Consider the following 110480-nt stretch of genomic DNA (forward strand, 5'->3'; position numbering starts at 1 on the left):
GCCGGTCCACGCGCGCCCAGCGACGCGCGGATGCCGACGCGGCGGCGCGCGCCGGCGCTCCGACCCGGGTCGCGCCATCCGTTGCACCCGCGCCCGCGCCCGCACCCGCCCGCTCGGCAGCCGTCCCGGAGGCCGAGCTCGTCGACGTGAACACGGCGAACCAGCGCACGCTGGCGAAGCTCACCGGCATGGACCGCGGACTGGCCAAGGCGGCGATCGCCGAACGCACGAAGCGCGGCGGATTCGCCTCCCTCGAGGCCTTCGCCGCCACGGCCGGGCTGCAGCCGCACGAGCTCGTGCGCCTGGGCAACGAGGCCTTCTGCTCACCCCGCCCCCGAGCCAATCGAAGCTTCGGCCGCCGCGTCGACTACTGACCCGCGCGAGCCCGTCTGCGAATCGCGCATCCCGCTGGTCGAGCCTGTCGAGACCCCGCAAGACGACCTACAGAACGCACCCACCCCGCTGGTCGGGCCCGTCGAGACCCGGTGCGACGAGCTCTGAAGCGCGCTGACACCCACGCACGTCGCGAGGTCTCGACAAGCTCGACCAACGAGCGGGGCCGGCCCAACAAGTCGCTGTGCGTCATTCGGGTTCCCTCAGCCCCGGCGCAATTACTAGGGTCGACAAGCATCCAGTGCCTGCCGGACCGAAAGTACCCCGATGACTCCCTCACGTTTCGACGAGATCACTCGCGACGAGCTCAGCCGTGCCAGCAGCCGCAAGTGGAGCCTGCACCCGGGCACCATCGGTGCCTGGGTGGCCGAGATGGACTTCGGCACGGCGCCCGCGGTGTCTGCCGCTCTGCACCGCGCCGTCGACGCCGGCGAGCTGGGCTATCTCGCCCCCACCACGACGCGGCTGATGGCCGAGGCGACCGCCGACTGGCTCCGACAGGATTCCGGCTGGGTCGTGCCCCCGGAGAACATCCACCCGGTGTCCGACGTCATGTCCGCCTTCGACGTCACCGTGCGCCGGTTCTCCCCGGACGGTAGTGGCGTCATCGTGCCGACCCCGTCGTACATGCCGTTCCTCAGCTTCACGCCCACGCTGGGCCGGAAGATCTTCGAGGTTCCCGGCCACACCGTCGCCGGACGGTGGACTCACGACCTGGCCGGCATCGACGCGGCGTTCCACGCCGGCGCCCGCACCCTGGTGCTCTGCAACCCGCACAATCCCACCGGCGTGGCCCTGACCCTGGCCGAGCTCGAAGCTATCGCCGAGGTCGTCGAGCGGCACAACGGCCGGGTCTTCGCCGACGAGATCCACGCACCGCTCCGTTACGGCGGCACCCCGCACATCCCGTACGCGTCGATCTCCCGCGAGACGGCCCGGCACACCATCACGGCCACCTCGGCCTCCAAGGCCTGGAACCTGCCCGGCCTCAAGACCGCGCAGTTCATCACCTCCAACCCGGCCGACGAAGAGGTGTACCAGGTCTACGGCTTCAGCGTCGTGCACGGTGCGTCGACGCCGGGAGTCATCGCCGCCACCGCCGCATACGCCGACGGCCGTGACTGGCTGGCCGAGGTGATCGACTACCTCGACGGCAACCGCACCGCCCTGCGGGACCTGCTCGCCGAGCATCTGCCCGAGGTGCGGTACTCGATGCCGGACGCCACCTACATCGCCTGGCTCGACTGTTCGGCGCTGGGCATCGAGGGGTCCATCGCCGACTTCTTCCGTACCGAGGCCGGAGTGACGCTCACCGACGGGGCCCTGTGCGGCACCGGGTACGCCAACCACGCCCGCCTGATCTTCGCCATGCCCCGCCCCATCCTCGAACAGGCCGTGCGGCAGATGAAAGCTGCCGTGCACCGACTGAAAGTGACACTGTGACCCTCGACGCCACCTCAGACTGTCTGTCCCAGCCCGAGTACGACTGGGAAGGCTACGCCTTCGACACCCGCCAGGTGCATGCCGGCGAGTACGACGACCTCACCAGCGGCGCCCGCATCTCGCCGATCAACATGACCGCCGGGTTCCGGTTCGACTCCTTCGAGGATGCCAGGGCCCGCTTCGCCGGTGAGGCCGACGGTCTCATCTACTCCCGGCAGCGCAACCCGTCCGGCGGTGTCGCGGAGCGGCGGATCGCCTCCCTCGAGGGCGGCACCGAGGCCATCGTCGTGGCCTCCGGCCAGGCCGCGATCACCGCCGCGCTGCTGTCGATCGCGCAGTCCGGCGATCACATAGTCTCCACCGCGAGCATCTACAGCGGCACCCGCATCCTCTTCGGGCGCAGCTTCGCCCGGTTCGGGGTCACGGTCGACTACGTCTGGGACGAATTCGACGACGACGAGTGGGACCGCGTCATCCGGCCGAACACCAAGGCCATCTTCAGCGAGACCATCCCCAACCCCAAGAACGACATCGTCGACATCGGCCGGGTCGCCGCGGTCGCGAAGCGGCACGGCATCCCGTTCGTGGTCGACAATACGATCGCGTCGCCGTTCCTGATCCGGCCGTTCGAACACGGCGCCGACATCGTCGTGCACTCGTCGACCAAGTTCCTCAGCGGACACGGCGCGGCGATCTCCGGCACCATCGTCGACGGCGGCACCTTCGACTGGGCCGCCTCCGACCGGTCGTACCCACTGATCACGCAGTCCGCGGCGGGCCTGCCGTCCATCGCCGAGAAGTTCGGTCGCACGGCCTACGCGCGGGCGACCCGCGAAGCCGTCGTCAACGACATCGGCCCGGCGCTGAGCCCGTTCAACTCCTTCCTGCTGCACCAGGGCATCGAGACGCTGTCGCTGCGGATGGAACGGCACCTGTCGAATTCGCTGGCCATCGCGGCCTGGCTGGCCGGGCATCCGGGCGTCGAAAGCGTCGACTACGCCGGCCTGCCGGGCAATCCGGCCTACGACCTCGCCCAACGGCTCTACGGCGGCCGGAGCGGTTCGGTGTTCTCCTTCACCGTGCACGGCGGCGAAGCCGGGGCGGGGCGGTTCCTCGATCGGCTGCGGGTGATCAGCCACATGACCAACATCGGCGACACCCGGTCGATGGCGTTGCACCCCGCCACGTCGACGCACGCCTCGTTCAGTCAGGAGTTGCGTGACCGCCTGGGCATCGCCCCCGGCCTGATCCGCCTCTCGGTGGGGATCGAAGCCGTGGCGGACCTCATCGCCGACCTGGACCGCGCGCTCAGTTGACCAGCGGCAGTCGCACCGTGACCGTGGTGCCCTCGCCGAGCACGCTGGCGAGTTGCACGGTGCCCTGGTGCGCGCTCACGAAGGCCCGCACAATCGCCAGGCCCAGGCCCATGCCGGGGATGGCCAGTTCGGTGGAGTTACGGGCCCTGAAGAACCTGTCGAAGACCTGACGCTGGTCTTCGGCGCTGAGCCCGATGCCGTCGTCGGAGACCCGCAGCACCGCATCCGTGCCGTCGTGCTCGACGCTCAGCGCGACCGTGCCCTGCGGCCTGGAGAACTTGATGGCGTTGGTGAGCAGGTTGTCGATCACCTGCTCGATGGCAGCCGGGTCGACCCGGGCGAGCACGACGGCGTCGACCCTGGCGCTGACGCTGACCCCGGCGGCCTGGGCGAGCGGCCGGGTGGTGTCCAGGCACGAGCGCAGGATCTGGCCGAGGTCGGCCTCGACCCGGTGGATCGGCGGCAACCCGTCGGTGGCGCTGAGCAGATGGGCGATCACCGACAGCAGCCGCTCCGCATTTCGTTCGATCACTCCGATTTCCATCGTGATGCCCAGGTCCTCGGCATCGATGAGGCCCAGATAGCCGATGATCGAGGTGAGCGGCGTGCGCAGTTCGTGCGACACCGTGGCCAGGAAGTCGTCACGCACGGCGATGGCTTCCACCAGCGGGGTGACGTCGGTGGCCACCACAACCGTGCCGAGCGGATACCCGGACTCGCGTTCCACCACCCCTGACGACGCGATGATGGCGCTCTGGTCGTCGTCACCGCCGACCCAGTACACCCGTCCCGCGACGAGGTCACCACGCATGGCCCTCGCGGCGATCTGATCGTCGAGGGCGACCAGGGTGGTCCGGTCCACGTCGAAGACGAGGGAGGCGTCCCGGCCGTAAGCGCCCGTGGCGGAGTCGGTGCGCACGGCCAAGGCGCGTGCGGCCGCGTTGCTGAGCACCACCTCGCCCTGCGGGTTGTACAGCTCGATGCCGGCGTCCACGGTCTCCATCACTGCCTCGAACATCGCCTGCCGGTCCGTGGCCTCGAGCAGGGCGGTGCGCAGCTCGCCGGAGACCGTCACCAGTTCGCGTTGCTGCGCGCGCAGGCCATTGGCGGCGATGCGGGCGGTGATCGCAATGAAGGCCGTGATGGTGGGCAGGAGCAGGGCGGTCCCCCACCCCACGACATCGGTGGGCCACCTGCCGGCCTGCACCAGCGGGAACGCGCTGACGAAGAGCGCGCCGACCAGGGCGAGGCCGAGCGCCCACCAGGCGAAACCGTAGGCCAGCCACAGCACGGGCAACACGATGAGCATGCCCACGGCGGCGAACGTGCCCCGCACCCCGTCACGGAGGAATGCGACCACCACCACGTCGAGCAGCGGAACGATGACCAGCCACTGGTGCCGGTGCCGTTGCCAGGGTGCGAACATGCCCACCAGGGTGGCGACGATGAGCAGGCCCAAACCCACCTGGAAGCCGGTCTCGAACAGTGCCTCCGGCGCCCCGGCGAGCACGAAGCCCAGCAGAACAGCAACACCGGCCAGGAACGGTATTTGGGAGTACGGGAACTCCCTGATGGTCCGCGGCCGGACCGCCGGCACGAGTCCCTCGGGTAGCTGCGTCACTCGACGATCCTCACGTTCAGCGAGGCGTCCTAGGCTCAGTTGCCAGCCCTCCCCTGAATTCAAGCAGGTCGGACGGCTGAATTTTCCCCATTCGGGGAACTATTCCGGTGCGCGGTTCAGGCGTGCCCGATCGGGGCCACGGCCACGGTCAGCGAGTCGCCGTCCTCGGCGAGATCCACCAGAACGGTCTCGCCGTCGCGGATGCTGCCGTTCAGCAGCGCCGTGGCCAGCCTGTCGTCGATCTCGTTCTGCATCAGCCGCCGCAACGGCCGGGCCCCATAGATCGGGTCGTAGCCGCGCTCGGCCAGCCAGGCGCGGGCATCCGGGGTCACCGCCAATTCGAGCCGGCGTTCACCCAGACGGCGCTGCAGCCTGTCGACGTACAGTTCCACGATCTGGGCGAGGTCGTCGGTGGAGAGGGCGGAGAACACCACGATGTCGTCGAGCCGGTTGACGAATTCGGGCTTGAACGCCTGCCGCACCATCTGCTGCACGGCCTGCTCCTTCTCCTCCCAGCTGAGGGTGGGGTCGACCAGGTACTGCGAGCCGAGGTTTGAGGTGAGCACCAGGATGGTGTTGCGGAAATCGACGGTGCGGCCCTGGCCATCCGTGAGCCGGCCGTCGTCGAGCACCTGCAGGAGCACGTCGAAGACCTCGGGATGGGCCTTCTCCACCTCGTCGAAGAGGATCACCGAATAGGGACGGCGGCGCACCGCCTCGGTGAGCTGGCCGCCCTGTTCGTAGCCGATGTAGCCGGGAGGGGCGCCGACCAGGCGGGAGACGGAGAACTTCTCGCCGTACTCGCTCATGTCGATGCGCACCATGGCCTTCTCGTCGTCGAAGAGGAACTCCGCCAGCGCTTTGGCCAGCTCGGTCTTTCCCACGCCGGTGGGGCCGAGGAACAGGAACGAGCCCGTGGGCCGGTCGGGGTCCGAGATGCCGGCGCGCGACCGGCGCACCGCATCGGCCACGGCCCGCACGGCCCGCTTCTGGCCGATCAGCCGGTGGCCGAGTTCACCCTCGAGGTTGAGCAGTTTGTCGGTCTCGCCCTGCAGCAGCCGGCCCACCGGGATACCGGTCCAGGCGGCGACCACCGCGGCGATGTCCTCGGCGGTGACCTGGTCACCGACCATCCGGGCGCCCTCCTGCTCGGTCTGCTCGGCCTCGGCGAGCTCACGCTTGATCACCGGGATGTCGCCGTACAGCAGCTTCGAGGCCTTCTCCAGGTCGCCACGCCGTTCGGCCACCTCGGCCTGGTTCTTCGCACTGTCCAGACGCTTCCTCAGGTCGCCGACCCGGTTGAGCGAGGCACGTTCCTTGTCCCAGCGGGCCTGCAACTCGTCGAGTTTCACCTGGCGCTCGGCCAGGTCGCCGCGCAGCTTCTCCAGGCGCGCCTTGGAGGCGTCGTCCTTCTCCTTCTTCAGCGCGAGTTCCTCGAGCTTGAGCCTGTCGACGCTGCGGCGCAGCTCGTCGATCTCCACCGGTGAGGAATCGATCTCCATGCGCAACCGGCTGGCGGCCTCGTCGATCAGGTCGATGGCCTTGTCCGGCAGCTGCCGGGCGGTGATGTACCGGTTCGAGAGGGATGCCGCGGCGACGAGCGCCGCATCGGCGATCGACACCTTGTGGTGTGCCTCGTAACGTTCCTTGAGCCCGCGCAGAATGGCGATGGTGTCCTCGACGGTGGGTTCGTCCACCAGCACCGGCTGGAAGCGGCGCTCGAGCGCGGCATCCTTCTCGATGAACTCGCGGTATTCGTTGAGGGTCGTGGCGCCGATCAGGCGCAGCTCACCGCGGGCGAGCATGGGCTTGAGCATGTTGGACGCCGCCACGGAGCCTTCGCCGCCGCCGGCACCCATCAGGGTGTGCAGCTCGTCGACGAAGGTGATGATCTGCCCGTCGGCGTCGTTGATCTCCTGGAGCACGGCCTTGAGCCGTTCCTCGAACTCACCGCGGTACTTGGCGCCGGCCACCAGCGCGGCCAGGTCGAGCGACACCAGCTGCTTGCCCTTGAGCGAGTCGGCCACGTCTCCGGCGACGATCCGCTGGGCCAGGCCCTCCACAACGGAGGTCTTGCCCACACCGGGTTCGCCGATCAACACGGGGTTGTTCTTGGTGCGCCGGGTGAGCACCTGGCTCACCCGGCGGATCTCGGCGTCTCGCCCGATCACGGGGTCGAGCTTGCCGCTCCGGGCGATCTCGGTAAGGTTCACGCCGTACTGTTCCAGCGCGGTCTTCTGCTTCTCGTCGGTGCCAGGGGCGCCCTGCATGTTGGCCATCGAAAACATCCTTCGCAATACTTGAGTGGACTCGGCTCAAGTTTAGACAAAGATATGCGGGGGCGCTACCGGCGCTGCTCTGAGCCCGCGTCTGCGGCGGCCATGCGCGTCGACCCTTCGTTGATCGAGCTTGTCGAGATCCCGTGAGACGACCTCGGAACGCAGGCGGGTCACCCGGTCTCGACAGGCTCGACCAGCGGAACGCGGCACGCGGTCAGCGGTCGATGCGGGCCATGTTTGCCTCGTCGTGGCGCGCGCCGGCTGCGGGGGTGAGGGTGTTCAGCCGGTCGAGCTGCCCGGCCGTCAGCGCGAGGCCGTCGGCGGCGGTGTTCTCCTCAACCCGGGAAACACGACGGGTGCCGGGGATGGGCGCGATGTCGTCACCCTGCGTGAGCAGCCAGGCCAGCGCGGTCTGTGCGGGCGTCGCGCCGATCTCGGCGCCGATGGAGCGCACCTCGTCGACGATCGCGAGGTTCCGCACGAAGTTCTCTCCGGTGAACCGCGGGTTGGTCTTGCGCCAGTCGTCGTCGGCGAAGTCGGCGACGCTGTGGATCTGGCCGGTGAGCAGCCCGTGGCCGAGCGGGGAGTACGGCACCAGGCCGATGCCGAGTTCGCGCAGCAGTGGCAGGATCTCGGCCTCGACATCGCGGGTCCACAGCGAATACTCCGTCTGCAGGGCGGCCAGCGGCTGCACCGCGTGGGCGCGGCGGATCGTTGACGGTGATGCTTCAGAGAGCCCGAAATGCAGCACCTTTCCCTCGGTGATGAGCTCGGCGACGGCGCCCGCGGTCTCTTCGATGGGCGTGTTCGGGTCGACGCGGTGCTGGTAGTACAGGTCGATGTGGTCGGTGCCGAGGCGCCGGAGCGATCCCTCGACGGCGGCCTTCACGTTCGCGGCAGAGCTGTCCACGGTTCCGGGGCCGCCACCGGAGTGGGAGACGAGGCCGAACTTCGTGGCGATGACGACCTCGTCCCGGCGGCCGATAAGGGACCGACCGACGATCTCTTCGCTCAGGAACGGCCCGTAGATCTCGGCGGTGTCGATGTGGGTCACGCCGAGGTCGATGGCGCGGTGGATGGTGCGGATCGACTCGGCGTCATCCAGACCACCTTCGGAGGTATAGGTACCGGCCATGGTCATGGCGCCGAGGCCGATGCGGGAGACGTTGAGGGCACCGAGCTGTGCGATCTTCATGGTGTCAGTTCACTTTCATATCAGGAGGATTAAGCCGGCCTGGTCGGACGGCTCATGCTTCGAGTCAAACCGCATCGGCCGGTCTTAGCGTGGCCCCGCCTAGAGGTTCCCCGGCAGGGACCCTCTCGGGGAGCCTCAGCGGCGTAGGTTCGATTCCATGGACACCCCCGACGACATCAGCGAGTTCTTGACCTCGCGACGAGCGAAGCTGAGCCCGCAGCAGGCGGGCTTGCCCGACTTCGGTGGCCGTCGGCGCGTCCCCGGCCTCCGTCGGGAGGAGGTGGCCCTGATCGCCGGAATGAGCTCGGAGTACTACAAGCGTCTCGAACGCGGCAACGCGACGGGCGTCTCGGAGGCGGTGCTGGACGGCATCAGCCGCGCCCTGCAGCTGGACGAGGCTGAGCACGCCCACCTCTACGCGCTGGTCCGAGCGGCCAACGCCGGCGCCCACCCGCAGCGGCGCCGACCGGCCCGCCTGTCCCAGCTGAGCCCGGCCATGCAGCAGACCATCGACGCCATGTCGACGGTGCCGGTGTTCGTGCAGAACGGCCGGCTGGACGCCGTCGCGACCAACCGGCTCGGGCGCGCCCTGTTCTCCGAAATGCTCGACGACGCCCGGCCTCCGGTGAATGCGGCCCGGTTCGTCTTCCTCGACCAGCGTGCTCAGACGTTCTACCGGGATTGGGAGGGCATGGCACGCCAGATCGTCGCGGTCCTCCGGGCCGAAGCGGGCCGCTCCCCCCACGACCGTCAGCTCAGCGACCTGGTCGGCGAGCTCTCCACGCGCAGCGACTTGTTCGGCAAGCTCTGGGGTGCGCACGACGTGCGTGAGCACCGCACCGGCATCAAGAGCGTTCACCATCCCGTGGTTGGTGACCTTGACCTCACTTTCCAGGGCATGGACCTCTCCTCTGACCGGGGCTTGCAGATGCTGGTGTTTTCGGCCGAACCCGGCTCTCCCTCGCACGACGGGCTGCAGCTGCTGGCGAACTGGGCCGAGCATGCGGTGTTACAGGCCGATACGGCCAAGCCTGGCCTCGACCTCGGGTGAGGCCTCGGTGGCGCCTGAACGGCGAGCTGCTCTAGCGGCCGGTCGCGGCCGGAATGCCGGCGTGGAGAGCGAGGAAGTCCCGCACGTCGCCGGCCTCGGCGGCGTCGATGCCGTGGGCGAGGCCCGGGTAGACCCGCTCGACCAGGCTGGTGTGCTGCGGCAGGTACATGCTGGTGCGGCTGATCGCGGCCTCGCCGATGACCCGGTCCTCGGCGCCGCGCCCCCAGAAGACGGCCGGGCGGCTCTCGGCGAGGGTCGCATCGCCGGGCTGCGACGCGCCCAGGACGAAGCCACCGAGCACGACAGGGGCGAGCACCCGCTCGGGCCGGGTACGCAGCAGCTGGCTGGCCATCAGGCCGCCCTGCGAGAAGCCGATCGGGATCACCCGGGTGGTGGCGGCCAGGTTCGTGTCGACCCAGTCCCAGATTGTCTCGGTCGCCTCGGCGACCGGCCGGGCGTCGGGGTTTCCGGGTGTGGTGATCGAGAACCAGGCCGCGCCGCCGGTGCCGAGCTCGAGCGGGGCACGCAGTGACGCCCACGGCAGGGCGAGCCCGAACGCCGGGATCAGGCCGGTCAGGTCGTGTTCGTTCGATCCGTAGCCGTGCAGCAGCAGGGCGACCGCGGGTGTGGTGGCCGTGTCGGCCGGCCAGTCGGCCGAGCGCACCTCCCGCAGCGGGGCGCTCATCGGGCGATCAGCTCGTCGGTGGAGAGGTCGGGCAGCGCAACGGTGACCTGGGTGCCCCACGGGTCGGTGACCGTCACGGAGCGGCCGTCGCCGGCGAACGGAATCGAGCGGGCGGTGAGGCGCGCGGTGAGGGACTGCAGGTCCGCGACGGCAGGCACGGTCACCGCCACATCGCCGAGGCCGAGGCTCGCCGCGCGGGGGCCTGAACCGCGGCTGTTCCAGGTGTTCATGGCGATGTGGTGGTGGTAGCCGCCGGCCGAGGCGAACAGCGCGCCCGGGTAGCTGCCCTGGGTCGCCTCGAAACCGAGCGCGTCGACGTAAAACGCCCGCGCCGTCTGGATGTCGCCGACCTGCAGGTGCACGTGGCCGACCGCGCCGGGCAGGGCGGGACCGGCATCCAGGATCACCTGGTCGAGGTGGCTCTGCAGGTAGGCGTTGGGGTCGAGGTACTCGGTGGCCATCCGGATCTGTTCGCCGTCGTGGATCCAGGTGCTGCGGTCCCGGTCGGTGTACAGCTCGACGCCGTTGCCCTCCGGGTCGGTGAAGTAGAACGCCTCGCTCACGAGGTGGTCGCTGGATCCGATGAAGATACTGCGCGGGTCCTGCGCGGCGCGGTAGACCGTCGCCGCGAGGCTGCCGGGGGTCTCGAAGAGGAACGCGGTGTGGAACAGCCCGGCCTGTCGCGGGTCGACGCCGGGCAGGTCGGGGGTGTGGATCAGCCGCACGAGCGGCGTCGTTCCGCGCCCGAGCACCCGGTGCACCTCGCGGGCGCGGCTGCGCTCCTCGAGGGGCTCCATGGCGAAGGCCCGCGAGTAGTAGTCCGACATGGTCTCGAGGTCGCCGACCCGCAGGGTCACCGCGCCCATCGCCGTGTCGGCGTTGAGGATCTGCTCGTTTGCTGTGTCGCTCATGGCTGGCTCCCGGTCTCGCTACGAATTGCTTGTAGCTACAACCATACAGCACATTCCTCGGCGAGTTGCCCCCGTGCGCAACTCGGTGATCAGACCTGGCTGGTCAGCTGGATGAGATTGCCACAGGTGTCATCCAGCATGGCCACGACCACGGGGCCCATCGGCGTGGCAGGCTGGGTTATTCTCACGCCCTTCGCCTCCAGCTCACGAACGGTGGCTACCACGTCATCGACGGCAAACGAGGTCGCCGGGATGCCGTCCTCGACCAGAGCCCGCTTGTACGCCTGCGCCGCCGGGTGCACGTCCGGCTCCAGCAGCAGTTCGACGCCGTCGGGCTCGCCCGGGCCGACCACGGTGAGCCAGCGGTGTTCGCCCACCGGCACATCCGTCTTCGGCAGGAAGCCGAGCTTGTCGGTGTAGAAGGCCAGGGCCTTCGCCTGGTCGTCGACGAAGACGCTGGTGACGTAGATGCGAATCGGCATGGGATTCTCCTCGTTCGATGAAGCGGAGGGTGCGGTGCGCCGATCCTAATGCTCGCGAAAGCGGCCGTGTGGTTGCCTCGGTTGGACGAGGTGACCACACGGCCGCTTTCGCGAGCTGAGCTAGCGGGGATAGCTGCGGATGCTCAGGTGACGGGCACGCCGACGCGGAAGTTCGCGCCGTGGTGCTCGTCGGGCAGGCGGTCGCCGCGGCCGTGCAGCTTCTGCCGCAGGGTGCCCTCGGTGTACTCGGTGGGGTAGACGCCACGCTTCTGCAGCTCGGGCACCACCCAGGTGACCACGTCTTCGAAGGTGCCCGGCGTGATGGCGTAGGCGAGGTTGAACCCGTCCACGTCGGTCTCCGCCGCCCATTCCTCGAGCTGGTCGGCGATTTCCACGCCGGAGCCCACGATGAACGGTCCGAGGCCACCGATGGCGCCGGCACGGGCGATGTCGCCGACGGTCCACTCGGAGCCGTCGTGGTTCGCGGCCTGGAAGTTGGCCACCGTGGACTGGATGGCGTTGCTCTTGACGTTGCCGATCGGCTCGTCGAGCGCGTACGCGGACAGGTCGACGCCCATCCACCCCGACATGAAGACCAGGGCGCCCTCTTCGCTGGCGTAGCTGAGGTAGTCGAGGTACTTGGCCTGGGCCTTCTCGCTGGTCTCGTCGGTGATGATCGTGAGCAGCGTGTAGATCTTGGCGGAGTACCGGTCGCGGCCGGCGGCCTCGAGGGCGTCGCGGATCTTCGTGACCGTGCCCGCGAGGCCGGCCTTCGTCGACGCGGCCACGAAGATCGCCTCGGCGTTTCCGGCGGCGAACGCGATGCCGCGGCTGGAGGCGCCGGCCTGGTAGATCACGGGCGAACGCTGCGGCGACGGCTCGGAGAGGTGGATGCCCGGCACCTGGAAGTGCTTGCCGGAGTGGCCGATGGAATGCACCTTGCTCGGGTCGGTGAAGACGCCGGTCTCGGTGTCGCGCACGACGGCGTCGTCCTCCCAGGAGCCCTCCCACAGCTTGTACAGCACCTCGAGGTACTCGTCGGCGTAGTCGTAGCGGTCGTCGTGCTCGAGCTGGTCTTCGTTGCCCATGTTGCGGGCGGCGGAGGGCAGGTAGCCGGTCACCACGTTCCAGCCGACCCGACCCTTGGTGAGGTGGTCGAGCGTGGACATGCGCCGGGCGAAGGGGTACGGGTGCTCGTACGCGGTGCCGGCGGTGACGCCGAAACCGAGGTGCTCGGTGACATATGCCATTGCGGGAATGACCAGGAGCGGGTCGGCGACGGGGATCTGCGCGCCGTTGCGGATGGCCGCCTCGTTGGTGCCGCCGTAGACGTCGTAGGTGCCGAGAACGTCGGCGAGGAAGATGCCGTCGAAGCGCCCCTTCTCGAGCAGCTTGGCGAGCTCCGTCCAGTACCCGAGGTCGGTGTAGCTCTGCGACCTGTCGTCGGGGTGGCGCCACAGGCCGGAGGACTGATGGGCGACGCAGTTCATGTCGAAGGCATTGAAGCGAATCTGTCTGGGCATTCACCCATGCTCACCTTTTCACCCGCCGGCCACATCCCCGGCCGAAACACGACGTCACACGCTGAAGGGACGCAGAATCTGCGACCTCCCGTCGTTCGGGCCGGATGGATGCAAGATCCTGCATCCCGCGCCGGCCCGACGGCGGTGTTCGGCCGACACCACCAGGGGTGCCTTTTCTCCCGGCCAGGTGCCATACTGGGCCCGAATCACCGCTCTTCTGCCGACCAGCAGACCTGCACGCCACGCACGACCACTCGGCACGACCACTCAACGATGAGGAGCACCGTGAGCACCCCGATTCTGTCCAATTTCATCAATGGCCGATTCGTTTCGCCGACCGGCACCGGGCTGCTCGACATCGTCGATCCGACGACCGGCACCATCGTGGCCAGGGCCCCGGTCTCCACCGCGGGCGACGTCGACCTGGCCATGCGCGCCGCCAAGGCAGCCTTCCCCGGCTGGAGCCGCAAGACCCCGGGCGAACGGCAGCGGGCCCTGTTGCTGCTCGCGGACGCCGTCGAGGCCAACAGTGATGCCATCGTCGAGGCCCAGCACCGCAACACGGGCCAGCCGCGCGCCACCATCGCCGCCGACGAGGTGGCCGCCGGAGCCGACCAGCTGCGGTTCTTCGCCGGCGCCGCCCGGCTGCTCGAGGGCAAGTCGGCCGGCGAGTACCTCGAGGGAATGACCTCCTGGGTACGCCGCGAACCCATCGGGGTGGTGGGCCAGGTCACCCCGTGGAACTTCCCGTTCCTCATGGCCATCTGGAAGATCGGCCCGGCCCTGGCCGTGGGCAACACCCTCGTGCTCAAGCCCAGCGACACCACCCCGGAGTCCACCCTCGAACTCGCCCGGATCAGCCAGGGCATCCTGCCCGACGGTGTGATGAACATCGTGCTCGGCGACGCCGGCACCGGCGCGTTGATCGTGGAGCACCCGGTGCCCGGACTCGTCTCGATCACCGGCAGCGTGCGCGCCGGCATGGCCGTGGCGTCCGGCGCCGCGCACACCCTCAAGCGCGCACACCTCGAACTCGGCGGCAAGGCGCCCGCGGTGGTGTTCGGTGACGTCGACGTGGCCAAGGTCGCGTCCGCCATCGCCGACTTCTCCTTCTATAACGCCGGCCAGGACTGCACCGCCATCACCCGGGTGCTCGTGCATGAGTCCATCCACGACGAATTCGTGGGCGCGTTCACGGCCGAGGCCGAGCTGCGCACCACCGGGTCCGCCGACGACGCCGACAACTACTTCGGGCCGCTCAACAACATCCGCCACTTCACCGAGGTGGTCGAGAAGGTGGCGGCCCTGCCGGCGCACGCGGTGATCAGCACCGGCGGCCACCAGGTGGGCGAGGCGGGCTTCTACTTCGAACCCACCGTGGTCACCCAGGTGCGCCAGACGGATGCGATCGTGCAGGACGAGACGTTCGGCCCGGTGATCACGGTGCAAAGCTTCGGCACCGAGGAGGAGGCCATCACCATGGCCAACGACGTGCGCTATGCACTGGCCTCGAGCGTCTGGACCCGGGACCACGCCCGCGCCCTGAGAGTCTCCCGCGACCTCGACTTCGGCGCCGTCTGGATCAACACGCACATCCTGCTCACCGCCGAGATGCCGCACGGCGGCTTCAAGTACTCCGGCTACGGCAAGGACCTCTCCATGTACGGCGTCGAGGACTACACCCGCATCAAGCACGTCATGAGCTCGCTCGAATAGACAGGAAACCGATGACCTTTCATCCTCTCGACCCCCTGACCGGCCCCGAGTTCACCCAGGCGGCGGCCGTGCTCGCCCGTGAGCACGGGGTAGGTGAGGGCTGGCGGTTCGCCTCGATCGAACTCGTCGAGCCGGCCAAGCCCGCCCTCGCCGAATTCGAGGCCACCGGTGTCGCCCCGGAACGCCGGGCCCGCCTGGTGGTGCTGCACCGTGCCCGGAACCACACCTGGGTGGCCGTGGTGTCCCTGGACAGCGACACCCTCCTCGAGTGGGGGCAGGTTGTGGGAGTGCAGGCCAACTTCACCGTCGACGAGTGGGAAGAGGCCGACGCGGCGCTGCGGGCGCATCCGGAGGTCGTGGCCGCGCTGGCCAAACGCGGCATCGATGACCTCGAGAACGTCTTCATCGACACCTGGACCTACGGCGACGCCGTGATCCCCGACGTCTACCGCGGGCTGCGCCTGGGCTGGGCCGACGTCTGGGTGCGGAGCGTGGCCGGCGCGAACCCCTACGCGGGACCGGTGAGCGGGCTGCACTTCGTGATCGACGTCAACACCATGAACCTGCTCGAGATCGAAGACACCTTCGCCGTTGACCCGCCGAACGTGATGGGCGAGTACGTGCCGCACCTGGTGCCCGAACGCATCCGCAACGCCGGCACCCGGCCGAAGTTGAAGCCGTTGGACATCGTGCAGCCGGAGGGGCCGAGCTTCAGCGTGGACGGCAACCTGGTGCAGTGGCAGAACTGGTCGCTGCGGGTGGGGTTCAACTACCGCGAGGGCATGACGCTGCACCGGGTGACCTACACGGATGCCGGCCGCGAGCGCCCGATCGCCAACCGCCTCTCGTTCTCCGAGATGGTGGTGCCGTACCGCGACCCGAGCGTCGACCACTTCCGCCGCACCGCGTTCGATATCGGCGAGTGGGGCCTGGGTTTCATGACCACCTCGCTGGAGCTCGGCTGCGACTGCCTGGGCGAGATCCGCTACATCGACGCCGTGCTGCACAACAGCGCCGGCGAGCCGTATTCGATCCCCAACGCGTTCTGCATCCACGAGGAAGACAACGCCGTGCTCTGGAAGCACGTCGACCACGACGGCGGCGCCGAAGTGCGCCGGATGCGCCGGCTGGTGGTGTCCTTCCACGTGACCGTGGCCAACTACGAGTACCTCGTCTACTGGCGGTTCTACCAGGACGGCAACATCGAGTGCGAGGTGCGCGCCACCGGCATCATGGTGGTCACCCACCTCGACCCCGGCCAGCCGCACCCCAACGGCACTCTCGTCGACGAGCGCACCTACGCGCCGTTCCACCAGCACTTCATCGTGGCCCGGATGGACCTCGACATCGACGGCCCGGCCAACACCGTGTACCGCAGCGAAACCCGCATCGAACCGATCGACGCGGCGAACCCGCTCGGGCTGGCGCTCACGCAACAGAACACCCCGATCGAGACCGAGGGCTTCGACGACTTCGACTGGAACACCCAGCGGGCCTGGAAGGTGGTGAACGAGCAGACCCTGAACGGGCTCGGCACCCCGGTGTCGTACAAGCTCGTGCCCGGCGGCGCCATCCCGTCGTTCTTCCACCCGGGCGCCCCGGCCCTCACCCGAGCCCAGGTGATCGGCCACACGGTGTGGGTCACCCCCAACGACGACGCCCAGCGCTGGCCCTGCGGCGAGTTCGTGAACCAGAGCGGCGTCGACCACGGCCTGCCCGAGTGGATCACGGCCGGCCGCGCCGTACGCGACACCGACGTGGTGCTCTGGTACACCTTCGGCATCCACCACATCACCCGGCCGGAGGAATGGCCGGTGATGCCCGCCGACACCGTCTCGTTCTGGCTGAAGCCAGTGGGCTTCTTCGACCGCAATCCATCGCTCGACGTGGCACCCAGCGAGGCGCACTGCGCCCCCGGCATGGAGCACGGCGGGATGGCCGACCACCAGCATGAGCACAGCAGCCCGGATGCCCCCGGCACCGAACCAAGGAGAACAGCGTGACGCGAGTACCGAACTATGTGGTGGCCTACGAGGCCACCGCCCAAGGCCGCGAGTCCCTCGAGCTGGGCATCGCGATGGCCAGGAGCACCGCGGCCGAACTGCGCATCTGCCTGGTGCTGCAGCGCGTCACCGCGGCCCCGGCGAAGATCCACGCCGCGAGCAGCGACTTCGAGGTTCTCCTGGCCGACCAGGCCACGAAGTGGCTGGAGCAGGCCGCCGGCTGGGTGCCCGCCGACGTCACCGCCACGACCCATCTACTCTGGGCCGAATCCACCTCGGAGGGCCTGATCCAGGCCGCCACAGACCTCGATTCCGACCGGATCGTGGTGGGCGCCGCCCGTGGCGGACTGTTCAACAGGTTCACCATCGGCAGCGTCGCCAACGCCTTGCTGCACGCCTCCCCCGTGCCCGTGGCCCTCGCCCCGCACGGCTACCACGCCCCCGCCCAGCTCACCCGGATCACCTGCGCGATCGGCACCCGGCCGGGCTGGGAAGCGCTGCTCGACTCGCTGGTGGCGTTCTCCAACGGATTGGGCGTCGACCTGCGCTTCGTGACGCTGGTGGAGGTCGACGCGGCCCGGGAGAAGCAGTCACCGGCCGCCGCCGGCAGCACCGCCCACCTCGATGCCGTGCTCGCCTACTACGAACGGCACTCGACCAGCCACGGCATCATCACGACCGAGGTCGGCACCGGCAAGAGCGTCGAAGACGCGGTCGAGGCCCTCGACTGGCGCGCCGACGAGCTCGCGTTCGTCGGGTCCAGCCGGCTGGCCGCGCCACGCACGATCTTCCTCGGCATCACCGCCCACCGCATGCTGCATGCCCTGCCGGTGCCGCTCGTCGTCGTTCCGACCTCGCCCCGCCCGTAGCAACCAGCCCCCGCAACTCATTCAACCCGTAGCTGTTTCAACCCGTAGCTGATTTCGACCCGTAGCTGATCCGACCAAAGGACAGGTTCATGGCACAGTCATCCGCCTCCGGCGCCACGCCGGCCACCACCTCCACCTCAACCAGCGCCGGCGGGCTTTCCGCCAAGGGCCTGAGCGCCGGCTCCGTGGGCCTCCTCGGCGCCACCGTGATCGGCATCTCCTGCATCGCCCCCGCGTACACTCTCACCGCCTCGCTCGGCCCCACCGTCGCGGCCGTGGGCACCCAGATGCCGGGAATCTTCATGGTCGGCTTCATCCCGATGCTGCTCGTGGCGCTCGGCTACCGCGAACTCAACAACGCCATGCCGGATGCCGGCACCTCGTTCACCTGGGCGACCCGCGCGTTCGGGCCGTGGCTGGGCTGGATGGGCGGCTGGGGACTGATCGTGGCCACGGTGGTGGTGCTGTCCAACCTCGCCGGGGTGGCCGTGGACTTCTTCTACCTGATGCTCGCCCAGCTGTTCGACAACCCCGGCCTGGCCGACCTGGCCGGCAACGTGTGGATCAACATCTTCACCTGTCTGGTCTTCATGGTCGGCGCCTGTTACGTGTCCTATCGGGGCATGGAGACCACCAAGATGGTGCAGTACGTGCTGGTCGCGTTCCAACTGCTCGTGCTGATCTGGTTCAGTGTCGCGGCACTCATCCATTTCTCCGACGGCACCGCGTTCGACGCGCTCGGCTTCAGCGCCAGCTGGTTCAACCCGTTCCTCACCCCGTCGTTCTCGGCGTTCGCCGCCGGGGTGTCGCTGTCGATCTTCATTTACTGGGGCTGGGACGTCACGCTCACCATGAACGAGGAGACCAAGGATCCGGAGCGCACACCGGGCCGGGCGGCCACCCTCACGGTGGGCATCATCTTCGTGCTGTACATCCTGGTCTCGGTCTCGGCGCTGATGTTCTCCGGCGTCGGCACCGGCGAACTGGGCCTGGGCAACGAAGAGATCCAGGGCAATGTCTTCGCGGCGCTGGCGGGTCCGGTGATGGGTCCGTTCGCGATCCTGATGTCGCTGGCCGTGCTGTCCAGTTCGGCGGCGTCGTTGCAGTCCACCTTCGTGGGGCCGGCCCGCACGATGCTCTCGATGGGCCACTACCGGGCCTTTCCCAAGCGGTTCGCCGCGATCAGCCCGCGGTTCAAGTCGCCGGGCTTCGCCACCGTGATCGCCGGCGTGGTGGCCTGGGGTTTCTACGCGGTGATGCGGGTGCTGAGCACCGACGTGCTCACCGACACCATCCTCACCCTGGGCATCATGATCTGCTTCTACTACGGCGTCACGGCGTTCGCCTGCGTCTGGTTCTTCCGCCGCGAGGTGTTCTCCAGCACCCGCTCGTTCCTGCTCAAGCTGCTGGCCCCACTGCTGGGCGGCATCATCCTGGCCGTGATCTTCGCCACCACCCTGATCGACAGCACCAACCCCGAGTACGGCAGCGGCTCCGAGATCGCGGGGGTCGGCCTGGTGTTCATCCTCGCGATGGTGCTCTTCCTCACCGGCATCGTGCTGATGATCATCATGCGCAGGGTCGACCCGGCCTTCTTCCAGGGCAAGACGCTCACCAAGGGCACCTCCCGCGACCAGTAGCAGCAGGTCGCTGAACGCACTCTCAGGCGCCCGACCCTCCCGGACAGCTTCTCGTTGTTTCCCTTTCACCTTGGATTCGTACACTCCCCAGTGATCGGCTTCACAAGGTCTGACTGTGGAAAGTGACGTGTGCGATGTCGTATTTTGTCGAACTGGTCGATCACCGCCTGGCCAGGCTGCTCACCCCCGCCCGGCGGGACTGGTTGCGGAGCCCCCGCACTCTGCTGCTCGGCTTCCTCGGGCTGCACCTGCTCTTCCTGTTCGCGCTGCTGCCCACCATCCTCACCGGCCGGGTACTGGGCGACCTGCCGCTCTATCGGACCTGGGCCGAGCAGGCCCTGGCCAACGGCGTGTGGCAGGGCATCGATGTTGAGTGGGTGTATCCCATCGGCGCGATCGTGCCGATCGTGCTGGCGGATGCGGCCGGCCCGCTGCTGTACCAACTGCTCTGGTTCGTGATGACCATGGCCCTGAACGCCGCGGCCGTCGGCATCCTCACCGACTGGGGTCGCGATCGGGCCGGCTACCGGGCGGCCTGGTTCTGGCTGTTGATCAGCCTGCTGCTCAGCCCCGTCGGGCTGCTGCGCCTCGAGGGGCTCAGCGCCCCGCTCGTGATCATGGGCCTGGTGCTTGTGGCCCGCCGGCCCGTGGTGGCCGCGACACTACTCACCGCTGCGACCTGGATCAAGGTCTGGCCGGCCGCGGTGCTGCTCGCCGTCGTGGCGGCGGGCCGGCGCCGGGTGCGGGTGCTGGTCACCGGCGGAGTGATCACCGCCGGCATCATTACGGCCGTCTGGGCGGCCGGGGGCGTGCGCTTTCTCACCGGCTTCGTCACCATGCAGTCCGACCGGTCCCTGCAGCTCGAGGCACCGGTGACAACACCGTGGGTGTGGCTGGCCGCGATGGGCCAGCACGGCACGACGATCTACCAGAATCACGCCATCGCCACCCGCGAAGTGAGCGGGCCCGGCGCCGCCTTCGCGGCGGCCGCGATGACCCCGCTGATGTTCCTGGTGATCGCGGGCCTCTTCGTGCTGCTCCTGCTGGCGCTGCGGCGCAGCCGCGACACCACCCAGCTGGTGCTGATGGGCGCGTTGGCCCTGGTGACCACGTTCGTGGTGCTCAACAAAGTGGGTTCGCCGCAGTACCTGCTGTGGATCGCCCCGGTCGTGGCCGTCGGGGTGGCCCACGATTGGGTTGCCTGGCGGGTTCCGGCCTACCTCACGATCGTGATCGGCGGCTTGACCACCCTGGTCTTCCCGATTTTCTACCTGCCCCTGGTGCACGGGGATACCGGTGCGATCCTGCTGCTCACCGTGCGCAACGGCCTGCTCGTGGTGCTGCTCGGCTGGTCGGTGCTGGCCCTGTGGCGACTCGCTCTCGCGGGCTCGCCGGCATCCGTTCGGCTGCGGCAACGAGCCGGATCACGCGGCCTGGCCGCCCACTGACGACACCCTATTGCGGGGCGGCCCGGCCAGACCCGGCAGAATAGGGAGGTGACTGCTACAACGACCTTCGCCCTCGTCCGCCACGGCCAGACCGACTGGAACGCCGTCGGGCGCATCCAGGGGGCCACCGACGTGCCCTTGAATGACGTGGGCCGGGGCCAGGCCACGGAGGCCGTCGGGCCGCTCTCGCAGTATGAATGGGACTTCGTTGTGGCTTCGCCGCTGTCCCGTGCGGCCGAGACCGCCGACATCATCGCCGCCGACCTCGACCTCGAGGTGACCCGCCACCTGCCCGGCCTCGTCGAGCGCAACTACGGACCGGCCGAGGGGCTCTCCGCCGGACCCAAGCTCGACGAGCTGCGGGTCGAGGGCGACTCCGGCAACTTCCGGGGCGCCGAGGCGGAGCTCAGCGTGTCCAACCGCGGCCTGGGCGCGCTGCGCGAGCTCGCCGAGGACTACCCGGGCGCCCGGATCATCGTCGTCTGCCACGGCACCCTGATTCGGCTCAGCCTGATGGCCGCGCTCGAGCGGGAGATCCCGCCCATCACCAACGCGGCGATGTCGGTCGTGCAGTTCACCCCCGATGCCGGCTGGACCGCGTCGGTGATCAACAACGAGGCGCTCGAGGCCGACGCCCTGGTGTAGCCGGTGCCCTGCAGCCTGGCCGGCGCGAGCTCCGCGCCTGCCTGATCGGTCAGCGGCGGGTGGACACCGTCACGGTGAACTTGGTGTTGCGGCCCACCTGATGGGTCGGGCCCACGATGCGGGTGAGGGCGGGGCGATAGCCGAGGTGGGTGTTCCACACGGTCCACAGTTCGCCGCCGGGGCGCAACACCCTGGCCGCATCCTCGAACAGCTTCAGGGCGATGCCCGCGTGCACCGACGATCCGATGTGGAACGGCGGGTTCAGCAGGATCAGCTCCGCTGACGCATCGGGTTGCGCGCTCAGGGCATCGTCACGCAGCACCCGCACCCGCTCCGCCACGCCGTTGGCGGCCATGGTGGCCGCCGCGGAGGCGACGGCGGCGGCGGACTGGTCGCTCGCCACCAGCTGCAGGCCGGGACGGCGCTGGGCGAGGGCGGCCGCGAGCACCCCGGTGCCGCAACCCAGGTCGATCGCGGTGACGGCATCCGGCTTCATGCGGTCGAGGAACTCGAGCAGGTAGCGGGTACCGATGTCGATGGTGGTGCCGGCGAACGCGGCCCCGTGTGCGCAGACGGTCAGACCCAGGTCGGCATGCACAACCGAGCGGGGCCACTCCGACTCCCCCGGCTCAGACCGGATCGGCTGCGTGGCGAGGAGAACCCGCGATTTCTGGCGGGCCGGAGTGACGTTGAGCTCGCCGAAGTGCCGGCGCAGCACCTCGTTCATGGCCACGGTCATGTGCTTGATGCGGCCGCCGGCGACCACGGTCACGTCGCCAGCGGCGAAGCGGGCGATGGTCCCGGCCAGTTCGTCGAGCGCGGCCAGGCTGCGTGGCAGCTGCAGCAGCACCAGGCGCGCCCCGGAGAACAGCTCGGCACCCAGCGGCACGTGCCGGTACGCACCGGTGAGGCCGGTCAGTTCGGGCACGGTTCTCGCGAGTTCGGCCGCGTTGTGATCGAGGGCGTGTTCGCCCGAGAGCGCGTCCTGGTAGACGCGCACATCCGGCTGCCCGCCCAGCTGCGTTGTCAGCTGCGCCGCCGCCGCGAGCGTCACGGCACCATAGTGGTCCTCGAGCACCACGACCTCGCCGGCGCCGGCCGTGGCCAGCCCGGCCGCCGCCGCATCGAGGATCAGCCGGTCGCTCGCGTCGACGGCAAAAAGATTGGTCGCCTCGACGTCGGGCCAGCGGCGCAGGCGCTCGAACGGAAAATCAGGCATCCGCTCAGAATAGTCGCCCGCCATCCGCCGTGAACCCGGCCAGAGCGCCGAACGGCTCAGCGAGGGCGGTGCGGCGTGGGACAATAAGAGACCCCTGCTCACCAAACCGTCACGGACACCGCACCTTATGGCCCACAACCTCAGCGATCTGCAGATCGCGCGCCTCGTCGGGCCACAGGCATATTCGCGCGGGGTGCGTTACGCCAAGGAGGGCCGGGTCGAAGACCAGGTCTGGCAGCTGGGCGGCAGCCGGCTGCTCGGAACCGTCGGCGGCACCCAGGCCCGACCGTATGACGTCACGGTGACCTTCCAGCAGGATTCCACCGGCACCGTGGTGCGCGCCTCCGGCACCTGCAGCTGCCCGATGGGCCTCAACTGCAAGCACGTCGTCGCCCTGCTGCTGGCCAGCCGGTCCACGGCCGCCGACCTCGCCCGCGCGCGCTCGGCGGATTCCCAGCGACCCCACACCAGCGCCCCCGCCACCTGGCAGAGCGCACTGGCGCCGCTCACCCGGGCGCCGGAGGCCGAGCCCACCACGGGCACCGCCCTGGCCCTGCAGTTCGAGTTGCTGCCGCCGCCGCGCGCCGCGCGCCTGCCCACCCCCAGCGTGTCGCTCGCCCGCCTGGGCGTGCGTCCGATGGTGCGCGGCAAAAAGGGCAAGTGGATCCGCGGCAACCTCACCTGGGACAACCTCTCCTACTCGCGCGGCATGCTCAACCGCGCGCAGCTGCGGGTGCTCTCCGCCATCTTCGAGCTCTACTCCTCCGGCCAGCGCTACCACGTGACCACCGACCCGTGGCTGCACCTGGACGGCTTCGCCAACCGCGCCCTCTGGGGTCTGCTCGGCGAGGCCCGCGAGGCCGGTATCCCGTTCATCGGCACCACGCCCGGCCAGGACCCGGTGACGGTCTCAAACGAACCCGCCGAGCTGTCGCTCGACATCCGTCGCGACCACGGCGGCCTCACCCTCTCCCCCACGGTCTCCCTCGACGGCCGGCCACTCGACCGCAGCGCCCTGGGTTACATCGGCGACCCGGCCCACGGCCTGTTCACCTGGACGACCAGCAGCACCGACGTTCGCCTCACCATTGCCCCGCTCGCGCGCCAGCTCGGCCGCGACCTGCGGGTGCTCGCCTCGGCGCACACCCCCATCACGATTCCCCCGGACGAGGAGAACGTCTTCCTCGCCGACTTCTACCCGTTCCTGCGCGGCCAGCTCTCCCTGATCAGCACCGACGAATCGTTCGACCTGCCCGACACCGCCCGCCCGGTGCTGGCCCTGTCGATCAGCGCCCAGGCGGATGCCCGCATCGGCCTGCACTGGGACTGGCAGTACACCGGCGGTCCCGGCGGCGCGGGTGCCCCGGCCATCGCGCCCCTGCGCGGCCCGGCCACCGAGGACGCCCCGGCCGGCTACCGGGACACGGCCGACGAGGCGCGCATTCTTCATGCCATTAGCGGCATATTCGAGGGTTTCCCCGCGCATCAGCCTGCGCTGTTCGCCGCGGAGCTAACGGGTTCCGGCGGCGCTGCCGACTCCCCGGGCATCCTGCGCGCCGACGCCACCCTTGACGGCGCCCGCATGATCGAATTCCTCGACACTGTGCTGCCGGTGCTCGAGGCCGCGGACGACCTGCTCGTGCAGTTCGTCGGTGAGGCCCCGGAGTACCGGGAGGCCGCCGAGCCGCCCACGCTCACCTTCGCCACCTCGGCGCGGTCCGAAAGCCGGGACTGGTTCGACCTCTCGGTGCGGGTCACCGTCGACGGCGAGGACGTGCCGTTCGACGAGGTCTTCAGGGCGCTGGCCACCGGCCAGGAACTGATGATCCTGCCCGACGGCACCTACTTCAGCCTGGACCGGCCCGAACTGCAGCAGCTGCGCCACCTCATCGAAGAGGCCCGCGGGCTGCAGGATTCCCCGAACGACTCGCTGCGCATCAACCGGGCCCAGTCCGACCTCTGGGAGGAGCTGCAGGACCTCGGCAGCGCCGAAGCGGAGGCCGCCGCCTGGCGCGACACCCTCGCCGGACTCGCCGACGGCGCCACGATCGCCCACCGGGAACTGCCCGCCGCAGTGCACGCGTCGCTGCGGCCCTACCAGCAGACCGGGTTCGACTGGCTCGGCTTCCTCTACGACACCGGCCTCGGCGGCGTGCTCGCCGACGACATGGGCCTGGGCAAGACCCTGCAGGCCATCGCCCTGATCGTCGACGCCCGCGAACGCCAGACCGAGCGCCGGCCGTTCCTGGTCGTGGCGCCCACCAGTGTGGTGCACAACTGGGCCACCGAGTGCGCCAGGTTCGCCCCCGGCCTCTCGGTCGCCGCCATCACCGAGACCACAGCCAAGCGCGGCGCATCGCTGGCCGAGGCCGTGACCACCGCGGATGTCGTGATCACCTCGTACACCCTGTTCAGGCTCGACTTCGACGAGTACGACGCCGTCAACTGGGCTGGCCTGCTTCTCGACGAGGCCCAGTTCGTGAAGAACCACAAGTCGCGGGCGCACCAGTGCGCCAAGCGCCTGCAGGCCCCGTTCAAACTCGCCATCACCGGCACGCCGCTGGAGAACAACCTGATGGAACTGTGGTCGCTGCTCTCGATCACCGCTCCCGGCCTGTTCCCCAGCGCCGCCCGGTTCTCCGACTACTACCAGCGGCCCATCGAGACACAGGCCGACGGCGACAGGCTCGGCCAGCTGCGCCGGCGCATCCGCCCGTTCATGCTGCGCCGCACCAAGGACCAGGTGGCCAGCGACCTGCCCGCCAAGCAGGAACAGGTGCTCGAACTCGAGCTGCACCCGCGCCACCGCCGCGTGTATCAGATGCACCTGCAGCGGGAGCGCCAGAAGGTCCTCGGCCTGCTCGGCGACCTCAACCAGAACCGGTTCGAGATCTTCCGGTCGATCACGATGCTGCGACAGCTCAGCCTGGATGCGAGCCTGTACGACGACAAGTACGCCGACATCCCCTCGAGCAAGCTGGATGTGCTCATGGAGCTGCTCGAAGACGTTGTCGCCGAGGGCCACCGCACCCTGATCTTCAGCCAGTTCACCGGCTACCTCGCCAAGGTGCGCACCCGCCTCGACGCCGCCGGGGTGACCTACTCCTACCTCGACGGGCGCACCCGCAACCGGGCCGCGGCGATCGACGGGTTCAAGAACGGCGACACCTCGGTGTTCCTGATCAGCCTCAAGGCCGGCGGCTTCGGTCTCAACCTCACCGAGGCCGACTACTGCATCCTGCTCGACCCCTGGTGGAACCCGGCCGCCGAGGCGCAGGCCGTCGACCGGGCACACCGCATCGGCCAGACCAAGAACGTGATGGTCTACCGCCTGGTGGCCACCGACACCATCGAAGAGAAGGTGATGGCGCTCAAGGCCGTCAAGGCCAAACTCTTCGACAGCGTCATGACCGATGGCGCCACCCGCGGAACCGGCCAGGGGCTCACCGCCTCCGACATCCGCGAACTGCTCGAGTAGCCCCGACGTGACCGACCTTCCCGCCGAGCCGGCGGCCGATGCCGCGCTCGACCGCGCCGTCGAGGCCCGGGAACGCATGAAGCAAGCCGCCCAGCGCGCCCACCGCAGCCGTTCGGTTCGCGCCTCCGCCCGGCTCGGGCTGCTCGCCAACGGCCTGGTGCACGCCCTGATCGGTGGAATCGGCCTGCGCATAGCGAACGGCCAACCCGGCGAGGCCGACCAGCTCGGTGCTCTGAGCGCCATCGCCAACGGCCCGGGCGGCATTGCCGTGCTCTGGCTGTCCACGGTGTCGCTGTGGGGCCTGGCGCTCTGGCAGGGCACCAACGCCGCGTTCAGCGTGGCGCCCAATCGACGCATCCTGGTCTTCCGCCGCTCCCTGAACGTGGGCAAGGCCCTCGGCTTCGCATTGCTGGGCACCGTCACGTTCGCCGTCGCGCTCGGCGCCAGGGCCGGCGGCGCCGAGACGGTGCGTCGCGCCGACGACGCCATCGTGGAGAGCCCTGTCGGCCTGTTCCTGCTGCTGGTCGTGGGCAGCACCGTGGCCATCATCGGCGGCGGCCTGGTCTGGCGTGGGCTGCGACGCAACTTCCGCGAGGAGCTGCGCTATCTCTGGGGGCCCACCAAGCTCGTCGTGCTCGGCCTGGGCGTGTTCGGCCACGTCGCCAAGGGGGTCGCGTTCCTGGTCACCGGCGGGCTGCTGCTCGCCGCCGCCGTGTTCGCCGACGTGCGCTGGGTGGGCGGCCTGGACGCCGGCCTGCGCTACCTGCTCACCCTGCAATCCGGCCCGATCCTGCTGAACATCGTCGCGGCGGGCCTGATCGCGTTCGGCCTCTACCTCGTGGCCCGGGCGGCGTTCCTCCGGCACTGAGCCCGGCACCGACCGTCCAGCCTGGGAGTTGGATGCGCGCCCGACGATCTGCTTCAATTTCGAAGTACTCTGTGGGCATGGACATTCGCGAGATCCCGCTCACCGCCGCCGACGGCTCCACCACCTCGTTGGCCGCATACGCCGACAAGGTGGTGCTCGTGGTCAACGTCGCCTCCCGCTGCGGCCTGACGCCGCAGTACGAGACCCTCGAGCAACTGCAGCGCAGCTACGCCGACCAGGGCTTCACCGTGCTCGGCTTCCCCTGCAACCAGTTCGCCCTGGGCGAGACCGGCTCTAGCGAGAAGATCGCCGAATTCTGCTCCACCACCTACGGCGTCACCTTCCCGCTGATGGAGAAGACCAAGGTGAACGGCGGCTCCCAGCATCCGCTCTACGCCGAGCTCACCCAGACGCCGGATGGCGCGGGCAAGGCCGGCAAGGTCAAGTGGAACTTCGAGAAGTTCGTGATCTCGCCCTCCGGTGCGGTGCAGCGATTCCGCCCGACCACCCTGCCCGACTCCCCCGAGGTCATCGCGGCGATCGAGTCCGGCCTGGCGGAGCTGAAGCCCGCCGCCTAAGTCGTAGGCACCCCGTAGGAGGCCGCGCTGTGCATCTCGATGGCCACATACGGTTCGTCACCGACCACCCGGGCGTTGTGCCCCGGCGGAATCAGGTAGGAATCACCGGCGGTGATGGTGGCCGTGGTGCCGTCGTCGAGCATGGTTTCCAGGGTGCCGGACACGCAGTAGCCCACGTGCAGAAGCTGACAGGAGTCGGTGTTCACCACCGGCTTGATATTGTCGGCCCAGGTCCAACCCGGCTGCATCGTCATGCGGCCGATTGAGAACTCATCCAGGTGGTTCAACTCCAGCAGGGTCTTCTCGGGCGAGCGGAGCTCGTCGGGAGTTGTGTGCGACTTGACCTGCAGGGTGTGGGTGGTGGTGGACATGGTGTCTTCCCAACTCTGGCGGGCCGATCGAGAGAGGTCGGACACGCGGCCCACCCTGGCATGCCTGGCCCGTGACCGAGCCAGACTAAACCCGCCGGGCGAGGCCTGATAGCCCTGGGTTCTCCGCGCGCACCACCGGTTGCGGCGGGCGCTAGGAACCGAAGGCCAGGCGGGCGGCCGCATAGGTAGCGGCGACCGTCGCGGTGCCAGCGCCAGTGCCAGTGCCAGTGCCAGGAGCGGCATCGGGGGCGTCGAAGCGGCGCACCGGTTGCGCGGCCAGGTCGCCGACCGCCGGGTTCCACGCCGGCCAGCCGGTGTCTCCGTCACGGATGAACGACACCGCGGCACCGTGCACCTCATCGGCCAGCCGCTGGGACGGCGCGGGGCCGGCCAGCGCCGCCACCCGCGGGGCATCGAGCGCGTCGAAGAAGAACGGCAGGTCGAGGCAGTGCAGCGCCCCACCGTAGATGGGCGAGCGCCAGGAGAACGCCCAGAGCCAGGTGGGCGCCGCAGCCAGTGCCGCAGCGGTGGCGGCTGCGGCGCCGGCTGCCTCGGCCCTCGCCTCGGCGACCCTCAGCATGACGCCGCGGATGGCGCGGTCGGAGGCGAACTGGCCGAGCAGTTCGGCGGTGCCGAGCTGGGCGTGGGCCACGGCGTACGCCCGCGCCGACGACGCGGCGACGCCGAGACGGCCGAGTACCTCCGCGGCGTCTTCGCCGGCCAGCTCGTCGGTGAGGTCGGTCATGGCGAAGTTGAATTCGTGGTCGGTGCTGCCCAGCATGAGCGGCTTGGCGGCGCCGATGCCCGCCCGGACGGCGTCGACGGTGGCCAACGGGATCAGGTCGCCGTCGACGACCGGCCCGAACGGGAGACCGGCGACGAGGGCGTTCGCGATCTCGCCCAGCGGCCCGGCCGGGGTGCCTTCGGCGAAGGCCGTTGCCCGCGGCTGCTCGGCGAGGATCTGGTACTCGGTGAGCGCCCCGAGTGCCGCCCGGGTGGGCGCAACCCCGGCCAGGTCGGCCAGGCGCCGGCCGGTCTGCTCCGCCTGGGCGGGCGAGAGATAGGTGGGCACCCCGGAGATCACGATCGCCCGCGCGAACAGCGGTTGCGCCCGCGGCATCGTCAGCAGGGTGAGCACGGCGCCGCCGCCCGCGGATTGCCCGGCGACAGTGACCCGGGCCGGGTCGCCGCCGAAGAAGCGGATGTTGTCTCGCACCCACTCGAGCGCCAACAGCCAGTCGAGCACGCCACGGTTCAGCGGCGCATCCTCGATCCAGCCGAAGCCGTCGAAGCCGAGCCGGTACGAAACGTTCACGGTGACGACACCGTGCCGGTTGAAGCTCGCGCCGTCGTACCAGGGGCTTGCCGCCGAGCCGGAGGTGTAGCCGCCGCCATGGAGGTAGACCAGCACGGGCAGGCCGGCACCGGCCGGGGCCGGGTCGGGGGTGAACACGCTCACGTTCAACGTCGACTCGCCGGGATAGCTGGGCTCGGGCACCAGGGTGGTGTCGCCGCCGTCGATGCGTTGCGGAGTGGCACCGGGGCTGCCGGCATCCCGAACACCGGCCCAGGCCGGGTGCGGCAGCGGGGCCGCGAAACGCAGCTCCCCGACCGGCGGGGCGGCGTAGGGAATGCCGAGGAACGCTGTCGAACCTGCCCGTCGGACGCCGCGGACGACGCCCGCCGTTGTCGTGATCTCGACGGGGTTCATGGGGGCGCCCTTTCACTGTGACGACGATGTGGGAAGGCGAACAGGTTAGCGCGGAGAACGCCGCCGGTCTGGCCCCGGCGACGGCCGGCGCGCAGAATGGATGCGCCACACCGCGGTGAGCATTCGCCGTGGACCGTTCACGCGCGAGGAGCACACTATGGCGAACCTGATCTGCACCTTCATCACCTCCCTGGACGGCTATGTGGCCGACACCGAGGGAAACTTCGACTGGAGCACCCCGAGCGATGAGGTGCACACCTTCGTCAACGACCTCGAACGCTCGGTGGGGACCTACCTGTACGGCCGCCGGTTGTATGAGGTGATGGCGGCCTGGGAGACCATGCACCTGGATGACGACGCCCAGCCCGCGGTGATGCGCGACTACACCGCGATCTGGCAGGCCGCGGAGAAGGTCGTCTACTCCAGCACCCTGGCCGAACCAATCAGCCGGCGCACCCGCATCGAGCGCAGCTTCGACCCTGAGAAGGTGCGGGCGCTCAAGGAATCGGCCACGGCCAAGCTGTCGATCGGCGGACCGCATCTGGCAGCGCAGGCCCTCGCGGCCGGGCTGGTCGACGAGCTGGCGCTGTTTGTCTCCCCCGTCGTGGTGGGCGGCGGCACGAAGGCCCTGCCCGACGGCCTGCACCTCGGTCTCGAGCTGAAGGACGAGTACGCGTTCCGGAACGGCGTGGTGTACCTGGGCTACCGCGTGCTCCACTAGCGGCACACGATAATCTGAGGCTGCGCCGGCACACCCGGACCCACCAGATTGGACCAGACAATGACGCCTGACCGTGCTCCTGACCGCTCGATCGCCGCGACCACCCGCGCCCTCGTGATCGGGGAGGCCCTCATCGACATCGTGCGCCGCCCCGGCGCCGAGCCGGTGAGCCACGCGGGCGGCAGCCCGATGAACGTGGCGTACGGGCTCGGCCGACTCGGCGTGCCGACCACCCTGGTCACCCAGATCGGGGCCGACCCGTTCGGCGAGATCATCGCGGAGCACCTGCGTGCGGCCGGCGTCGACCTGCTGCCGGGGTCGGTCACGACCGGCGCCACCTCGAGCGCCACCGCCATCCTGGATGCGACCGGCGCCGCCACGTACGACTTCGACCTGCGCTGGGAGCTGCCGCCGGTGGCGCTGCCCGCCCCGTGCACCCTGATCCACACCGGCTCGATCGCCGCGATCCTGCAGCCCGGCGGCCAGGCCGTGCTGAGCGCGTTCACCAGCGCCCCGGCCGGCACCCTGCTCAGCTACGACCCCAATGTGCGGCCCGGCATCATGGGCAGCCGTGACGACGTGGTGCGGGCCGTCGAAGAGCTCTCCAGGGCCGCGCACGTGGTGAAGATGAGCGACGAGGATGCCGCCTGGCTCTACCCGGGACGCAGCCTGGACAAGATCGCCGGGGACTACGTGGCGGCCGGGGTGGCACTGTTCGCCGTCACCCGCGGCGGCGACGGTGTGCTGCTGCGGGCCGGCGGGGCCACGGCCGAGCTGGCCGCGCATCCGGTGACCGTGGTCGACACCATCGGCGCCGGCGACTCGTTCATGTCGGGGCTGCTCTACGCGATCCTCGTGGACGACGACACCGAGGCCATCCTGCAGAACACCCTCGGCGCCGCCGACCTCAAACGCGTGGGCCAGACCGCCCTGGCGAGCGCGGCGATCACGGTGTCGCGCGCGGGCGCCAACCCGCCCACGGTGGCGGAGCTGTTCGCACGCTGACCGGCGATGCAGACTGCGTGGGGCAAGTCAATCCCCTTGAACGCTGCGGTCACCCTGGCTTTACTGTGCGTACGTTGTCCCCATTAAGTGGGTCTCTGGCAGCGGGTAACAGGAAGTTTGGTGCGACATGGCGGTCACAACAACCGATACGGCTGTGCAAGTCTCGGTAGAACTCACTCCCACGGATGGAGTGGTGATCGAGGGTAATTCGCTGGGCGTGACCATCCGCATCACCGCGCTGCGGCCGGCGTTGATCGAGCAAGCCGAGCTGACCCTGATCCGCAAGGTCAACTACACCTACGGCCGCGGCAACATCTATGGCGGGGTGTTCCCCGCCCGCGAACGCACCACCGAGCTGCTCAACACGGTCACGGTGCCGGCACCGGGTGCGATCCCGGCCGGCCAGACCCGGGTATTGACGGCCAGCCTGAGCATTCCCACCGACGGCCCGGCCTCGGTGCGCGGAGACCTGATCGACGTGGGCTGGTCGGTGCGCTGTGTCCTCAAGGCCGCCGGCGGCCAGATCATCAAGCGCGAACGCCTGATCGACGTGCAGTCCTGGGGCCAGACCAGCGCCACCGACATCGGCCATCCCCCGATCGGCGAACACCTCGGACAGGTCGCGCTGGAGTTCATCGCGCTGTCCTCCCGGGTGCTGGAACCCGGCACCCCGCTCACGGGCATCCTGCGGGTGCGTCCCCGCGACGAGATCGCGACCCGGGGCGTGCGCGTGCAGCTTGTGCGCTGCGAGGAGGTGTGGGGTGGTCCCGGCCAGGTCGCCGACCCTGACGCGAGCGAATCCGAGGGCTACCGGCACGCGGAGGCCGTCACGGCCGCCGTCGTGGTGGGACCCGCCGGGATGCTCACCCCGGGCACCGTGGTCGACCTGCCCTTCACCGTTGAGACGCCCGCCGGTCTGCCCGCACCGTCGCTGTCCATCGGCAACCTGCACGTGCGCTGGGAGATTCGGGCCGTCGTCGACCTGCCGCTGCGCCTGGACCCGCAGCTCTCGCTCGACCTGCTCGCCGTCACGGCCAGCCGGCAGCCGAGTGATTCCCGTCGTCCAGGGGCCCTCGACACGGACTGAGCACCGGTTTCGAAAGATTGAGAAGCCGGAGTGCTGGATCGCATCCGGTTCTCCTGTTGGACAGTGGGCGCGCAGCAGAGCAGCCTGAGGTTATGGAATACACACACCTCGGTCGTTCCGGCCTGTCGGTTTCGCGGCTGTGCCTCGGCACCATGAACTTCGGGCCCGAAACCGACGAGCCCACCTCGTTCGGCATCATGGATGCGGCCCGGGCGGCGGGCATCAACTTCTTCGACACCGCCAACGTCTACGGGTCCAAGCAGGGCCGCGGCGCCACGGAGAGCATCCTGGGCCGCTGGTTCGCGCAGGGCGGCGCGCGCCGCGACGACACCGTGCTGGCCACCAAGGTCTACGGCACGATGTCCGACCTTCCTAATGACGGCAAGCTGTCGGCGCTGAACATCCGCCGCTCGCTGGACGAGAGCCTGAAGCGCCTGCAGACCGACCACATCGACCTGTTCCAGTTTCACCACGTGGACCGGGACACCCCGTGGGACGAGATCTGGCAGGCCATGGAGACCGCCGTGGCGCAGGGCAAAATCCTTTACGCCGGCAGCAGCAACTTCGCCGGTTGGCACATCGCCACCGCGCAAGCCGAGGCCCGCAAGCGCAACTTCACCGGGCTGGTGAGCGAGCAGTCGCTGTACAACCTGCTCAAGCGCGACATCGAGCGTGAGGTCATCCCCGCCGCCCAGGCCAACGGTTTAGGCATCCTGCCCTGGTCGCCGCTGGAGGGCGGCCTGCTCGGCGGGGTGCTGCGCAAGGAGCGGGACGGCAGCCGCCGGGTCTCCGGCGCCAACGCCGAGAAGCTCGAAAAGAACCGGGCGGCCATCGGCGCCTACGAGGACTTCGCCGCCGAACTCGGCACCGAACCCGGCGACCTTGGCCTGGCCTGGCTGATGCACCAGAGCGCGGTGACCGCGCCGATCATCGGCCCGCGCACCATGGCGCAGCTCGAGGCCGGCCTGCGCGCCGTGGACCTCAAGCTCGACCAGGCGGCGCTGAGGCGGCTGGACGAGATCTTCCCCGGCTACCGGACCGCACCGGAAGACTACGCCTGGTGAGCGCCGGGCTGAGTGTTCTGTTCATCGGCGGCACCGGCGTGATCAGCGCCGCCGCGGCCGAGCTGGCCGTGGCGCGCGGCCACCGGCTCACCGTGCTCAACCGTGGCCGGTCGGGCCTGCGCCCGGTGCCCGCCGCCGCTGAGGTTCTCATCGTGGACGTGCGGGATGCGGCCGCGGTGCGGGCCGTGCTCGGCGAGCGCACCTTCGACGTGGTCGTGGACTTCGTGGCGTTCACCCCGGAGCATGTGCGGGCCGACATCAGTCAGTTCGCGGGTCGGTGCGGCCAGTACCTGTTCATCAGCTCGGCCTCGGCCTACCAGAAGCCGCCGGCCGCCCTGCCGGTGCGGGAGTCCACTCCCCTGCAGAACCCGTTCTGGGAGTACTCCCGCGACAAGGCGGCCTGCGAAGACGTGCTCATGGCGGCGCACCGGGACGAGGGCTTCCCGGTCACCATCATCCGCCCGTCGCACACCTACGACCGCACCCAGATCGCGCTGCTGGGTGGTTGGACCGACATCCACCGGATGCGCACCGGGCAGCCGGTGGTGGTGCACGGCGACGGCACGTCGCTCTGGACCCTCACCCACGCCACCGACTTCGCCAAGGCGCTGGTGGGCCTGTTCGGCCGGTCGCAGGCCGTGGGCGACAGCTTCACGATCACCTCGAACGAGTACCTGCCCTGGGACGCCATCTACGCCGAGTACGCCCGCGCCGCCGGCGCTCCAGCGCCACAGATCGTGCACGTGGCCAGCGACACCATGGCGGCCGAGAACCCCGAGTGGAGCGGCCCGCTGCTGGGCGACAGGTCGCACTCCGTGATCTTCGACAACACCAAGGTCACCGCCCTGGTGCCCGACTTCGTCTGCACCACCCCGGTGGCCCTGGGCTTCCGCGAGGCGATCGCCTGGTTCGACGCGCATCCAGAGCAGCAGGTGGTGGATGCGACGCTGAACGCCACCCTCGACAGGCTCGTCAGCGCGCACTCGACCCGCTGAGCGGCGGCGGCGGGGAATTCCCTCACGCCGGCCGTGTTGACCTGTAGTACCGACCCGAAGCTGGAGCACCCATGACCGCCATCGTCCACCTCGCCCTGCACCTCGACCCCGCCGCGCTCGACGTCGCCCCGGCGATCCTGAACGAGGTTCTCACCGCGACCCGCGCCTGGCCGGGTAACGAGGGAATCGAGGCCATCGTGGACGACGCCGATCCGACCCACGTGATCGTCGTGGAGAAGTGGGCCACGGCCGCGGACCACACCGCATACGCCGCGTGGCGCACCACCCCGGACGGCGTCAGCCGGCTGGGCGAGGTGCTCGCCGGCGTGCCGGTGAAGACCGTTTTCTCCGGGGGCATCCCGCTGGCGTTCTGACCGCTGGCCTTCTCACCGCGTCGTTCGCGCGGTCAGGCGGCCGTGCCCACGCTTTCGATCGGCACCCGGTTCGCAACGGCGGCCTGCGCGGCGGCGACGTCTTCGAGCAGCTGCGCGAGGAACGCCGACGCGGCCGGACTGGGCTCGTCGGCGACGGCCACGGCCACTGCCCACTCGGGAACGCTCGCCGGCAGCGGCACCGCCACGAGGTCGTCGGGCCGCTTGAGCGCGAAGCTGGTGGGCACGATCGCCACACCCAGGTTGTAGCCCACCAGCTCGAGCAGCGGATGCACGTCGTTGACCTCCATGGCCGCCCGGTACTCGAAACCGGCAGCGGCGAAGGCCCGCCGGGCCAGCATATGGGCGCCCCAGCCGGCCTGGAAGCCGATCAGCGGCTCGGCTCGCAGGGTCTCCAGGTCGGCCTCGGCCAGGGCCGCGACCGGGTGGTCCGGGTGGCAGAGCACCACCATTTTCTGGCTGCTCAGCCGGTGCAGCCGCACCCCGGGCGGGGTGTCCCCGGTCACCACGACGAGCGCCACATCGGTGGTGCCGCTCGCGACGCCCTCGATGAGCTCCACCGAGCCCAGCTGACGCAGCCGCACCTCCACACCCTGGTTGGCGGTGCGGAAGCGGGCGAGTTCGGCGGGCAGGTCCACGGAGCCCAGGCACGGCTCGGCGCCCACGGTGAGGCGTCCGCGCATGAGGCCGCGCACCGCGGCGACGGCGTTCTGGGCGGCGGCGGCGCTGGCCAGCGTGCGGAGCGCATCCGCCAGCAACGCCTGACCGGCGGCCGTGAGTTCGACCCGGCGGGTGCTGCGGATGAACAGGGAGGTGCCCAGCTCGATCTCCAGAGCCCGGATCGACGCGGACAGGCCCGACTGGGAGATGTGCAGCAGCTCGGCCGCCCGGGTGAAGTGACGTTCGTCGGCGACCGTCACGAAGTGTTCAAGCTGGCGCAGTTCCATTCAGCAAGCGTACAACTCAGTGCGGGGCCGGCCAGAATCTCTACTTGTCGAGGGGGCGCCAGATCACGATCTGGTTGGAGCGCCGGGCGCGGGTGCCGGCGCGCATCGAGATGACGTCACCGGCCGAGCCGGCCGCGAAGACGCGGTGGCCCGGGCGGCTGAGCATCTCGTCGGCCAGCGCCGTTTCGAGTTCACCGACCCGGCTCTGCAGCACGCGCACGGTGTCTTCCAGCGCGAGAATGCGCCGGATGCCTTCCAGGCTCACACCCTCGGCACCCAGGTCCGCGATCTCCCGCAACCGGGCCACGTCGCGCATTGAGTAGCGGCGCGAGCGGCCCGGTGTGCGATCGGGGCTGACGAGTCCCATCCGGTCGTACTGCCGCAGGGTCTGCGGATGCATGCCCGCCAATTCCGCGGCCATACTGATCACGAAGACCCGGGTGTTCTCGTCCATCGCTGGTGTCAGCCCTTGGCCCTGGCGAGCAGTTCGTCGCGCGGGTTCTCCTTGGGCAGCGCCTCGTTGAACGCGAGGAGTTTCTCCTCGGCGTCCTTCGACAGGTGCGACGGCACGGCCACCTGGACCTCGGCGAGCAGGTCGCCGGTGCCCTTCGGGGTGACCACACCGCGACCCTTGACCCGCAGCACCCGCCCGCTGGGGGTGCCGGGCGCCACGCGCAACTTCACCGGGGGCCCACCCAGGGTGGGCACCTCGATGGTGGCGCCGAGGGCGGCCTCGGCGAAGGTCACCGGTACGTTCACGCGCAGGTTGAGGCCGTCGCGTTCGAATACCGGGTGCTTGCGCACGGAGACGGTGAGCACGATGTCACCGTTCTCGCCGCCGTCCGGGCTGGGTTGCCCCTGCCCGCGCAGCTTGATCTTCTGCCCGTCGGCCACGCCGGCGGGAATCTTGACCTTGATCGACCGACCCTCCTGCGTCTGCAGGGTGATCTGGTCGCCGTGGGTGGCGGTGATGAAGTCGACCGTGGTCGACGCGACCACGTCGCGCCCCCTGGTCGGCCCGCCCGCGCCACGGAAACCCCCGGTGGGTGTGCCGAACCGGCCACCACCGCCCTGGGCGCCGCGGCCGAACATGCCGCCGAGGATGTCGTCGAAGCCGGCCTGCTCGTAGGAGTAGCCCTGTTGTTGCCGGGCTCCTCCGCCGAACATGCCGCCGAAGACATCGTCGAAGCCGCCCTGCTGGCCGCCCTGCCCGGGGGCGGTGAAGCGAGCTCCACCGCCCATCGCGCGCACGGCGTCGTACTCCTTGCGCTGTTCGGGGTCACCGATGACCGAGTGGGCCTCGCTGATCTCCTTGAACTTCGCCTCCGCCGCGGGGTTGCCCGGGTTGGAGTCTGGGTGGTACTTGCGGGCCAGCTTGCGATATGCCTTCTTCAGGTCGGCCGCGGAGACGTCTTTCGAGACCCCGAGAACCTTGTAGAAGTCCCTGTCGAACCAGTCCTGGCTAGCCATCGCTCGGTACCTGCACGACGACCTTGGCCACCCGCAACAGCGAGGATCCGAGGTAGTAGCCGGTCTCGACGACGTCGCCGACGGTTTCCACGTCGATGTCAGGCGTGGGCATCTGGAAGATGGCCTCGTGCACGGTGGGGTCGAACACGTCGCCGACGGTGCCGTACGGCTTGAGGCCGATGCGCTCGGTGCTGGCACGCAGCTTGGCGGCGATGGTCGCGAAGGCGGTGTCACCCTCGAGGTCGCCGTGCTTCTCGGCCCGGTACAGGTCGTCAAGCACCGGCAGCAGCACCTTGACGACTTCGCCGGTGACGCGCTCGCGCTCGATCTCCCGGTTGGCCTCGGTGCGCTTGCGGTAGTTGGCGTACTCCGCGGTGACCCGCTTGAGGTCGGCGAGGTGTTCGCTGGAGGGCTCGGCTGCTTCGAGGTCGGCCGCGTCCAGGATGTCCTGCACGGTCAACTCGTCTTCCTCGATGCCCTCGGCGTCAGCCGCGTCGACGAACTCGGCCGGGGCCTCGGAGTCCGGCCCGCCCGCCGCGGGGGCGCCCGATTCGGGCGCTCCCGCAGCAGCAGCAGACTCGTCTTCGGGACGGGATTCGTCCGGACGGTTGGTGTCGCTCATTACTTCTTCGCTTCGTCCTCGTCGTCGACAACCTCGGCGTCGACAACGTCTTCGTCGGGGTTGCCCGACTCGGCGGTGGGCTCGGCGGTCTCGGACTCGCCGGCCGCGGCATCCGCCTGGCTGGAGGCGTAGATGGCCTCGCCGAGCTTGCCCTGGCTTTCGGTGAGCTTGTCGAACGCGGTCTTCACAGCGTCGTCGTCGTCGCCGGCGAGAGCGGACTTGAGAGCGTCGACGTCGGCCTGCACCTCGGACTTGACGTCCTCGGGCAGCTTTTCGTCGTTCTCCTTGATCAGCTTCTCGATCGAGTAGGCGAGCTGCTCTGCCCCGTTGCGGGTCTCGGCGGCTTCGCGGCGGCGCTTGTCCTCTGCCGCGTGCTCTTCACCCTCGCGCACCATGCGCTCGATGTCTTCCTTGGCCAGCGCGGTGCCGCCGGTGATGGTCATCGACTGCTCCTTGCCGGTGCCCTTGTCCTTGGCGGATACGTGCACGATGCCGTTGGCGTCGAGGTCGAAGGTGACCTCAACCTGCGGGATGCCGCGCGGTGCCGGTGCGATGCCGGTGAGCTCGAAGGTGCCCAGGTTCTTGTTGTCCCTGGTGAACTCGCGCTCGCCCTGGAAGACCTGGATGGCCACGGACGGCTGGTTGTCGTCGGCCGTGGTGAAGGTCTCGCTGCGCTTGGTCGGGATGGCCGTGTTGCGCTCGATGAGCTTGGTCATGATGCCGCCCTTGGTCTCGATACCGAGAGACAGCGGGGTGACGTCGATGAGCAGAACGTCCTTGCGCTCGCCCTTCAGCACGCCGGCCTGCAGTGCGGCGCCGACGGCGACGACCTCATCGGGGTTGACACCCTTGTTCGGGTCCTTGCCACCGGTCTCGGCCTTGACGAGCTCGTACACGGCGGGCATACGGGTGGAGCCACCGACGAGAACGACGTGCGCGATGTCCTCGACCTTGACGCCGGCCTCGCGGATGACGTCCTGGAAGGGCTTCTTGGTGCGGTCGAGCAGGTCTTCGGTCATCTTCTCGAACTGGGCGCGGGTGAGCGTCTCGTCGAGGTTGGCCGGACCGTTCTCCGTCAGCGAGAGGTACGGCAGCTGGATGCTGGTGGACATGCTGCTGGAGAGTTCCTTCTTGGCCTGCTCCGCGGCTTCCTTGAGGCGCTGCTTGGCGATCTTGTCCTTGGAGACGTCGACGCCGGTGGAGTCCTTGAAGCGCTTGATCAGGTGGTCAACGATGCGCTGGTCCCAGTCGTCGCCGCCGAGGCGGTTGTCACCGGCGGTCGAACGCACCTGAATGGTGCTGAAGTCGTCGTCCTTGCCCACTTCGAGGAGGGAGACGTCGAAGGTTCCGCCACCGAGGTCGAAGACCAGGATGAGCTCGTCTTCCTTGCCGCGGTCCAGGCCGTAGGCCAGGGCGGCCGCGGTGGGCTCGTTGATGATGCGCAGCACGTTGAGGCCGGCGATCTCGCCGGCTTCCTTCGTGGCCTGACGCTCGGCGTCGTTGAAGTACGCGGGAACGGTGATGACGGCGTCCGTCACCTTGTCGCCCAGGTACTGCTCGGCGTCGCGCTTGAGCTTGGCGAGGATACGGGCGGAGATCTCCTGCGGGGTGTACTTCTTGTCGTCGATGCCGACGCTCCAGTCGGTGCCGACGTGGCGCTTGACCGAAGAGATGGTGCGGTCAACGTTGGTGACTGCCTGGCGCTTGGCGGTCTCGCCGACGAGCACCTCGCCATCCTTGGTGAAAGCGACCACGGAAGGCGTGGTGCGGAAGCCTTCAGCGTTTGCGATGACGGTGGGTTCTCCACCTTCGAGTACGGCCACCACCGAGTTGGTGGTTCCGAGGTCAATGCCGACTGCACGAGCCATGTGAGAGTATCTCCTTCAAAAGTGTGGGTTCAAGTCCTATTTCACAGACTTGAGTGGTGCTGGCTCAAGTGTGCCACCGCCCAAAAACCTAAGTCAAGCTGAGGTCGTCAAAGTTGAGTCGGAGAGGCTCAACTCCCAGCATTCTCACAAGATAGTGGGACAATAACGTGTGCTGCCCCCGACCCCACCCGATCCCGCCGCGGACTCCGTGCGCCGACGGGCCGTGCTGGCCAAGCTCCCCCGGATATCCAGGCTCGACGGCTCCGCCATCCGTGTGTTGCTCGTCGACGACGAGGACACCCTCACCAATCTGGTGAGCCTGGCCCTGAGCTACGAGGGCTGGATCGTGGACGTCGCCCACACCGGGCAGGCCGCCCTGCGGGCCTACCGGGAGAACCGGCCGGACGTCGTGATCCTGGACATCATGCTGCCGGACACCGACGGTCTGAGCGTGCTGCGCCACCTGCGCTCCGGCGGCTCCACCACGCCGACCCTGTTCCTCACGGCCAGGGACTCGGTGGACGACCGCATCATCGGCCTGACCGCCGGCGGTGACGACTACATGACCAAGCCGTTCAGCCTCGAGGAGCTGGTGGCCCGGCTGCGCGGGCTGCTGCGCCGCACTGTGCAGGCGGTGCCCGTGGAGCAGCCTGCCCTGATGGTGGGCACCCTGACCCTGGACGAGGTCAGCTACCAGGTGCGTCGCGACGACGCCGACATCATGCTCACCACGACCGAGTTCGACCTGTTGCGCTTCTTCATGCGCAACCCGATGCGGGTGCTCAGCCGGGCGCAGATCCTCGACGAGGTCTGGAACTACGACTTCGCCGGGCGGGGGAGCATTGTGGACCTCTACGTGTCGTACCTGCGCAAGAAGATCGATGCCGAGCGCGCTCCGATGCTGCACACCGTGCGCGGCGTCGGCTACATGCTGCGGCCCGCGGAATGAGCGCGGGCGGTTCGGCGACGGCTCCCGCCGAGCGTGGCCCGGCGCCCTGGACCCTGCGCCGCCGGCTGGTGGTGGGAATCGCCGGCGTCGTGGCCGCGGTACTGCTCGGCACCGGCCTGCTGAGCATCACGGTGTTGAGCACCTCCACGAACTCCGTGGCCGACGCGCAACTCACGGCCTCGCTCTCTGCGCTGAGCCAGTCGGTCGACAAATTTCGCGCCCCGAAGCCCACGGGCGCCACCGGTCACGGCGGCGGCACCCGCAAAACCTTCGTCGACTTCGTCGGGCACGGGCGCGGCACCGTGATCGCGGTCGTGGCTGACGGCGCGGTCGCCGACTCCGCCCTGTTCTCGGACACCGGCGCCGTCGTGCTCTCCACGGACGCGATCGAAGCCATCGAGAGTGCCGTCGCCGACCGGGAGTCAGCCGGTGAGAACCGCAGCCTGGATCTGGGCGCCCTCGGCAGTTACCGCGTCGCCACCGTCGTCAACGACGGTGAAATCCTGGTGGCCGGGGTGCCCCTGGACGCCGCGGAGACGGCGCTGCTGCGTCAGGGCCTGGGCATCGCCATCTTCACGGTGCTGGCGCTGGCCGGAACCGTGGTGGGCACGATCCTGGTCGTGAGGCTCGCCCTGCGCCCCCTGGCCCGGGTGGTCGACACCGCCGTCGAGGTGACCGCGCTGCCGCTGGATGTGGGCGACCACGGCATCTCCACTCGCCTCGCGGCCGCCGACACCGATCCCCGCACCGAGACGGGCAAGGTGGGCGAAGCCCTCAACCAACTGCTCGACCACGTCGACACCGCCCTCAGCGTGCGGGCCGCCACCGACCGGCAGATGCGCCGGTTCGTCACGGATGCCTCGCACGAGCTGCGGACGCCGCTCGCGGCCATCCAGGGCTACGCCGAACTGACCCGCCAGGACAGCGCCGAGCTGCCCGAGATCACCGAGTACTCGCTCGCCCGCATCGAATCCGAGGCCCGGCGGATGAGCTCGCTGGTGAGCGACCTGCTGCTGCTCGCCCGCCTCGACGAGGGCCAGGACCTGCACGTGGAAGACGTGGACCTCGCCGACCTGCTGCTGACCGCGGTGAACGACGCGAGGGCCTCTGCGCCGTCGCACAGCTGGCTCTCCGAGGTGCCCGAAACGGCCGTGGTGGTGCGCGGCGACCGGGAACGCCTGCACCAGCTGGTGGCGAACCTGCTCTCCAACGCCAGGGTGCACACTCCGCGCGCCAGCACCGTGACCGCCCGGCTGCGGGTGGGCTCGCCCGGCATGCCGGTACAGCTGAGTGTGCAGGACGACGGGCTGGGCATCACCGCGGACCTGCTGCCGGTGATCTTCGAACGCTTCGCGCGCGGCGACGCCTCCAGGACGCAGGGCTCCGGCGGCACCCCCAGCACCGGTCTCGGCCTGGCGATCGCCCTGTCGATCGCCGAGGCGCACGGGGGCACCATCCGGGTGCAGTCCTCCCCCACCGGCACCGCCTTCACGGTCACCCTGCCCACCCCCGGCACCCGCCAGCCCACCCGCGAACTGTGACTTAAGCACCCAAAAACGCGGGATTGTGGGGCTTAAGTCTCAGTTCGCGTAAGGTTTGGCGGGTGATTCGCCTCGTCGTCGTGCTCCCGCTGAGCCCGCTGCAGGTGGGCACCGGCTTCGCCGTGGCCGAGTGGCCCCTGCACGTCACGGTGCTGGCACCGTTTCTCACGGATGCCGCCCCCGGCGACGTCGGCGACGCCATCCGTCTCGCCGTCGCCGACCAGGCGCCCCTCACCGTCGTCGCCGGCGATGACGCGCTGTTCGGGCGGCGGCACAACATCCCCGTCTCGTTGCTGCTCCCGCACGAGGACCTCACCCGGCTGCACCACACCGTGGTGGCCGCCATCCGTCCGTTCGCAGCTGCCCCGGACGAGCCGGCCTTCACCGGCGACGGCTTCCGCGCCCACGTGACCCACAAACCGCCCGCCCGCATCCACCCCGGCCAGTCGCTCATCCTCAGCCAGATCGCCCTGGTGGACATGCTCCCCCGCACCCACGAGGCCGGCCGCACGGTCCTGGCCACCGCCACTTTCGCGAACTGAGAGAAAAGCCCCAAAAACCACGAGTTTTCGGTGCTTAAGTCACGGTTCGCGGGCCGGTAATTTGGGGGAATGGAGATACGGGAGGCCCGGGAGGGCGACTGGGGCGGGATTTGGCCCTTTCTGCGGGAGGTAGTGGCGGCCGGCGAGACCTACTGCTGGCCACGGGACAGCACCGAAGCCGACGCGCGGCAGTGGTGGATGGCCAAGCCCGGCGGCCGGGTTTTCGTGGCCGACGACGACGGCCGGGTGCTCGGCACCGCCGAGCTGCACCCCAACCAGCCGGCGGCCGGGAGCCACGTGTGCAACGCCGGCTTCATGGTGGCCCCGCAGGCGGCCGGCCGCGGCATCGGCCGGGCCCTAGCCGAGCACGTCCTCGAGCAGGCCGCCAACGCGGGGTTTCGCGCGATGCAGTTCAACGCCGTCGTGGAGACCAACCACAACGCCGTGCGGCTCTGGCAGTCGCTGGGCTTCAACACTCTCACCACGGTGCCCGAAGCCTTCTTGCATCCGGTGCACGGCTACGTGGGACTGCAGGTGATGCACCGGTCGCTTCTGCCCCAACAACTGCCCCACCAGCTGCCCCAAAAACTGGGCCAACATCCGTCGCCCATTGTTTACCCCACGGCCTTAGGGTGAACGCATGACCGAGACTCTCGACGGCAACGGCGCCGCCCACGCCCCCGCGGCCCACACTCCCGCCCGCGCCGCCGTCGTCGCCTGGAGCCTGTGGGACTGGGGCTCGGCCGCGTTCAACGCCGTGGTCACCACGTTCGTCTTCTCGGTCTACCTCACCGGTTCGTCGTTCGGCGAGGAAGGCGACGTCGCCGCGCAACTGGGCTGGGCGCTCGCGATCGCCGGGTTCCTGATCGCCGTGCTCGCCCCGGTCACCGGTGCCCGCTCGGACTCGTCCGGCCGGCGCAAGTTCTGGCTGGGCGTGAACACCTTCATCGTGGTGGGCCTCACGGCCGGCATGTTCTTCGTGCTGCCCACCCCCGAGTACCTGCTGCTCGGCCTGGTGCTGCTGGCCGCCGGCAACGTGTTCTTCGAACTCGCCGGGGTGAGCTACAACGCCATGCTCGCCCAGGTGTCGACGCCGCGCACCATCGGCAAGGTCAGCGGTTTCGGCTGGGGAATGGGCTACATCGGCGGCATCGTGCTGCTGCTGATCGTGTATTTCGGCTTCATCAACCCCGACGTGGGCCTGTTCGGCGTCACCAGCGAAAACGGGCTGGCGGTGCGGGTGACCATGCTCATTGCGGCCGCCTGGTTCGGCCTGTTCGCGCTGCCGCTGCTGCTGCGGGTGCCCGAATACCGGGCGCCGGATGCCGCGAAACGCGCCAAGGTCGGCTTCTTCCAGTCCTACGTGGAACTGGGCCGCGACGTGGCCAAGCTCTGGAAGAGCAACCGCCAGGTGGTCTACTTCCTGTTCGCCAGCGCCATCTTCCGCGACGGCCTCGCCGGCGTCTTCACCTTCGGCGGGGTGCTCGCGGCCTCGGCGTTCGGCTTCTCCCCCGGCGAGGTGATCATCTTCGCGATCGCCGCGAACGTGGTGGCCGGCATCGCCACCATCAGCGTGGGGGTGCTCGACGACAGGCTCGGCGCCAAGCCCGTCATCGTCACCGCCCTACTGGGCCTCATCGTCAGCGGCAGCCTGGTGTTCCTGCTGCACGACGGCGGCCAGATCGTGTTCTGGACCGCCGGCCTGGCCCTGTGCCTGTTCGTCGGTCCCGCCCAGTCGGCCAGCCGCACGTTCCTGGCCCGGATCATCCCGGCCGGCCGGGAGGGCGAGGTGTTCGGCCTGTACGCCACCACCGGTCGCGCCGCCAGCTTCCTGGCCCCCACGGCGTTCGCGCTGATGGTGACGTTCTTCGGCGAAACCTACTGGGGCATCCTGGGCATCGTGCTGGTGCTCGTCATCGGCCTGCTGTTGCTGCTGCCGGTCAAGGCCCGGCAGAACCAGATGGGCTGAGCCCTCACGGATGCGTTCCGGCCGCCGCCCAGAGCGCGTGGAAGTGGTTGATCGGGCCGTGTCCGCCGCCGACCTCGAGCTCGTCGGCGAAAGCCACGCTGTCGCTGAGCCACGCCTTCGTCTCGGTCAACGCGCGCGGCCAGTCCCCGTGCCGAGCCGCTAGCGTGGCCAGGGCCGACGACATCGAACAGCCGGTGCCGTGGGTGTTGGTCGTGTTGATGCGCGGCGCCGAGACCTGCACGATGCGGGCCTGCCCAGGTTCGGTGCCGGCCGCGTCGACGAGGGCGTCCGGGCAGGCCGGGCCGGCCAGGTGGCCGCCCTTCACCAGCACCCGGGTGCCGGTGGCGCGGGAGAGCCGCTCGCCCTGATCGAGGGCCTCTGCCCAGTCGGCGGCCTCGGGCTCGTTCACGAGCACGGCCAGCTCGGGCAGGTTCGGGGTGACCAGGTGCACCAGCGGCACCAGGGCGCGGAGCGCGGCCTCGGCGGAGGCGTCAAGCAGCCGGTCGCCGCTGGTGGCGATCATCACCGGGTCGAGCACGATCACCGATGGACGCACCCGGGCCAGCCAGGCGGCCACGGCCTCGATGAGATCGGCCTGGCCGAGCATGCCGATCTTCACAGCGTCGATGGTGACATCGTCGCTGACCGCGTCGAGCTGTTCAACGAGGAAGGACACCGGCGGGAGGTGGACCGAACGTACCCCTCGGGTGTTCTGGGCGACGAGCGCGGTGACCACGGCCATGCCGTAACCGCCGTTCGCGGCGATGCTCTTGAGGTCGGCGTGGATGCCGGCGCCGCCGGTGGGGTCGGTTCCGGCGATGCTGAGCACCCGGGGGATGTCCCGCGGCCCGGTCATCTGGTCCACTCCCGGTGCAGGGCGCGGGCGGCGGCGCGGGCATCCGGGGCGGCGCAGACGGCCGACACCACGGCCACTCCGGCGGCACCGGCCTGGCGCAGCGGCCAGACGTCCGGGAGGCCGATGCCGCCGATGGCGACGCAGGGCAGCGCGCTGGTACGGGCGAGCGCGGCGAAACCGGGCACCCCGAGCACCGGCGGGTGGTCGGGTTTAGTGCTGGTGGCACGGATGACGCCGACGCCCAGGTAGTCCACGGTGCCGGCGGCCTGCGCGAAGACCCGGTCGAACTCGGCCGGGGAGTTGGCGGTGATGCCCACGATCGCGTCGGGGCCGACCCTGTCGCGCACCCGGGCCACGGCTTCGTCACCCTGGCCCACGTGCAGGCCGTGCACGGCGGCGCCCTCGGCGAGCGCCCGCAGGTAGACGTCGACCCGGTCGTTGACGATCACGGTGGCGCGGGTCCCGACCGCGTCGGCCACCTGCAGCAGCAGGCGCAGCACGGCGTCGTCCGAGGCGGTCTTGTCACGCACCTGCACCGTGGTGATGCCGCCGGCCACGGCGTCGATCACGGTCGCGAGCACGCCCCGGGCACCGCACAGGGCGGTGTCGGTGACGAGGTAGAGGGAGAGATCGCTCATGCCAGCCGCGCCCGGTCGAGCACGGTGGCGCCGTCGAGGGAGTGCAGCCGGTCGAGGAAGTGCACCGCGAAGCTGCCCGGCCCGGCCGCGTCGGCGGCGGCGAGCTCGGCGGCGACGGTGTACAGCAGCGTGGCGGCGGCGGTCGCGGCGAGCGTGGCGCCGGGTTCGTGCCGGTTGACGAGGGAGAGCACGGCGGCGGTGACCGCGCCGAGCGCGCATCCGCCGCCGGTGACCCGGGTGAGCAGCACATGCCCGTTGGCCACCCGGATGGTCTGCGAGCCGTCGGTGATGAGGTCGACCGCACCGGAGACGGCCACGCTCGCCCCGGTGCTGCGGGCGAGCAGGGCCGCGGCGTCGGCGGCGCCCTCCGGCGAGTCGGCGGCGTCCACGCCGCGGCCGCCGGTGCCCAACTGGGCCAGGGCGATGATCTCCGACGGGTTGCCGCGGATGGCCGTGGGCCGAAAGTGCAGCAGCTCGCGGGCCAGCCCGGTGCGCACCGGCAGCACGCCGATCGCGACGGGGTCGAGCACCCACGGAGTGCCGGCGGCGTGCGCGGCCGCGGCGGCCTCGAGCATCGCGCTGCGCTGCTCGGCGTGCGGGGTGCCCACGTTCACTAGCACCCCGGAGGCCACGCCGGCGAACGGCCCGGCCTCGGTGGGGACGTCCACCATGGCGGGCGCGGCGCCGAGGGCCAGCAGCACATTGGCGGTGAAGTTGGTCACCACCGCGTTGGTGAGGCACTGCACGAGAGGTTGGCTCTCGCGCAGGCGGTCGAGCAGGTGGGCAGCATTCTCTGGTGTCAGACGGATGGTCATCCGGGACATCCCTTCGCTAGTACGAACTAGATCAGGTTCAACGGGTGTTTTCTCAGCCCCAGCCGTGCGGCAGGGCACCCCGTGTCACTACCGAAACCCTAGCGCCCCCGACCGGCCTGCCTCCCCCGGCCGGCACCGGGCACGGGCGACCGCCCGCGAGCCCGGATTGCATACACCCGGACTAGAGGTCGAGGTCGTCGACGGCGAACCACGGCACCGGCGCCACCGAGTCCAAAAGCGCGCGCGGATCCACTTCGAAAGTCTCCAACACCACGCTGACGCCGGGTGACACGAGCGCCTCAACGCCGACCTCGCCGACGACGGGCAACCTGACCATGCCCCCGCCCTGCCGGACGGCGGCCGTGAGCGCTGCCAGGAGCGCGGTCACGTCGCACGAGCTGCGCAATCGAAACAGGCGCTCGCCGACTGTGAGGGTATGAGCCTGCATGACATCTCCCTCGGTGTAGACCTCAGGCTAGGACCAAAGCGGCGACGTGTATACACGCTTGACATGCACGCTCCGCCCGGGTGCAGAAGCGCCCGGTACGGTGGTGCGATGAGGGTCCCCAGTGATTTCCACACGGCGACGCGGGAGTTTTTCGCCCGCGACTCGCTCGTGGTGGGTCCCGAACTGCTCGGCACGGTGCTGGCGCACACGGATGCCGACGGCACCGTCGCCATCCGTCTCACCGAGGTCGAGGTCTACGGTGGCGAGCGCGACCCCGGCGCGCACGCATTTCGCGGCCGGACCGCGCGCACGGCCAGCATGTTCGGCGAGGCCGGCCATGTCTACTGCTATTTCACGTATGGCATGCACCACGCGATCAACCTCGTGACGGGCCAGATCGGCCAGCCGTACGGCTGCCTGGTGCGTGCAGGCGAGGTGGTGCTGGGAGCCGGCCTGGCTCGCGCCCGGCGGGAGGCCAAGCCGCGCAGGAGCCCGCTGCGCGACTGGGAACTCGCCCGCGGACCCGCCTGCGTGGCTCAGAGCCTGGCCGCCACCCGGGCGAACGACGGCGACGACCTGTTCGGTGGCCGGTGGCAGCTCTTGCTGCCCGACACGCACGCCGTGCTGCCGCACGAGACCGGGCCCCGGGTGGGCCTCGGCGGTCCCGGCGGCGACGGGGACCTGTTTCCGTGGCGGTACTGGTTGCCTGGTGAACCCAGCGTTTCGGCCTACCGGGCCGCCGCCGGCAGAAGGGCAGCGTCATTGTCTGAAACTCACCGGCCGTAGTCCAGGTCCGCCGGGCAGACTGGACCCATGACTAGCTCACTCATCACCAAGGCCGAACTCCTCAACGCCCTGCACGTGCCCGGCACGCCGCTGATCGTCACGAACGTGTGGGATGCGATCACCGCGAAGATCGTCTCCGAGACCCCGGGCGTGAAAGCCCTCGCCAGTGCGTCGCACTCGGTTTCCAACGTGCGCGGCCTGCCGGACGGCGAAGGCCTCACCGTTGATGAGGCCATCATCGCCGCGCGAATCATCACCGGCGCGACCGAGCTGCCGGTCTCGGTCGACTTCGAGAAGGGCTACGCCGCGGATGCCGCGGGCGTGGCCCGGAATGTGCGCCGCCTGATCGAGGAGGCCGGCGCGGCCGGAATCAACCTCGAAGACTCCGTGGGCGCCTCGAAGGCGCCGCAGTTCGACATCCCGACCGCGGCTGCCCGGGTGGCGGCGGCGCGGGAGGGCGCGGAGGCGGCCGGGGTGCCGCTGGTGATCAACGCCCGCGTCGACACCCTCGCGGGCGGCGGCGAGTGGGCCGAGACCGTTCAGCGCGCCAACGCCTATCTCGACGCCGGCGCCGACGTGATCTTCTTCCTCGGTCTCGGCGACGAAGACAAGGTGAAGCGCGCTCTCGACGAGGTGCACGGCCGGATCTCCGTGATCGGGCACCCCGGCGCCGTTCCCCTGACCCGCCTGGCCGAACTCGGCGTCTCCCGGGTCAGCTTCGGACCCGGCACCCTCGGCCTGGCCCTCGCCGCGTTGCAGCGCGCGGCCGCCCAGCTCACTGCGCTCGGCGACTACCCCGACGACCTGGGCTTCCCCTTCAAGCTCTAGTCCGGCCCTTTGCGAGGCGGGCTCGATTCGGTGCGCTCGATACGGTGGGCTCATGCCCACCTTCGCGTCGCACGATGAGACCACCCTGCACTACGACGTCGTGACCTCCGAGGCGGCGGGCGCGCCTGAGCGCCCGCCGCTGGTCGTGCTGGCCGGCGGGCCGGCCCGGCATCCGGAGTACCTGGGCGACCTGGCCGGGCTCACGCGGCTGCGCACCCTCGTGGTGCTGCACCAGCGTGGGGTGGGCGCGTCGTCGCCGTCGCCCACCGCTGCCGCCGCATCTTGGCCCGCCCTGGCCGACGACGTTGAGGCCCTCCGCCGGCACCTGGGTCTGGCCGAGATCGACCTGCTCGGCCACTCGGCCGGCACCCGCGTGGCGCTGGCCTATGCCGCCCGCCACCCGCAACAGCTGGCGAGCCTGTGTCTGCTCACCCCGCCCGCGCAATGGCTGGTGAACACCCCCGACGACAGCTCGGACATCATCACCGGGCACCGCGCCGAGCCCTGGTACGCCGACTACGTCGCGCACCGGATCGCGGCGACGGCGGCGAAGACCGCCTCCGACCTCAACCATCTGTTCCCCTACCTCGCCCCGATCGCCTGGGCGCGGTGGACGGCCCAGGCCCGGGAGCACGAGGCGACCGGCGCGTGGCATCCCGCGGCGCAGGACCTGTTCTTCGCCGGGGCCGACCCCGCCGGCATCGTGGCCGCTCTGGCGCAGGTGCACTGCCCGGTGCTGGTGGTGGCGGGCGCCGAGGACGGCCTGACCGGGCTCGCCCCGGTGCTGGCCGTCGCCGACCTGTTCGCGAACGGCCGCGCCGTGACCATCGCCGGCGCGGGACACTACCCGTGGGTGGAGCAGCCGCAGGCGTTCACCGCGGCGCTGGCCGGTTTCTACCGGCCCTCGGCGAACGCGGCTTAGACCCTCTGGCGCCGGCCGCCGCGGGGCGCGGCCGTCAGAGCGGGGCGGGGTCGAACAAGACGTGCGAGCGGCCCGTCACCGCGTCCTCGGCGACCCGGGCGCGCACCCCGTAGACGTCGCCGATGAGTTCCGGCGTGAGCACGTCCCGCGGGCTGCCCCCGGCGACCGCGCGACCGCCCTGCAGGACAAGCACGCTGTCGCAGAACATGGCCGCGAGATTCAGGTCGTGCAGGGCCACGATCGCGGTGACCGGCAGGGCGGCGACGAGGGCCAACAGCTCCAACTGATGCCGGATGTCGAGGTGGTTGGTGGGCTCGTCGAGCAACAGCTCGGTCGGCTCCTGCGCGAGCGCCCTGGCGATGTGGGCGCGCTGACGCTCACCGCCCGACAGCGTGTGCCACAGCCGTTCCGCCTTGTCGGTGAGACCCACGTGCGCCAGTGCGCGGTCGATCGCCCGCGCGTCTTCTGCAGTGTCCCCGCCGAACAGTGACCGGTAGGGCGTGCGGCCCAGCCGCACGACGTCTCGCACGAGAATGTCCACGTCGGTCTCGGCGTGCTGGGTGACCGTCGCGACGGTTCGGGCGACGTGCCGGCGACGCACGGACGTGAGGTCGGCCCCGTCGAGCGTGATCGTGCCGGCATCGGGTGCCGATACGCCCTGCAGCAGGCGAAGCAGGGAGGACTTGCCGGAGCCGTTCGGGCCGAGCAGGCCCACCGTCGAGCCGGGCTCAGGGCAGAGGGTCACGTCGTCGATCACGAGGGTGCCGCCCCGCCGCCAGCTCACGCGGTGCGCTTGAAGCGTCACGCCCTGCCCCTGCCCCTGCTTCGCAGCAGCAACAGCACGAACACCGGAACGCCCACGAGGGCGGTGCCCACGCCCACCGGCAGCGGGGTCGGGGCGAAGACGACGCGGGAGGCGGCATCCACCCACACCATGAAGACCGCGCCGAGCACGATCGTGGCGGGAATGACCCGGGAGTGGCGCTGGCCGAAGAGCAGGCGGGCGGCGTGCGGCAGAACCAGGCCGACGAAGCCGATCGCGCCGGCGATGCTCACCAGGGTGGCGGTCAACAGGGCCGTGACGACCAACAGGATCAGCCGGGTACGCCCGACGTGGATGCCGAGCGACGCGGCGACGTCTTCACCGAACGCGAAGGCGTCGAGCGAGCGCGCCCAGACCAGGCAGACCAGGGCGCCGGCCGCGACCACGCCGACGCTGAGGGCCACGTCGTCCCAGCGCATGCCTTCGAGCGAGCCGAGGAGCCAGAACATCACCCCGCGGGTCTCGTCGGAGTCAGCGAAGGCGAACACGACCAGGGAGGTAAGCGCGGAGAACAGCTGGGTGCTCGCGACGCCGGCGAGGATGACCCCCGCGGTGCCGGCGGACGAGAACCGGGCCAGGAGCAGCACGAATCCGAACGCAGCCAGGGCGCCGATGAACGCGCCGCCGGAGAGCCCGATGGCGCCGCCGCCGATACCGAGGACCCCGACGAGCACCGCCCCCGTCGACGCCCCGGAGGAGACACCGAGCACGAACGGGTCGGCGAGCGGATTACGCAGGAGCGACTGCAGGATCACCCCGCTCAGGCCGAGCCCGGCTCCGCACGCCGCGGCCACGAGGGCACGCGGCAGCCGTTCCTGCCAGACGATCGCGTCCTCCGCCACGCGCACCGGGATGTCGGCGAGCGCGAGATGGTTCAGCAGGATGTCGCGCACGTTGACGAGCGACACATCCGCCGGTCCGAGCGTGACGGCCACGCCCACCGACAGGGCGATCACGACGATGCCGAGCAGGCCAAGCCCCGCGGCGAGCACGGCGCGCGGCAGCCGGCGTCCGCGGGTCACGACCGACGCGGCGGCAACGGTGCTCAGAGCTCGTCCCCGTGCTCGTCCCACCACGCGCGGATCTTTTCGAGGCCGTCGACGAAGCGGATGGACGGGTTCATCTCGGCGCCGTGCAGGGCGATGTAGCGCTGCTCCCGCACAACCTCGAGGTCTTTCGTCAGGGGGTCGCTCTCGAGGAATTGGATCTTCTCGTCGAGACGGTCGCCCGGGAAGCGGTCGCGCTGCAGGTCGCCCAGGACCAGGACGTCTGGGTCGGCGTCGACGACTGTCTCCCAGCCCACGGCGGGCCAATCATCGGCGGTGTCGGCGAAGACGTTCGTCATGTTCGTCGTGCGGGCCAGCAGCGCCGCGGAGCCGAGTCCGCCGGCGATGTACGGCGTCTTCGTGTCGGCGAACCAGAACATGACGGTGCGGCCGTCGAAGTCCAGGCCGTCCGAGGCCGCGGCCGCCCGCTCTTCGAGTTCGCTGACGAGTGCCTCGCCCCGGTCCGACACGTCGAAGATCTCGGCGAGCTCGCGGATCTCCTGGTACAACGCGTCGATCTCGAGCTCCGTCGTGCGGGTTCCGCCACCGTTGACGCTCTCACCGTTGTCGCAGTCGGTGGGCGAGAGATACGAGCCGATGGCCGTCTCGGCGAACCGTTCGCGGCTGGCGACCCCGGCGCTGGCATAGTGGCGACCGAACGAGGCCGTGACGAAGTCGGGGTCGGTGCCCAGCAGCACCTCGTAGGTGGGCGCGTTGTCGGCCAGCCGCGGCACCGCCGAGTTCGCGTCGGCCAGCGACTCGAGCACCGGGTCGGTCCACGACGCGGTACCGACCATGCGCTCTTCCAGGCCGAGCGACAGCAGGATCTCCGTCGAGTTCTGGTCCAGCGAGACCACGCGCTGTGGGGCGGCCTCGAACGTCTGCTCGGAACCGCAGTTCGAGACGACGAGGGGATACTCCGTCTTCCCGTCGCTGGCGACGGCGAGAGCCGCCGGTGAGTCGATCGCCTCGGAGGCGCCGCAGCCCGACAGCGTGGCGAGTGCGACGGCCGTGAGCAGGCCCACGAGGGCGTGCGTCCGTTTCGTAGTGATGGGAACTCCTGAAGGTGCGAAGCGGAAAAGGACGGTTCCTCACGAATGAAGGCCGCAGTAAGTATAGCCTTACCTAAATTCAGGCCAGCGCGGTGGGGTGTTCCCTGACCCGCCCCGCGGTGACAGGATGCTCCTGTCCGAGTCCGCCGTTCCGGCCACCGTTCCGGCTACCGAAGGCTGCACATGGTGACGTTTGGCATCGAGGAAGAGTACTTCCTCGTCAACCCCCGCACCCTGCGGCCGGTCAGCCTGGCCGACACCATCCTGGGCGACCTGCCGCCCCGGGCTCGCGCGCCCGGACTCGTCACCCACGAGTTCCTCGCCTCACAGCTGGAACGGGCCTCGGCGGTGTTCACCGAGTTGGCCGTGGCCGAGGCCGACCTGGCCGGCTTCCGGGGCGAGCTGGCGGCGGTGGCCCGCGAGCGCGGCGCCCTGGCGGTCGGCACCGGCACGCCCTTCGACGCCCCGGCGGCACCGACCCTCACGGACGCAGCCCGGTATCACCGGATCGGCTCCGGAGTGCGCGGGGTCGTGCGGGACCATCAGATCTGCGCCACCCACGTGCACGTGGGCGTGCCCGACCGGGAGGCCGGGGTGCAGGCCCTGAATCACCTGCGGGTGTGGCTGCCCACGTTGTTGGCGCTGACCGGTAATTCACCGTTCTGGCGCGGCCGGGACATCGGCTTCGACTCCTGGCGGGCGGTGATCATGCGCCGGTGGGCGACCACCGGTTGCCCGCCGGCGTTCGCCGACGCTGACGACTACGACCGGCGCATCCGCCGTCTGGTCGGCGTGGGAGCCACGGTCGATACCGCCACCGTGGCCTGGTACGCGCGGCTGTCCGAGAGCTATCCCACGCTCGAGGTGCGGGTGGCCGACGCCCAGCTCGACCTGGCGCCCACGATTCTGCTGGCCGCGGTGACCCGCGCCCTGGTCGTGACCGGCGTGGCGGCGGGCGAGCGCGGTGCGCCGCCGCCGGCGGTGGAACCCGAACTGCTCGATGCCGCGCTGTGGCACGCCTCCCGCGACGGCATCCGCGGCCGGCTCCTCGATCCCACCACCCGGGAGCTGGCACCGGCGCGGGCGGTCACCGACAGCCTGCTGCGCTGGGTCGGGGACGCGTTGGAGAGCACCGGGGACCAATCTCGGGTGGCCGAGCTGATGGAGCAGGTGCGGCGCACGGGAACGGGCGCCCAGCGGCAACGGCGGGCGTTCCGCACGGGCGGGCTCGCCGGCTGGCGCACGCTCGTCGAGTCGTCGTTCAGCTGAACGGCGGGAGGGTCCGGACTCAGTCGCCGGGGCGAATCACTTCGCCCACGAATCCGGCCGATCGGATACGCAGCATCGCGATCCGGTCGTCGCGAGCGGCGGCCACGTCATAGCCGATGTAGGCCATCGACGGCAGCTTCCGCACGTTGACCGAGCACTGGAACGCCTCACCGATCAGGATGCCGACGGTGTCACCGTTGCGGCCGGCCGCCCCCGCCCGTTGGGCGCTGTACAGCACCACCTCGTTGGGCAGCTTCACATCACGGCACCACGAGCATTGGGCGCGGCGGCGTGGGGAGGCATCCGCCTGCCGGAGGACGATTCCGACAGGTTGGCCGTCGACGGGCACCACGACATAGGAGCGGCGCTTCATCTTGGGGTCGATCCAGCCCAGATAGTCCAGCCGCGCCCAGTCGAGCTCGTCGAAGCCGGGCGGCAGGGTGATGTCGGACACGACCTTGCGGGAGGCGTTCACGAAGGTGGTCCTGATGGTGGTGCTGCGCAGGGGGAACAAACTTTAGTCTCAATCGGTCGGGCGGTCGGGGTGCGGGTCGGCCGTTGGCCAGGCGCGCAGGGAGCTGTCGATGGCGTCGAGCACCCGGGTCCAGCTCGCGGCGGCGGGGGGATCCGAGTGGTCGAAGCCGCCGCCGGACTCAAGCGCGACGAAGCCGTTGATGGCGCTGCCGAGCAGCCGCACACCGTGCACCTCGTCGTCGGGGCTCAGGCCATAGCCGCTCACGATGGCCCGAGCCGACCGGGCGATGACGCCGCCGGCGCTGCCGGCGGCGGCCTCCGGCGAGACGCGGCGCTGCGCGGCCTGCCAGCGGCCGGGATGGGCGATGGCGTAGGCGCGGTGGGCATCCGCGAACGCGAACAGGGCGCTGCGGCCGGCTTTGCCGGGCAGGGTTTCGGCCAGCGCGTCGGCGAGTTCCTGCAACGCGAACGCCGCGACGAGGTCGAGCAGGCCGTCGAGCCCCGCGACGTGCGAGTAGATGCTCGCCGGGCGCACGTCGAAGCGGCGGGCGAGGGCGGAGAGCGTCACGGCCGGCAGGCCATTCTCGTCGGCCAGTTCGGCGGCGGCCTGCACCAGTCGGGCCTCGGTCAATCCGGCACGCTTCATCAGATTTCCTATGTCTCGTAGTTTACAAACTACAGCCTATAGGCACAAAGCGTGTCCGGGTCAGTCCTCGGGCAGCAGCCTGAACTCGGCACGGCCCCAGGCCACCCCGTTCACCTGCACCTCGAGGGCGTGCACCCCCGGGTGGTAGCGCCGGGTGGTGATGGCCCGAAATGAATGCGACCGGGCCAGCCGCACGGTCTCGCCGGCGGCCAGGGTCACGGTGGTGAGCTTGAAGGTCTTGCCGGTGAGGCTGCCATTGGCCTTCTGGTGGTGCATCACGTAGTCCACGGCGAGCCGGGCCGGTACGTCGCCGGCGTTGCGGATGTTCACGGTGAAGCCGATCGTGCCACCGAAGGCCACGGCCTCCGCGTCGAGCACCGGGCCGACCACGTGAACCTCGGCGGGGTGGAAGCCCAGCTGCGCGAGAGCCTGCTGGTGGTCCTTCTTCACCAGGGTGCGGAGCGCGTGCCGCACCAGCGCGGCGGTGTTCGCATCGGGCGCGGCCAGCCAGGCGGTGGCGGTGGCGACAACCAGCTCGGGCTGCTGCCGGCTGAGGTCGTTGAGGTGGTTGGCCACCGAGCGGCGCACGACCTCGTCGTCGTCGCGGTAGAGGGCGTGCAGCACCGGCAGGGTCACCGTGGGGTCGGCCAGGATGCCCGGCACCCGGATGGCCCAGGGCAGGAACGGCCGGGTGCCCTCGGAGGCCAGCCGGCGCACCGCCGGGTCGGTCGAGCCGGTCCAGCCGAGCACGATCGGCATCGCCCGCGCGAGGTCGTGGTTGAGCAGCGGCCGGATGGCGAACTCCGAGGTGAGCCGCGGGGTGAGCTCGGCGAGCATCCGCATGCCGTCGTCGAACGCGGCGGCGGTGCCGGCGTCGATGGACTTGGCGGCGATTGCGCTGGTGACCGGCCAGATCAGCCAGCCGCTGAAGGGCAGGGTGCCCTGCGCGGCGGCGCGGATGGTGCCGGCGAACGTGTCGTAGTCGCCGGGCAGGTCGGTCAGCAGCGCGTCGCGCAACAAGTCGCTGCGCTCCCGCAGCGACAGCGGGCCGAAAGCGTCGGCGGCGGTGTGCAGCGCGGTGAGCTCGGCGTGCGGCACGGCGGCCTGGATCGCCGCGGCGAGCGCGCGAGCGGTGGGCACTCCGATGAGTTCGTCGGCAAAGGGCATGGGGCTCCTGGCGGTGGGCGGCACGGTGGGGATTCCAGCGTGGCACACGGCTGACCGGTACTGGCAGAACCTGTTGCCGATCCACGACCGTGGGTAGCGTCGAGGGCAGGGACTGCGCCACCGCCCGCCACCCGCCCACCCTCCCCTCAACCCGAATGGAGCCCCCAGATGAGCGACTGGACCGCTGACGAGCTGACCCGCATCGGCCAGGCCGAGGAACTGAAGGTCGCCTCCACCCGCGCCGACGGCACCCTGCGCCCCTACGTCACCATCTGGGTGGTGCGCGCCGGCGATGACATCTACATCCGCTCCGCCTACGGCTCGAAAAACCCGTGGTTCGTGCGGGCCACGAAGAGCGGCACCGGCCGCATCCGCGCCGGCGGGGTGGAGAAGGACGTCGCGTTCACCGACGCCCCAGCGGATGCGCACGGCGCGATCGACGCGGCGTACCACGCCAAGTACGACCGCTACGGGGCCGCGATCGTGGGGTCGGTGACCGGGTCCGACGTCGAGGCGACGACGTTCAAGCTGGTGCCCCGCGCCGACGGCGAGTAGCCAAGCCTGCAGGCTTGCATCCAGTAGCGTCGCAGAGGTGACCCCGTCCCCCGACCTGCCGACCTATGACGTGCCCGCGGGCTGGCTGCCCAGCTCGGCGTCCCGCCAGCCGCTCCGCCTCGTGAACGCCGTCGCGTTCTCCGCGGCGTCGACCCCGCCGCCGGACCAGTGGACGCACTTTGCCAAGCTCCGGCCGGTTCCGTGGAAGATGGTGGCCGGTTTCGCCGCCATCGCCCTGTTCTGCGTCTGGGGAATCTTCGGCACCCTCACGCAGTATGCCGACCAGCTTGTCTACGCCCTGTTCTTTGTGGTGCTGATGGGTGTCGGGGCGCTGTTCTTCGGCTGGGCCGCCATCAAGTCCATCACCTCGTACCGCACCCGCACCGGCTGGCCCCACCTGCACGGCCTGGGCCTCGGAACCTCCGGCATCGCGTATCGCCTCACCGGCGGCGACTCCGACATTCCGTGGGAAGCGGTGACATCGATCAGGGCCATGCTCACTAACGAGCTCAATCTGGCCAAGGCCGGCATCCCCGTTCTGCGGGTGCAGTACGCCGGGTCGAAGGTCGACCTGAACACCCAGATCCTGGGAGCCAACCCTGTGGTGCTCTACTGGGCGCTCCTCTACTACTGGACCAACCCCGCGAGCCGCGGCGAGCTCGGCACGACCGTGGCGCAGAAGCGCATGGATGGCTGGCTCGCGCAGGTCACCGGCGCTGGTCCCGCGCGCCCGGTCAGTTAAGGCGGAGTTTTTCGCGGCTCGCCGTGTTTTCGGGCTGCGCAGGCGGCGTTTCCCGAAAAACTCCGCCTTTACATTCTGGGGCGGGACGAGGCGCGCTTCTGCCGGGCGCGACAACCAGGGCAATCGCGCCCGCACCGAGCACGAGCCCCGCGAGGGTGGCCGGCGTGAACGGGTCGCCGAAGAGGATGCTGCCGGCCACGGCCGTGGTCGGCGCCACCAGGTAGAGCAGCGCGTTCAGGGCCGTGATGCCGAGCCGGCGCAGCAGGTACCAATACAGCGCGTAGGCGATGAGGGTGGGGAACACGGCGATCAGCAGCGTGGAGACCCAGAAGCCGGCGGTGGCCGGCGGGGTGAGCGACCCGGTGAGCGCGGCCAGTAGGGTGACGCCCACCAGCGTGATTCCGGCGTGGGTGGCCAGGGTGGCGAAGACGCTGAGCCTGGCAGCGGTGCGCCTCTCCAGGAAGGTGGCGGTGACCAGGCTGGCCAGCGACACCAGCGGCAGCAGGTACGCCGGGGTCGGAGACATCGACGCCGAGGCATCCGCCGCGACGATCAACACCACCCCGACCGCGCCGAGCACCAGGCCCAGCCACTGCACCGCCCGCACCCTGAGGCCCAGGAGCGGACCGACCAGGGTCGCCACGACCAGCGGCTGGATTGCGTCGATGAGGGCGGTGGTGCCGGCCGAGACCCCCGCGCCGACGGCCAGGTAGATGGGCAGGATGTAGCCGAACTGGGCGAAGAGTCCGATGGTGAGGTGCGGGCGGATGTCCCGCCAGGCCGGGAAGACCACCGAGCCCGCTCGGAGCCGACGATCTCGGAGCCGGAGGGCCAGCATCCCGATCAGCAGGATCGCCGCGACGACGAGGTACCGCCAGACCAACACGGTCAGGGCCGGGGCCGTGTCGGTGCCGACCTTCGCGATGATGAAGCCGGAGCTCCAGGTCAGCACGAAGGCGGCCGAGGCTCCGACCAGAAGCAGGCGCTGGGGTATACCGATCTGTTTACTCATTCGACCGAGTATACAGATCTGTGTAGCGTGCGCGGTAGAGTTGGGTCATGACCACTGAGAACTCGCCCGAGGTGATCCCGCATTACACGCCGGGGGCCGAGCGGCTGCTGGCCGCCGCGTCTGACCTCTTCTACCGCGAGGGCATCCACGCCGTCGGCGTCGACACCATCGCGGCGGCGGCCGGGGTGACCAAGAAGACTCTCTACGACAGGTTCGGGTCGAAGGAGGCGCTGGCCGTGGCCTACCTCCGCGGTCGGGACGCGCGGTGGCGGGAGTACCTGGAGCAGGAGCTCGCGTCGGAATCGCCCGGCAGCGTGGACCGCATCCTCGCGGTGTTCGACATCTCGGCGCGCTGGGCCGTCGTCAACAGCAACAAGGGCTGCAGCGCCATCAACGCGCGCGCCGAGATGGACGACCCGTCGCATCCGGTGGCCGTCGAGGCCATTCGCCAGAAGAAGTGGATGCGCGACGTGTTCGAGCGGCTCTGCCGGGAAGCGGGCGTCGCTGATGCGGACCGGGTGGCCGACATCCTGATGCTGCTCTACGAGGGCGGCCTGGTGACCGTGGGAATGGGCACCTTCGCCGACCCGTTCGGGGCCGGGCGCACGGCCGCTGCCTCGATTCTCAAGGCCGACTCCCCCTAGGGACGGCGCGTGGCCGCCTTATCGTGCGCGGCTTCCTGCCGGGCACTGGCTTCGCGCTCGGCCCGGTCGGCGGTTGCGGCGTCGTCCACGCTGAGCATCACGCCGCTGTCCCGCAGGGTGAACAGGTGCAGCATAATCCGCCAGCGGCCGACCTCCCACAGGCGGGGCGGGATCTCCTCGTCGTCCCAGGCATCTGTCGGGGTTCCCAGATTCTGGCTGAGCAGGGCAAGGATGCGGTCATAGCCGAGCCTGGTTCCCGGATCGTTCGGGCGCGGCGCGTTGTACAACTGCAGGTTGATGCCCAGGAAATCGCCGGAGTGGGTACTCCAGCTGGCGTAGACCTCGCCACCGAACGGGCCAGCGAGGCGCCGGATGTCGACCGGGCTCGGCCACGTCTCGACGTCGGCCGGGTCATCGGCGACGACCCTGGAGTCGGCGCCAGCGTCGGAGTCGGCCGGCCGCACACCCAAGGCAGCGAAGAGGTCGCGCACGGCCTCGTCCGTCGCCGGCCAGGCGCCGCGGGTGACCGCGAGGACCAACTGCACGGCCTGGGCAGGGTCGGGCGCCAGCGAATCCGCGGGCGGAGCATCCGTCATGCGCACAGACTATGCCCACCCAGCGGCGGTGTTAGTTACTCGCGCGTTGCTGATCGGCCCAGTAAGCGCTCAGCTCCTCGATGGACGTGGTGGAAGCAGGTTTTTTGTTGGTCCACGCGGTTTCCAGGCTGGGTGATCCGGCAGCTGCCTCCACCGTGAATACACGCGGTTGATCGAAGACCTCGATCTCGGTGCTCGCCGTCCTCCAGAGCCCGCTGGCGATGACGGCGTCCACCATCTGCTTGCCGACCTCGGAATCATAGAGTGTGGAGCGGAACTCGAGGCTGTCCGGCTGAGCGCTGAAGTGCATCACATCGCTAGCGACGCCCATGGCGAGCACGGACTCAGCCAATCCAAGCTGAGCTTCCAACGTCCCGTCACCGTTGCTGTAGATCGTCACCCGAGCGTTGCCGATCCGGATCTGGTCGATGGAGTCTGGTCGTGGCGCCGCATCGATGGTCGTTGCCGCCGAGCGCAACAGGCTCGAATCGGAGATTTCCAGATCAATAACGTCATCCGTGACCGAGTATTCGCTCACTCCGGGTGTGGAAACGAACAGGTCAAACAGCCCAGCCAGCTGGGGGGTGTCGGCGGTGACGGAGAACGGGGAGCCGTTTTCCGCGTCAACGCTGAATGCGACCGAAGAGTTGTCCGGATCGGAAGCGTACGGCTGGAGCGTGGCGATCATCGCGTCCCGGCCCGATGCGTCGGCGATCGTCACCTCGAGCTTCGTGCAGGGTTCCAGGTGCAGGGAGATGACCGCTGGACCCAGCAGGAGGCTGTCGAAGGCGGCCATCACCGAGTCAGCGGTCTCGCACCGGTCTGCACCGTCTTCGATACCGAAATAGGTCTCGTCGTCCTCATTGGCGGTCAGGGACAACGGCGGGTTTTCCGGCGCACCATATTTGCCATACAACGCCGAGAGATCGGCTTTCGGTCCGGAGATGAGGGCGAACGATTGATAAACGGCGGCAAACGAGACCCTGTCGTCCGCGAACGCGGCGAGTGCCAGACCGACCAACAGTGACGTCTCCTCCTGCGTCGGCGCGATTTCGAAGCTCACCTTTCCGTATTCGAGGCTCATGCCCACTTCGCCGCCCTTTCCGGCCAGGTACTCCGTCGCGGCCTCAGCGAGGCGTCGAATCTGGTCGTCGGTTGCCGAATCGCTGATGGTCCCCTCGACCTCCGGATCGCACATCGCCTCGCAGCCGGCCAGGCGGACATCCGAGGTCTCGATGATCTGGCTCTTGCTCAGCCATCGCTCCGCGGCATTGCCTTGGATCGAACAGGAGGTCAAGCTGGCGGCCGCCAATGCCGCCAAGCCCAACGTGGCCAGGATTCTGCTGTGCTTGCGAATACGGATGGTTCCCCCTGATTGGTGCAATGTCGGATCGGTTTCTGCGGCCTGACTCGGAGTTTTCATCCGCCCCCTCAGGAGTGCCCACTGTAGCGCGGGCCACCGCGGTAACGGCCCCGCGTTCTGTGCCTCCGTGTACCGTGGACGACCTGAGCACCCCGACGAGAGGACTGCACCGATGAACGCCGAACCGACCAAGGCACCGACCGGCATCCTGCGCGGCATGAGCAACGTGAGCTATTGGGCCGCAGACCACGCCGCCGCGACGGCCTGGTACACCGACCTGTTGGGCATGGAGCCGTACTTTCAGATGCCCGGCTATGCGGAGTGGCGGGTCGGCGACTACGGCCACGAACTTGGCCTGATCGACGCCCGGTACGCCCCGCAGCCGTCGGCGGATGTGCCCGGTGGCGCGGTGCTCAACTGGCACGTTGACGACGTCCGCGTTGCCCTGGACCGGCTGCTCGAGCTCGGCGCGACGCTGCGTGAGGACATCCGGGAGCGCGGGGAGGGCTTCACCACGGCAGCCGTGGTGGACCCGTTCGGCAACGTGCTCGGTGTGATGACGAACCCGCACTACCGGCAGGTGCTCGCCGACGCCACCCCCGACGGGGAGGCGGCCCGGGCGGGGCATCCGGCCGGTTGACGACCTGGTCAGGCTCCGCCGCGTAGGGCGCGAATCACGTCCAGCGCACGATCCCCTTCCGGGGCCGGGACGAGCAGGTCGTCGTGGTGGAAGCCGGCGAGCACATTGCACCTGATGCCCGCGTCGGCCAACCCGAGGGAGAAGGCGGCGGTCAACCCGCCCGCCTCCAGCGACGAGTGCACGGTCAACGCCAGCGTGGCGAGCATCGCCGGGAGATCGGTCGATCCGGTGGTTATGGCGTGGCCCGCTCCGTGGCGTCGGGGTGACGGGGTGAGGCAATGACGGCCCGGCTCGCGGAGAGCAGGGCAGCGCTGACCGTGTCGGCGTTCCCGAGGTAGCCGCTGACCATTGCGCCGTCGCGCAACATCATCAGCTCGTCGGCGACCGTCGGGTCGTCGATGCCGATCGAGGCGGTGAGCTTCTCTAGCATCGACCGGAACCAGGCGCGATGGCCCTCGACAACCTTCCGCACCGGATGGTCGGCATCCGCGTACTCGGCTGCCGCATTGATGAACGGGCACCCGCGGAAACCCGGCGTGCAGGCCTCCCGACCGATTCCCTCTGACACCAACCGGATCGTCTCGTCGACGTTGCCGTGCGCCGCCTCACTCGCGCCGAGGATCGCGTCGCGCTCCCACGCGGCCCGGCGCTCGAGGTAGGCCACGATCAGGTCGTCCTTGGTGGGGAAATGCCGGTAAAAGGTGACCTTGGTGATGCCGGCCCGCTCGATGATCTTGTCGGCGCTGACCGCACGCAGGCCGTGCGCGTAAAAAAGCTCAGCGGCCGCATCCACGATTCGCCCGCGGGTGAGCTCGCCGCGGGTGGGGGTTGGCGTTGCCGACGCCGCCGTCGCATCTGCCGCTGTCATCGAAGTTCCTTCATGTCGTCGAAAGGGAGGAATCGGCGAGCCGACGCGTTGATCGGCACCCGTCGTTTTCCCGGGGTTCCACTATAGAACACCGAAATAGGGGAACTAGTTCGTCTACGGGCTTGCGCTTTCGTCACCGAGGCCCCATTCTGTACTCAGACGGAGAGGTACTAGTTCGTCTACCTAGCATCCCTCCCCAACGAAAGAAGCCCTCATGAGCATTTTCACCCCCCTCTCCTCGTCCAAGCGAAACCGCGTCGGCGGTATCACCGTGGCGGCTGCCGTCGCCATCACCGCCTTGGCGGGCTGCGCCCCGACCGCCGCTCCGGCCGCCGCGCCTGCCGCGTCAGCCGCCGTCGACAGCACCCCCAAGCCCACCGTGGTCATGGTGCACGGCGCCTGGAGCGATGCCAGCCCCTTCGACGCCGTGGGTGACCAGCTGCGTGAAGCCGGCTACACCGTGGTCAACTTCGCCAACCCGCTGCGTGCCCTCGGCACCGACACCGCCTACCTCAACGCGTTCCTCGAGGCCCGCACCGAGGGCCCGGTCGTGCTCGTGGGCCACTCCTACGGCGGAGCGGTCATCGGCGGCGCCGCGGTCTCAGACCCCGACGTGAAGGCCCTCGTCTACCTGAACGCCTTCGTGCCCGAAGTCGGCGAGACCATCCTCGACCTCGCTGCCCACGGCGGACCGGTGGATGCTGCCGCACTGTTCGACATGGCCGAGTTCCCCGGCGACCACAACGTTGACCTGTACCTGAAGGCCGAGCCGTTCGCCGGCGGCTTCGCCAACGGGCTCACCGACGAACAGTCAGCCGAGTACTTCGCCAAGCAGCGCCCGATCACCTACGCCGCGCTGAGCGAGCCCGCCGGCGAGCAGGCCTGGGCGACCCTACCCTCCTGGTACGTCGCCGGCACCGAAGACCACAGCATCGACATCGACACCCAGCGCTTCATGGCCGAGCGCGCCGGTTCCACCGTCACCGAGCTCAAGGCCAGCCACCTCACCATGGTCGCCGATTCCGACGCTGTGACCGACGTCATCAAGGACGCCGCCACCGCGACCAAGTAATCCCCCACCCTCACTCTCACCCCATCTCAGTTCAGAAAGCAGTTCTCATGACCAGCATCAAGCCCACCATTGTCATCGTCCACGGCGCCTGGAGCGACTCCAGCCCGTTCAACGCCGTCGAGTCCCTGCTCAACGCCGACGGCTACACCGTCACCCACTTCGCCAACCCGCTGCGCGCCCTCGGCGCCGACGCCGACTACCTCGCCGCGTTCCTGCAGACCCGCACCGAGGGCCCGGTCGTGCTCGTCGGGCACTCCTACGGCGGAGCCGTCATCGGTGGCGCCGCGCTGAGCACCCCCACCGTGCAGGCACTGGTCTACCTCAACGCCTTCGTGCCCGAGGAGGGCGAGACCATTCTCGACCTGGCCGGTCACGCCGGCCCGGTGGATGCCGGTGCCCTGTTCGATATGGCGCCGCTCCCCGGTGACCACAACGTTGACCTCTACCTCAAGCCGGGCGCATTCGCCGGCGGCTTCGTCAACGGCCTGCCCGAGGACCTGGCGGCGACGTTCTTCGCCAAGCAGCGCCCGATCACCTACGCCGCCCTGAGCGAGCCGGCCCGCGCCGACCAGGCCTGGAAGACCCTGCCGTCCTGGTACGTCGCCGGCACCGAGGACCACAGCATCGCCATCGAGACCCAGCTCTGGATGGCCGAGCGTGCCGGCTCCACCGTCACCACCGTTCCCGCCGGGCACCTGTCCATGGCCGCCGAGCCCGCCTCGGTGGCGCGCGTCATCATCGAAGCGGCCGGCGCCGCCGCGTAACCCGCCGGTACACCCCAACGCCCGGCCGGTCACCAGACCGGCCGGGCGTTGTTGTGGGTTCGCCGCCGCCACCTGCACCCGACCCGGTCACAGGTAGTGGTCCGCGGTGAGATCCTGAATGGAGGCCGCGGCGATCTCCCGCCAATTCACCACACCGTGCGCATCGGACGCCGGAATCTGGCCGGCCCGACACACCACCCGGCGAGCCAGAAGCTCCGAGTTGTCGCACCCGGTCACGACAACAAACGTGACGATGACGTAGGCGCCGCAGTCCTGCTCGATCCAGCGATGCGTGGTCTCCGCGGCCTCGTCGCAGAGGGTGAGTACCGCATCCTCCGCGATCCTCGGCGACGCGTCGACGACGACGATGAGGTGCCGAAGCGTTGGCCTCTGCATGCAGACGGAGATGGAGGCCTGCGCCTGGCGCCGCAGCAACGCTCGCAGACCCCGCCGTGACGTGGCGGCGGCACCGTTCAACCCGATCACCACGGTCTGGGCGTAGCGCCCGCCGGTCGAGTCCGGCAGCATGACTGCCGTCTCGGAGTGCAGCGCCCGCAGACATTCGAGGGCGTCTCCGAGCACGACAACGGTTGACGTGGTCACGGTGTGGTCCGCAGCCACGCCGCAGTCATTACGGCGCCTGTTCTGCGAGACCCTGGCACGTCACACACAACTCGGCGTGCGGCACGACGGCCAGCCGGTCCTTCGCGATGGGCTCGAAGCATCCGGTGCAGATTCCGAAGGTTCCCTCGGCGATGCGCCCCAAAGCCCGGGTGATCTGGGCGACAACTCGCTTGCTGGACTGGGTCGTCGACCAGGCCACCACGTCGAGATGAGGTGCCGCTCGCGGGTCGAGTTCCCCGATGAGGGCTTCCCGCTCCCGAAGCTGGGTCTGCAGAATCCGACGAAAAGCGTCGACGTCGATCCGGCGGCCTCGGGCGGCACGGGACAGGGAAGGCTGGGTGATCATGAGTGCTCCTACGCGTTAAATGAAAAACGCGCCGCAACTGCGACGCGCTACTGCCGGCCGAACTGACCGAATACCTGTGGGTCAGTGCGGTGGAGCGCGCGTGAGGGAGCAGAAGAGCACAACACATCCCGCGAAATCGAGGTGACGCGTCAGCGTGACACCCTCGCTGGAGTTGGCGCCCACACCAGCCGGGGTGCGGGGAGCGCATCCGGTGGTCGTTCGAGGCATGGGCATAGCCTCACCATAGCCCGGACCATAGGAAAGGCAAGTTGGCCTCCGCCCAGGGCGCCGGCGGCGGCGGACGATCCCGCTAGTCGAGGGTGGCGAGCTGCTCCCCCGCGGCCACGGCGTCGCCGGGGGCGCGGTGGTGGCGCAGTAGGCCCGCGCCGGTCGCCACGATCGTGGTCTCCATCTTCATGGCCTCCATCACCACGACGGGGTCGCCTTCGGCGACGGCGGTGCCGTCCTCGACCAACCAGGTGATGAGAGTGCCGGCCATCGGCGCGACCAGGCCGCCGGGCGTGGGCGCCTCCGCGTCAGCCGCGGTGGGCGCCCCGGTGCTGGCGTGCGCAACGGATGCCACGGGCGCGGTACCGGCGGGCATCCGCAGGGTGTGCCGCACGCCGTCGATCTCGATCCAGCTGCTGGTGATCCCGGGCTGCTCGGGCTCGGGTTGCAGCGCCTCGGCGGGGATCCGCTCGGAGAAAGCGGTCTCGATCCATTGGGTGTGCACCCGCAGTGCCTCGCCGGTGAAGTCGGCGTCGCCGAGCACCGCGCGGTGGAACGGGATCACCGACGCGATGCCCTCGACCACGAACTCGTCCAGGGCGCGGCGGGCGCGACGGATCGCGATCTCGCGGGTGGGGCCCGTGACGATGAGCTTGGCCAGCATCGAGTCGAACCGGCCGGAGACCACCGTGCCGGTTTCGACGCCCGAATCGACCCGGATGCCCGGCCCGGTGGGCGGCTCGAACCGGGTGATCACGCCGGGGGTGGGCAGGAACCCGCGCGCGGCATCCTCGGCGTTGATGCGGAATTCGAGCGAGTGGCCGGTGGGCGCCGGGGTGCTCTCGACCGACAGCGGCAGGCCCTCGGCGATGCGCAGCTGTTCGGCGACGATGTCGACGCCGGTGGTCTCCTCGGTGACCGGATGTTCCACCTGCAGCCGGGTGTTCACCTCGAGGAACGAGATGGTGCCGTCCACGCTGAGCAGGTACTCCACGGTCGCGACGCCCCGGTAGTGCGCGGCAGCGCAGATGTCGGCCGCCGAACGGTGCAGGCGGTCACGCTGCTCGTCGGTGAGGAACGGCGCCGGGGCCTCCTCGACGAGCTTCTGGTTGCGGCGCTGCAGCGAGCAGTCCCGGGTGCCGAGCACCACGACGTTGCCGTGGCTGTCGCTGAGCACCTGCACCTCCACGTGCCGGGGCGCGTCGAGGAACTGTTCGACGAAGCACTCGCCGCGACCGAACGCAGCCACGGCCTCGCGCACCGCCGCGTCGAACTGGTCGGCGACCTCGTCCAGGCTGCGGGCCACCCGCATGCCGCGGCCGCCGCCACCGAAGGCCGCCTTGATCACGATGGGCAGACCGTGCTCCTCGGCGAAGGCGACCGCCTCGGCCGCGGAGGCCACCGGGTCGGGGGTGCCGGCCACCAGGGGCGCGCCGACGCCGGCGGCGAGCTGGCGGGCGGCGATCTTGTCGCCGAGCAGGTCGATGCTCTCCGGGCTCGGGCCGATCCAGGTGAGGCCTGCCTCGATCACCTGCCGGGCGAAGGCAGCGCTCTCGGAGAGGAACCCGTAGCCGGGGTGCACGGCGTCGGCGCCGCTTCGCACCGCGATGGTGATGAGCTTCTCGGCGTCCAGGTAGGTCGCGGCGGGGCTGTCGCCGTCGAGGCCCCAGGCCTCGCCGGCCAGCCGCACGTGGATGGCGTCGGCGTCGCTGTCGGCGTAGACGGCGACGGTGTCCAGGCCCCGGTCGGCGCAGGCGCGGATGATGCGCACGGCGATCTCGCCCCGGTTGGCGATCAGGACTTTCTTCATGGTGTTACCTCTGGGTTGTCGGCGAGCGAGTACGCGGCGAACGGGCCGATGGGACGAAAACGGATGCGCGCACCCGGCGGAAGCTGGCCGGCGAGCGGCAGGTGGTGGGTGGCGACCGAGCCGATCACCGGGTAGCCGCCGGTGAGCGGGTGGTCGGCGAGGAACAGTACCGGCTGGCCGTTCGGCGGGATCTGGATCGCGCCGGAGACGGTGCCCTCGCTGGGCAGCTCCGCGTCGACGACCCGGGTGAGGGGCTCGCCTTCCAGCCGCAGTCCCACCCGGTTGGAGCGGGCGCTGACCAGCCAGCTCTGCCCGGTGAGGGCGTCAACGGCGTCGGCGGAGAACCAGTCGGTGCGCGGGCCGAGCACCACGTCGAGCACGACCTCGGCCGCGGCATCGACGGTGTCGATCGTGGGCGGGTCGGGCAGGGCCACCGCGGGAATGCCGCGGGCGGGGGTACCGACCGGCAGCACGGTTCCGGCGGTCACCGGCGCCGGGCCGAGTCCGGCCAGCACGTCGGTGGACAGGCTGCCGAGCACCGGTTCCAGGTCGAATCCGCCGCGCACGGCCAGGTAGCTGCGAAGCCCGGAGGTCGGGTGGCCCAGTACGAGTTCCTCGCCCGCGGCGAGGGCGAACGGGCGGCCCATCTCGACGTTGCGGGTGCGGGCGCTGCCAACGCCGGGGCTCACCGGGGTAGTGATGGTCAGCGACACCGGGGCCCCACTGACGGCGAGAACCTGCTCGCCGCGGGCTCGAAGCCGCAGGCCGCCGAAGGTCAGTTCGAGGCCGGCGTGCCCGCTGGGGTTGCCGACCAGGCGGTTGGCCGCGCGCAGCGACACCGGGTCGAGGGCGCCGGAGGTGGAGACGCCCATGCTGGCGTATCCGGGCCGGCCGAGGTCCTGCAGCAGGGTCAGCAGGCCAGGGTCGAGGATCTCGAGGCCGTGCGTGACCTCCGCAGCGGAGGCGGCTGCGGGCGCGGCGGTCTCGGCGGACATTGATACGGCGGCCCGGGAACCGCCGGACACCGCCACGAACCGCACCCGGTCGCCGGGCAGCAGCAGGGCGGGGCGGTCGCGCGACAGGTCCCACATTCGGGCCTCGGTGGTGCCGATGAGCTGCCAGCCGCCGGGGCTCTCCCGCGGGTAGACCCCGCTGAATGTGCCGGCGAGGGCCACCGAGCCCGCGGGGATGCGGGTGCGCGGGGAGCTGCGGCGCGGCACGTCCAGGGCCGGGTGGCCGCCGGAGAGGTAGGCGAAGCCCGGGGCGAAGCCGGTGAAGCCCACCGCGTAGTCCTGGCCGGTGTGCAGCCGCACCACCTCGTCGGCGCTGAGGCCGAGCAGCCCGGCCACCTCGTTGAGGTCTTCGCCGTCGTAGGTGACCGGGATCTCGATGAGGGCGCCCTCCCCGGCGACGCGGCCGCCGAGGTCGCGGGAGCGCACGGCCCGCACGATCTGCGCCGGCGTGACGGCGCTGGGCCGGTAGAACACCAGCAGGGTGCGGGCGCCCGGGATCAGTTCGCCGGTGCCGGCGATGGGGTCGCTGCTGAGCGAGTCGAACAGCGCCAGCGTGGTGGGCAGGTCGTCGAGCTCGATCAGCAGGGCGTCGTCGCGCACCGGGAGGAAACGCATGGTGGGTGTCACCCTAGGAGGCTCGACCGGCGCCGGGCCGCGGGGCGAAGGCGACGATGTTGATGGATGCCGCGGTGAGGGCCCGCCGCACGTGCGCGGCCATCTCGGTGGCGCCCGGGCTGTCGCCGTGCACGCAGATCGACTCCGCCGAGACCCGAATGGTGCTCCCGTCGATGGCGGTCAGGGTGCCCTCGGTGGCCAACTGCACCATGCGGGCGGCCACCTGCTCGGCCTCGTGCAGCACCGAGCCGGCTTCCCGTCGCGACACCAGGGTGCCCTCAGGCGTGTAGGCGCGGTCGGCGAAGGCCTCGGTCACGCTGCGGAGGCCCGCCGCATCCGCTGCCCGCAGCACCTCGGAGCCCGGCAGGCCCAGCACGGCCAGGGACGGGTCGATCTCGCTGATCGCGGTCACCACATCCTGGGCCTGACGTGCGTCGTGCACGATCGTGTTGTACAGCGCGCCGTGCGGCTTGACGTAGGTGACGGTGGTGCCGGCGGCCCGGGCGATGCCCTGCAGGGCGCCGATCTGGTAGATCACGTCGGAGACGAGCTCGGCGCTGGAGACGTCCATGTTGCGCCGCCCGAAGCCGGCCAGGTCGCGGTAGCCCACGTGTGCGCCAATCGCCACCCCGGCATCCCGGGCGCCGATCACGGTCTCGCGGATCCCCTGCGGGTCACCGGCGTGGAAGCCGCAGGCGATGTTCGCGCTGGTGACGATACCGAGCATTGCCGCGTCGTCGCCGAGACTCCACCGGCCGAAGCCTTCGCCGAGGTCGCTGTTCAGGTCGATCGTGCTCATGGAGGTGTCCTTCGGGTTAAACGGTCAGCAGTGAGAAGATCGGGCCGACCGCCATCACGGCCATGTACCAGGTGAGCGCGGCGGCGGCGGTGCCGATGAACAGCAGCCAGCGCGGGTACCGGTAGCCGTTCATCAGGTCGCCACGGAACCAGCCGATGTACATGAAGATGGTGAGGCCGATCGGCAGAATCAGGCCGTTGAAGCCGCCGACGAACACCATCAGGGTGGCCGGAGCGGTGCCGATGAGCAGGTAGACGACGAGCGACACGACGATGAAGACAATCGTGGCGAAGTCGGCACGGCGCCCGACAATCGTCTTCGAGAACACCGGCAGGAACGACACCGAGGTGTACGCCGCACCGATGATGCTGGTGATCGCGGCGATCCAGAAGATCGCGCCGAAGACGCGGAGTCCGAATTCGCCGGCGGCCGCCTGGAACGCCTGGGCGGCGGGGTTGGCCGCGCTGCCCGAGGTGTCGATGGCTACGCCGCCCGCGACGACACCGAGGATGGCCAGGAACAGGACGTAGCGCATGACGCCGGTGACCAGGATGCCGGTGAACGCCGCGCGGTTGACCTCCTTGACGTGCTCCCGGCCGGAGGTGCCGCTGGCGAGCAGGCGATGGGCGCCGGCGTAAGTGATGTACCCGCCGACGGTGCCGCCGACGATCGTGGTGATGGTGGCGAAGTTGATTTCATCGGGCAGCACGGTCTGGCGCAGCGCATCCCCGATGGGCGGCTGGGAGATGAACGCGACGACCACGGTGAGCACGATCATGAGCAGCCCGGCGATCACCACGACCCGGTCGACCACGGCCCCCGCTCGTTTGGCGAGGAAGATCGCGATCGCGAACACGGCGCTGAGCAGCCCGCCGATCTTCGCATCCAGGCCGGTCAGGACGTTGAGTCCGAGGCCCGCGCCGGCGATGTTGCCGATGTTGAACACCAGCCCACCGAGGATGACGAGGAAGGCGAGCAGGAACCCGCTGCCCGGGATGGCCAGGTTCGCTAGCTCCGGGGCGCGCTTGCCGCTGACCGTGATCATGCGCCAGACGTTCAGCTGCACGGCGAAGTCGATCAGGATCGAGGCCAGGATGCCGAAGGCGAACGCCGCCCCCATCTGCGCGGTGAAGGTGGCGGTCTGGGTGATGAAGCCGGGGCCGATCGCCGAGGTGGCCATCAGGAACAATGCCCCGATCAGCGCGGTGCGGCGGCTCTTGGCAATCGTGCGAATGTCGGGTTGCTCGGTGGCGTCTGCCGATGTTGTGGTGCTGGCGGGGTCGGTCACTGAGGGCACATCCATTCGTCGGGGGGAAGAATCCAGGGGGCATCCTTCAGCTCGATGGGACCGGAACCCCACGCAACGAGCCTAGGCGGGTGAACGATAATTGTCCGATTGTTGAACAATCAATCGAGTAAACAGTATGTTTCGACCATGTTTCGGTGAACAAGAGCCATGGCACCGCTGCCGTGGCGGGGGCCGCGGTGGGTAGAGTGTCGTCGTGGCTCAACTCTACGAAGCGGAAGACGGCAACTCGCGCGCCGATCAGGCCGCCGAGGGGCTGCGCCGCCTGTTGATCGCCGGGGACCTCGTGCCGGGCCAGCGCCTCTCCGAGACCGCCGTCAGCGATCGCCTCGGGGTCTCCCGCAACACCCTGCGCGAGGCCTTCCGGATGCTCACCCACGAGCGGCTGCTCGTGCACAAACCGCACGCCGGGGTGTTCGTGGCCGTGCCGTCGCTGGCGTCGATCATCGACATCTACCGGGTGCGCCGCATGATCGAGTGCCAGGCGTTGCGCGCCTCCCCCGCACGGCACCCCGCCAGTCGACGGATGCGCGCCGCCGTGGAGTCCGCTCAGGCCAGCCGAGAGGCCGACGACTGGCTCGCGGTGGGTACCGCCAACATGGAGTTCCACTCCGCGATCGTGGCCTTGGCCGACAGCGACCACCTCGACAGGCTCTACGCGAACATCTCCGCCGAGCTGCGCCTCGCCTTCGGCCTGCTCGATGACCCGGACTACCTGCACCGGCCCTACGTCGATCGCAATGCCGCCGTGCTCGAGCGCTACCTCGCCGGCGACTCGGCGGGAGCCGCATCCGTTCTGGAGGACTACCTGCTGCAGTCCGAGCGCACGATCGTGGCCGCATACGCGCGGCAGCTGCCCGCCTGAGTCGCGTCCCCGGCCTGCGCCGCCACTAAAGGCGGAGAAATCCACAACACGCCGTGTTTCCGGGCCGCCCCACACGGTGTTTCTTGAATTTATCCGCCTTTACGCGCCTCCGCGGTCCCGCTCGTCAGTTCGCGGGAAGCTCGGCGTAGAGGTCCACGGAATTGCCGTCGGGATCTAGCAGGGTCGCGTACCGCTGACCCCAGTGCGCGTCCCAGGGTTCGACATGCGCAACGTAGCCGGCCGCGATCAGCTCGGCGAAGGCAGCATCCACCTCGGCCGGAGTGCCCTTGTCGAACGCGAGCGCGATGCGGTGGCCACCGGTGGGTGTGATGTAATCGGGGTCGAATCCGCGAATTGTCGCGATCGTGTCCCAGGCCAGGCTTGTGCCGTCGTCGAGCTTCGCGTCGACGTGCGGGGCATCGTCGAGCCCCTCCTCGATCGGCACGCCCAGCGCTCGATAGAAGGCCAGCGACGCAGCCATGTCGACAGTCACGATCCCGATGAACCCAAGTTTTAGTGTCATGCCATCACCGTAGAAGACTTTGGCCGGCCTGGGAATCTCTCACGGGGATGAGCCACTGGTGGCCGATACTGTGAACGGATGGCCTACCCCAGGCGTGTCGATTGGAAATTCTCATGAGCACAGTTCCGGGCACGATGCACTTCTCCTTCATTGCTCCCATCGGGGTGATGGTGAAAGGTGAGCTGTGGTCTTGCGTCGAAGTTCCAGGCTCGGTCGAGCTGTTCGGCACCGGGAAGGCCGTCCGGGTGGTGGCGCAGGTGGATGACCAGCCGGTGACCGCAGGGCTGATGCCCACCGGATCGGGTGGACACATGCTCTCGATCAGCGCCAAGCTGCGGAAGAAGCTGGGCAAAGAAGTCGGGGACAACGTCGTCGTCCAGCTGTCAGAGCGATTGACCTGAGGAGGCCGTCACGGGATGCCGCCGCAGCCGACGCCGGCGCCCAGCTCCACCTCTGCGGAGGCGATGGCCTTGATCGCGAGCAGGCAGCAAAAACCGCACCTCCGAAAGTGAAACTCCCAAACTAGGAGTCCCACTCTCGGGGGTGCGGTTCACGGTGCTGTCAGGCCGGTGGTTGGCCCGGTGGAGCGGCTAGCCCAGCTGCTGGCGACGGCGGCGGAACAGGATGAGGGCCGTGCCGAGGAGCGCCACGCCAAGACCGGTGCCCGCGACGCCGACCACGTCGACTCCAGTGGCGGCGAGCTTGCTGGCGGCCACGGGAGTGGCCGTCGGGGTCGCCGCCGGAGTGGCCGCCGGGGGCGTGACAACGACCGGGGCGGCCGCGAAGGTGATGGTCACGATCGCGGTGGTGGTGTTCCCGGCGGTGTCGCTGACCTCGTAGGTGACCGGCGTGGGGTTGCCCGTGAAGCCGGCCTGTGGGGTGAACGTGATGGCGCCGGTGGCCGGGTCGACCGTCCAGGTGCCCTCACCAGGCACGACGAGCTTGGTGACCGGGTCACCCTTACCGTCGATGATGTGCACGGTGGCCGGGTCGAGGTCGCCGGCGTCGTTGCCGATCACGTTCACAGTGACCGGGGCGCCCTGCGGGTTGCCGACCGACTTGTCGTTCGCTGACTCCGGAATGAACGTGATCGTGACAACGGCGGTGATGGTGTTTCCGGCGGTGTCCCTGACCTCGTAGGTGATCGGCGTGGGGTTGCCTGCGAAGCCGGCCTCCGGGGTAAAGGTGACGGCGCCGGTGGCGGAGGTGACCGTCCAGGTGCCCTCGCCCTTGACGACGAGCTTGCTGACCGAGGCACCCTTGCCGTCGATGATGCGGACGGTGGTCGGATCGAGGTCGCCGCGGTCGTTGCCGATCACGTTGACGGTGACCGGGTCACCCTGCGGGTTGTCGAGCGACTTGTCGTTCGCTGCCTTCGGGACGAATGTGATCGTGACGTCGGCGGTGGTGGTTTTTCCGGCGCTGTCGCTGACCTCGTAGGTGATCGGCGTGGGGTTACCCGTGAAGCCGGCCTCGGGGGTGAACGTGACGGCACCGGTGACGGGGGTGACCGTCCAGGTGCCCTCGCCCTTGACGACGAGCTTGCTGACCGGGTCACCCTTGCCGTCGATGATGCGCACAGTGGTCGGATCGAGGGTGCCGCGGTCGTTGCCGATCACGTTGACGGTGACCGGGGCACCCTGCGGGTTGTTGAGCGACGTGTCATTGATCGCGCCGGGGAGGTAGGTGACAACGACGTCGGCGGCCGTGACCGTGCCGAGGGTGTCGGAGATTTCGTACCTGATTGAGGTCGGGTTGCCGGAGAATCCCGCCTCCGGGGCGAAGGTGATCGCGCCGGTGGCAGGGTCGACCGTCCAGGTGCCCTCACCAGTCACAACGAGCTTGCTGGCCGAGCCACCGTTACCGTCGATGATCTTGACGGTGGTCGGGTCGAGGTCGCCGCGGTCGTTGCCGACCACGTGGACGATGACCGACGTGCCCTGCGCGTTGTTCAGCGACTCATCGTCTGCGGCCTCCGGGAGGAAGGTGATCGTGACGTGGGCAGTGGCAGGGTTGCCGCGCGTATCGGAGATCTCGTAGATGATCGGCGTGGGGTTGGCGGAGAAGCCGTTCGCCGGGGCGAAGGTGATCGCGCCGGTGGCGGGGTCGACCGTCCAGGTGCCCTCACCAGGCACAACGAGCTTGGTGACGGGGGCGCCCTTGCCGTCGATGATGTGAACTGTCGTCGGGTCGAGGTCACCGGAGTCGTTGCCGATCACGGTGACCGTGACGGGCTTGCCCAGCGCATTGCCTGCCGACACGTCGTCGTTCGCCACGGGGTCGGGCTTGGGGGTCGAGGTGAACGTGCAGGCGACGTCCTTCACGCCGGCGGGGATGGTGAACTGCCCGGAGTTTCCGGTGCCCCCGGTGACCTGAGTACCGGTTGCCGGGTCGACGCAGGTCCAGACCGTGTTGTAGTCGTTGGGGTTCGTGGTGCCGGCGGGGGTCTGCTCGATCGTGTATGTCTCACCGGGCAGGATGAGGAGCGGGCCGACGGTCTCCGACGTTTCGGTGCCGGTGGTGGTTCCGGTGTTGCCCGTGGTGATGCCGCCGCCGCCGATGGTGACGGTGAACTGGTCACCGTCATTCACGCGGCCTCCGGGGAGATCCGTGGTCACAGCTGCGGTGAAGGGAACGGCGTTCGTGCCGAGGTCGGTGATCGCGACACCGAGCGCGCGGCGCTCGAGGACGGCACCGGTGACCGGGTTGACCCGGAGGAAGCCGTTCGCCCCGCTACCGGCGATGTAGACGAAGCCGTCGTCCGCGAAGGCCATCGAGTTCAGGGCCAGACCGGCGTCGATCTCGGGGCCGACCTTGGTGGCGGCGACGGTGGCGCTGCCGCCGAGCTGGTTCGCGTCGACGCGGTACAGCTGAGCGAACCGTGTGCCACTCGATACGAAGTAGAGGTTGCCCCGGCTGTCGAAGGCGAGGTCACCGTTCGAGCCGGGCGCATCCGGCGCCGTGACGGACATAACGCTGCTCGAGAGCGTGTTCGTGGCGGGGGCGTAAGTGCCGAACGTGAACGTGTTCCCGGTGACCTGTCCACCGAAGTAGAGAAGACCCGTGACCGGGTCGACGCCGCCCATCGTGTTCGGCACCGTCAAACCGGCCCGGGGGGTGGTCTCCCAGGTCTCGGAGGAGGCCGTGTACTCGAAGACGGTGGTCGGGTTCGTGAGCATCAGAGTATTGCCGTCACCGGAGATACCGATCTGGTTCAAACCCGTAACACCGCCGGGAACAGTCAGAATCGCCGTGGCAAGTCCGGTCGCGCGGTCCAGCGCGACGACATCTGACGAGCCCGTCTGGGTTGCCAGCATCTCCGTCTCGGAGAACGGCTCAGCGGCGAAAGCGGCCTGTGGAACGGCAAGGATCGTGCCGCCCGTCACCAGAGCGGCCGCGACGGCTGCGCTTCCTAGTTTCGGTAGCAAGCGGTGGGTGGGTCGTTGTAGCGATCGCAAACGACGATCCTCTCAAGTAGTGCTGCCCCGTGGGCGCGACTGGGGCTTCGGTCCGGGCGGAGCCGAGGCCTCCCAAACCCTATTGGCTGCATGAGGCCTAAATCGCGTGCCGCGAACCCCCGGAACAGGGGCGATTCGCGTGTCGCGAACGCCCCAAAACAGGGGACGGCCGGCGTCGCGCATCCGAGCCTTCGCGAGCTCCTGCCACCGCGAGCGCCCTCTAAATCATCGCCTGCTTCTCCAGCTGCTCGTAGCTTCGCGTGGCGTCGACCCGGGCCGCCCAGAGCACCGTCTGGCCGGCGGCGAGGGACTTCGGCACGTCGATGATGCGCTGGTTGCTGCTGCCGCGGAACTGCAACCGGAAGTCTTTGAGCGCCTCGTCGAACGGCCCGTCGACGAGCACATCGATCAGGCCGAGCAGCTCGAGCTTGTCGGGGCTGTCCAGCAGCAGTTCCTCGAAGATGTAGCCGGTCCACGACCAGATGTCCTTGCTGTCACCGAGCTCCGCGCGCACCCGGCGCACCAGCGACAGGCACACCCCGGTGTTCAAGAATGGTTCACCGCCGAGCAGGGTGAGCCCCTGCACATACGGCTGGCGCAGGTCGGCGAGGATCCGGTCCTCCAGCTCGCTCGTGTAGGGGTTTCCGTAGCGGAAGTTCCAGGTGGCCCGGTTGAAGCAGCCTTCGCAGGCGAACAGGCATCCGCTCACGTAGAGACTGCAGCGCACCCCCTCACCGTCGACGAACATGAACGGTTTGTAGTCGCCGACGAAGCCCTGGCTGAGCTTGTCGGCCAGCCACTCGCCGGGCTGCGGATGGCGCATCCCGGCCTCCTAGAGCGAGCCGCTGACGCCCGTGGCGCCGGCCATGTGCTTGACCCTGGAGACGATCTCCTGGTGGCGGCCGTGCACCATCGGTCGGGCCTGCGGGTTGCCGAGGTAACCGCAGGTGCGCTTGACCACGTCGCAGCTGGCCGGGTCGTCGTTGCCGCAGTCGGGGCAGGCAAAGCCCCGCTCGGTGGGGGTGAAGTCGCCGGAGAAGTCGCATTTGTAGCAGCGGTCGATGGGAGTGTTGGTGCCCAGGTAGCCGACCCTGTCGTAGGCGTAGTCCCAGACCGCTTCGAGCGCCTTGGGGTTCTGCTGCAGCACCGGGTACTCGCAGTAGTGGATGAAACCGCCGGAAGAGAACACCGGGTAGTCCTTCTCGAAGTCGAGCTTTTCGAACGGGGTCGGGTTCTTGCGCACGTCGTAGTGGAAGCTGTTCGTGTAGTAATCCTTGTCGGTGATGTTCTCCACCGAGCCGAACTTGACCTTGTCGAGGCGGGAGAACCGGTCGGTCAGGCTCTCGCTCGGGGTCGAGTAGACGCTGAACTGGTAGCCGTATTCGCTGCTCCACGCCTTGGTGTGCGCGTCGAGGGTCTTGAGGATGTCGAGGGTGAATTCCTTCGCCTCGGCGTTGGCCTCCCAAGCGCCGCCGAAGAACGCCGCGGCCACCTCGTACAGGCCGATGTAGCCCAGCGACACCGTGGAGCGGCCGTCCTTGAAAAGAGTGTCGACCGAGTCGGTGCGGGCCAGCTGCTGACCGAACGCGCCGTAGACGTAGAGGATCGGAGCGTTGGCGGGGGTCGCCTGCTTGCATCGTTCGATGCGGTAGACGAGGGCGTCGCGGGTGATAGCGAGGCGCTCCTCGAGGATGCTCCAGAACTTCGCCTGGTCACCGGCGGCTTCCAGCGCGATGCGCGGCAGGTTCACCGTCACCACGCCCAGGTTCATCCGGCCCTCGGAGACATCGTTGCCGTCGGCGTCGGTCCAGCCCTGCAGGAACGAGCGGCAGCCCATCGGCACCTTGAAGCTGCCGGTGATCTCGATGAGCTTGTCGTAGCTGAGCACGTCCGGGTACATCCGCTTGGTCGAGCACTCCAGCGCGAGCTGCTTGATGTCGTAGTTCGGGTCGCCCTCGGCCAGGTTGAGGTCGCGCTTGAGCGTGAAGATCAGCTTGGGGAAGATCGCGGTGCGCTTCTCGCTGCCGAGCCCGTCGATGCGGATCTGCAGGATGGCCCGCTGGATCTCCCGCTCGAACCAGTCCGTGCCCAGGCCGAAACCGAGCGACACGAACGGGGTCTGCCCGTTCGAGGTGAACAGGGTGTTGATCTCGTACTCGAGGCTCTGCATCGCGTCGTAGATGTCCTTGCGGGTCTTCTCCTCCGCGTAGGAGCGGTGCTGGGTCTCGTCGCCGATCCACCGTTCGGCGTCGGCGAGGTGCTTGGCGAAGTTGGCGCGGGCGTAGGGGGCCAGAAGTTCGTCGGTGCGGTTGGCGGAGCATCCGCCGTACTGGCTGGACGCCACGTTGGCGATGATCTGCGAGATCTGCGCGGTGGCGGTCTGGATGGAGCGGGGCGGCTCCACGTCGGCATTGCCGATGCGGAATCCCCGGCTGAGCATGCCGGCGAAGTCGATCAGGCAGCAGTTGGTCATCGGCGCGTAGGGGCTGTAGTCCAGGTCGTGAAAGTGAATGTCGCCCTTCTGGTGCGCGTTGGACACGTGCGGGGGCAGCATCTTGTGGCCGATGGCTTTGCCCACCGCGCCGGCGGTGAGGTCGCGCTGGGTGTTGAAGACGTCGCTGTCTTTGTTGGCGTTCTCGTTCACCACGGATGAGTCTTTGCTGAGCAGGTTGATGATCGAGTGGTTGATGTCGGTGGACTTGCTGCGGGCGAAGTCGCGCTGGGTGCGGTAGCCGATGTACTTCTCGGCGAGGTCGTATTCGTGGCTTTCGAGCAGCGCGTGCTCCACGATGTTCTGCACTTCGTAGATCTTGATGTCGGTGTTGAACCGGCCGGCGATCTCCCGGTTGACGGCGGCCACGATGTCTACGATCGCCCGGTGCACCAGCGGCGTCATTTCGCGGTGGATCTCCACCGCCGCCTTGACCAGCGCCTCGTAGACCTTGGTGTCGTCGAAGTCCACCCGGCGGCCGTCGCGTTTGACGACCTGGATGGCGAGCGGAGCCGGCGCCGGCGTGGTCTGGTCGACGACGTCGTCGCGGGTGGCGGTGGTCTGGGCCGGGGCGCTGATGCTTGGATTCACGCCTTCAGCATAGGGACGCCAGTTCGCCGAAATCACTACATTTGGGTGCCCTTGGTCCCTAGCGGCGCTACATGTAGTGGTCAGGTGGCGTCGAGGGCCGGAAAGACGCCACCCGATTCGCCGACTGTTGCGGGTGCACGTTCGTGCATCTCAAACGTCTCGGCGTGTTGCAAAAGTCAGTGCACCCGCACGCCCTCGTTGTGCTCCACCAGGTGCCAGGTGGCGCCCTCGTCGTCGCTCACCCAGCCTTCCCAGGTGTAGCCGTCTTCGGTGATCGAGGTGAAGTTCCAGCGCACCGGGCGGCCGTCGGTGCCGGTGCCGTCCTGGCGCAGGCCGTTGCGGTACGGGGTGGCGATCAGGTGGCAGTATTCGCCGATCGTGGGGGCGAAGGAGCTCACCCGCCAGGCGCCGGCCAACTGGTCGTAGACCCGCACGGCCGTGGCGACGGTCTCAACGCCCGACGGATGCGTGGTGCTGGCCTCGACCTCCACGTCTTGCACCGCGCGGCCGTCGAGGATGAACTGCACGATCCAGGTGAACTCGCGTTCGGTCCACTCCCCCGTGGCCTCGTCGAGCCGGCTGCCGTGCGCCGCCCAGGTGCCCACGAGCTGGCCGAACCGGCGCATGCGCCCGGGGTATTCCGGGGTGGGACCGTCGGCGATCAGCGCCTCGGCAAAACGGGACTCTGAGGTGGTCATGCCCCGATTTTACCGGGAGCACGTAACGCGCGCGTGAACGTCGTGTTCCAGGTTCCGCGAACCGTGAGCTAAGCACCTAAAAACGCGCCCGGAAGGTGCTTTTCTCTCAGTTCGCGAGCCGGGTCAGCCGCCGAGGCTGCCCGCATCCGTGGTGCCCACGTCGGTGCGGTGGAAGCCGAGGTGCGAGCGGGAGGCGGTGGGGCCGCGCTGGCCCTGGTACCGGGAGCTGTAAGAGGCCGAGCCGTAGGGCTTCTCGGACGGCGAGCTGAGCTGGAAGAAGCACAGCTGGCCGATCTTCATGCCCGGCCAGAGCTTGATCGGCAGGGTTGCCACGTTGCTGAGTTCCAGGGTGACGTGCCCGGTGAAGCCCGGGTCGATGAACCCGGCGGTGGAGTGGGTGAGCAGGCCCAGCCGGCCCAGCGAGCTCTTGCCCTCGAGGCGGGCGGCCACGTCGTCGGGCAGGGTGACGGCCTCGAAGGTGGCGCCGAGCACGAATTCGCCCGGGTGCAGGATGAACGGCTCGTCGCCCTTGGCCTCGATCAGCCGGGTGAGTTCGGGCTGGTCTTCGGCCGGGTCGATGAACGGATACTTGTGGTTATCGAACAGCCGGAAGAAACGATCGAGCCGCACGTCGATGCTCGACGGCTGGATCATCTCCGGGTCGTAGGGTGCGAGCGCGATTCGTTCCGCGTCGATCTGGGCCTTGATGTCACGATCCGAGAGAAGCACGGTGTCAGCCTATCGGCGGAGGGTTGATAGGATGGCACGGTTCCAGTGCAGCTTCGGCGGCTTGGACGCGCGGATGTAGTTCAATGGTAGAACTTCAGCTTCCCAAGCTGATAGCGCGGGTTCGATTCCCGTCATCCGCTCCACTTGTCGGTCCTGCACGCCACCGCTAACTTTCGCTTTATCGATTTCACCGGGCTCTCAGTCGATGAAACTCCACACTTTTGACGGCCGACCTTCGCCGGCCGCCGGCCCGGTTCGCGGCTCGGCCAGCCACCGGATTCGCTTCAAATCCCGTGCCAGGTTCGTCCGGTTCGTCTTCGGAGCCTTCGGGTCCGCAGCAGCCGCCAGGGCGTCCTGAACGTCCGCAGCGTCGCTGGTCTTGAACTCGTGTCCGAGAAGGGATTCCGTCGTCCCACGGTCCACCCAGAGCTTGTCGTGCACGATCCTGGCGCCGCGGTGGATGATGACGTCATGGTCAAACGGGAGACCAACCGACTCAGCCAGCGGGACCATCGTCACGCCCTCACCCACCTCGAATTTGTCGCCGAGGATGACGTACTTGGTGACGGACAGGGTCGGGCCGCGCGGGTCCCGGCCCGGGGTATCGAAGACGCCAACGTCACCGATGGCGCGGACGTACTCGCGCATGACGCCGGCCTTGTCGCGGAGGGCACGGTGCACGGCGTCATCCAGCAGTTCGCCGCTGACCAGAAGCACGCCAGGAAGGGCCAGTCGCCCCGCTGACGGCTCGAACTGGCGTCGGACGAGCGCCACTTCCACGTGCTTGGTCGAGCGACTGTACCGCAGCGCTACGACGTCGATGCTGATCAACGGCTGAGACATGCGCTATGCCGCCTTCTGTTGGTTGGTGTTGCGCTCGGAGCGAGCGGTCCGCTCTGCCTTGAGGGTGGCGCGGACGTCAGCGAACGACTGGTGCTTGTAGAAGTACCCATCCTCCCAGACGACCTCAAGAAGGCCGGTCTCAGCCTCTTCAGCTGTCCGCTCGTCGACCTGGTAGATCTCACCGTTCTCGTCGCGGTGGAGGGCGATGCGACCCTTGGCACTCTTCTTGCCGCCGCCACCGGTCTTCGGATCCTTCTGGATATCGGTGGAGACTCCGTCGACCATGCCCCAGGTCGCCTTGACAGCTGATCCCAAATTATCTCTGGTGGCCATCTGGTAGGTAAAGCTGCCGATGCCAAACACTACGTTGGTCGACGCCCACCCCTTGGCCTCGAGGCGCTGCATGATGCGCAGGGCGCGGTCGAGGTTGATGCTGTCGCCGTAAATGACGCCGATGTGGGGGTCGAGGACCTTGTAGCCCTGGTCGTTGACGGTGTAGCCGAAGATGTCTCCGAGGAGCTCCACGACGCCCTGGGCTTCGTTCGACATGCGACCGTGCGACTTCTCGTGCTCGTAGTAGCGGGCGTTGTCGAGGTGGGCGTCGTTCCGGTCGTCGGACACGTCCTCATCGGTCATGTAGGCGTTGTATTCACCGGTGACGATGTCGACTGGGTCGCCGGAGTCGGGGCGAATGACGAGCTTGCCGTCACGGGCGAGGATGCGGTTCTTGAGCCGTGGGAGCACCTCGGTGATCGCCGTGAAGAGGTCGTACCCGTCGGCGACGGCAGAGACGATGCCGGTCGGGAAGGTGTCGAGGATCTGTTCGAAGGTCTCGAGTTCACCCTTCTGGCCGCGGATGCACATGACGGAGTGTTCGGTCGCGGGGACCGACGCTGCAACCCAGCCGTTGTCTCCGGGGTAGTACCGGCTGATGTGGTCAATGGAAGGCATCGAGTCGGTGCCAAGGAAGCTGGTGAGGTGGCCTGCTCCGCTGGCTGCGGCACTACCGATGGAGCTCTGACCGCGCATCGAGAAGTCGTGAGCCTGGAAGTCAACTCCGGCGAGACCAGCGGGGTCGGTGCGGAGAGCCCACTTCTCGAGTAGCTCGCGGTATTCCAGGGCGATGGTAGCAACGGTTCCGGGGTGCCAAATGGAGGCGCTCAGCGGGGTTTCGATGTAGTTGGGCAGCCAGTAGAAGGCATCGTGGGTGTTCTCGATGGTGAGGGTGGCGACGCCGATGGGAGCCAGCGTACCTTCGGGCAGCGCCTTGATCTTCAGCGGGAGGTAGCCGAGCTTGTGGAGGGCTCGGATGTGTTCGCTACCGATGGGGTTCGGGCCCAGGTAGTTGGTGAGTGCCTCTTCGTAAAGGGCAACGACAAGATCCTCATCTGCTTCGAAGAATGCTTTCCACGTCTCCACGAGGTAGCTCTGGATGAAGGACTGCACCCCGAAGACGACGGCGTGGGTGGATCCGGGCATGTACTTGTTGCTGCGGTTGGTCCAGTTGATCAGGATGCGAGTCGTGCCCGTGTTGTTTCCCCGGCCACTGCCGGCCTGCGGGTACAGGGCCCGGTGCGAAAGCTTGTAGCCGTCGGTGTCGAGCAGCGCAGCGATCGGGCTGGCGGTGGTGATGCGTTGTGCGAGGCGAGGCATTAGTTGGTTCCAATCATGTAGGGAACGACGGGGATGACGCGGGCCGCGACATCGGGGTTGTAGGCACCGGGGTGTGAGTCGGTGGTGATGATCTCGCCGTACGAGTCGTTGAGTCCGGCGGCGGCTCCGGAGAAGATGCCGTGGGAAACGAAGAGGCCGAGCTGTTCGCGCGGGAGACCGGTAGCTGCGGCCAGGCCGCGGAAGGTGCCACCTCCGTCTGCAATGTCGTCGACCACGAGGTATTTGCCGTCGGCCGGCAGGTCGGGGCACTGGAAGTTGCTGAGGGCACCGGTGGCTTCAACACGGTCCTTGGTGGCGGTGTAGAGCGGCAGGTGGAGCGCGTGGGCGGCGTGGCCGGCGCGGACGGCGGCACCCATGTCCGGGGCGATGATGCCGGTGTACGTCGTGTCGTAGCCGCCGACGGCCCGGCGAACGAGGCGGGTGCTGTCGATGATCTGGAGGTTGTTGATGAGCGCGGGCATGACCGGCGAGTGCGGGTCGAAGCAGATGACGTGGTCGGCGCCGATGTCGTTGATGAGGCCGGCGTAGGCCTTGGCGCCGAAGGGGAGGCCGCGGTCGGCGCGGGCTCCGGGGAGGTAGGGGATGTAGGCGGTGGCCACTCCCCCGGCTGCGTGGACCATCTCGGCCCACATCTTCGCGGCTACATAGTCGTTGGCGTCGGCTCCGCGGATGATGCAGTGCTCGTCCTGCTCGGCGCCGGTCCCGCTGTCCTTGAAGTGGCGTTCGCCACCCGGAAAGGTGAACGGTACGAAGCACGAGTCGACGGGAAAACCGTTGGCCTGTGCGCGGAATGTGATGCTCATGTGTCGTCCCTCTAGTTTTCGTCTGGTTGACGATTACTAAACTGTAACACGCGCGGGGCAGTAATATTCCGATTGACGAAAACTATTTTCAGGGACACCCTTTCCGCGGATGGTTACGGATGGGGTGGCATTTGCCTGGCTCTGCGACGTCTTCGTCTACCCCGCAGCACCATTAGATTCAGATGACACCAACGAAGGAGTACGCGATGAATCGCGCGATCGTCGAACGTGAGCTCACCGCGCCGGTTTCGCTGTGCCTGCCCGACGGGCGCCTCAACCCCGCCGCCGTCGGCTGGAGCAGAAAGCCTCTGCACGACACCGCTGGCATCGACGGCCGCAGCAGCTGGGGCCGCAACAAGCGCTGGGAGTACTGGGGCGTCACCACACCCACCCACATCGTGACGCTGACCGTCTCCTCGCTCGACTACGCAGCCGTGCACAACATCCTGATTCACGACCGGTTATCGGGAACGACGCTCGAACGCGGCGCCGTCGCACCGCTGGGATCAAGCGCCACGCTCCCGGCATCGCTCGGCGCATCATCCGCCCGGGCACGCACCCGGTCGCTCACGATCGACATCGACGAGGTGCCCGGCGGCACCCGCCTGCGTGGGCGCGCCGCGGGGGTGGCGTTCGACATCACTGCCGTGCGTCCGGCCGGCCACGAGGCGCTGGCTGTCGTGGTTCCGTGGTCCCCGACGCGCTTCCAGTACACCGTCAAAGACGTGGCCCGGCCGGCCGAGGGGTGGGTCGAGGTCGAGGGCGACCGGATTCACCTTCCCTCCGGCGACAGCTGGGCGGTGCTCGATCATGGCCGCGGTCGCTGGCCGTACCGGATGACCTGGAATTGGGGAGCGGCGTCGGGAGTCGTCGACGGACGCACGGTCGGCCTCCAGCTGGGCGGCCGATGGACGGACGGGACCGGTTCGACCGAGAACGCGGTGCTCGTCGACGGGGTACTCCACAAGATCAGCGAAGAACTCGACTGGGTCTACGACGAAGCCGATTGGCTCGCCCCGTGGCGCATTCACGGCGCGAGCCTCGACCTGCGCTTCGACCCGTTCTGGGACCACGCCAGCAAGACCGAACTCCTGGTCTTCGGCAGCCGCGGTCACCAGTGTTTCGGCCACTACTCGGGCTGGGTCGACACCGAGCTGGGCCGCATCCGGGTCGACAATCTGCTGGGCTGGGCGGAAGACGTGCGCAACCGCTGGTGACAGCGGCCATATGAACCGGGCGACTTCGACCCTCTACGGTGTCTTCGCCGAGGCGGCGATCACGGAGGGCAGGAAGCCAGGATAGGCCTGCTCCATATCGTCGAGCCGGAGGAGGTTCATTCTGGACGTGCCGACGTAGTACTGGTGCAGCACGCCCGCCTGACGCAGGGCGGTGAAGTGGTGCGTGGCCGTTGACGCCTTGACGGGCAGCTCGATGGCGCCACAGCTGAGGGCATCGTCGGCGCTTGCCAGTTGCCGCAGGATGCTGAGTCGCACCGGATCCGCGACGGCGGCGAGGACTCGAGCGAAGTCGAAATCGGCGATGCCGGGTTCGTCGGTCATCTCGTTGACTCGTGCCATGTTCATCCTCCTGTCAGCCTCACAATTCTACGAGGCGCGCCCTCCCCCACCGCCGTCGTCGGTTTCAGCCGACTTTGATGACAATCTTGCCGAAGGCGCCGCGCGCGAGCTGGTCGTAGGCCGCGTGCGCGTCGGCGAAGTCGTAGACGGTGTCGATGACGGGCGTGATGTGGTGCTCGTCGAGGAACCGAACGAGGTCGTGGAACGACCTGCGGTGCCCGACGGCGATGCCCTGAATGTGCGTCTGGTGCCAGATGACATCCATCAGGTCCAGCGTCGCGCTCTGCCCGTCCAGGAATCCGACGACCGCGACCATTCCGCTGCCTCGAGCGGCCCTGATCGAGTCCCGGAGCCCCTCACCGCCGACGACGTCGATGACGAGGTCGACGCCGCGACCGTCGGTCAGCTCGAGTGCCGCGGCCGCCCAGTCCGGCGTCGTGCGGTAGTTGATGGTGTCGGTGGCACCCAGCTCGCGGGCTCGGGCGAGCTTGTCGTCGCTGCTCGAGGTGGCGATCACGCGGGCGCCCAGCGCCGAGGCGATCTGGATGGCGAAAATCGACACGCCGCCGGTGCCTTGAACGAGGATGGTGTCGCCGGCACCGATGTCGCCGTACTCACGCATCGCGAACCACGGGGTCAGGGCGGCGATCGGAAGCGTCGCCGCCTCCTCGTCGCTGAGATACGGCGGCGTGGGCACGACGGCGTCTTCACTGAGCACCTGGTACTCGGCGAGTCCTCCACCGAGCGGGCCGCCAACCTGGAAATCGGCGTACTCAGGCAGCCACGGGCCGTCTTGCCAGGTTGAGTAGAAGTGCGAGGTGACCCGGTCGCCGACCGCGTACTTCGTCACCCCGGAGCCGGTCGCCGCAACGACGCCGGCGAAATCTGCGACCGGGATGAGCCCCTTGGGCATTTTCTCGGGAGCGTAGATGCCGTCCACCAGGGCCTTGTCGCGGTAGTTCAACGACACGGCCGAGACCTTGATCAGCAGTTCGCCGGCGGCGGGTTCCGGTGTCGGGATTTCGTGCAGGTTCAGGTTCTCGAGACCGAAGTCGTCCAACATCCAGGCGCGCATGTGTTCCTTTCGTTTGGCAGGGCACTGCGCCCCACCTCCTCCATCATGCGGCTTATTTCGATCTACGTCAAATATGAGACAGATCGAAATAACGAGTCGCGCGGTTCGTCACCCGGCCGCCCGGCGAGCGACGATCGCCCCGTGGGGGCGGGTGCCGGGCCCGGTTCTGGTGTGGGTTTCGACGACGTCGAACCCGGCAGCACGCAGTTCCACGCTCAGCGCGGCGATGGGCCAGCGGTAGGCGGTGACCACGGCGTGATCGAAGGGCTCCAGTCGCGCACCGTCGAAAAAGCCCAGCAGCAGGCCGCCGCCCGGGCGCAGGCAGCGGGCGAACTCGGTCAGCGCGGCTCGAACATCCGGCGGCGGCAGGTGAATGACCGAGTACCAGCTCAGGATGCCGCCGAGCGCCGCATCCGCCACGCCCAGTGCGTCGAGGGTGCCCTCCCGGAAGGTCACCGTGGGAAACCTCTGGCTCGCGAGGTCGATGAACTCAGGCACCATGTCGACACCGCTCACCTCGACGCCGCATTCCTGGAGGAACCGGCTCCAGTGCCCCGGGCCGCAGCCGGCATCGATGACGGGGCCCGCCACCGTTCCCGCCCAGGCCTCGACCAGCGCCCGGTCCGACGGATGCACCGCCTCCATCGATCCCAGCGCCACGGTGTATTCGGCCGCACGGCGGCGGTACTCCTCGCGCACGCGCTCGTGCGGCCGGGCCGCGTCAGGGGTCATCCGGTCAGGTTACGCGACGCAATCCTGCGTCCGCCCGCACCATCGTGAGGCACAATGGTGCCCATCAGTTCCGCGAGCGGAGGACAGCATGACCGGCGACACCCAGGACGAACCGATTCAGGCCCAGCACAGCACGACCGAAAACGACAAGGTGGCGGGCATCCTGCTGCAACAGGAAGCGGACCTGGCCGGCCACGACGAGGCCCAGGTCCTGGTCGCGTTGCGCCAACGCTTCGCCGACGGCGGCCATGAGGTGCCCGAGGAGGCCCTCAGGGAACACGCCCGTCGCATCGCTGCCCTCGAGCCGAACGACTTCTCGAAGGAGTAGGCGCAGCGGGGCACCTCGCCGAAGATCCCGCGCGCTACGGCAGTAGCGCGTCCAACGACGGGTGCAGATGCTTCGTGCCGAGGGCAATGGTGGCCTGCGCGGCGGCGGCAGTGAGCGCCGTGGCCCTGGATGCGCCAGACAGGGTGGCATCGAGGAAGCCCGCGAAGAACGCATCGCCGGCACCGTTGGTGTCCCGAACCTCCACGGGCACAGCGGCCACCCGGTGCTGCCCCTCGGCGTCGAAGGCCATGGCACCGTCGGCGCCGAGGGTGCACACGACTGCCGTGGCGCCGGCCTCCACCCGGGCGCGCATGAAGGCCGACGGGTCGCTCATCCCGTCGGCGTTCATGAAGATGTAGTCGGCCGCCCGGATGAACGGCTCGTGGAACTCGGACTGGCCGTCGTAGTCGTGGACATCGGTCCAGATGGGAACGCCGGCCGCGATGGCCGTGGGGAGCAGGGCCCGGGACGTTTCGGAGAGGTCCATCACCAGGGCCGCGGCGCCCCGGCTCATCGCCGCGAACTGGGCGACGTCGGGTTCGGAAAACGCCGGCACCGAGAGGTACACGGACACCCGCTCCCCCGCCCGGGTCATCAGGTTCAGGTGCCGTTCGCCGGCGCCCGGCACCACCGGCGCGGTCACCCGGATTCCCGCCGACTCGAGAGCGGAGCGCACCCGGCCCGACGCATCGTCGTCGCCGAGCAGGGTCTGGCACGCGACCGTGCGGCCGAGCCCGGCCAGGTGCAGCGCCTTGCCCGCAGAGGTGCCGCCGACGGTCTGGAAATCCTCCAGGGCGAAGGTGACATGCGGGCGCGGCTCCGGCAGCTGATCAAGGTAGACCAGGGTGTTCCACGACACCGGTCCGCACACAACGATGTGGTCCACGCCCATATTGCCCTCCGTCGAGACTGTGCTGATCCGCTCAGGCTACGGGACGCCTCACCGGTAGGGGCGGAAGAACTCGCGCAGTTCCCGGGCGTACAGCTCGGGTTCCTCGAGAGGCGCGAAATGCCCGCCGCGTGCGGGCTCGGTGGCACGCACGACGTTCGCGGTGCGCTCGAGCCAGGCCCGGGGCGGTCGCACGAGGTCGGCGGGGAAGATCGAGAAGCCCGACGGAACCTCTACCCGACGGGCGAGTTGGGCGGGCGGAATCGCGGCGTTCGCCGCGTACATCCGCATCGACGACCCGATGGTGCCGGTGAACCAGTAGATGGAGAGGTTGGTGAGGATCTCGTCCCTGCTGAACGCGCTCTCGAGGTCACCGTCGCAGTCGCTCCAGGCCCGCAGCTTCTCGACGATCCAGGCGGCCAGTCCCGCCGGCGAATCGGTGAGCCCGACAGCCGCGGTCTGCGGCTTGCTGCGGTGCATGGCTGCGTAGGCGCTTTCGGCCGCTCCCCAGGCCGCGCCGGATTCCAGCCAGACGCGCTCCTCCGGGGTGAGGTCGGCGGGGTCGCCCGAGTAGTGGGCCAGGCCCGCGTCCGTGCGGTGCACCGCCACGACCCGGTCGGAATGGTCCAGCGCGAGGTAGCGGCTGACGTGGCTGCCGATGTCGCCACCGGCGGCGCCGAACCGGGCGTAGCCGAGCCCGCCCATCAGCTCGGCCCACAGCCCGGCGACGGCGATGGAGTCGAGCGGAGCCGCCGGGATGTCTGAGTAACCGAAGCCGGGTAGGTCGGGCGCCACCACGTCGAACGCGTCGGCGGGGTCGGCGCCGTGCGCACCCGGGTCGGTGAGCAGCGGGATCACCTTGGAGTAGCGCCAGAACGAATCCGGCCAGCCGTGGCTGAGCACCAGCGGCAGGGTGGGGCCGACCGGCGCGACGGCGCGGGCGTGCACGAAGTGGATGCCCAGGCCGCCGACCGGCGCCTTGAAGCGGGGCAGCCGGTTGAGCGCGGCCTCCTGCGCGGGCCAGTCGAAGCCATCCGCCCAGTAGGCGACGAGTTCGCGGAGGTAGGCGACGTCGGTGCCGAGCGACCAGCCGGCGTCCGCGGGGGCGTCCGGCCAGCGGGTGGCCCGAAGCCGGGACCGGAGGTCATCGATTACGGCACGAGCGGTGACGGGAGCGAACGGCTCTGGCTGGAGGGCGGAATCTGGCATGGTCATAGTCTGACGCGCTCATGGAACTCGGTGTTGCTGGCCCAGAGCTGATCCGGGACGCGCAGAAGGCCCGGGGTGACCCGGGCCGTGTCCGCGATAGCGTCCCGGGCTCAAGGCTGCGTGGCGGGGAGTCCGACGAGGTCGCTGCTGACCTGCCACAGTCGCGCCGCCGCCTGGGTATCGTACGAGATCTTGTTGGAGTCCTTGGCCTTGCAGTTGGCGAAGTACCGGCCCGAAACCCCCGTCACGTCCGGTGACGCGGCGAGGTAGATCGGCGTTGCGGCACCCTTCGCTGGGCTTCTCATGAAACGTCGGGCCAACCCGCTCATCATGGCGAAGAACCTCGCTTGGTCCTCGGCGCCGAAACCGGTATTCGTAACGCCAGGGTGCAATACGTTTGCGGTCACCCCGCTGCCCGAGAGGCGACGGGCGAGCTCGTAGGTAAACATCACGTTCGCCAACTTCGATTGGTTGTAGGCCCGCTGCCCCGAGAAGCTGCGCGCGCCCTGCAGGTCGTCGAAATCGATCCGGCCCATGGCCTGGGCGCCGGATGAGACGGTGACGACTCGAGCGGGCGCGCTCACCTTGAGTCGCTCCAGCAGCAGATTCGTGAGCAGGAACGGTGCCAGATGGTTCAGCGCGAAGGTGTGCTCCAAACCGTCGGCCGTGACATGCCGGTGTGCCCAGAACCCGCCCACGTTATTAACCAGTACGTCAAGGAACGGGTAGGCGACGAGCACTTCTGCCGCGAGCCGACGAACCTCGGCCTGGGAGGACATGTCGGCGGTGAACACATCCACGGCTTCATTGCCCGACATCGCACGGATGTCGACTGCGGCGGCCTCTGCGCGGGTGGCGTCGCGGCCGACGATGCCGACTCGGGCACCCAGCTGAGCGAGCCCGATTGCGGTGGCCTTGCCTATCCCGCCGGTGCCGCCGGTGACAAGGACCGTCTTGCCGGTCATCGGGGATTGCGTGCTGTCAGTCATTGCCTTCTCCCGACTCGTCTCAGAGGTGTGCGATAGGGCTGCCGTCGAGCTGCGCGAGCAGGTCGGCCGCGTCGTCGTAGACGGCGATGGCACCGGCGCTGAGGAGTTCTTCGGCCCCGAACCCGCCGCTGAGCAGCCCGATGCAGTCGACCCCGGTGCGCCGGGCCGCCTCGACGTCCCAGACCGAGTCGCCCACCATGACCGCGTGTGCTGCACCGACCGACACCTTCCCCAGCGCCGACTTGATGATGTCGGGGTCGGGCTTGGCGGTATCGACGTCTGCCGACGAGGTCACCGCCGCGAGGTGCTCGTCGGCGTCGAGCAGGGAGAGGAGCAACGTGAGTTCCTCCTCGGGCGCCGAGGTGGCCAGCACCACGGCGTGCCCCCGACCGGCCAGCGCGGCGAGGAGGTCCTGGGCGCCGGGGATCGGTCGGAGGCGTTCGGCCCGGGCCAGGTAGAACTCGGTGTGCTTCTCCTTGGCAGCCCCACCTACCGCGTCGGCGACGTCACCGCCGAGCAGGTGTCGCAGCAGCATGCCGGAGTCCATGCCGATGGCGCGGTGGATGCGCCACACCTGAACCGGATGCCCGACGGCGACGAAGGCGCGATCCCAGGCATCGATGTGGAGGTAGTTCGATTCGACGAGGGTTCCGTCGATGTCGAGGAGTACCGCGGTCCGAGGCTTCGTCGAGGAGTTCATGCTCCTAGCCAACCCCGGTACCACTCACATTGGCAATGGCCGCCGAGAACTCCCCCCGCTGGTGAGCTGCGGTCAGTTCTGCTCCGCCAGGGCGGACACGAGCGCGGCGGTGACCGCGACGCTTGATTGCGGGTTTTGACCGCTGATCAGATTGCCATCGCGAACGACATGGCTCGACCACGGTGATCCGCTATCGATGACGACTCCCCGATTGCGAAGCACGGTTTCGACGAACCACGGGCTCTTGACTCCCGTGCCTCCCGCCAGTTCTTCTTCATCCGTGAAAACAGTGAGTCGTCGTCCGGCAAAAACGAAACTGCCATCCGCCGCGGTTGCGCTCAGCAACCCCGCCGGACCGTGACAGAACGGGGCGATGAGCGCGCCGTGTTGGTCCGCAGCGGTAAGGATCGCACCAAGCGATTCGTCGGTTGCGAGATCGGTCATCGGGCCGTGACCTCCCGGCAGGACCACAGCGGAGTATTCGGAAACATCGACCGTGTCGAGTGCAATCGGAGACTCCAGAAGATCATCGATGGACGCGAGGTACGTCGTCCAGGTGGAGTCGTCGCCGAGGGACCCGGGGTCCACCGTCGGACGGATGCCGCCCGGGGTGGCGATTGCGACAACGTGCCCGGCCGCAGTCAAGTCGCGATGAGCGACGACGAGTTCTTCGGCCCAGAACCCGGTCGGGTGTACGGTGCCGTCGGCGAGAATGAGCGATTCGGCCGCAGTAACGACCATCAGAATATTTGACATGCGTTGAGTCTGCGTGCCGGCCGCGGGCATTCGCGATCAGGTAATTTCACCCGCCCATTCGATTGTTTGGCGGAGCTGGCTGATGACATCTGCGTTGCGCACCGATTCTCCGGCGCGAACGGCGAGGTACACGGTGTTGAGGGGCGGCATGACGGGCTCGAATAACACCACCAGGGTGCCGGCACGGAGCTCCTCAGCTATCAGGTACAGCGGCAGAACCGACATGCCGATGCCGGACACCACGGCTTCCCGAATTCCCCGCAGGTCGGGGATCACGGCGGCGACACTCAGCTCAGAGGGCCCCTGCTGGAAGACTGTGCGCCAGTACCGCCGCACGATTGGAAGGTCGTGATCGAAAACGACAACGGGGATGTTGACGAGGGACTCGAGTGCATGGTCGACTCCTGCCCAGCGGGGCGCACCGACCAATGCGAAGATTTCGTCAAACAGGGGCGTGCTCTCGACTCCCTGGACTCTCGGTCGGATCGAACTGATGACCACGTCGAGACGGCCTGCGCGGAGGCCTTCTAGGAGCTCGGCGGCGAGGCCGAATGTGACGTTGATTTGGGAGGCCGCACGACGGGAGACCGTTTCTAGCCTTGGCAGAACCACTGTCGTGAGCAACTCGGCCGGCCCTCCGATGTACACCGTTCTCGCCGTGCTTTCATTCTCAGTGCCCAGCGAAGAAATGTCGTCGAGGGCATCGATATGCCCTGCCACCTCGCGTGCCAGCTGGGCTGCCTTCTGCGTGGGGATGACGCCGGATCTGGTGCGTGTGAATAGCGAGTACCCCAACTGCGTCTCAAGGGCGTGGATGTGCGCAGTGGCGGTCGGCTGGGACATGCCCAGTAGCGACGCCGCCTCAGTCAGCGAACCGGCCCGGTAGACGGTGACGAACGTGCGAAAGTGATCGAGCGACGGACTTGTCATGGTCCTAACGAGGCTACGGTCAATCAGCGATTGCCATGTTCTCGTTCGCGCTCACGACCATCGCGTTGGTCTGGATATCGATCGTCGTCACCGACCACTGGGAGACCCTTCCGACAAACCTCGGACTGTTCGCCTTCGGAGTCGGTCAGGGTGCCTTGGTCACGCTCGTGTTCAAGGTGCTGGTCACTGCGGCGCCAAAAGAGCTCACCGGCGACGTCGGCTCGGTACGCGGCACTACCAAAACCTCGCACCGGCCGTGGGAGCCACCGTGGCGGGCGCACTCGTCGACAATGTGGACCTCCCACCGGGGACGTGCTTTCCGAAACAGACGCGAATCGCCCGCCGTCTAGCCCTGCCGGGCCCCACCAGCGCCCGCGGCTGGGTGCCATTCTCTACTCGGGTCGGAGCGGGCGGGACCACGCTACCTCTCGGCTGAGCTGGCCGGATTCGGCGAAGAGGCGCACCTGGTGGGTGCTGGCGAGAGCCCGGGCGAGGTCCTCCCGGTCGGCAGTCTCGAAGCCGAGCTTCTGCCAGAACGGCCCGGACCGTCGGCTGAACAGCCATGCCCGCTGTGCTCCGCTCTCCGCCGCCTTCGCCAGGGCGAACAGGGCCAGCCGGGTGCCCTCCCCCGCGCGCTGGGCGAGTGGATGAACGGCCACGCTCCGAATGAGCGTGTGCTGCTGGTCACCGCTGAGTTCGAATCCCGTGCTCGCCACGATCTCGCCGGCAGCATCCCGTTTGATCCAGATGTGCACCGTGGGAGCGTCAAGCCCGCTCAGGGTCAGATCGACCTCGCGGAGGAAATCGGTCAGGTCGGGCGTATCGCCGGGGGAAGCTGGGGCGAGGGACGACATGCGCCCCAGGCTACCGGGGCGGCTCACCGCAGTACTCCGCTGGTCAGGCTTGTCGGGGTCTCGACAAGCTCGACCAGCGGGGTGGGCTCGGGCGGCGGGGGGTGCCGGGGGTTAGGAACGCACCGACTTGCGCTCGTAGATGACCATCGACCAGACGTAGCCGATGACCGTGATCACGATGCACCAGCCGACCGCGAGCACCGGGTTCCAGCCGAGCGGGGTGCCGAGCAGCAGGCCGCGGAGGGTTTCGACGATCGGTGTGAACGGCTGGTACTCCGCGAACCACTGCAGACCGGCCGGCATCGACTCGGTCGGCACGAAGCCGCTGCCGAGGAACGGCAGCAAGACCAGCAGCAGCGGCAGGTTGCTCGCCGTCTCCACCGACTTCGCCTGCATGCCCATCCCCACGGCGATCCAGGTGATCGCGAACGCGACGAGGGCGATCAGGCCGAAGGTGGCGAGCCATTCGATGGGGGTGGCGGTGGGCCGGAAGCCGATCAGCACACCGACCGCGAGGACCAGTGCGACGGCGATGATGGCCTGAATGGTGTTGCCGAGAACGTGCCCGGCGAGCACCGACGCGCGGGAGATCGCCATGGTGCGAAACCTCGCGGTGATGCCCTCGGTCATGTCCATCGAGACCGTCGTGGCGGTGCCACCGGCGGTGCCGGCGATGGTGATCGCCAGAATGCCTGGCATCACGTAGGCGAGGTACGCCGCCCGGCCGCCGGCCGCGTCCACGCCCGGCAGGCCGGCCCCGAGGGTGCCGCCGAAGACGAAGACGAACATCAGCAGGATCACCACCGGACCCACGATGGTGAACACCGACAGGCCCGGGTAGCGGATCATGTGCAGCAGGTTGCGGCGCAGCATCGTGATCGCGTCGGTCACGACATAGGACTGATGATGGGTGCCCTGCACGGTCGGGCGCGGGGCGGTGATGGTGGTCATGACTCTGTTCCTTTCGTGTCGACCCGGCCGGACGATTCCTTCGTGCCGGTCAGCGCGAAGAACACGTCATCAAGGTCCGGGGTGTGGATGCTGAGGTCGTCGACCTCGAGATGGGCCGCATCGAGGCGGCCCAGCATCGCGCGCAGCGCGTGGACGCCGCCGGCGCTGGGCACGGTTAGTGCGAGCCCGGACTCGTCACGGGCGGACCCGTCAAGCAGGCGGGCGGCGGCGTCGAGCGCCGCGGCATCCGCGAATCGGAGCCGGATATGACCACCCGGCACGAGGCTCTTGAGCTCATCTGGTGTGCCGTCGGCGACGATGCGGCCGCCGTCGAGCACCGCGATGTGGTCAGCGAGCTGGTCCGCCTCCTCGAGGTGCTGGGTGGTGAGCAGCACCGTGGTGCCCTCAGCCACGAGGCCGCGCACGATGTCCCACATGGTGTGCCGGCTGCGCGGGTCCAGGCCCGTGGTGGGCTCGTCGAGGAAGATCACGCTGGGCGTCGCGACGAGAGTCATCGCGAGGTCGAGGCGGCGGCGCATGCCGCCGGAGTAGGTGGCGAGCGGCTTGCGGGCGGCCTCGACGAGGTCGAACTGCTCGAGCAGCTCGGCCACCCGCGCCTTCGAGCGCTTGGCGCCGAGGTGGCGCAGCCGGGCCATCAGCAGGAGGTTCTCCTCGCCGGTGAGCAGGCCGTCGACCGCGGAGAACTGGCCGGTGAGGCCGATCGCGGCGCGCACGCCGTCGGGGTCCCGCGAAACGTCGCATCCCGCGACGGTGAGGGTGCCGGCATCCGGCCGCACGAGTGTGGAGAGGATGTGCACGGTGGTGGTCTTGCCGGCGCCGTTCGGGCCGAGTAGCGCGGTCACGGTGCCCGAGTTCACGGTGAGGTCGACGTCGTCGAGCACGGTCTTGCTGCCGTAGGACTTACGCAGCCCCTGCACGGCGATCGCGGTGGTGGTCATGATGTTCTTCCCTTCGTTTCGGCGCGCGCTCAGCGCGCGCGGTGGATGCTGATGTCGCCGAACGCGGTGCGCGCACGCACCGCCACGGTCTGCTCGGACGGGTCGGGGGCGGTGTCGCCGGCGAGCTCATTGCGCAGGCGCCCGTTCTTGGAGGCCAGGTCGAGCCAGGCGGGAACGCCCTCACGCACGCCGATGTTGATCTGGCCGAAGCCGCTCTCCACCTGCACCGATCCGCTGGAGATCTCCCCCAGCTGGATGCTGCCGTAGGCGGTCTTCGCCGACACGGCGGCGAGCGCCCGGGTGATCTCGAGGTCGCCGTAGGAGAGCTTCGCGTCGAGGTCGCCGCCGGACTCTCCGATGGTGATATTGCCGTGCGATGCCTTGAGGACGGCGTTGCCGGTGACCGTGCCGATGCGGAGCTGACCGTGATCGGCCGTGATCTCGATGTCTCCCTCGGCGGCACCCAGGGTGGCGTTGCCGTTGCCGGCGCGCAGCCACAGGTCGCCGGTGGTGTCCACCTCCGCCGCGCCGTTCGAGCATTTGATGCGGGTGGCACCAAGGCGGCCGGTTGCGCGCACATTGCCCGACGAAATCTCGGCCGTGAGCCGCGATCCCGTCGGCAGCTCGATGAGAATGTCCACCGACTCGCTGGGGCCGATGATGCTGAAGCGGGGCTTCGGAGCGGTGATCGTCAGCCGCTGGCCGTCGAACTCCACCTTGGTCTCCTCGGCGCCGCGACGGTCGACCGCCTTGGCCGGACTGGTGGGCGACACCGTCACGACGGTGTCCGTACGGTCGCCGGCCACAACGTCGATCGCGCCGACCGGCAGGTGGATGGCGAGATCGATGGGAGTGGGGGTGTTGTAGGTGGGCATGCTGATGCGTCCCTCTCTGTGGGCTATGCGATTTCGGGTACAACGGACCGACCCCGCGGGTGTGCGGAGCTGGAGTTTCTGGCGTGCTGAGCTTCTGGAGTACAGCGCGGGCTAGCGCGCCCAGCCCGCAAAATTGTCGCCGGTGCGAAGGGTGCGCTGCACGGATCGGCGTTGCTTGGGTTGCAGGGCGGCCGCCGTCGCGCGCACCAGCCAGGTGTTCACTGACAGGCCGTCGGCCGCCGCCGCTTCGTCCACCCGCGCCTTGAGGGCGTCCGGCAGGCGGAGCGTGGTGCGCGAAGTGCTCGAGTCGTCGAGGTCGACGGAGGGGTCGGCCCGCTCGTCGTTGTCCGGCTCGGCATTCGGCGCGGTCACGACGAACTCGATCTCGCGGCCGCGCAGCCGCAGGTCGACCGAGCCGGGGGCGAGGTCGCGGGTGATTTCGCCCACAGCGGCCGACAGCACGTCGAGCAGCACGAGCCGCGCAGCGGCATCCAGTCCGGCGGCGAGTCGCTCGGCGACGGCGCGAGTGTCCTCCGCGCCGTTCTCAGCGGCATCCACCAGCTGGCGCTGCAGGTCGTTTACGTACGCTCCAAGTTCCATGTCACCATCATGACACCATGATGGTGTCACGTCAAGCATGAATGGTGTCAGGGTGGACGTCAGCCCTGGGCAGCCTTTTCCACAGCGGCGACGGCCGCCGCAACACCGCCGTTCCACGGGGTGCCGTGGCCGGGCAGCACCCAGGTGGCACCGGTGGACAGAATCGCGCGAAGCGACACGATCGCCTGCTCCGGCTCATCCGTGAACGGCGCCGGCTGAAGCCCCGTCGTGCCGGTGAGCACGTGGCGGGTCGTGAGCCCGTCGCCCACGAAGACCGCATCGGCAATCGGCACATGGATGGCGATGCTGCCCGCGGAATGCCCGGGCAGGCCGATGATGCGGGGCGCTCCGGGCAGGTCCAGCGTGTCCCCGTCGTTCGCGTCCACGGTTTCGGTCAGGTAGGTGGTGCGCATCCCGCCCTTGCGCAGCGAGTAGGCCGCGAAACCCAGAGTGGCGCCCAGCTTCATCGTCTGGCGGGCATTCGACGGTTTGGCCCCGCCCTGGGCCCGGGCCGCATCAGCCGGATGCACGTAGACCGGCACGCCGTGATCCCGCCGCAGCCGTTCGGCGAAACCCAGGTGGTCGCTGTCACCGTGCGTGAGAACGACGCCCTTCACCTCCTCGAGGGTGCAATCCATGCTGGTCAGCTCGGCGAGAAGCTCCCGCCACTGCCCGGCCAGACCGGCATCGATAACCGTCACCCCCTCGGGAGTGACGACGAGGTAGGCGGCCACGATGTCGTTGCCGATGCGGTGGAGGTGAGGTCCGAGTCTCATGATGGCTAGACCGTACCTCTCCTGACGCCATTGCGCTCGTGGCGCCGGACGATCGGGGCGTCAGGCCGAACGACGGATGATGCGCGGCACCACAATCCAGAGCAGGGCGACCACGACGAGGATGAAGACCGCGAAAGCAATGCCCCATGCCCGGCCGAGCACCAGGTCGAAGATGAGCAACCCGATGCCGGCGACCGTGATGCCGACCCCGGCGAGAGTGGCCTGCACGAAATAGTCGGTGTACCGGATGATGCGGCCCTTCGCGTGCTTGCGGAACAGCACACGATGCAGGCTCACCGGCGCCAGGCCCACCAGCGTCGTGAGAACCGAGGTGGCCACCAGGACCAGGTACATGTCGCGCTGAAACGCATCGAGGTCTTCGAACCGGGACTGGAAGACCGCGGCCAGCAGGAAGCCGGTGAGAATCTGGGTTCCTGTTTGGATAACCCTGAGCTCCTGGAGCAGCTCATTCCAGTTGCGGTCCAGGCGCTCATTCTGCGTTTCCCCGCGACCATCGGGGTCTGCGTCGGGTACGTCCGGAACTGGCGAGGCGTGAGACATGGGCTGTACCTTCCGTGAGGAGAGCCGGCAGCATCGGCCACTGCGGGTCGGGACTCACGAGAGTACCGCCGGGCATCCGCTGCCGCAGCCGATCAGACTGGTCGACCGGTGCCAGACAGGACTAACGTTGAGTTAGGTATTGGACTCGTTTCGATGACACGTGCCCTTTGACAGTGACTTTTTGACAGTGACGATGGACACGGCTGGCGGTGCTGATGAGTGAAGTCTCGGGGACACCCCGAATGACGGGTGGGCAGCTGGCCTCCCCGTTCCTGGAGCTACTGCCGATCACGGGTGCGGCCATCTCGGTGATGGATCAGGACCGCCGGGCCTCGTTGATTCACGCCACCGACGCCACGGCCGCCCGGCTGGAGGAAATGCAATTCGATCTGGGTGAAGGCCCACAGTTCGATGCATTTCGGACCGCGTCGCTCGTATCGGTTCCCGACCTCGCGCTGACCGACCAGTGGCCGGCATTCCTGCGGAGCGCTGCCGAGCTGACCGTGGGCGCCATCTTCACCTTTCCCCTCATGCTGGGAGCGGCCTGCACCGGAACGGTCACCTGTTACCGCACCAGCCCCGGAGCCCTCGATGACCAGGCCGCCACCCTCGGCGCATCCCTGTGCCGCGCCATCGCCGGGCCCGCCTTTCGCCGCGCGATCGTCCTCGCCGAGCACGAATCGTCCGACGATGAGGCACCGATTGAATCCCGGCGGGAGATCCACCAGGCGACCGGGATGGTTCTCGGCCAGCTGGATATCAGCGCAACAGATGCTTTCTCACGAATCCGGGCCTACGCTTTTTCTAGCGGATACACCGTCCAAGAGATTGCCCACGCCGTCGTCAGCCGGCGCCTCAATTTCGCAGAGCTCCCAGAGTAGGTAGACATGCACGACACAGACCACGCGGCTGACAACACCCGTGAAGAAAGAATCAACGACGCTTTTGTGCGCGTAGCCGGCACACTGGTCGCCGACTACGACGTCGTCGATCTGCTGTCCACCCTCGTGTACACCTGCACCCAGCTTCTCGACGTGCAGGCGGGCGGCATCCTCCTGGCCGACGGCACGGGAAGGCTCGAACTGGTGGCCTCGACCAGCGAAGAGGCTGAAATCGTCGAGGTCATGATCGTCGCCGCCGGCGCCGGCCCCTGCATCGACTGCTACAAGACCGGTGCCGTGGTGAGCGTTCCCGACATCGACACCGACCCCCGCGACTGGCCGCGGTTCCGCCGCACAGCCCTTGACCAGGGCTTCCGCGCGGCCCACGCCACCCCGCTCCGGCTGCACGGCGAGGTCATCGGCGCGATGAACCTGCTCAGCACGGTGGCCGGTGCCCTCAGCGACCGCGACGCCCAGCTCGCCCAGGCCCTGGCGGATGTCGCGACAGTCGGCATCCTGCACGAGCGCAGTTTCCGCCAGCCCGAGATCGTGGCCGCCCAGCTCCACCTCGCGCTGGACACCCGGATTCTCGTCGAGCAGGCCAAGGGTGTTCTCGCCCAGGTGCGTTCCTGCACTATGAGCGAGGCCTTCGACGCCCTCCGCGACTACGCCCGCGCACACGAGGTCACCCTGCGAGCGGCGGCCGAGGGCGTGGTCAACCGCAGCATCTCCGCCGAGGCGCTGGTGGGCCAGGCCCGCTAGCTGCCTCTGCGGCGGGTCGCTAGGTGTGGCAAGATGCGGCCGTGACCACTCAACCCGAGCGCCGGATGCTCCTCGACACCGCCTCCCTGTATTTTCGCGCGTTCTACGGCGTGCCGGACTCGGTGCGCGCGCCCACCGGGGAGCCGGTGAACGCCGTGCGTGGGCTGCTCGACATGATCGCCCGGCTCGCCACCGAGTTCCAGCCCACCGAGATCGTGGCCTGCTGGGACGACGACTGGCGGCCGCAGTGGCGGGTGGACCTGATCCCCACCTACAAGACCCACCGGGTCGCCGCCGAGCCCCCGACGGATGCCGACCCCGCGATCGAGGTCGTGCCCGACCTGCTCACCCCGCAGGTACCGATCATCCGCGAGGCGCTCACCGCGCTCGGCATCCCGATCATCGGCGCCGCCCACCACGAGGCCGACGACGTGATCGGCACCCTCGCCTCCCAGGCGTCTATCCCAGTGGACGTCATCACCGGCGACCGGGATCTCTTCCAGCTCGTCGACGACTCCCGTGATGTGCGGGTCATCTACACCGGCCGCGGCATGGCCCGGCTGGAGCTGCTGACCGATGCGACGCTGACGGCCAAGACCGGTGTCACCCCGGTGCAGTACGCCGACTTCGCCGCGATGCGCGGCGACGCCTCCGACGGCCTGCCCGGCGTGGCCGGGGTGGGCGAGAAGACCGCGGCCACGCTGCTGGCCGAGTACGGCGACCTCGATGGGATCGTGGCGGCGGCGGCAGACCCCGAGGTGAAACTGGGCGCGGCCGTGCGCGCGAAGATCCTCGCCGCCGCGGACTACCTCACGGTGGCACCCGCCGTGGTGAACGTCGTGCGCGACCTTGCGCTGCCGGACTTTGACGCCCGCATCCGCCCGAGTACGCCCGAGCAGGTTGCCGAGCTGGAGCGGTTGTCAAACAGGTGGGGGCTCAGTTCGTCGATGCAGCGCGCTCGAGACGCCCTCGCAGCGTTGGCCTGAGCCGCGTTGATCTGAGCCGGATCTAGCTCGATCCGGCGATGCGCAACACGACGCTGCCCCGCTTGTGGCCGGCGTCGACGAACCGGTGCGCGGCCACGATCTCGGCGAGGTCGTAACTGCGGTCGATGACCGGCCGCAGGCCGCCCTGCTCCGCGAGGCCCACGAGAAACTGCAGGTCTTCCGCCCGGTAGTCGACGCCGCTGGCGCTGACGAGCTTTCCGCTCTTGCGAGTGCGGGATTTCGCGCGCAGGAGACCGTTGAGATCGGTGATGACCGCCAACAGCGCTCCGCCGGGGGTGATCAGCCGCTGCACCCTGTCGAAGGACGCGTTGCCGACGCAGTCCACGATCACGTCGTAGGTGTCGGGCTGGGTCGTGAAGTCCGAGCTGGCGTAGTCGATCACCGTGTCGGCGCCGAGGCCCGTGACCAGGCCGGTGTTCCGGGCCGCGCAGACCGCGGTCACGTGCGCGCCGAGGTTCTTGGCCAGTTGCACCGCCGCGGTGCCGACCGCTCCGGAGGCCCCGTTGACCAGCACCCGCGTGCCTGGATGGATGTCGGTGCGATTCAGGAACGCCCGTGCGGTGATGCCGCCGAAGACGAGGGCGACGGACTCGTCGAAACTCAGATTGGCCGGCTTGGCCGTGATCGGTCCGTCCTGCCCGATCCGGGCGTACTCGGCGTGGCCGCCGAACTTCGCGCCGAGCATGACGATGACCTCGTCGCCGGGGGTGAACCTGGTGACCTTCTCCCCCACGGCTTCGACAACCCCGGCGGCGTCCATGCCGAGCACCCGCCGGCGGGGCCGGAAGAACCCCAGCCCGACCCCGGCCAGCAGGCCGAGCCCCTTCGGCACGTCACGGGAGCGGGCCCGGTAGTCCGCGGCGCTCACCGTGCTGGCGAGCACCCGGATGAGAACCTCCTCCGGACCGGGCTTCGGGGTAGGGATCTCCTCGACCGAGACCACGTCGGCGGAGCCGAACCGCCGGTACACCGCGGCCCTCATGGGGTCACCTCCGCCCGGTCTGCGCCGACACGACGCTGCGCCATCCGCTCGAGCGCGGCGGTATTGAAGCCCTTGAGGATGAGCCACAGCGCGAGCGACACCTCCCAGGCGAATACGGGCAGAGCCACGAGCAGCCCGATCGGGGAGAACTGGCCGTACAGGCCGAAGATCACCAGCACGGTCGAGAGGGTGATGATCGCCCCGCCCACCAGCCCGAGAATCGCGATGACGCGAGGCACCAGGCGGGAGGAGTACATCAGCGACGCCAGCAGGATCGAGCCGATGCCGAGCGCGAAGCCGGGGCCGAACAGCAGGGTGCCGTCCTGCAGGGCCAGCAACCCGGCCGCGACGGCCTCGAGCGCGCCGCCGTCCCCGGTGGAAGGCTGCTGCTGCCGCAGCATCACCACCGTGAGCAGGCTGATAGTGCCGACCAGGATGATCGCCGCTTCGAGGATGCGGGCGGCAACGTACGCCAGGGCCAGCGCCGGGCTGTGGCGACGGAGAACCGGATAGAGGACCACCGCGGTGCCGACCACGGCGATCACGAGAACGACCTCGAACAATACGCCGACGGCCACCTGCGAGTCGCGTCCGGTGCCGAGGACGTAGCCGGGCGTGTTGAGCACCGGGGCATAGAGAAGTCGGCCCACGATCGCGCCGATTTCGGTGAGCAGAAAGAAGACGCCGGCGAGAATCGCGGTTCGGCGGGTGGGAGTCATGAGAGCTCCTTCGAGGGGTGAAGGTGTACAACGTACACTCGGATGCCCCGACTCTAAGGTGTACGCTGTACTCCTGTCAATGGGCAGGGCCGGTCTCGTTGCGAAGGAGCTCACATGGCTCAAGTTCTGGTGGCACCGCGGGTGCGCCTCAACCGTGATCGTGTGCTGCAGGCAGCCGTCGGACTGGCCGATCAGGTCGGTATCGAGGCGCTGAGCATGCGCCGGCTCGCCGAGGAGCTCGGGGTCGTGCCGATGGCGCTGTACAAGCACGTCGCGAACAAGGACGAACTGCTTGACGGGATGGTCGAGGTGATCGTCGCCGAGATTGACCCGCCGGCCCGGGATGCCGAGTGGAAGACGGCGGTGCGCCTGCGGGTGCTTTCGGCCCGCCAGATGCTCCTGCGGCATCCGTGGGCCCGGTCGGTGCTCGAGTCGCGCACCACGCACACCCCGGCCGTGCTGGACTACCTGGAATCGACGATCGGGATATTCCTGGCCGGCGGGTTCTCGGCGGACCTCACCCACCACGTGATGCACGCCCTGGGCAGCCGCATGTGGGGGTTCACCCAGGAGCTCTTCGACGCATCCGCCGACCCGGCCCGGCCGCCCGCCGACCCCGCCGTGCAGGCCGCCCAGATGCAGGCGATGGCGGAACGGTATCCCCAAATCCTGCAGATCAGCAGCGCGGCCGCGCACGACGATTCGGTCGTGGCGCACGGCTGCGACGACAGGTTCGAGTTCGAGTTCGCACTCGACCTGCTCCTGGACGGCTTCGAGCGGCTGCGGGCCGCCGACTGGTCCTCCAGCTCGGCCACCCGCACCGCGTAGCCCGGACGGTTGCGTCAGGCGAAGCCGAAGACCAGCGGGAAGACCGCGACCACGACGAGCGCCCAGACCCCGTAGACCGGCAGGTATCGGGTCTGCCAGCGCTCGAGCACCGTGAACGGCCGGCGCCCGCGCAGGAACCCGATGGTGAGCCAGGCCGCGCGCACCAGGTGCACGAGCAGCAGCAGGTTGAGGCCGAGTGCGGCGATCTTATTGGGGCTGAAGCCGAATTCGGTGATGCGCGTGAGCATCGCGGTGAGCATCACGGCGTCGACCGCGAGGGCCACGACCACCAGCACCAGCTGGAGCACATCGAAGACGCCGGGCCGGGCGAGAGAATCGCGGGCGGAGATCGAGTAGAGCAGCAGGCTGAGCACGAGCACCAGGATGGCGTTCATCAGGATGAGCAGGTCGCGGTCGACGGTGCCCAAGCCGCCGGCGGTGGCCAGTACCGCGAGCACGGCCAGGAGCATGATGATCGTCAGCGGGGTGAACACCCGGGTGAGCACCGGGGCGATGTTCTCCACCACGTTCTGTTTGGCCTCGACCAACCAGGCGGCCACGACGAGGGCGCCGGGCACGGTGAGCGGCAGGATCCACCCGGTCAGCACCGGGTCGGGGTCCACGCCCACGGCGGACAGCACCGCGACGGTGAGCCCGATGAGCACAGCTCCGCCGAGGGCAAGCAGCGTGTAATAGATCGCCAGTTCGCCGGTGAACCGCACGAAGTCCATCCGTCGGGCGTCGGAGCGCCAGCGGCCGCCGACGTAGGCGATGCCGACCAGCATCCAGAGCAGCACCGGGGCGTGCAGCGCGGCGAGCAGCTCGGTGGAGCCGCCGGCGGCGAACGGGTAGACGTTGAGCAGCACCGCGAGGGCGGCGAAGGAGGCGACGAGGGTTGCCGCCACGGGCACGGTGAGTCGGCGTTTCCAGCCGAAGTAGGCGGCCAGGAACGGGAAGACCAGCAGGCCGAGGTTGCGGGCCAGGCCGGTGCCGTCATCGGACCAGGTGAGGCCGGCCTTGACGGCCAGGCCCGCGCCGAGGGCGAAGCCGATCACCACGGCAAGTTCCCGCCAGGCCGGCGCGCGGCTATCGTCGGCGGCGTCGGGCAGGAGCACGAGCTGCTTCCAGAGCCGATCGGAGTGCTCGCGGGCGAATTCGCGGGAGACGGCGTCGAGGTTGCCCAGCCGTTTGATCGCCACGAGGAAGGCCTCGTCGTGGTCGAGCCCGGTGGCCAGCAGGTCTTCGATCTGCTCGCGGAGGTGATCTTCCAGCTCCTCCACGTCGGCGGTGGCGATGGCCTGGCGCCGTTGCACGTAGCCGCGCCACCGGTCGATCTGGGCTTCGAGGTCGGCGTCGAGTTCCATCAGGCCCACCCCTCCGTCACAACGGATGGCCGGGGCAGGTCCTGCCAGACCTGGCGGAGGGCATCCGACACCACGGTCCACTGCTCCTGCCGCTCGGCCAGCTGCTCCCGACCCAGGTCTGTGATGGCATAGTGCTTGCGTCGGCGGCCAGCGTCGGAGGTGCCCCAGAGCGAGGTCACGTAGCCGAGCCGTTCGAGCCGGTGCAGCAGCGGGTAAAGCATCCCGTCGGTCCACTGCATGCTGCCGCCGCTGAGCTCACCCACGCGCTTGAGGATGGCGTAGCCGTAGAGGTCGCCGTCCGTCAGGATCCCCAGCACCAGCGGGGTGGCCGCGGCGGCGACCAGATCTTTCTCGATGCGCATGGCGCCTCCTATACCTAGAGCTGCAATGCATGAACCCTAGCAGCTCTAGGTATCGGAGCGGGAGCGACTTCCGCACGGCTCGGTGGATCAGGCCGGCGTGGGCAGGCCCCACTGGCGCCGGAGGTAGCCGCCCACGAAGATGTTGGCGATCAGCGGCACCAGGAGGAAGACCGCCAGTCCCAGAGGCCACAGATCGGTGCCCCGCATGACGAGCAGCGCGGCCAGGGCAACGAGGGCGGCGGCGACGGATACGACCGCTGACGCGACGCGAACCTGCGGAGCCCACAGTTTGCCCACGCCGATCATCACGAGCCCGGCAATCCAGCCGACGATCGGCACAACGTACCATCCGGCCGTCAGAACGATGGCGGCGGCGGTGGGATACGCCTTGGACACCGGCGCCGGGTTGCCGGGCGCCGGGATGCCCGGCGCCGGGGCTTCGGCCGCCGCATCCGCTGCGATGGCCCGAGGGTCTCCGAGTACTGCGATCCGGGCTCGGGATGCATCCTCGTCGAGGCCGTTCAGCTCGTCGGCGATGTCGGTGAGGATGTCAGCACGCAGGGCGGCGGGCGCCGCCGCCAGGGCTGACTCGAGCTCATCCAGGTACCGACGGGACGAGGGGCTAAACGAACCGGTGCTGCTCATGATTTGGTGCCTTTCGGTGGTGTTGTCGGCGACGTCGGCTGCGAGCTGGACGACGCGTCGACAGCGATGATGCTGCTGACCGCGTCGGAGAACGGTTGCCATTGCGCCCGGAACTGACCCAGCTGCTCCCGTCCGGCCGGCGTAAGGCTGTAGTACTTGCGGGGCCGGGCCGAATCGGATTCGTCGGCCTGCGCGATGATGAGGCCCTGATCCCGGAGGCGTCCGAGCAGGGGGTACAGGGTGCCGATGCTGCCGATCAGGCCCAGGGACACCAGCTGTTCCGAGATCTTCCAGCCATAGGTCGGCTCGCGTTGCAGAAGGCCCAGCACGCAGTATTCGACCACGCCCTTGCGGAGTTGCGTTCCCACGTCGTTTGCCATGCACAACAGCATATGCTGCATTGCACGCTATTGCGACCTCCCCCCTCGCGAACTGTGAGTTAAGCCCCAGAATTTCGCGATTTTTGGGGCTTTTCTCACGGTTCGCGGATGCTTACGCTCACATCACTTGCGGTCGAGTTGCTCGCGGACCGTGCCGGCGATGTGGGAGAGCGCGATTCCGAGGTTGCGCTGCTGCGTGACGCTCAGCGGGTCGAACACGAGCTCGCGCACGCGATTCACATGACCGGGGGCGCTCGTCACGACTTTCTGCAGGCCGGTTTCGGTCAGCGTGGCGAGTGTGTATCGCCCGTTGCCCGGATCAGGGCGACGGATGACCCAGTCGCGTTGCTCGAAGCGGACCATCAGCTTCGAAAGCCGGGGCAGGCTGCTGTCGCATTGAGCGGCCAGGTCACTGAGGCGCATGGTGAGGTCCGGGGCCATGGAGAGGCGGGCGAGAACGCTGTAGTCGTAGTTCGTCGTCTCGGCATCGCGCTCCAGCTGCCGATCGAGCAGCGTCGGCAGCGCGATCACGACGGTGAGCAGATCCTGCCACACCGCCTGCTGGTGCTCGTCGAGCCATTGGGGCGAATCGGTCATGACACGAAAGCCTACCCCTGGTGAGCCGGTTTGACTTGCCGAGGCAAGTCAGGCAGAGTCTTCTCAGTTGCCCAGGCAAGTCCCGAAGCAGCATTCGGTCCTCACTACCGCAGGGCCGACAACGACAAACACGAGGAGAATCCTGTGAAGGCAATTCGCTACCACCAGTTCGGCGGCACCGACGTTCTGCGCGCAGAGGAGGTGGACCGCCCCACGCCCGGCCCCGGGCAGGTGCTGGTGAAGGTAGCCGCGACCTCGTTCAACCCGGTGGACGACCACATCCGTCTGGGCGTGCTCGCGGCAGCCATCCCGACCCCGCTGCCGATCACGCCGGGCCTGGATGTTGCCGGCACGATCGTCGAACTCGGTGAGGGCGTCACCGGACTCCAGATCGGTGACCTCGTCATCGGGATGTTTCCGTTGAACGAGCACGGCGGCGCCGCGGAGTTTGCGGTCATCGCAGCCGAGTTCGTGGCCACCGCACCCCGCACACTGCCGCTGGCCGACGCCGCGGCACTGCCACTGACCGGGCTGGCCGCCCGCCAGGCCGCCATCGAGCTGGCCGACATCCAGGCCGGGCAGAGCGTGCTGGTCAACGGCGCGGGTGGCGCGGTGGGCAGCATCGTCGTGCAACTCGCCGCCGACGCCGGCGCGACGGTGACCGCTGTCGACGGGCCGCAGCATGCCGACCGTCTGCTCGCACACGGCGCCACCGCGGTGGTGGGCCCATTGGATCTCGACGCCGGCCCATCGGCCGTTGGCGGGCCCTTCGACGTCGTGATCAACCACGTGCGCCTCGACCCGGACGGGCTGGCGAAGCTGACGGCCTACGTCGCCGACGGTGGCATCGCGGTCAGCTCCGCTGGAGCCGTGCCGGCCGACGACGAGCGCGCCGTGCGGAGCGCGGCTGTGTGGGTTGCGCCAAACGGCTCCCACTTGGCGGACCTGGTGTCGCGCCTGGACCAGGGCCGGATCACACTCAACATCGTCGACCGCCGGCCGCTGCAAGAACTGTCCGCCGTTCACGAAGACGCGGCAAATGGAAAGCTCCTCGGCAAGACCGTCCTGACGGTCAGCTAACCCCGCGAACTGTGAGTTAAGCCCCAGAATCTCGCGAGTTTTGGGGCTTTTCTCACGGTTCGCGGATGCGTCGGGCCGGGTGTGCCCGCGGGCGGGGCCAGTGTCAGTGGTAGGTGAGACGATCTCACTATGAGTAGCCCAGACCAGGCACCAACGCCCGCTCCGGACGATGACGACTACTCTCCGGAGCCCGCTCCACCTGGATCCACCCCCTCCCCTGTCGACCCGGCCGAACCTGCGTCGACGGAGTCCACCGCAGCCGATCCTGGGCCAACGGAGTCCATCTCGGCCGAGCCCGGGCCGACGGAAACCACCGCGGCCGAACCCACCGCTGACGAACCTGCCGCTGACGAACCTGCCGCAGCCGACCCCTACGTTCCCCATCCGACCCTGGACGAGTTCGTCAGCTCGGAGCTAGCCCGCCGCACCGAACTCATCGCGGCCGAGGCCCGCCTCATCGCTCAGGCGCAGGCCCGGCAGGTCGAGTTCCTCGTCGATCTGCAGGGTTGGAGTGAGGACCCGCAGGTCTCCTCCCGCCTGCACGGCAATCCAGAGAGCATCCGGCTGGCCGACGTGAATGCGGCCACCATGACCGAGGATCAAGCCCGCGCCGCCGCCTATGGCCGGTGGGAGGACCGGGACGTGGCCCGTCGCACCATCGTGAGCGAGACCGCCTGCCTGCTGCGGATGGCCGAACGCACGGTGGAACACCTGATGGACCAGGCCCTCTGGGTGATGAGCGCCCCGGCGACCTTCGCGGCCCTCTGCGCCGGAGAGATCAGCTACCGGCACGCCACCGTGCTCGTCGACCAGATGCGCACCCTCCCCGACGACGAGCACGCGGCGTTCGAAGAGCAGGTGTTGCCGGACGCGAAGAGACTGCCGGTGAACCGGTTCAAGGACAAAGCCCGTCGCCTGCGGGAGCGGCTGCATCCGGAGTCCATCGTGATCCGCACCAAGAACGCCCTCGCCGAACGGTACAGCCGGTGGGAGGCCGCCCCGGATGGGATGGGCTGGTTGCACTGGTACGGCACCGCCCACGACACCAAAGCCGCCTACGACCGGATCAACTCGATGGCGGTGAGCCTGAAAAAGACCGGCGACCCGATGCCGGCCGATGGAGAGGTGAATGGCGATGAGGAGCTGACCCGGCGCACCCTCGACCAACTCCGCGCTGACATCACCCGGGCACTGCTGCTGGACGGCATCACGCCCGACGGGATGGGAGCCGGGATCCGCGGCACGGTCATGATCACCGTGCCGGTGCTCACCCTGCTGGGCCTGGACGAGGAACCCGCCACCCTCGAAGGCTACGGGCCNCGAAGGCTACGGGCCGATCTCGCCCGAGGCCGCGCGGGAGATCGCCGGACATGCGCCGAGCTTCACCCGGCTGCTCACCCATCCGGAGACCGGGGTGGTGCTCTCGCTGGGAAAGACCCAGCACAAGAACACCAAGGCCATGAAGAAGTGGCTGCGGGTGCGGGATGAATCCTGCCGGTTCCCGGGCTGTTCCCGCCCGGCGGTAAAGTGCGACGTCGATCACACCGACGACTGGGCCGGCGGCGGCAGAACCGACTGCGACAACCTCGCCCACCTCTGCGAACCCCACCACCGGCTCAAGCACCTCAGCCAATGGCGAGTGACCCAGAAACCGGGCGGCATCCTCCTCTGGACCTCACCGGGGAAACGCAGCTACCGCACCGACCCGGCCAACCCGATGGCACCACCCCGGCCCCGGCCCCCAGTGGTGGGCCCGAAAACCCGGAAGCGGCCCGCAGACGAGAGCTACCTGACGCCGCCGCGGCACCGGCCGGCCCGGAAGCCGACACCACCGGTACCCGAAAACCCGCCGTTCTAGGCGTTCGCCGAGTGGCCCAAGGCAGGGTTCCGTACACTCGGATCCATGTCCCCGATGAGAGCAGAATACGAGATCCGCCGGTTCGAGCCGGCAGCCCCCGGCGAGCCCGGATATCCCGAAGCGACAGCCTGGGACAGCGCGGTGTCGTTTGGGTTCCATGAGGAGCGCAGCAGCGACGAGCGGGTGCAGGAATCC

At 68.9% G+C, this 110480-nt stretch carries 115 protein-coding genes, 1 tRNA gene and 1 riboswitch (1 of these 117 running past the window's edge); of the genes, 48 read left to right on the forward strand and 68 right to left on the reverse strand.

Translation table 11 applies throughout. The features are described 5' to 3' along the window. The 3 genes from CXY76_RS19540 to CXY76_RS10260 form a co-directional block, all read left to right on the forward strand. Positions 1-374 (forward strand): helix-hairpin-helix domain-containing protein (locus CXY76_RS19540; RefSeq protein WP_146073426.1); only part of this gene is annotated, 374 nt, incomplete at its 5' end. Between the two features lie 286 nt (positions 375-660). Then, positions 661-1836 carry a MalY/PatB family protein gene (locus CXY76_RS10255; RefSeq protein WP_104164142.1) on the forward strand — a complete coding sequence of 392 codons (1176 nt, stop codon included), beginning with the start codon at positions 661-663 and terminating at the stop codon, positions 1834-1836. Continuing rightward, positions 1833-3152, forward strand: coding sequence for an O-acetylhomoserine aminocarboxypropyltransferase/cysteine synthase family protein (locus tag CXY76_RS10260; protein WP_233199696.1), 1320 nt, complete (start codon positions 1833-1835; stop codon positions 3150-3152). The genes CXY76_RS10255 and CXY76_RS10260 overlap by 4 nt, the downstream gene beginning before the upstream one ends. On the opposite strand, the gene CXY76_RS10265 is transcribed toward CXY76_RS10260, so the two are convergent. From CXY76_RS10265 to CXY76_RS10275, 3 genes are all read right to left on the reverse strand, one after another. Further along, positions 3145-4773: an ATP-binding protein gene (locus CXY76_RS10265; protein WP_104164143.1), complete on the reverse strand. Its 1629-nt coding sequence runs from the start codon at positions 4771-4773 to the stop codon at positions 3145-3147. The genes CXY76_RS10260 and CXY76_RS10265 overlap by 8 nt on opposite strands. A gap of 116 nt (positions 4774-4889) precedes the next feature. After that, a complete protein-coding gene (locus CXY76_RS10270) occupies positions 4890-7052 on the reverse strand; it encodes an ATP-dependent Clp protease ATP-binding subunit (protein WP_104164144.1) in 2163 nt (720 codons plus the stop codon). A gap of 214 nt (positions 7053-7266) precedes the next feature. Next, the gene (locus CXY76_RS10275; RefSeq protein WP_104164145.1) at positions 7267-8247 is read right to left on the reverse strand and encodes an aldo/keto reductase; all 981 of its coding nucleotides are present in this window, start codon (positions 8245-8247) and stop codon (positions 7267-7269) included. Positions 8248-8404: 157 nt separating this feature from the next. Here CXY76_RS10275 and CXY76_RS10280 point away from each other — a divergent pair, with 157 nt between their 5' ends. Further along, positions 8405-9298: a helix-turn-helix transcriptional regulator gene (locus tag CXY76_RS10280; protein ID WP_104164146.1), complete on the forward strand. Its 894-nt coding sequence runs from the start codon at positions 8405-8407 to the stop codon at positions 9296-9298. A 31-nt stretch (positions 9299-9329) separates the two neighbouring features. On the opposite strand, the gene CXY76_RS10285 is transcribed toward CXY76_RS10280, so the two are convergent. The 4 genes from CXY76_RS10285 to CXY76_RS10300 all read right to left on the reverse strand — a co-directional run bounded on the left by CXY76_RS10285 (position 9330) and on the right by CXY76_RS10300 (position 12899). Further along, a complete protein-coding gene (locus CXY76_RS10285; protein WP_104164147.1) occupies positions 9330-9983 on the reverse strand; it encodes an alpha/beta hydrolase in 654 nt (217 codons plus the stop codon). Next, positions 9980-10894 (reverse strand): VOC family protein, encoded by a 915-nt coding sequence (locus CXY76_RS10290; RefSeq protein WP_104164148.1) that lies wholly within the window; start codon positions 10892-10894, stop codon positions 9980-9982. Before CXY76_RS10290 ends, CXY76_RS10285 begins: the two co-directional genes overlap by 4 nt. A gap of 89 nt (positions 10895-10983) precedes the next feature. Continuing rightward, the gene (locus CXY76_RS10295; protein WP_104164149.1) at positions 10984-11376 is read right to left on the reverse strand and encodes a VOC family protein; all 393 of its coding nucleotides are present in this window, start codon (positions 11374-11376) and stop codon (positions 10984-10986) included. A 143-nt stretch (positions 11377-11519) separates the two neighbouring features. Continuing rightward, positions 11520-12899, reverse strand: a complete 1380-nt coding sequence (locus CXY76_RS10300; protein WP_104164150.1) for an LLM class flavin-dependent oxidoreductase — start codon at positions 12897-12899, stop codon at positions 11520-11522. Between the two features lie 273 nt (positions 12900-13172). On the opposite strand from CXY76_RS10300, the gene CXY76_RS10305 reads away from it, so the two are divergent. The 6 genes from CXY76_RS10305 (at position 13173) to CXY76_RS10330 (ending at position 21220) form a co-directional block, all read left to right on the forward strand. Beyond that, positions 13173-14615 (forward strand): gamma-aminobutyraldehyde dehydrogenase, encoded by a 1443-nt coding sequence (locus tag CXY76_RS10305; RefSeq protein WP_104164151.1) that lies wholly within the window; start codon positions 13173-13175, stop codon positions 14613-14615. Between the two features lie 11 nt (positions 14616-14626). After that, positions 14627-16618, forward strand: coding sequence for a primary-amine oxidase (locus tag CXY76_RS10310; protein ID WP_104164152.1), 1992 nt, complete (start codon positions 14627-14629; stop codon positions 16616-16618). Continuing rightward, entirely contained in the window at positions 16615-17487 is an 873-nt protein-coding gene (locus CXY76_RS10315; RefSeq protein ID WP_104164153.1) for a universal stress protein, read from the forward strand. The genes CXY76_RS10310 and CXY76_RS10315 overlap by 4 nt, the downstream gene beginning before the upstream one ends. 89 nt (positions 17488-17576) lie before the next feature. Beyond that, the gene (locus CXY76_RS10320) at positions 17577-19127 is read left to right on the forward strand and encodes an APC family permease (protein WP_104164154.1); all 1551 of its coding nucleotides are present in this window, start codon (positions 17577-17579) and stop codon (positions 19125-19127) included. 134 nt (positions 19128-19261) lie between these two features. Beyond that, a complete protein-coding gene (locus tag CXY76_RS10325) occupies positions 19262-20575 on the forward strand; it encodes a glycosyltransferase 87 family protein (protein WP_104164155.1) in 1314 nt (437 codons plus the stop codon). A gap of 48 nt (positions 20576-20623) precedes the next feature. Beyond that, positions 20624-21220 (forward strand): histidine phosphatase family protein, encoded by a 597-nt coding sequence (locus CXY76_RS10330; protein WP_104164156.1) that lies wholly within the window; start codon positions 20624-20626, stop codon positions 21218-21220. Positions 21221-21269: 49 nt separating this feature from the next. Here the strand turns inward: CXY76_RS10330 and CXY76_RS10335 are convergent, their stop codons facing one another. After that, positions 21270-22439, reverse strand: coding sequence for a methyltransferase (locus CXY76_RS10335; RefSeq protein WP_104164157.1), 1170 nt, complete (start codon positions 22437-22439; stop codon positions 21270-21272). Positions 22440-22566: 127 nt separating this feature from the next. On the opposite strand from CXY76_RS10335, the gene CXY76_RS10340 reads away from it, so the two are divergent. The 3 genes from CXY76_RS10340 to CXY76_RS10350 all read left to right on the forward strand — a co-directional run bounded on the left by CXY76_RS10340 (position 22567) and on the right by CXY76_RS10350 (position 27363). Then, entirely contained in the window at positions 22567-25917 is a 3351-nt protein-coding gene (locus CXY76_RS10340) for an SNF2-related protein (RefSeq protein ID WP_104164158.1), read from the forward strand. Positions 25918-25924: 7 nt separating this feature from the next. Beyond that, positions 25925-26785, forward strand: a complete 861-nt coding sequence (locus tag CXY76_RS10345) for a DUF1206 domain-containing protein (protein ID WP_158253879.1) — start codon at positions 25925-25927, stop codon at positions 26783-26785. Positions 26786-26862: 77 nt separating this feature from the next. Beyond that, complete coding sequence (locus CXY76_RS10350; RefSeq protein WP_104164160.1) at positions 26863-27363, forward strand: glutathione peroxidase; 501 nt, start codon at positions 26863-26865, stop codon at positions 27361-27363. Here CXY76_RS10350 and CXY76_RS10355 read toward each other — a convergent pair. Both CXY76_RS10355 and CXY76_RS10360 read right to left on the reverse strand, forming a co-directional pair. Further along, positions 27360-27734 (reverse strand): cupin domain-containing protein, encoded by a 375-nt coding sequence (locus tag CXY76_RS10355; protein ID WP_104164161.1) that lies wholly within the window; start codon positions 27732-27734, stop codon positions 27360-27362. The two genes, CXY76_RS10350 and CXY76_RS10355, sit on opposite strands and share 4 nt — an antisense overlap. 151 nt (positions 27735-27885) lie before the next feature. Continuing rightward, positions 27886-29445, reverse strand: coding sequence for a carboxylesterase/lipase family protein (locus tag CXY76_RS10360; protein ID WP_104164162.1), 1560 nt, complete (start codon positions 29443-29445; stop codon positions 27886-27888). Between the two features lie 157 nt (positions 29446-29602). Between CXY76_RS10360 and CXY76_RS10365 the strand changes: the two genes are divergently transcribed. The 6 genes from CXY76_RS10365 to CXY76_RS10390 all read left to right on the forward strand — a co-directional run bounded on the left by CXY76_RS10365 (position 29603) and on the right by CXY76_RS10390 (position 34691). Beyond that, positions 29603-30166: a dihydrofolate reductase family protein gene (locus CXY76_RS10365; RefSeq protein WP_104164164.1), complete on the forward strand. Its 564-nt coding sequence runs from the start codon at positions 29603-29605 to the stop codon at positions 30164-30166. A 60-nt stretch (positions 30167-30226) separates the two neighbouring features. Then, complete coding sequence (locus CXY76_RS10370) at positions 30227-31171, forward strand: carbohydrate kinase (protein ID WP_104164165.1); 945 nt, start codon at positions 30227-30229, stop codon at positions 31169-31171. Positions 31172-31364: 193 nt separating this feature from the next. Then, positions 31365-32258, forward strand: a complete 894-nt coding sequence (locus CXY76_RS10375) for a hypothetical protein (RefSeq protein ID WP_146073427.1) — start codon at positions 31365-31367, stop codon at positions 32256-32258. Positions 32259-32350: 92 nt separating this feature from the next. Next, positions 32351-33322, forward strand: a complete 972-nt coding sequence (locus tag CXY76_RS10380; protein WP_104164169.1) for an aldo/keto reductase — start codon at positions 32351-32353, stop codon at positions 33320-33322. Then, a complete protein-coding gene (locus CXY76_RS10385; protein WP_233199697.1) occupies positions 33319-34317 on the forward strand; it encodes an NAD-dependent epimerase/dehydratase family protein in 999 nt (332 codons plus the stop codon). Before CXY76_RS10380 ends, CXY76_RS10385 begins: the two co-directional genes overlap by 4 nt. A gap of 71 nt (positions 34318-34388) precedes the next feature. Further along, positions 34389-34691, forward strand: coding sequence for a putative quinol monooxygenase (locus CXY76_RS10390; protein ID WP_104164172.1), 303 nt, complete (start codon positions 34389-34391; stop codon positions 34689-34691). Between the two features lie 32 nt (positions 34692-34723). Here the strand turns inward: CXY76_RS10390 and CXY76_RS10395 are convergent, their stop codons facing one another. From CXY76_RS10395 to dnaK, 5 genes are read right to left on the reverse strand one after another with little or no spacing between them, the layout of a single operon-like run. Then, positions 34724-35656, reverse strand: coding sequence for a LysR family transcriptional regulator (locus tag CXY76_RS10395; protein ID WP_104164173.1), 933 nt, complete (start codon positions 35654-35656; stop codon positions 34724-34726). A 40-nt stretch (positions 35657-35696) separates the two neighbouring features. Next, complete coding sequence (locus CXY76_RS10400; protein WP_104164175.1) at positions 35697-36110, reverse strand: heat shock protein transcriptional repressor HspR; 414 nt, start codon at positions 36108-36110, stop codon at positions 35697-35699. Positions 36111-36118: 8 nt separating this feature from the next. Further along, positions 36119-37126: a DnaJ C-terminal domain-containing protein gene (locus CXY76_RS10405; RefSeq protein WP_104164177.1), complete on the reverse strand. Its 1008-nt coding sequence runs from the start codon at positions 37124-37126 to the stop codon at positions 36119-36121. Beyond that, positions 37119-37748, reverse strand: a complete 630-nt coding sequence (locus CXY76_RS10410; protein WP_104164179.1) for a nucleotide exchange factor GrpE — start codon at positions 37746-37748, stop codon at positions 37119-37121. Before CXY76_RS10410 ends, CXY76_RS10405 begins: the two co-directional genes overlap by 8 nt. Beyond that, positions 37748-39616 carry a molecular chaperone DnaK gene (gene dnaK / locus CXY76_RS10415; RefSeq protein ID WP_104164181.1) on the reverse strand — a complete coding sequence of 623 codons (1869 nt, stop codon included), beginning with the start codon at positions 39614-39616 and terminating at the stop codon, positions 37748-37750. Before dnaK ends, CXY76_RS10410 begins: the two co-directional genes overlap by 1 nt. Before the next feature lie 208 nt (positions 39617-39824). Here dnaK and CXY76_RS10420 point away from each other — a divergent pair, with 208 nt between their 5' ends. The 5 genes from CXY76_RS10420 to CXY76_RS10440 all read left to right on the forward strand — a co-directional run bounded on the left by CXY76_RS10420 (position 39825) and on the right by CXY76_RS10440 (position 44617). Beyond that, positions 39825-40565, forward strand: coding sequence for a response regulator transcription factor (locus CXY76_RS10420; protein ID WP_369826129.1), 741 nt, complete (start codon positions 39825-39827; stop codon positions 40563-40565). Beyond that, positions 40562-42106: a cell wall metabolism sensor histidine kinase WalK gene (locus CXY76_RS10425; RefSeq protein WP_104164183.1), complete on the forward strand. Its 1545-nt coding sequence runs from the start codon at positions 40562-40564 to the stop codon at positions 42104-42106. Before CXY76_RS10420 ends, CXY76_RS10425 begins: the two co-directional genes overlap by 4 nt. 62 nt (positions 42107-42168) lie before the next feature. Beyond that, a complete protein-coding gene (locus tag CXY76_RS10430; protein ID WP_158253880.1) occupies positions 42169-42648 on the forward strand; it encodes a 2'-5' RNA ligase family protein in 480 nt (159 codons plus the stop codon). Between the two features lie 69 nt (positions 42649-42717). Then, positions 42718-43284, forward strand: coding sequence for a GNAT family N-acetyltransferase (locus CXY76_RS10435; RefSeq protein ID WP_104164187.1), 567 nt, complete (start codon positions 42718-42720; stop codon positions 43282-43284). A gap of 4 nt (positions 43285-43288) precedes the next feature. Further along, positions 43289-44617, forward strand: coding sequence for an MFS transporter (locus tag CXY76_RS10440; RefSeq protein WP_104164189.1), 1329 nt, complete (start codon positions 43289-43291; stop codon positions 44615-44617). Between the two features lie 4 nt (positions 44618-44621). Here the strand turns inward: CXY76_RS10440 and thiD are convergent, their stop codons facing one another. The 4 genes from thiD to CXY76_RS10460 form a co-directional block, all read right to left on the reverse strand. Continuing rightward, positions 44622-45473 (reverse strand): bifunctional hydroxymethylpyrimidine kinase/phosphomethylpyrimidine kinase, encoded by an 852-nt coding sequence (gene thiD, locus CXY76_RS19825; RefSeq protein ID WP_233199698.1) that lies wholly within the window; start codon positions 45471-45473, stop codon positions 44622-44624. Then, positions 45470-46111, reverse strand: coding sequence for a thiamine phosphate synthase (gene thiE / locus CXY76_RS19830; RefSeq protein WP_104164191.1), 642 nt, complete (start codon positions 46109-46111; stop codon positions 45470-45472). Before thiE ends, thiD begins: the two co-directional genes overlap by 4 nt. Beyond that, on the reverse strand, positions 46108-46926 hold the full coding sequence (thiM, locus tag CXY76_RS10455) for a hydroxyethylthiazole kinase (RefSeq protein WP_104164193.1): 819 nt from the start codon (positions 46924-46926) through the stop codon (positions 46108-46110). The genes thiE and thiM overlap by 4 nt, the downstream gene beginning before the upstream one ends. Continuing rightward, positions 46918-47018: riboswitch (TPP riboswitch) on the reverse strand. (Overlaps the previous gene by 9 nt.) A gap of 89 nt (positions 47019-47107) precedes the next feature. Then, positions 47108-47374, reverse strand: coding sequence for a hypothetical protein (locus tag CXY76_RS10460; RefSeq protein ID WP_104164195.1), 267 nt, complete (start codon positions 47372-47374; stop codon positions 47108-47110). A gap of 108 nt (positions 47375-47482) precedes the next feature. Here CXY76_RS10460 and CXY76_RS10465 point away from each other — a divergent pair, with 108 nt between their 5' ends. The 3 genes from CXY76_RS10465 to CXY76_RS10475 are packed head-to-tail and all read left to right on the forward strand — an operon-like array spanning position 47483 to position 49910. Next, positions 47483-48160, forward strand: coding sequence for a DNA-3-methyladenine glycosylase (locus tag CXY76_RS10465; protein WP_104164197.1), 678 nt, complete (start codon positions 47483-47485; stop codon positions 48158-48160). Between the two features lie 27 nt (positions 48161-48187). Then, complete coding sequence (locus CXY76_RS10470; protein WP_104164199.1) at positions 48188-48988, forward strand: isocitrate lyase/phosphoenolpyruvate mutase family protein; 801 nt, start codon at positions 48188-48190, stop codon at positions 48986-48988. A gap of 52 nt (positions 48989-49040) precedes the next feature. After that, on the forward strand, positions 49041-49910 hold the full coding sequence (locus CXY76_RS10475; RefSeq protein WP_104164201.1) for an alpha/beta fold hydrolase: 870 nt from the start codon (positions 49041-49043) through the stop codon (positions 49908-49910). Between the two features lie 34 nt (positions 49911-49944). Here CXY76_RS10475 and CXY76_RS10480 read toward each other — a convergent pair whose 3' ends face one another. Genes CXY76_RS10480 through CXY76_RS10490 form a run of 3 tightly spaced genes read right to left on the reverse strand, consistent with a single transcriptional unit; the run spans position 49945 to position 52804 of the window. After that, entirely contained in the window at positions 49945-50715 is a 771-nt protein-coding gene (locus tag CXY76_RS10480) for an ABC transporter ATP-binding protein (protein WP_104164203.1), read from the reverse strand. Further along, the gene (locus tag CXY76_RS10485; protein ID WP_104164545.1) at positions 50712-51806 is read right to left on the reverse strand and encodes an iron chelate uptake ABC transporter family permease subunit; all 1095 of its coding nucleotides are present in this window, start codon (positions 51804-51806) and stop codon (positions 50712-50714) included. The genes CXY76_RS10480 and CXY76_RS10485 overlap by 4 nt, the downstream gene beginning before the upstream one ends. Then, entirely contained in the window at positions 51779-52804 is a 1026-nt protein-coding gene (locus tag CXY76_RS10490; RefSeq protein ID WP_233199699.1) for an ABC transporter substrate-binding protein, read from the reverse strand. The genes CXY76_RS10485 and CXY76_RS10490 overlap by 28 nt, the downstream gene beginning before the upstream one ends. A gap of 210 nt (positions 52805-53014) precedes the next feature. Here CXY76_RS10490 and CXY76_RS10495 point away from each other — a divergent pair, with 210 nt between their 5' ends. Next, positions 53015-54100 (forward strand): glutamate--cysteine ligase, encoded by a 1086-nt coding sequence (locus tag CXY76_RS10495; RefSeq protein ID WP_104164207.1) that lies wholly within the window; start codon positions 53015-53017, stop codon positions 54098-54100. Between the two features lie 19 nt (positions 54101-54119). Here the strand turns inward: CXY76_RS10495 and CXY76_RS10500 are convergent, their stop codons facing one another. Genes CXY76_RS10500 through CXY76_RS10510 form a run of 3 tightly spaced genes read right to left on the reverse strand, consistent with a single transcriptional unit; the run spans position 54120 to position 56387 of the window. Beyond that, entirely contained in the window at positions 54120-54614 is a 495-nt protein-coding gene (locus CXY76_RS10500) for an FBP domain-containing protein (protein WP_104164209.1), read from the reverse strand. Positions 54615-54623: 9 nt separating this feature from the next. After that, complete coding sequence (locus tag CXY76_RS10505) at positions 54624-55220, reverse strand: TetR/AcrR family transcriptional regulator (RefSeq protein WP_104164211.1); 597 nt, start codon at positions 55218-55220, stop codon at positions 54624-54626. 60 nt (positions 55221-55280) lie between these two features. Continuing rightward, positions 55281-56387: a DNA alkylation repair protein gene (locus CXY76_RS10510; RefSeq protein ID WP_146073428.1), complete on the reverse strand. Its 1107-nt coding sequence runs from the start codon at positions 56385-56387 to the stop codon at positions 55281-55283. A gap of 168 nt (positions 56388-56555) precedes the next feature. On the opposite strand from CXY76_RS10510, the gene CXY76_RS10520 reads away from it, so the two are divergent. Together CXY76_RS10520 and CXY76_RS10525 are read left to right on the forward strand one after the other, a co-directional pair. After that, the gene (locus CXY76_RS10520; RefSeq protein WP_104164218.1) at positions 56556-56942 is read left to right on the forward strand and encodes a DUF2255 family protein; all 387 of its coding nucleotides are present in this window, start codon (positions 56556-56558) and stop codon (positions 56940-56942) included. Positions 56943-56979: 37 nt separating this feature from the next. Further along, a complete protein-coding gene (locus CXY76_RS10525; protein WP_104164220.1) occupies positions 56980-57684 on the forward strand; it encodes a hypothetical protein in 705 nt (234 codons plus the stop codon). Here the strand turns inward: CXY76_RS10525 and CXY76_RS10530 are convergent. Next, on the reverse strand, positions 57677-58696 hold the full coding sequence (locus CXY76_RS10530) for a DMT family transporter (protein ID WP_104164222.1): 1020 nt from the start codon (positions 58694-58696) through the stop codon (positions 57677-57679). The genes CXY76_RS10525 and CXY76_RS10530 overlap by 8 nt on opposite strands. Positions 58697-58743: 47 nt before the next feature. Between CXY76_RS10530 and CXY76_RS10535 the strand changes: the two genes are divergently transcribed. Beyond that, a complete protein-coding gene (locus tag CXY76_RS10535; RefSeq protein WP_104164224.1) occupies positions 58744-59340 on the forward strand; it encodes a TetR/AcrR family transcriptional regulator in 597 nt (198 codons plus the stop codon). Here the strand turns inward: CXY76_RS10535 and CXY76_RS10540 are convergent. Further along, on the reverse strand, positions 59337-59936 hold the full coding sequence (locus CXY76_RS10540) for a hypothetical protein (protein ID WP_104164226.1): 600 nt from the start codon (positions 59934-59936) through the stop codon (positions 59337-59339). The genes CXY76_RS10535 and CXY76_RS10540 overlap by 4 nt on opposite strands. Before the next feature lie 31 nt (positions 59937-59967). After that, positions 59968-61359 (reverse strand): hypothetical protein, encoded by a 1392-nt coding sequence (locus tag CXY76_RS10545; protein ID WP_146073429.1) that lies wholly within the window; start codon positions 61357-61359, stop codon positions 59968-59970. 112 nt (positions 61360-61471) lie between these two features. Between CXY76_RS10545 and CXY76_RS10550 the strand changes: the two genes are divergently transcribed. After that, a complete protein-coding gene (locus CXY76_RS10550) occupies positions 61472-61939 on the forward strand; it encodes a VOC family protein (protein WP_233199701.1) in 468 nt (155 codons plus the stop codon). 8 nt (positions 61940-61947) lie between these two features. On the opposite strand, the gene CXY76_RS10555 is transcribed toward CXY76_RS10550, so the two are convergent. Both CXY76_RS10555 and CXY76_RS10560 read right to left on the reverse strand, forming a co-directional pair. Then, positions 61948-62145, reverse strand: a complete 198-nt coding sequence (locus CXY76_RS10555) for an ACT domain-containing protein (protein WP_199190270.1) — start codon at positions 62143-62145, stop codon at positions 61948-61950. A 26-nt stretch (positions 62146-62171) separates the two neighbouring features. Beyond that, on the reverse strand, positions 62172-62807 hold the full coding sequence (locus CXY76_RS10560; protein ID WP_104164230.1) for a TetR/AcrR family transcriptional regulator: 636 nt from the start codon (positions 62805-62807) through the stop codon (positions 62172-62174). A gap of 214 nt (positions 62808-63021) precedes the next feature. Here CXY76_RS10560 and CXY76_RS10565 point away from each other — a divergent pair, with 214 nt between their 5' ends. Together CXY76_RS10565 and CXY76_RS10570 are read left to right on the forward strand one after the other, a co-directional pair. Then, complete coding sequence (locus tag CXY76_RS10565) at positions 63022-63879, forward strand: alpha/beta fold hydrolase (protein WP_104164232.1); 858 nt, start codon at positions 63022-63024, stop codon at positions 63877-63879. 47 nt (positions 63880-63926) lie between these two features. Continuing rightward, positions 63927-64643 carry an alpha/beta fold hydrolase gene (locus CXY76_RS10570; RefSeq protein ID WP_104164234.1) on the forward strand — a complete coding sequence of 239 codons (717 nt, stop codon included), beginning with the start codon at positions 63927-63929 and terminating at the stop codon, positions 64641-64643. 87 nt (positions 64644-64730) lie between these two features. Here CXY76_RS10570 and CXY76_RS10575 read toward each other — a convergent pair whose 3' ends face one another. The 6 genes from CXY76_RS10575 to CXY76_RS10600 all read right to left on the reverse strand — a co-directional run bounded on the left by CXY76_RS10575 (position 64731) and on the right by CXY76_RS10600 (position 71381). Next, positions 64731-65246, reverse strand: coding sequence for a hypothetical protein (locus CXY76_RS10575; RefSeq protein ID WP_146073430.1), 516 nt, complete (start codon positions 65244-65246; stop codon positions 64731-64733). A 28-nt stretch (positions 65247-65274) separates the two neighbouring features. Continuing rightward, entirely contained in the window at positions 65275-65613 is a 339-nt protein-coding gene (locus CXY76_RS10580) for a TraR/DksA C4-type zinc finger protein (RefSeq protein ID WP_104164238.1), read from the reverse strand. A gap of 310 nt (positions 65614-65923) precedes the next feature. Further along, positions 65924-67651, reverse strand: a complete 1728-nt coding sequence (locus tag CXY76_RS10585; protein WP_104164240.1) for a biotin carboxylase N-terminal domain-containing protein — start codon at positions 67649-67651, stop codon at positions 65924-65926. Then, positions 67648-69279, reverse strand: coding sequence for a 5-oxoprolinase/urea amidolyase family protein (locus CXY76_RS10590; protein WP_104164549.1), 1632 nt, complete (start codon positions 69277-69279; stop codon positions 67648-67650). Before CXY76_RS10590 ends, CXY76_RS10585 begins: the two co-directional genes overlap by 4 nt. Before the next feature lie 13 nt (positions 69280-69292). Further along, complete coding sequence (locus CXY76_RS10595) at positions 69293-70078, reverse strand: LamB/YcsF family protein (RefSeq protein ID WP_104164242.1); 786 nt, start codon at positions 70076-70078, stop codon at positions 69293-69295. 16 nt (positions 70079-70094) lie between these two features. Beyond that, complete coding sequence (locus CXY76_RS10600) at positions 70095-71381, reverse strand: NRAMP family divalent metal transporter (RefSeq protein ID WP_104164244.1); 1287 nt, start codon at positions 71379-71381, stop codon at positions 70095-70097. 199 nt (positions 71382-71580) lie between these two features. Here CXY76_RS10600 and CXY76_RS10605 point away from each other — a divergent pair, with 199 nt between their 5' ends. Next, a complete protein-coding gene (locus CXY76_RS10605) occupies positions 71581-72249 on the forward strand; it encodes a GntR family transcriptional regulator (RefSeq protein ID WP_104164246.1) in 669 nt (222 codons plus the stop codon). A 124-nt stretch (positions 72250-72373) separates the two neighbouring features. Here CXY76_RS10605 and CXY76_RS10610 read toward each other — a convergent pair whose 3' ends face one another. Then, a complete protein-coding gene (locus CXY76_RS10610) occupies positions 72374-72772 on the reverse strand; it encodes a VOC family protein (RefSeq protein WP_104164248.1) in 399 nt (132 codons plus the stop codon). Between the two features lie 113 nt (positions 72773-72885). Here CXY76_RS10610 and CXY76_RS10615 point away from each other — a divergent pair, with 113 nt between their 5' ends. Then, complete coding sequence (locus tag CXY76_RS10615) at positions 72886-73173, forward strand: DUF1905 domain-containing protein (protein ID WP_104164250.1); 288 nt, start codon at positions 72886-72888, stop codon at positions 73171-73173. A 189-nt stretch (positions 73174-73362) separates the two neighbouring features. On the opposite strand, the gene CXY76_RS10620 is transcribed toward CXY76_RS10615, so the two are convergent. From CXY76_RS10620 to dcd, 5 genes are all read right to left on the reverse strand, one after another. Continuing rightward, positions 73363-76089, reverse strand: a complete 2727-nt coding sequence (locus tag CXY76_RS10620; protein WP_158253881.1) for a tandem-95 repeat protein — start codon at positions 76087-76089, stop codon at positions 73363-73365. Between the two features lie 361 nt (positions 76090-76450). Further along, complete coding sequence (gene nrdG / locus CXY76_RS10625) at positions 76451-77053, reverse strand: anaerobic ribonucleoside-triphosphate reductase activating protein (protein ID WP_104164254.1); 603 nt, start codon at positions 77051-77053, stop codon at positions 76451-76453. A gap of 9 nt (positions 77054-77062) precedes the next feature. Next, positions 77063-79312, reverse strand: a complete 2250-nt coding sequence (nrdD, locus tag CXY76_RS10630; RefSeq protein WP_233199702.1) for an anaerobic ribonucleoside-triphosphate reductase — start codon at positions 79310-79312, stop codon at positions 77063-77065. Positions 79313-79488: 176 nt separating this feature from the next. Next, the gene (locus tag CXY76_RS10635) at positions 79489-80010 is read right to left on the reverse strand and encodes a hypothetical protein (protein WP_104164256.1); all 522 of its coding nucleotides are present in this window, start codon (positions 80008-80010) and stop codon (positions 79489-79491) included. 123 nt (positions 80011-80133) lie between these two features. After that, positions 80134-80739 (reverse strand): dCTP deaminase, encoded by a 606-nt coding sequence (gene dcd, locus CXY76_RS10640; RefSeq protein WP_104164258.1) that lies wholly within the window; start codon positions 80737-80739, stop codon positions 80134-80136. A gap of 69 nt (positions 80740-80808) precedes the next feature. Between dcd and CXY76_RS10645 the strand changes: the two genes are divergently transcribed. Further along, positions 80809-80882 (forward strand) — tRNA-Gly (locus CXY76_RS10645). A 55-nt stretch (positions 80883-80937) separates the two neighbouring features. Here CXY76_RS10645 and CXY76_RS10650 read toward each other — a convergent pair. From CXY76_RS10650 to CXY76_RS10660, 3 genes are read right to left on the reverse strand one after another with little or no spacing between them, the layout of a single operon-like run. Beyond that, positions 80938-81570, reverse strand: coding sequence for an NUDIX hydrolase (locus CXY76_RS10650; protein WP_146073431.1), 633 nt, complete (start codon positions 81568-81570; stop codon positions 80938-80940). Between the two features lie 15 nt (positions 81571-81585). Next, positions 81586-83235, reverse strand: a complete 1650-nt coding sequence (locus tag CXY76_RS10655) for a nicotinate phosphoribosyltransferase (RefSeq protein WP_104164262.1) — start codon at positions 83233-83235, stop codon at positions 81586-81588. Then, positions 83235-84059, reverse strand: a complete 825-nt coding sequence (locus CXY76_RS10660; protein ID WP_104164264.1) for a phosphoribosyltransferase family protein — start codon at positions 84057-84059, stop codon at positions 83235-83237. The genes CXY76_RS10655 and CXY76_RS10660 overlap by 1 nt, the downstream gene beginning before the upstream one ends. 206 nt (positions 84060-84265) lie before the next feature. Between CXY76_RS10660 and CXY76_RS10665 the strand changes: the two genes are divergently transcribed. Further along, positions 84266-85276 carry a DUF2804 domain-containing protein gene (locus CXY76_RS10665; protein WP_104164266.1) on the forward strand — a complete coding sequence of 337 codons (1011 nt, stop codon included), beginning with the start codon at positions 84266-84268 and terminating at the stop codon, positions 85274-85276. Between the two features lie 33 nt (positions 85277-85309). Here the strand turns inward: CXY76_RS10665 and CXY76_RS10670 are convergent, their stop codons facing one another. From CXY76_RS10670 to CXY76_RS10680, 3 genes are all read right to left on the reverse strand, one after another. Next, complete coding sequence (locus tag CXY76_RS10670; RefSeq protein WP_104164553.1) at positions 85310-85636, reverse strand: helix-turn-helix transcriptional regulator; 327 nt, start codon at positions 85634-85636, stop codon at positions 85310-85312. A gap of 64 nt (positions 85637-85700) precedes the next feature. Beyond that, on the reverse strand, positions 85701-86711 hold the full coding sequence (locus CXY76_RS10675) for an NAD(P)-dependent alcohol dehydrogenase (RefSeq protein WP_104164268.1): 1011 nt from the start codon (positions 86709-86711) through the stop codon (positions 85701-85703). A 108-nt stretch (positions 86712-86819) separates the two neighbouring features. After that, complete coding sequence (locus tag CXY76_RS10680) at positions 86820-87443, reverse strand: class I SAM-dependent methyltransferase (RefSeq protein WP_104164270.1); 624 nt, start codon at positions 87441-87443, stop codon at positions 86820-86822. Between the two features lie 88 nt (positions 87444-87531). Between CXY76_RS10680 and CXY76_RS10685 the strand changes: the two genes are divergently transcribed. Next, positions 87532-87771: a hypothetical protein gene (locus CXY76_RS10685; protein ID WP_104164272.1), complete on the forward strand. Its 240-nt coding sequence runs from the start codon at positions 87532-87534 to the stop codon at positions 87769-87771. A gap of 34 nt (positions 87772-87805) precedes the next feature. Here CXY76_RS10685 and CXY76_RS10690 read toward each other — a convergent pair whose 3' ends face one another. The 6 genes from CXY76_RS10690 to CXY76_RS10715 all read right to left on the reverse strand — a co-directional run bounded on the left by CXY76_RS10690 (position 87806) and on the right by CXY76_RS10715 (position 93244). Then, positions 87806-88663 (reverse strand): carbohydrate kinase family protein, encoded by an 858-nt coding sequence (locus CXY76_RS10690; RefSeq protein WP_104164274.1) that lies wholly within the window; start codon positions 88661-88663, stop codon positions 87806-87808. Positions 88664-88711: 48 nt separating this feature from the next. After that, positions 88712-89869 carry an epoxide hydrolase family protein gene (locus CXY76_RS10695; RefSeq protein WP_104164555.1) on the reverse strand — a complete coding sequence of 386 codons (1158 nt, stop codon included), beginning with the start codon at positions 89867-89869 and terminating at the stop codon, positions 88712-88714. A gap of 110 nt (positions 89870-89979) precedes the next feature. Continuing rightward, positions 89980-90834 (reverse strand): SDR family oxidoreductase, encoded by an 855-nt coding sequence (locus CXY76_RS10700; protein ID WP_104164276.1) that lies wholly within the window; start codon positions 90832-90834, stop codon positions 89980-89982. Between the two features lie 43 nt (positions 90835-90877). Continuing rightward, positions 90878-91558, reverse strand: coding sequence for an HAD family hydrolase (locus CXY76_RS10705; RefSeq protein ID WP_104164278.1), 681 nt, complete (start codon positions 91556-91558; stop codon positions 90878-90880). Between the two features lie 72 nt (positions 91559-91630). Beyond that, complete coding sequence (locus tag CXY76_RS10710; protein WP_104164557.1) at positions 91631-92314, reverse strand: type 1 glutamine amidotransferase domain-containing protein; 684 nt, start codon at positions 92312-92314, stop codon at positions 91631-91633. A gap of 36 nt (positions 92315-92350) precedes the next feature. Next, a complete protein-coding gene (locus CXY76_RS10715; RefSeq protein WP_104164280.1) occupies positions 92351-93244 on the reverse strand; it encodes a LysR family transcriptional regulator in 894 nt (297 codons plus the stop codon). A gap of 35 nt (positions 93245-93279) precedes the next feature. Between CXY76_RS10715 and CXY76_RS10720 the strand changes: the two genes are divergently transcribed. Continuing rightward, positions 93280-93594, forward strand: coding sequence for a hypothetical protein (locus CXY76_RS10720; protein WP_233199703.1), 315 nt, complete (start codon positions 93280-93282; stop codon positions 93592-93594). A 42-nt stretch (positions 93595-93636) separates the two neighbouring features. On the opposite strand, the gene CXY76_RS10725 is transcribed toward CXY76_RS10720, so the two are convergent. From CXY76_RS10725 to CXY76_RS10755, 7 genes are all read right to left on the reverse strand, one after another. Continuing rightward, positions 93637-94098, reverse strand: a complete 462-nt coding sequence (locus tag CXY76_RS10725; RefSeq protein WP_104164282.1) for a GNAT family N-acetyltransferase — start codon at positions 94096-94098, stop codon at positions 93637-93639. A 111-nt stretch (positions 94099-94209) separates the two neighbouring features. Next, entirely contained in the window at positions 94210-95049 is an 840-nt protein-coding gene (locus CXY76_RS10730) for an ABC transporter permease (protein ID WP_104164284.1), read from the reverse strand. Further along, a complete protein-coding gene (locus tag CXY76_RS10735; RefSeq protein WP_104164286.1) occupies positions 95046-96008 on the reverse strand; it encodes an ATP-binding cassette domain-containing protein in 963 nt (320 codons plus the stop codon). The genes CXY76_RS10730 and CXY76_RS10735 overlap by 4 nt, the downstream gene beginning before the upstream one ends. Before the next feature lie 29 nt (positions 96009-96037). Further along, a complete protein-coding gene (locus CXY76_RS10740) occupies positions 96038-96883 on the reverse strand; it encodes a DUF4097 family beta strand repeat-containing protein (RefSeq protein WP_104164288.1) in 846 nt (281 codons plus the stop codon). A 111-nt stretch (positions 96884-96994) separates the two neighbouring features. Further along, positions 96995-97483, reverse strand: a complete 489-nt coding sequence (locus tag CXY76_RS10745; RefSeq protein ID WP_104164290.1) for a toxin-antitoxin system HicB family antitoxin — start codon at positions 97481-97483, stop codon at positions 96995-96997. Positions 97484-97542: 59 nt separating this feature from the next. Next, the gene (locus CXY76_RS10750) at positions 97543-98259 is read right to left on the reverse strand and encodes an MBL fold metallo-hydrolase (RefSeq protein ID WP_104164292.1); all 717 of its coding nucleotides are present in this window, start codon (positions 98257-98259) and stop codon (positions 97543-97545) included. A gap of 60 nt (positions 98260-98319) precedes the next feature. Then, entirely contained in the window at positions 98320-98820 is a 501-nt protein-coding gene (locus CXY76_RS10755) for a DUF6328 family protein (RefSeq protein ID WP_104164294.1), read from the reverse strand. A gap of 242 nt (positions 98821-99062) precedes the next feature. On the opposite strand from CXY76_RS10755, the gene CXY76_RS10760 reads away from it, so the two are divergent. The 3 genes from CXY76_RS10760 (at position 99063) to CXY76_RS10770 (ending at position 101449) form a co-directional block, all read left to right on the forward strand. Further along, positions 99063-99701: a GAF and ANTAR domain-containing protein gene (locus CXY76_RS10760; protein ID WP_158253882.1), complete on the forward strand. Its 639-nt coding sequence runs from the start codon at positions 99063-99065 to the stop codon at positions 99699-99701. A 6-nt stretch (positions 99702-99707) separates the two neighbouring features. Next, positions 99708-100463, forward strand: a complete 756-nt coding sequence (locus tag CXY76_RS10765; RefSeq protein ID WP_104164298.1) for a GAF and ANTAR domain-containing protein — start codon at positions 99708-99710, stop codon at positions 100461-100463. A 65-nt stretch (positions 100464-100528) separates the two neighbouring features. After that, positions 100529-101449, forward strand: a complete 921-nt coding sequence (locus CXY76_RS10770; protein WP_104164300.1) for a 5'-3' exonuclease — start codon at positions 100529-100531, stop codon at positions 101447-101449. A 22-nt stretch (positions 101450-101471) separates the two neighbouring features. Here the strand turns inward: CXY76_RS10770 and CXY76_RS10775 are convergent, their stop codons facing one another. Then, entirely contained in the window at positions 101472-102452 is a 981-nt protein-coding gene (locus CXY76_RS10775; RefSeq protein WP_104164302.1) for an NAD(P)-dependent alcohol dehydrogenase, read from the reverse strand. Then, the gene (locus CXY76_RS10780) at positions 102449-103171 is read right to left on the reverse strand and encodes a DUF4386 domain-containing protein (protein WP_104164304.1); all 723 of its coding nucleotides are present in this window, start codon (positions 103169-103171) and stop codon (positions 102449-102451) included. Before CXY76_RS10780 ends, CXY76_RS10775 begins: the two co-directional genes overlap by 4 nt. A gap of 114 nt (positions 103172-103285) precedes the next feature. Between CXY76_RS10780 and CXY76_RS10785 the strand changes: the two genes are divergently transcribed. Further along, on the forward strand, positions 103286-103999 hold the full coding sequence (locus tag CXY76_RS10785) for a TetR/AcrR family transcriptional regulator C-terminal domain-containing protein (RefSeq protein WP_104164306.1): 714 nt from the start codon (positions 103286-103288) through the stop codon (positions 103997-103999). 14 nt (positions 104000-104013) lie between these two features. Here CXY76_RS10785 and CXY76_RS10790 read toward each other — a convergent pair whose 3' ends face one another. The 5 genes from CXY76_RS10790 to CXY76_RS10810 all read right to left on the reverse strand — a co-directional run bounded on the left by CXY76_RS10790 (position 104014) and on the right by CXY76_RS10810 (position 107347). Beyond that, positions 104014-105363 (reverse strand): permease prefix domain 1-containing protein, encoded by a 1350-nt coding sequence (locus CXY76_RS10790; RefSeq protein WP_104164559.1) that lies wholly within the window; start codon positions 105361-105363, stop codon positions 104014-104016. Beyond that, complete coding sequence (locus tag CXY76_RS10795; protein ID WP_104164308.1) at positions 105363-105725, reverse strand: PadR family transcriptional regulator; 363 nt, start codon at positions 105723-105725, stop codon at positions 105363-105365. Before CXY76_RS10795 ends, CXY76_RS10790 begins: the two co-directional genes overlap by 1 nt. 87 nt (positions 105726-105812) lie before the next feature. Further along, positions 105813-106370, reverse strand: a complete 558-nt coding sequence (locus CXY76_RS10800) for a hypothetical protein (protein WP_104164310.1) — start codon at positions 106368-106370, stop codon at positions 105813-105815. Then, complete coding sequence (locus tag CXY76_RS10805) at positions 106367-106750, reverse strand: PadR family transcriptional regulator (protein ID WP_104164312.1); 384 nt, start codon at positions 106748-106750, stop codon at positions 106367-106369. The genes CXY76_RS10800 and CXY76_RS10805 overlap by 4 nt, the downstream gene beginning before the upstream one ends. A gap of 123 nt (positions 106751-106873) precedes the next feature. Beyond that, positions 106874-107347: a MarR family winged helix-turn-helix transcriptional regulator gene (locus CXY76_RS10810; protein ID WP_104164314.1), complete on the reverse strand. Its 474-nt coding sequence runs from the start codon at positions 107345-107347 to the stop codon at positions 106874-106876. A 144-nt stretch (positions 107348-107491) separates the two neighbouring features. Between CXY76_RS10810 and CXY76_RS10815 the strand changes: the two genes are divergently transcribed. The 4 genes from CXY76_RS10815 to CXY76_RS10825 form a co-directional block, all read left to right on the forward strand. Next, positions 107492-108427, forward strand: a complete 936-nt coding sequence (locus CXY76_RS10815) for an NADP-dependent oxidoreductase (protein WP_104164316.1) — start codon at positions 107492-107494, stop codon at positions 108425-108427. Positions 108428-108556: 129 nt separating this feature from the next. Further along, positions 108557-109915: a DUF222 domain-containing protein gene (locus tag CXY76_RS10820; RefSeq protein ID WP_104164318.1), complete on the forward strand. Its 1359-nt coding sequence runs from the start codon at positions 108557-108559 to the stop codon at positions 109913-109915. Then, positions 109887-110285 (forward strand): HNH endonuclease signature motif containing protein, encoded by a 399-nt coding sequence (locus tag CXY76_RS19245; protein ID WP_146073433.1) that lies wholly within the window; start codon positions 109887-109889, stop codon positions 110283-110285. Before CXY76_RS10820 ends, CXY76_RS19245 begins: the two co-directional genes overlap by 29 nt. 54 nt (positions 110286-110339) lie before the next feature. After that, positions 110340-110480 carry the 5' end (the start) of a GNAT family N-acetyltransferase gene (locus CXY76_RS10825; protein WP_104164320.1) on the forward strand. The gene runs 1143 nt beyond the window's last position, so 141 of the gene's 1284 nt are visible here — the first part of the coding sequence; the start codon lies at positions 110340-110342; its stop codon lies beyond the right edge, outside the window.

This window comes from Cryobacterium sp. N22, assembly GCF_002929555.1.
Classification (GTDB): Bacteria; Actinomycetota; Actinomycetes; order Actinomycetales; family Microbacteriaceae; genus Cryobacterium.

Coding starts and splice junctions, on each gene's coding strand:
- CXY76_RS10255 (WP_104164142.1), top strand. CDS start 661: ATGACTCCCTCACGTTTCGACGAGATCACTCGCGACGAGCTCAGCCGT.
- CXY76_RS10270 (WP_104164144.1), bottom strand. CDS start 7,052: ATGGCCAACATGCAGGGCGCCCCTGGCACCGACGAGAAGCAGAAGACC.
- CXY76_RS10275 (WP_104164145.1), bottom strand. CDS start 8,247: ATGAAGATCGCACAGCTCGGTGCCCTCAACGTCTCCCGCATCGGCCTC.
- CXY76_RS10280 (WP_104164146.1), top strand. CDS start 8,405: ATGGACACCCCCGACGACATCAGCGAGTTCTTGACCTCGCGACGAGCG.
- CXY76_RS10285 (WP_104164147.1), bottom strand. CDS start 9,983: ATGAGCGCCCCGCTGCGGGAGGTGCGCTCGGCCGACTGGCCGGCCGAC.
- CXY76_RS10290 (WP_104164148.1), bottom strand. CDS start 10,894: ATGAGCGACACAGCAAACGAGCAGATCCTCAACGCCGACACGGCGATG.
- CXY76_RS10295 (WP_104164149.1), bottom strand. CDS start 11,376: ATGCCGATTCGCATCTACGTCACCAGCGTCTTCGTCGACGACCAGGCG.
- CXY76_RS10300 (WP_104164150.1), bottom strand. CDS start 12,899: ATGCCCAGACAGATTCGCTTCAATGCCTTCGACATGAACTGCGTCGCC.
- CXY76_RS10305 (WP_104164151.1), top strand. CDS start 13,173: ATGAGGAGCACCGTGAGCACCCCGATTCTGTCCAATTTCATCAATGGC.
- CXY76_RS10310 (WP_104164152.1), top strand. CDS start 14,627: ATGACCTTTCATCCTCTCGACCCCCTGACCGGCCCCGAGTTCACCCAG.
- CXY76_RS10320 (WP_104164154.1), top strand. CDS start 17,577: ATGGCACAGTCATCCGCCTCCGGCGCCACGCCGGCCACCACCTCCACC.
- CXY76_RS10325 (WP_104164155.1), top strand. CDS start 19,262: ATGTCGTATTTTGTCGAACTGGTCGATCACCGCCTGGCCAGGCTGCTC.
- CXY76_RS10335 (WP_104164157.1), bottom strand. CDS start 22,439: ATGCCTGATTTTCCGTTCGAGCGCCTGCGCCGCTGGCCCGACGTCGAG.
- CXY76_RS10340 (WP_104164158.1), top strand. CDS start 22,567: ATGGCCCACAACCTCAGCGATCTGCAGATCGCGCGCCTCGTCGGGCCA.
- CXY76_RS10350 (WP_104164160.1), top strand. CDS start 26,863: ATGGACATTCGCGAGATCCCGCTCACCGCCGCCGACGGCTCCACCACC.
- CXY76_RS10355 (WP_104164161.1), bottom strand. CDS start 27,734: ATGTCCACCACCACCCACACCCTGCAGGTCAAGTCGCACACAACTCCC.
- CXY76_RS10360 (WP_104164162.1), bottom strand. CDS start 29,445: ATGAACCCCGTCGAGATCACGACAACGGCGGGCGTCGTCCGCGGCGTC.
- CXY76_RS10365 (WP_104164164.1), top strand. CDS start 29,603: ATGGCGAACCTGATCTGCACCTTCATCACCTCCCTGGACGGCTATGTG.
- CXY76_RS10370 (WP_104164165.1), top strand. CDS start 30,227: ATGACGCCTGACCGTGCTCCTGACCGCTCGATCGCCGCGACCACCCGC.
- CXY76_RS10380 (WP_104164169.1), top strand. CDS start 32,351: ATGGAATACACACACCTCGGTCGTTCCGGCCTGTCGGTTTCGCGGCTG.
- CXY76_RS10390 (WP_104164172.1), top strand. CDS start 34,389: ATGACCGCCATCGTCCACCTCGCCCTGCACCTCGACCCCGCCGCGCTC.
- CXY76_RS10395 (WP_104164173.1), bottom strand. CDS start 35,656: ATGGAACTGCGCCAGCTTGAACACTTCGTGACGGTCGCCGACGAACGT.
- CXY76_RS10400 (WP_104164175.1), bottom strand. CDS start 36,110: ATGGACGAGAACACCCGGGTCTTCGTGATCAGTATGGCCGCGGAATTG.
- CXY76_RS10405 (WP_104164177.1), bottom strand. CDS start 37,126: ATGGCTAGCCAGGACTGGTTCGACAGGGACTTCTACAAGGTTCTCGGG.
- CXY76_RS10410 (WP_104164179.1), bottom strand. CDS start 37,748: ATGAGCGACACCAACCGTCCGGACGAATCCCGTCCCGAAGACGAGTCT.
- dnaK (WP_104164181.1), bottom strand. CDS start 39,616: ATGGCTCGTGCAGTCGGCATTGACCTCGGAACCACCAACTCGGTGGTG.
- CXY76_RS10425 (WP_104164183.1), top strand. CDS start 40,562: ATGAGCGCGGGCGGTTCGGCGACGGCTCCCGCCGAGCGTGGCCCGGCG.
- CXY76_RS10435 (WP_104164187.1), top strand. CDS start 42,718: ATGGAGATACGGGAGGCCCGGGAGGGCGACTGGGGCGGGATTTGGCCC.
- CXY76_RS10440 (WP_104164189.1), top strand. CDS start 43,289: ATGACCGAGACTCTCGACGGCAACGGCGCCGCCCACGCCCCCGCGGCC.
- thiD (WP_233199698.1), bottom strand. CDS start 45,473: ATGACCGGGCCGCGGGACATCCCCCGGGTGCTCAGCATCGCCGGAACC.
- thiE (WP_104164191.1), bottom strand. CDS start 46,111: ATGAGCGATCTCTCCCTCTACCTCGTCACCGACACCGCCCTGTGCGGT.
- thiM (WP_104164193.1), bottom strand. CDS start 46,926: ATGACCATCCGTCTGACACCAGAGAATGCTGCCCACCTGCTCGACCGC.
- CXY76_RS10460 (WP_104164195.1), bottom strand. CDS start 47,374: ATGCAGGCTCATACCCTCACAGTCGGCGAGCGCCTGTTTCGATTGCGC.
- CXY76_RS10465 (WP_104164197.1), top strand. CDS start 47,483: ATGAGGGTCCCCAGTGATTTCCACACGGCGACGCGGGAGTTTTTCGCC.
- CXY76_RS10470 (WP_104164199.1), top strand. CDS start 48,188: ATGACTAGCTCACTCATCACCAAGGCCGAACTCCTCAACGCCCTGCAC.
- CXY76_RS10475 (WP_104164201.1), top strand. CDS start 49,041: ATGCCCACCTTCGCGTCGCACGATGAGACCACCCTGCACTACGACGTC.
- CXY76_RS10495 (WP_104164207.1), top strand. CDS start 53,015: ATGGTGACGTTTGGCATCGAGGAAGAGTACTTCCTCGTCAACCCCCGC.
- CXY76_RS10505 (WP_104164211.1), bottom strand. CDS start 55,220: ATGAAGCGTGCCGGATTGACCGAGGCCCGACTGGTGCAGGCCGCCGCC.
- CXY76_RS10510 (WP_146073428.1), bottom strand. CDS start 56,387: ATGCCCTTTGCCGACGAACTCATCGGAGTGCCCACCGCTCGCGCGCTC.
- CXY76_RS10520 (WP_104164218.1), top strand. CDS start 56,556: ATGAGCGACTGGACCGCTGACGAGCTGACCCGCATCGGCCAGGCCGAG.
- CXY76_RS10530 (WP_104164222.1), bottom strand. CDS start 58,696: ATGAGTAAACAGATCGGTATACCCCAGCGCCTGCTTCTGGTCGGAGCC.
- CXY76_RS10535 (WP_104164224.1), top strand. CDS start 58,744: ATGACCACTGAGAACTCGCCCGAGGTGATCCCGCATTACACGCCGGGG.
- CXY76_RS10540 (WP_104164226.1), bottom strand. CDS start 59,936: ATGACGGATGCTCCGCCCGCGGATTCGCTGGCGCCCGACCCTGCCCAG.
- CXY76_RS10545 (WP_146073429.1), bottom strand. CDS start 61,359: ATGAAAACTCCGAGTCAGGCCGCAGAAACCGATCCGACATTGCACCAA.
- CXY76_RS10550 (WP_233199701.1), top strand. CDS start 61,472: ATGAACGCCGAACCGACCAAGGCACCGACCGGCATCCTGCGCGGCATG.
- CXY76_RS10555 (WP_199190270.1), bottom strand. CDS start 62,145: ATGCTCGCCACGCTGGCGTTGACCGTGCACTCGTCGCTGGAGGCGGGC.
- CXY76_RS10560 (WP_104164230.1), bottom strand. CDS start 62,807: ATGACAGCGGCAGATGCGACGGCGGCGTCGGCAACGCCAACCCCCACC.
- CXY76_RS10565 (WP_104164232.1), top strand. CDS start 63,022: ATGAGCATTTTCACCCCCCTCTCCTCGTCCAAGCGAAACCGCGTCGGC.
- CXY76_RS10570 (WP_104164234.1), top strand. CDS start 63,927: ATGACCAGCATCAAGCCCACCATTGTCATCGTCCACGGCGCCTGGAGC.
- CXY76_RS10580 (WP_104164238.1), bottom strand. CDS start 65,613: ATGATCACCCAGCCTTCCCTGTCCCGTGCCGCCCGAGGCCGCCGGATC.
- CXY76_RS10585 (WP_104164240.1), bottom strand. CDS start 67,651: ATGAAGAAAGTCCTGATCGCCAACCGGGGCGAGATCGCCGTGCGCATC.
- CXY76_RS10590 (WP_104164549.1), bottom strand. CDS start 69,279: ATGCGTTTCCTCCCGGTGCGCGACGACGCCCTGCTGATCGAGCTCGAC.
- CXY76_RS10595 (WP_104164242.1), bottom strand. CDS start 70,078: ATGAGCACGATCGACCTGAACAGCGACCTCGGCGAAGGCTTCGGCCGG.
- CXY76_RS10600 (WP_104164244.1), bottom strand. CDS start 71,381: ATGGATGTGCCCTCAGTGACCGACCCCGCCAGCACCACAACATCGGCA.
- CXY76_RS10610 (WP_104164248.1), bottom strand. CDS start 72,772: ATGACACTAAAACTTGGGTTCATCGGGATCGTGACTGTCGACATGGCT.
- CXY76_RS10615 (WP_104164250.1), top strand. CDS start 72,886: ATGAGCACAGTTCCGGGCACGATGCACTTCTCCTTCATTGCTCCCATC.
- CXY76_RS10620 (WP_158253881.1), bottom strand. CDS start 76,089: ATGCTGGCAACCCAGACGGGCTCGTCAGATGTCGTCGCGCTGGACCGC.
- nrdG (WP_104164254.1), bottom strand. CDS start 77,053: ATGCGCCATCCGCAGCCCGGCGAGTGGCTGGCCGACAAGCTCAGCCAG.
- CXY76_RS10635 (WP_104164256.1), bottom strand. CDS start 80,010: ATGACCACCTCAGAGTCCCGTTTTGCCGAGGCGCTGATCGCCGACGGT.
- CXY76_RS10655 (WP_104164262.1), bottom strand. CDS start 83,235: ATGCCTCGCCTCGCACAACGCATCACCACCGCCAGCCCGATCGCTGCG.
- CXY76_RS10660 (WP_104164264.1), bottom strand. CDS start 84,059: ATGAGCATCACATTCCGCGCACAGGCCAACGGTTTTCCCGTCGACTCG.
- CXY76_RS10665 (WP_104164266.1), top strand. CDS start 84,266: ATGAATCGCGCGATCGTCGAACGTGAGCTCACCGCGCCGGTTTCGCTG.
- CXY76_RS10670 (WP_104164553.1), bottom strand. CDS start 85,636: ATGGCACGAGTCAACGAGATGACCGACGAACCCGGCATCGCCGATTTC.
- CXY76_RS10675 (WP_104164268.1), bottom strand. CDS start 86,711: ATGCGCGCCTGGATGTTGGACGACTTCGGTCTCGAGAACCTGAACCTG.
- CXY76_RS10680 (WP_104164270.1), bottom strand. CDS start 87,443: ATGACCCCTGACGCGGCCCGGCCGCACGAGCGCGTGCGCGAGGAGTAC.
- CXY76_RS10685 (WP_104164272.1), top strand. CDS start 87,532: ATGACCGGCGACACCCAGGACGAACCGATTCAGGCCCAGCACAGCACG.
- CXY76_RS10690 (WP_104164274.1), bottom strand. CDS start 88,663: ATGGGCGTGGACCACATCGTTGTGTGCGGACCGGTGTCGTGGAACACC.
- CXY76_RS10695 (WP_104164555.1), bottom strand. CDS start 89,869: ATGCCAGATTCCGCCCTCCAGCCAGAGCCGTTCGCTCCCGTCACCGCT.
- CXY76_RS10700 (WP_104164276.1), bottom strand. CDS start 90,834: ATGACCGGCAAGACGGTCCTTGTCACCGGCGGCACCGGCGGGATAGGC.
- CXY76_RS10705 (WP_104164278.1), bottom strand. CDS start 91,558: ATGAACTCCTCGACGAAGCCTCGGACCGCGGTACTCCTCGACATCGAC.
- CXY76_RS10710 (WP_104164557.1), bottom strand. CDS start 92,314: ATGTCAAATATTCTGATGGTCGTTACTGCGGCCGAATCGCTCATTCTC.
- CXY76_RS10715 (WP_104164280.1), bottom strand. CDS start 93,244: ATGACAAGTCCGTCGCTCGATCACTTTCGCACGTTCGTCACCGTCTAC.
- CXY76_RS10720 (WP_233199703.1), top strand. CDS start 93,280: ATGTTCTCGTTCGCGCTCACGACCATCGCGTTGGTCTGGATATCGATC.
- CXY76_RS10725 (WP_104164282.1), bottom strand. CDS start 94,098: ATGTCGTCCCTCGCCCCAGCTTCCCCCGGCGATACGCCCGACCTGACC.
- CXY76_RS10730 (WP_104164284.1), bottom strand. CDS start 95,049: ATGACCACCATCACCGCCCCGCGCCCGACCGTGCAGGGCACCCATCAT.
- CXY76_RS10735 (WP_104164286.1), bottom strand. CDS start 96,008: ATGACCACCACCGCGATCGCCGTGCAGGGGCTGCGTAAGTCCTACGGC.
- CXY76_RS10740 (WP_104164288.1), bottom strand. CDS start 96,883: ATGCCCACCTACAACACCCCCACTCCCATCGATCTCGCCATCCACCTG.
- CXY76_RS10745 (WP_104164290.1), bottom strand. CDS start 97,483: ATGGAACTTGGAGCGTACGTAAACGACCTGCAGCGCCAGCTGGTGGAT.
- CXY76_RS10750 (WP_104164292.1), bottom strand. CDS start 98,259: ATGAGACTCGGACCTCACCTCCACCGCATCGGCAACGACATCGTGGCC.
- CXY76_RS10755 (WP_104164294.1), bottom strand. CDS start 98,820: ATGTCTCACGCCTCGCCAGTTCCGGACGTACCCGACGCAGACCCCGAT.
- CXY76_RS10760 (WP_158253882.1), top strand. CDS start 99,063: ATGACGGGTGGGCAGCTGGCCTCCCCGTTCCTGGAGCTACTGCCGATC.
- CXY76_RS10765 (WP_104164298.1), top strand. CDS start 99,708: ATGCACGACACAGACCACGCGGCTGACAACACCCGTGAAGAAAGAATC.
- CXY76_RS10770 (WP_104164300.1), top strand. CDS start 100,529: ATGCTCCTCGACACCGCCTCCCTGTATTTTCGCGCGTTCTACGGCGTG.
- CXY76_RS10775 (WP_104164302.1), bottom strand. CDS start 102,452: ATGAGGGCCGCGGTGTACCGGCGGTTCGGCTCCGCCGACGTGGTCTCG.
- CXY76_RS10780 (WP_104164304.1), bottom strand. CDS start 103,171: ATGACTCCCACCCGCCGAACCGCGATTCTCGCCGGCGTCTTCTTTCTG.
- CXY76_RS10785 (WP_104164306.1), top strand. CDS start 103,286: ATGGCTCAAGTTCTGGTGGCACCGCGGGTGCGCCTCAACCGTGATCGT.
- CXY76_RS10790 (WP_104164559.1), bottom strand. CDS start 105,363: ATGGAACTCGACGCCGACCTCGAAGCCCAGATCGACCGGTGGCGCGGC.
- CXY76_RS10795 (WP_104164308.1), bottom strand. CDS start 105,725: ATGCGCATCGAGAAAGATCTGGTCGCCGCCGCGGCCACCCCGCTGGTG.
- CXY76_RS10800 (WP_104164310.1), bottom strand. CDS start 106,370: ATGAGCAGCACCGGTTCGTTTAGCCCCTCGTCCCGTCGGTACCTGGAT.
- CXY76_RS10805 (WP_104164312.1), bottom strand. CDS start 106,750: ATGGCAAACGACGTGGGAACGCAACTCCGCAAGGGCGTGGTCGAATAC.
- CXY76_RS10810 (WP_104164314.1), bottom strand. CDS start 107,347: ATGACCGATTCGCCCCAATGGCTCGACGAGCACCAGCAGGCGGTGTGG.
- CXY76_RS19245 (WP_146073433.1), top strand. CDS start 109,887: ATGAAGAAGTGGCTGCGGGTGCGGGATGAATCCTGCCGGTTCCCGGGC.